96 protein-coding genes, 1 pseudogene and 1 riboswitch (1 of these 98 running past the window's edge) are annotated in these 115343 nt (G+C 72.3%); of the genes and pseudogenes, 44 read left to right on the forward strand and 53 right to left on the reverse strand.

What is annotated here, in order from left to right; all coding sequences use genetic code 11:
* Positions 1–383: 383 nt before the first annotated feature.
* The 8 genes and pseudogenes from ABEA93_RS20025 to hemL form a co-directional block, all read right to left on the reverse strand.
* Positions 384–1694 carry a phosphotransferase family protein gene (locus tag ABEA93_RS20025; protein WP_345677004.1) on the reverse strand — a complete coding sequence of 437 codons (1311 nt, stop codon included), beginning with the start codon at positions 1692–1694 and terminating at the stop codon, positions 384–386.
* Between the two features lie 184 nt (positions 1695–1878).
* Positions 1879–2212, reverse strand: a pseudogene (locus ABEA93_RS20030) (transposase); the annotation flags it as partial.
* A 1031-nt stretch (positions 2213–3243) separates the two neighbouring features.
* Entirely contained in the window at positions 3244–4284 is a 1041-nt protein-coding gene (gene ccsB, locus ABEA93_RS20035; RefSeq protein WP_345677199.1) for a c-type cytochrome biogenesis protein CcsB, read from the reverse strand.
* Positions 4285–4355: 71 nt separating this feature from the next.
* Positions 4356–6101 carry a cytochrome c biogenesis protein ResB gene (gene resB, locus ABEA93_RS20040; RefSeq protein WP_345677005.1) on the reverse strand — a complete coding sequence of 582 codons (1746 nt, stop codon included), beginning with the start codon at positions 6099–6101 and terminating at the stop codon, positions 4356–4358.
* Positions 6102–6105: 4 nt separating this feature from the next.
* Positions 6106–6825 carry a cytochrome c biogenesis CcdA family protein gene (locus ABEA93_RS20045; RefSeq protein ID WP_345677200.1) on the reverse strand — a complete coding sequence of 240 codons (720 nt, stop codon included), beginning with the start codon at positions 6823–6825 and terminating at the stop codon, positions 6106–6108.
* Between the two features lie 37 nt (positions 6826–6862).
* A complete protein-coding gene (locus tag ABEA93_RS20050; protein WP_345677006.1) occupies positions 6863–7462 on the reverse strand; it encodes a TlpA family protein disulfide reductase in 600 nt (199 codons plus the stop codon).
* A 57-nt stretch (positions 7463–7519) separates the two neighbouring features.
* A complete protein-coding gene (locus ABEA93_RS20055) occupies positions 7520–8188 on the reverse strand; it encodes a histidine phosphatase family protein (protein WP_345677007.1) in 669 nt (222 codons plus the stop codon).
* A gap of 2 nt (positions 8189–8190) precedes the next feature.
* Entirely contained in the window at positions 8191–9528 is a 1338-nt protein-coding gene (gene hemL / locus ABEA93_RS20060) for a glutamate-1-semialdehyde 2,1-aminomutase (RefSeq protein WP_345677008.1), read from the reverse strand.
* 301 nt (positions 9529–9829) lie between these two features.
* Between hemL and ABEA93_RS20065 the strand changes: the two genes are divergently transcribed.
* The 5 genes from ABEA93_RS20065 to ABEA93_RS20085 all read left to right on the forward strand — a co-directional run bounded on the left by ABEA93_RS20065 (position 9830) and on the right by ABEA93_RS20085 (position 14600).
* Positions 9830–10852 carry a hypothetical protein gene (locus tag ABEA93_RS20065; protein ID WP_345677009.1) on the forward strand — a complete coding sequence of 341 codons (1023 nt, stop codon included), beginning with the start codon at positions 9830–9832 and terminating at the stop codon, positions 10850–10852.
* A gap of 253 nt (positions 10853–11105) precedes the next feature.
* Positions 11106–11546 carry a hypothetical protein gene (locus ABEA93_RS20070; protein WP_345677010.1) on the forward strand — a complete coding sequence of 147 codons (441 nt, stop codon included), beginning with the start codon at positions 11106–11108 and terminating at the stop codon, positions 11544–11546.
* 118 nt (positions 11547–11664) lie between these two features.
* Positions 11665–12408, forward strand: coding sequence for a TetR/AcrR family transcriptional regulator (locus ABEA93_RS20075; RefSeq protein WP_345677011.1), 744 nt, complete (start codon positions 11665–11667; stop codon positions 12406–12408).
* The gene (locus tag ABEA93_RS20080) at positions 12405–13322 is read left to right on the forward strand and encodes a TauD/TfdA dioxygenase family protein (RefSeq protein ID WP_345677012.1); all 918 of its coding nucleotides are present in this window, start codon (positions 12405–12407) and stop codon (positions 13320–13322) included. The genes ABEA93_RS20075 and ABEA93_RS20080 overlap by 4 nt, the downstream gene beginning before the upstream one ends.
* A 132-nt stretch (positions 13323–13454) precedes the next feature.
* Positions 13455–14600, forward strand: coding sequence for a low temperature requirement protein A (locus ABEA93_RS20085; protein ID WP_345677013.1), 1146 nt, complete (start codon positions 13455–13457; stop codon positions 14598–14600).
* A gap of 181 nt (positions 14601–14781) precedes the next feature.
* On the opposite strand, the gene ABEA93_RS20090 is transcribed toward ABEA93_RS20085, so the two are convergent.
* The 4 genes from ABEA93_RS20090 to ABEA93_RS20105 form a co-directional block, all read right to left on the reverse strand.
* Positions 14782–16365, reverse strand: coding sequence for an acyl-CoA synthetase (locus ABEA93_RS20090; protein WP_345677014.1), 1584 nt, complete (start codon positions 16363–16365; stop codon positions 14782–14784).
* Between the two features lie 2 nt (positions 16366–16367).
* Positions 16368–17216: an SDR family oxidoreductase gene (locus tag ABEA93_RS20095; RefSeq protein WP_345677015.1), complete on the reverse strand. Its 849-nt coding sequence runs from the start codon at positions 17214–17216 to the stop codon at positions 16368–16370.
* Positions 17213–17902: a nitroreductase family protein gene (locus ABEA93_RS20100; protein WP_345677016.1), complete on the reverse strand. Its 690-nt coding sequence runs from the start codon at positions 17900–17902 to the stop codon at positions 17213–17215. Before ABEA93_RS20100 ends, ABEA93_RS20095 begins: the two co-directional genes overlap by 4 nt.
* Before the next feature lie 129 nt (positions 17903–18031).
* A complete protein-coding gene (locus ABEA93_RS20105) occupies positions 18032–19249 on the reverse strand; it encodes a CaiB/BaiF CoA transferase family protein (RefSeq protein WP_425585014.1) in 1218 nt (405 codons plus the stop codon).
* A 117-nt stretch (positions 19250–19366) separates the two neighbouring features.
* Between ABEA93_RS20105 and ABEA93_RS20110 the strand changes: the two genes are divergently transcribed.
* The 4 genes from ABEA93_RS20110 to ABEA93_RS20125 all read left to right on the forward strand — a co-directional run bounded on the left by ABEA93_RS20110 (position 19367) and on the right by ABEA93_RS20125 (position 24266).
* Positions 19367–19966, forward strand: coding sequence for a TetR/AcrR family transcriptional regulator (locus tag ABEA93_RS20110; RefSeq protein WP_345677018.1), 600 nt, complete (start codon positions 19367–19369; stop codon positions 19964–19966).
* A 96-nt stretch (positions 19967–20062) separates the two neighbouring features.
* Positions 20063–21238 (forward strand): cytochrome P450, encoded by a 1176-nt coding sequence (locus ABEA93_RS20115; protein WP_345677019.1) that lies wholly within the window; start codon positions 20063–20065, stop codon positions 21236–21238.
* A 389-nt stretch (positions 21239–21627) separates the two neighbouring features.
* Positions 21628–23370 carry a serine/threonine-protein kinase gene (locus ABEA93_RS20120; RefSeq protein WP_345677020.1) on the forward strand — a complete coding sequence of 581 codons (1743 nt, stop codon included), beginning with the start codon at positions 21628–21630 and terminating at the stop codon, positions 23368–23370.
* A 92-nt stretch (positions 23371–23462) separates the two neighbouring features.
* A complete protein-coding gene (locus ABEA93_RS20125; protein ID WP_345677021.1) occupies positions 23463–24266 on the forward strand; it encodes a hypothetical protein in 804 nt (267 codons plus the stop codon).
* Between the two features lie 42 nt (positions 24267–24308).
* Here ABEA93_RS20125 and ABEA93_RS20130 read toward each other — a convergent pair whose 3' ends face one another.
* On the reverse strand, positions 24309–25505 hold the full coding sequence (locus ABEA93_RS20130; protein WP_345677022.1) for an RtcB family protein: 1197 nt from the start codon (positions 25503–25505) through the stop codon (positions 24309–24311).
* Positions 25506–26056: 551 nt separating this feature from the next.
* On the opposite strand from ABEA93_RS20130, the gene ABEA93_RS20135 reads away from it, so the two are divergent.
* Entirely contained in the window at positions 26057–26884 is an 828-nt protein-coding gene (locus ABEA93_RS20135; RefSeq protein ID WP_345677023.1) for a GIDE domain-containing protein, read from the forward strand.
* A gap of 108 nt (positions 26885–26992) precedes the next feature.
* Here the strand turns inward: ABEA93_RS20135 and purU are convergent, their stop codons facing one another.
* From purU to ABEA93_RS20165, 6 genes are all read right to left on the reverse strand, one after another.
* Positions 26993–27907, reverse strand: a complete 915-nt coding sequence (purU, locus tag ABEA93_RS20140; RefSeq protein ID WP_345677024.1) for a formyltetrahydrofolate deformylase — start codon at positions 27905–27907, stop codon at positions 26993–26995.
* A gap of 111 nt (positions 27908–28018) precedes the next feature.
* On the reverse strand, positions 28019–28465 hold the full coding sequence (locus ABEA93_RS20145; RefSeq protein ID WP_425585015.1) for an SCO4402 family protein: 447 nt from the start codon (positions 28463–28465) through the stop codon (positions 28019–28021).
* Between the two features lie 120 nt (positions 28466–28585).
* A complete protein-coding gene (locus ABEA93_RS20150) occupies positions 28586–28984 on the reverse strand; it encodes a PIN domain-containing protein (protein ID WP_345677026.1) in 399 nt (132 codons plus the stop codon).
* Positions 28981–29271, reverse strand: coding sequence for a hypothetical protein (locus tag ABEA93_RS20155; protein ID WP_345677027.1), 291 nt, complete (start codon positions 29269–29271; stop codon positions 28981–28983). The genes ABEA93_RS20150 and ABEA93_RS20155 overlap by 4 nt, the downstream gene beginning before the upstream one ends.
* An 18-nt stretch (positions 29272–29289) precedes the next feature.
* A complete protein-coding gene (locus ABEA93_RS20160) occupies positions 29290–30072 on the reverse strand; it encodes a sirohydrochlorin chelatase (protein ID WP_345677028.1) in 783 nt (260 codons plus the stop codon).
* Entirely contained in the window at positions 30069–31196 is a 1128-nt protein-coding gene (locus ABEA93_RS20165) for a uroporphyrinogen-III synthase (protein ID WP_345677029.1), read from the reverse strand. Before ABEA93_RS20165 ends, ABEA93_RS20160 begins: the two co-directional genes overlap by 4 nt.
* A 191-nt stretch (positions 31197–31387) precedes the next feature.
* Here ABEA93_RS20165 and ABEA93_RS20170 point away from each other — a divergent pair, with 191 nt between their 5' ends.
* From ABEA93_RS20170 to nirD, 4 genes are read left to right on the forward strand one after another with little or no spacing between them, the layout of a single operon-like run.
* Positions 31388–33544 (forward strand): molybdopterin oxidoreductase family protein, encoded by a 2157-nt coding sequence (locus ABEA93_RS20170; RefSeq protein WP_345677030.1) that lies wholly within the window; start codon positions 31388–31390, stop codon positions 33542–33544.
* Positions 33545–33576: 32 nt separating this feature from the next.
* Positions 33577–34761: an NAD(P)/FAD-dependent oxidoreductase gene (locus tag ABEA93_RS20175; RefSeq protein ID WP_425585025.1), complete on the forward strand. Its 1185-nt coding sequence runs from the start codon at positions 33577–33579 to the stop codon at positions 34759–34761.
* Positions 34762–34778: 17 nt separating this feature from the next.
* On the forward strand, positions 34779–37379 hold the full coding sequence (nirB, locus tag ABEA93_RS20180) for a nitrite reductase large subunit NirB (protein ID WP_345677201.1): 2601 nt from the start codon (positions 34779–34781) through the stop codon (positions 37377–37379).
* Positions 37376–37765, forward strand: a complete 390-nt coding sequence (nirD, locus tag ABEA93_RS20185; protein ID WP_425585016.1) for a nitrite reductase small subunit NirD — start codon at positions 37376–37378, stop codon at positions 37763–37765. The genes nirB and nirD overlap by 4 nt, the downstream gene beginning before the upstream one ends.
* A gap of 59 nt (positions 37766–37824) precedes the next feature.
* On the opposite strand, the gene ABEA93_RS20190 is transcribed toward nirD, so the two are convergent.
* Together ABEA93_RS20190 and ABEA93_RS20195 are read right to left on the reverse strand one after the other, a co-directional pair.
* Complete coding sequence (locus ABEA93_RS20190) at positions 37825–39009, reverse strand: hypothetical protein (RefSeq protein ID WP_345677032.1); 1185 nt, start codon at positions 39007–39009, stop codon at positions 37825–37827.
* Between the two features lie 769 nt (positions 39010–39778).
* Positions 39779–41185, reverse strand: a complete 1407-nt coding sequence (locus ABEA93_RS20195) for an NsdA family TPR-like regulatory protein (RefSeq protein WP_345677033.1) — start codon at positions 41183–41185, stop codon at positions 39779–39781.
* 317 nt (positions 41186–41502) lie between these two features.
* On the opposite strand from ABEA93_RS20195, the gene ABEA93_RS20200 reads away from it, so the two are divergent.
* Positions 41503–42147, forward strand: coding sequence for a bifunctional DNA primase/polymerase (locus ABEA93_RS20200; protein ID WP_345677034.1), 645 nt, complete (start codon positions 41503–41505; stop codon positions 42145–42147).
* Between the two features lie 172 nt (positions 42148–42319).
* Here the strand turns inward: ABEA93_RS20200 and ABEA93_RS20205 are convergent, their stop codons facing one another.
* On the reverse strand, positions 42320–43879 hold the full coding sequence (locus ABEA93_RS20205) for an MFS transporter (protein ID WP_345677035.1): 1560 nt from the start codon (positions 43877–43879) through the stop codon (positions 42320–42322).
* A gap of 290 nt (positions 43880–44169) precedes the next feature.
* Positions 44170–44856, reverse strand: a complete 687-nt coding sequence (locus ABEA93_RS20210; RefSeq protein WP_345677036.1) for an iron-dependent transcriptional repressor DtxR — start codon at positions 44854–44856, stop codon at positions 44170–44172.
* Between the two features lie 367 nt (positions 44857–45223).
* Between ABEA93_RS20210 and ABEA93_RS20215 the strand changes: the two genes are divergently transcribed.
* The 3 genes from ABEA93_RS20215 to ABEA93_RS20225 all read left to right on the forward strand — a co-directional run bounded on the left by ABEA93_RS20215 (position 45224) and on the right by ABEA93_RS20225 (position 48005).
* Positions 45224–45979, forward strand: a complete 756-nt coding sequence (locus tag ABEA93_RS20215) for a sugar isomerase domain-containing protein (RefSeq protein WP_345677037.1) — start codon at positions 45224–45226, stop codon at positions 45977–45979.
* Positions 45980–46046: 67 nt separating this feature from the next.
* On the forward strand, positions 46047–46820 hold the full coding sequence (locus ABEA93_RS20220) for a hypothetical protein (RefSeq protein ID WP_345677038.1): 774 nt from the start codon (positions 46047–46049) through the stop codon (positions 46818–46820).
* Between the two features lie 165 nt (positions 46821–46985).
* A complete protein-coding gene (locus tag ABEA93_RS20225; RefSeq protein ID WP_345677039.1) occupies positions 46986–48005 on the forward strand; it encodes a lytic polysaccharide monooxygenase auxiliary activity family 9 protein in 1020 nt (339 codons plus the stop codon).
* 119 nt (positions 48006–48124) lie between these two features.
* Here ABEA93_RS20225 and ABEA93_RS20230 read toward each other — a convergent pair whose 3' ends face one another.
* A complete protein-coding gene (locus tag ABEA93_RS20230; protein WP_425585017.1) occupies positions 48125–49501 on the reverse strand; it encodes an MFS transporter in 1377 nt (458 codons plus the stop codon).
* Between the two features lie 441 nt (positions 49502–49942).
* On the opposite strand from ABEA93_RS20230, the gene ABEA93_RS20235 reads away from it, so the two are divergent.
* Complete coding sequence (locus ABEA93_RS20235) at positions 49943–50716, forward strand: SDR family NAD(P)-dependent oxidoreductase (RefSeq protein ID WP_345677040.1); 774 nt, start codon at positions 49943–49945, stop codon at positions 50714–50716.
* A gap of 57 nt (positions 50717–50773) precedes the next feature.
* Here the strand turns inward: ABEA93_RS20235 and pdxH are convergent, their stop codons facing one another.
* Positions 50774–51436, reverse strand: coding sequence for a pyridoxamine 5'-phosphate oxidase (gene pdxH, locus ABEA93_RS20240; protein ID WP_345677041.1), 663 nt, complete (start codon positions 51434–51436; stop codon positions 50774–50776).
* A 427-nt stretch (positions 51437–51863) separates the two neighbouring features.
* Here pdxH and ABEA93_RS20245 point away from each other — a divergent pair, with 427 nt between their 5' ends.
* The 3 genes from ABEA93_RS20245 (at position 51864) to ABEA93_RS20255 (ending at position 54587) form a co-directional block, all read left to right on the forward strand.
* Positions 51864–52976 carry a citrate synthase 2 gene (locus ABEA93_RS20245; RefSeq protein WP_345677042.1) on the forward strand — a complete coding sequence of 371 codons (1113 nt, stop codon included), beginning with the start codon at positions 51864–51866 and terminating at the stop codon, positions 52974–52976.
* A gap of 204 nt (positions 52977–53180) precedes the next feature.
* The gene (locus tag ABEA93_RS20250) at positions 53181–53744 is read left to right on the forward strand and encodes a nuclear transport factor 2 family protein (protein WP_345677043.1); all 564 of its coding nucleotides are present in this window, start codon (positions 53181–53183) and stop codon (positions 53742–53744) included.
* Between the two features lie 87 nt (positions 53745–53831).
* Positions 53832–54587, forward strand: a complete 756-nt coding sequence (locus ABEA93_RS20255; protein ID WP_345677044.1) for an SDR family NAD(P)-dependent oxidoreductase — start codon at positions 53832–53834, stop codon at positions 54585–54587.
* Positions 54588–55308: 721 nt separating this feature from the next.
* Here ABEA93_RS20255 and ABEA93_RS20260 read toward each other — a convergent pair.
* Positions 55309–56970: a flavin monoamine oxidase family protein gene (locus ABEA93_RS20260; RefSeq protein WP_345677045.1), complete on the reverse strand. Its 1662-nt coding sequence runs from the start codon at positions 56968–56970 to the stop codon at positions 55309–55311.
* 203 nt (positions 56971–57173) lie between these two features.
* Positions 57174–58736, reverse strand: coding sequence for an APC family permease (locus ABEA93_RS20265; protein ID WP_345677046.1), 1563 nt, complete (start codon positions 58734–58736; stop codon positions 57174–57176).
* Between the two features lie 270 nt (positions 58737–59006).
* On the opposite strand from ABEA93_RS20265, the gene ABEA93_RS20270 reads away from it, so the two are divergent.
* Positions 59007–60797, forward strand: coding sequence for a PucR family transcriptional regulator (locus tag ABEA93_RS20270; RefSeq protein ID WP_345677047.1), 1791 nt, complete (start codon positions 59007–59009; stop codon positions 60795–60797).
* A gap of 108 nt (positions 60798–60905) precedes the next feature.
* Here ABEA93_RS20270 and ABEA93_RS20275 read toward each other — a convergent pair whose 3' ends face one another.
* Positions 60906–63809 carry an FAD-binding and (Fe-S)-binding domain-containing protein gene (locus tag ABEA93_RS20275; protein WP_345677048.1) on the reverse strand — a complete coding sequence of 968 codons (2904 nt, stop codon included), beginning with the start codon at positions 63807–63809 and terminating at the stop codon, positions 60906–60908.
* Positions 63810–64018: 209 nt separating this feature from the next.
* On the opposite strand from ABEA93_RS20275, the gene serC reads away from it, so the two are divergent.
* Entirely contained in the window at positions 64019–65140 is a 1122-nt protein-coding gene (gene serC / locus ABEA93_RS20280; RefSeq protein ID WP_345677049.1) for a phosphoserine transaminase, read from the forward strand.
* 96 nt (positions 65141–65236) lie between these two features.
* Positions 65237–66466 (forward strand): MFS transporter, encoded by a 1230-nt coding sequence (locus tag ABEA93_RS20285; protein ID WP_345677050.1) that lies wholly within the window; start codon positions 65237–65239, stop codon positions 66464–66466.
* Positions 66467–66479: 13 nt separating this feature from the next.
* Here the strand turns inward: ABEA93_RS20285 and ABEA93_RS20290 are convergent, their stop codons facing one another.
* The 7 genes from ABEA93_RS20290 to ABEA93_RS20320 all read right to left on the reverse strand — a co-directional run bounded on the left by ABEA93_RS20290 (position 66480) and on the right by ABEA93_RS20320 (position 73839).
* Positions 66480–67541: a hypothetical protein gene (locus ABEA93_RS20290; RefSeq protein WP_345677051.1), complete on the reverse strand. Its 1062-nt coding sequence runs from the start codon at positions 67539–67541 to the stop codon at positions 66480–66482.
* Positions 67542–67633: 92 nt separating this feature from the next.
* Positions 67634–68500, reverse strand: coding sequence for an AsmA family protein (locus tag ABEA93_RS20295; protein WP_345677052.1), 867 nt, complete (start codon positions 68498–68500; stop codon positions 67634–67636).
* Entirely contained in the window at positions 68487–68993 is a 507-nt protein-coding gene (locus tag ABEA93_RS20300) for a SigE family RNA polymerase sigma factor (protein WP_345677053.1), read from the reverse strand. Before ABEA93_RS20300 ends, ABEA93_RS20295 begins: the two co-directional genes overlap by 14 nt.
* Positions 68994–69570: 577 nt before the next feature.
* Positions 69571–70296 carry a maleylpyruvate isomerase family mycothiol-dependent enzyme gene (locus ABEA93_RS20305; protein ID WP_345677054.1) on the reverse strand — a complete coding sequence of 242 codons (726 nt, stop codon included), beginning with the start codon at positions 70294–70296 and terminating at the stop codon, positions 69571–69573.
* Positions 70297–70430: 134 nt separating this feature from the next.
* Complete coding sequence (locus tag ABEA93_RS20310; protein ID WP_345677055.1) at positions 70431–71705, reverse strand: MFS transporter; 1275 nt, start codon at positions 71703–71705, stop codon at positions 70431–70433.
* A 142-nt stretch (positions 71706–71847) separates the two neighbouring features.
* Positions 71848–72279, reverse strand: coding sequence for a MarR family winged helix-turn-helix transcriptional regulator (locus ABEA93_RS20315; protein WP_345677056.1), 432 nt, complete (start codon positions 72277–72279; stop codon positions 71848–71850).
* 63 nt (positions 72280–72342) lie between these two features.
* Positions 72343–73839 carry an NCS2 family permease gene (locus ABEA93_RS20320; protein ID WP_345677057.1) on the reverse strand — a complete coding sequence of 499 codons (1497 nt, stop codon included), beginning with the start codon at positions 73837–73839 and terminating at the stop codon, positions 72343–72345.
* Between the two features lie 223 nt (positions 73840–74062).
* Between ABEA93_RS20320 and ABEA93_RS20325 the strand changes: the two genes are divergently transcribed.
* Together ABEA93_RS20325 and ABEA93_RS20330 are read left to right on the forward strand one after the other, a co-directional pair.
* The gene (locus ABEA93_RS20325) at positions 74063–74386 is read left to right on the forward strand and encodes a DUF2530 domain-containing protein (protein ID WP_345677058.1); all 324 of its coding nucleotides are present in this window, start codon (positions 74063–74065) and stop codon (positions 74384–74386) included.
* Positions 74387–74437: 51 nt separating this feature from the next.
* Positions 74438–76855: an HAD-IC family P-type ATPase gene (locus ABEA93_RS20330; RefSeq protein ID WP_345677059.1), complete on the forward strand. Its 2418-nt coding sequence runs from the start codon at positions 74438–74440 to the stop codon at positions 76853–76855.
* 15 nt (positions 76856–76870) lie between these two features.
* Here ABEA93_RS20330 and ABEA93_RS20335 read toward each other — a convergent pair whose 3' ends face one another.
* Together ABEA93_RS20335 and ABEA93_RS20340 are read right to left on the reverse strand one after the other, a co-directional pair.
* Positions 76871–79981, reverse strand: coding sequence for a sacsin N-terminal ATP-binding-like domain-containing protein (locus ABEA93_RS20335; protein ID WP_345677060.1), 3111 nt, complete (start codon positions 79979–79981; stop codon positions 76871–76873).
* A gap of 193 nt (positions 79982–80174) precedes the next feature.
* Positions 80175–81017, reverse strand: coding sequence for a DUF3027 domain-containing protein (locus ABEA93_RS20340; protein ID WP_345677204.1), 843 nt, complete (start codon positions 81015–81017; stop codon positions 80175–80177).
* A 199-nt stretch (positions 81018–81216) separates the two neighbouring features.
* Here ABEA93_RS20340 and ABEA93_RS20345 point away from each other — a divergent pair, with 199 nt between their 5' ends.
* The 4 genes from ABEA93_RS20345 to ABEA93_RS20360 are packed head-to-tail and all read left to right on the forward strand — an operon-like array spanning position 81217 to position 84683.
* Entirely contained in the window at positions 81217–82695 is a 1479-nt protein-coding gene (locus tag ABEA93_RS20345; protein ID WP_425585018.1) for an MFS transporter, read from the forward strand.
* Positions 82696–82705: 10 nt separating this feature from the next.
* Positions 82706–83173 (forward strand): hypothetical protein, encoded by a 468-nt coding sequence (locus tag ABEA93_RS20350; RefSeq protein ID WP_345677061.1) that lies wholly within the window; start codon positions 82706–82708, stop codon positions 83171–83173.
* Positions 83174–83182: 9 nt separating this feature from the next.
* Entirely contained in the window at positions 83183–83827 is a 645-nt protein-coding gene (locus tag ABEA93_RS20355) for a futalosine hydrolase (RefSeq protein WP_345677062.1), read from the forward strand.
* 25 nt (positions 83828–83852) lie between these two features.
* Positions 83853–84683 (forward strand): 1,4-dihydroxy-6-naphtoate synthase, encoded by an 831-nt coding sequence (locus ABEA93_RS20360; protein WP_345677206.1) that lies wholly within the window; start codon positions 83853–83855, stop codon positions 84681–84683.
* Between the two features lie 20 nt (positions 84684–84703).
* On the opposite strand, the gene ABEA93_RS20365 is transcribed toward ABEA93_RS20360, so the two are convergent.
* Positions 84704–85087, reverse strand: coding sequence for a cold-shock protein (locus ABEA93_RS20365; protein ID WP_345677063.1), 384 nt, complete (start codon positions 85085–85087; stop codon positions 84704–84706).
* 186 nt (positions 85088–85273) lie between these two features.
* Between ABEA93_RS20365 and ABEA93_RS20370 the strand changes: the two genes are divergently transcribed.
* The 5 genes from ABEA93_RS20370 to ABEA93_RS20390 all read left to right on the forward strand — a co-directional run bounded on the left by ABEA93_RS20370 (position 85274) and on the right by ABEA93_RS20390 (position 90227).
* Positions 85274–85528 (forward strand): hypothetical protein, encoded by a 255-nt coding sequence (locus tag ABEA93_RS20370; RefSeq protein WP_345677064.1) that lies wholly within the window; start codon positions 85274–85276, stop codon positions 85526–85528.
* A gap of 544 nt (positions 85529–86072) precedes the next feature.
* Positions 86073–87026 (forward strand): FecCD family ABC transporter permease, encoded by a 954-nt coding sequence (locus tag ABEA93_RS20375; protein WP_345677207.1) that lies wholly within the window; start codon positions 86073–86075, stop codon positions 87024–87026.
* Positions 87023–88135: a FecCD family ABC transporter permease gene (locus ABEA93_RS20380; RefSeq protein WP_345677065.1), complete on the forward strand. Its 1113-nt coding sequence runs from the start codon at positions 87023–87025 to the stop codon at positions 88133–88135. The genes ABEA93_RS20375 and ABEA93_RS20380 overlap by 4 nt, the downstream gene beginning before the upstream one ends.
* A complete protein-coding gene (locus ABEA93_RS20385) occupies positions 88132–89034 on the forward strand; it encodes an ABC transporter ATP-binding protein (RefSeq protein WP_345677066.1) in 903 nt (300 codons plus the stop codon). Before ABEA93_RS20380 ends, ABEA93_RS20385 begins: the two co-directional genes overlap by 4 nt.
* A gap of 206 nt (positions 89035–89240) precedes the next feature.
* The gene (locus ABEA93_RS20390) at positions 89241–90227 is read left to right on the forward strand and encodes a ferredoxin family protein (protein ID WP_345677067.1); all 987 of its coding nucleotides are present in this window, start codon (positions 89241–89243) and stop codon (positions 90225–90227) included.
* Positions 90228–90235: 8 nt separating this feature from the next.
* Here the strand turns inward: ABEA93_RS20390 and ABEA93_RS20395 are convergent, their stop codons facing one another.
* On the reverse strand, positions 90236–91108 hold the full coding sequence (locus tag ABEA93_RS20395; RefSeq protein WP_345677068.1) for a hypothetical protein: 873 nt from the start codon (positions 91106–91108) through the stop codon (positions 90236–90238).
* A 167-nt stretch (positions 91109–91275) separates the two neighbouring features.
* Here ABEA93_RS20395 and ABEA93_RS20400 point away from each other — a divergent pair, with 167 nt between their 5' ends.
* Complete coding sequence (locus ABEA93_RS20400) at positions 91276–93693, forward strand: helicase-associated domain-containing protein (protein ID WP_425585026.1); 2418 nt, start codon at positions 91276–91278, stop codon at positions 93691–93693.
* 30 nt (positions 93694–93723) lie between these two features.
* Here the strand turns inward: ABEA93_RS20400 and ABEA93_RS20405 are convergent, their stop codons facing one another.
* From ABEA93_RS20405 to ABEA93_RS20420, 4 genes are all read right to left on the reverse strand, one after another.
* Complete coding sequence (locus tag ABEA93_RS20405) at positions 93724–94587, reverse strand: hypothetical protein (protein WP_345677070.1); 864 nt, start codon at positions 94585–94587, stop codon at positions 93724–93726.
* Positions 94584–95468: an ABC transporter ATP-binding protein gene (locus tag ABEA93_RS20410; protein WP_345677071.1), complete on the reverse strand. Its 885-nt coding sequence runs from the start codon at positions 95466–95468 to the stop codon at positions 94584–94586. The genes ABEA93_RS20405 and ABEA93_RS20410 overlap by 4 nt, the downstream gene beginning before the upstream one ends.
* A gap of 768 nt (positions 95469–96236) precedes the next feature.
* Complete coding sequence (locus ABEA93_RS20415) at positions 96237–96446, reverse strand: DUF397 domain-containing protein (RefSeq protein WP_345677072.1); 210 nt, start codon at positions 96444–96446, stop codon at positions 96237–96239.
* Positions 96447–97322: 876 nt separating this feature from the next.
* Positions 97323–98876 carry a recombinase family protein gene (locus ABEA93_RS20420; RefSeq protein WP_345677208.1) on the reverse strand — a complete coding sequence of 518 codons (1554 nt, stop codon included), beginning with the start codon at positions 98874–98876 and terminating at the stop codon, positions 97323–97325.
* Between the two features lie 60 nt (positions 98877–98936).
* Here ABEA93_RS20420 and ABEA93_RS20425 point away from each other — a divergent pair, with 60 nt between their 5' ends.
* Entirely contained in the window at positions 98937–100595 is a 1659-nt protein-coding gene (locus tag ABEA93_RS20425) for a DNA repair helicase XPB (RefSeq protein ID WP_345677073.1), read from the forward strand.
* A 28-nt stretch (positions 100596–100623) separates the two neighbouring features.
* On the opposite strand, the gene ABEA93_RS20430 is transcribed toward ABEA93_RS20425, so the two are convergent.
* Positions 100624–100812: a hypothetical protein gene (locus tag ABEA93_RS20430; RefSeq protein ID WP_345677074.1), complete on the reverse strand. Its 189-nt coding sequence runs from the start codon at positions 100810–100812 to the stop codon at positions 100624–100626.
* A gap of 289 nt (positions 100813–101101) precedes the next feature.
* Between ABEA93_RS20430 and ABEA93_RS20435 the strand changes: the two genes are divergently transcribed.
* On the forward strand, positions 101102–103267 hold the full coding sequence (locus ABEA93_RS20435) for a HelD family protein (RefSeq protein ID WP_345677075.1): 2166 nt from the start codon (positions 101102–101104) through the stop codon (positions 103265–103267).
* 165 nt (positions 103268–103432) lie between these two features.
* On the forward strand, positions 103433–104071 hold the full coding sequence (locus tag ABEA93_RS20440) for an HD domain-containing protein (RefSeq protein ID WP_425585027.1): 639 nt from the start codon (positions 103433–103435) through the stop codon (positions 104069–104071).
* 3 nt (positions 104072–104074) lie between these two features.
* On the opposite strand, the gene ABEA93_RS20445 is transcribed toward ABEA93_RS20440, so the two are convergent.
* Positions 104075–104356, reverse strand: coding sequence for a DUF4031 domain-containing protein (locus ABEA93_RS20445; RefSeq protein WP_345677077.1), 282 nt, complete (start codon positions 104354–104356; stop codon positions 104075–104077).
* Between the two features lie 153 nt (positions 104357–104509).
* On the opposite strand from ABEA93_RS20445, the gene ABEA93_RS20450 reads away from it, so the two are divergent.
* On the forward strand, positions 104510–104887 hold the full coding sequence (locus ABEA93_RS20450; protein ID WP_345677078.1) for a hypothetical protein: 378 nt from the start codon (positions 104510–104512) through the stop codon (positions 104885–104887).
* A 486-nt stretch (positions 104888–105373) separates the two neighbouring features.
* On the opposite strand, the gene groL is transcribed toward ABEA93_RS20450, so the two are convergent.
* The 4 genes from groL to thrC form a co-directional block, all read right to left on the reverse strand.
* Positions 105374–106999: a chaperonin GroEL gene (gene groL, locus ABEA93_RS20455; RefSeq protein ID WP_345677079.1), complete on the reverse strand. Its 1626-nt coding sequence runs from the start codon at positions 106997–106999 to the stop codon at positions 105374–105376.
* A 347-nt stretch (positions 107000–107346) separates the two neighbouring features.
* Complete coding sequence (locus tag ABEA93_RS20460; RefSeq protein ID WP_018386095.1) at positions 107347–107550, reverse strand: cold-shock protein; 204 nt, start codon at positions 107548–107550, stop codon at positions 107347–107349.
* A gap of 528 nt (positions 107551–108078) precedes the next feature.
* Positions 108079–108357 (reverse strand): ubiquitin-like small modifier protein 1, encoded by a 279-nt coding sequence (locus ABEA93_RS20465; RefSeq protein ID WP_345677080.1) that lies wholly within the window; start codon positions 108355–108357, stop codon positions 108079–108081.
* Between the two features lie 39 nt (positions 108358–108396).
* Positions 108397–109671, reverse strand: coding sequence for a threonine synthase (gene thrC, locus ABEA93_RS20470; protein WP_345677081.1), 1275 nt, complete (start codon positions 109669–109671; stop codon positions 108397–108399).
* Positions 109672–109684: 13 nt separating this feature from the next.
* Positions 109685–109825: riboswitch (SAM riboswitch) on the reverse strand.
* Positions 109826–110014: 189 nt separating this feature from the next.
* On the opposite strand from thrC, the gene ABEA93_RS20475 reads away from it, so the two are divergent.
* Together ABEA93_RS20475 and ABEA93_RS20480 are read left to right on the forward strand one after the other, a co-directional pair.
* Positions 110015–110998 (forward strand): glucosyl-3-phosphoglycerate synthase, encoded by a 984-nt coding sequence (locus tag ABEA93_RS20475; RefSeq protein ID WP_345677082.1) that lies wholly within the window; start codon positions 110015–110017, stop codon positions 110996–110998.
* Between the two features lie 98 nt (positions 110999–111096).
* Positions 111097–112539, forward strand: a complete 1443-nt coding sequence (locus ABEA93_RS20480) for an alpha,alpha-trehalose-phosphate synthase (UDP-forming) (RefSeq protein ID WP_345677083.1) — start codon at positions 111097–111099, stop codon at positions 112537–112539.
* Between the two features lie 19 nt (positions 112540–112558).
* Here ABEA93_RS20480 and otsB read toward each other — a convergent pair whose 3' ends face one another.
* Genes otsB through ABEA93_RS20495 form a run of 3 tightly spaced genes read right to left on the reverse strand, consistent with a single transcriptional unit; the run spans position 112559 to position 114531 of the window.
* Positions 112559–113386, reverse strand: a complete 828-nt coding sequence (gene otsB / locus ABEA93_RS20485; protein ID WP_345677084.1) for a trehalose-phosphatase — start codon at positions 113384–113386, stop codon at positions 112559–112561.
* A 10-nt stretch (positions 113387–113396) separates the two neighbouring features.
* Positions 113397–114104: a LytR C-terminal domain-containing protein gene (locus ABEA93_RS20490; RefSeq protein ID WP_345677085.1), complete on the reverse strand. Its 708-nt coding sequence runs from the start codon at positions 114102–114104 to the stop codon at positions 113397–113399.
* 28 nt (positions 114105–114132) lie between these two features.
* Positions 114133–114531: a DUF3263 domain-containing protein gene (locus tag ABEA93_RS20495; protein WP_345677086.1), complete on the reverse strand. Its 399-nt coding sequence runs from the start codon at positions 114529–114531 to the stop codon at positions 114133–114135.
* 264 nt (positions 114532–114795) lie between these two features.
* Between ABEA93_RS20495 and ABEA93_RS20500 the strand changes: the two genes are divergently transcribed.
* The gene (locus ABEA93_RS20500; protein ID WP_345677088.1) at positions 114796–115137 is read left to right on the forward strand and encodes a cupin domain-containing protein; all 342 of its coding nucleotides are present in this window, start codon (positions 114796–114798) and stop codon (positions 115135–115137) included.
* Positions 115138–115215: 78 nt separating this feature from the next.
* On the opposite strand, the gene ABEA93_RS20505 is transcribed toward ABEA93_RS20500, so the two are convergent.
* On the reverse strand, positions 115216–115343 hold the end of the coding sequence (locus ABEA93_RS20505; protein WP_345677089.1) for an ABC transporter substrate-binding protein. It continues 1417 nt past the right edge of the window; 128 of the gene's 1545 nt are visible here — the last part of the coding sequence; its start codon lies off the right edge, out of view — the gene reads right to left on this strand; its stop codon occupies positions 115216–115218.

The following is a 115343-nucleotide window of genomic DNA, read 5'->3' on the forward strand; positions in this document are numbered from 1 at the left end:
CACGTGTCTTCTCGGTCGAAGCACAGGATCAGGCGAAGGCCGCCCACATCACCGGGATCAACGAAAACCCAGACAAGCCAAGCCACTTGCTGCTAAAGAGCAACCCCAAGGTTAAACGACAAGCTGAGTACCTGTTCCTAATCCCCGTATCCGCTGGTCAGGGCGTTGACGCGGCGATGGGGGCACCCGGAAGCGTTCGCGGCGGTCACCGTGACCGTTCCGCTAACGAAACTCCTGGGGGATCTGAGGCCGGTAGGGCAGAGCGAATCGGTGATCGTGATCACCGTGGCCCAGGCCGTCCCGATGGCCATCGGGCTGAGCCGTCTTCCGGCTCCTACCAACCTACCGAGATCGCCGGCGGCAGGGGATTGAGGAACAGGTACTCATCTGCTCTTCTCGGGCGCTTTCGCCAGGCCTTGCTCGGTAGCGGCCACACGGGGGTGATCGGTCCGGGCCGAAGCGACGGGCGTGCGGGCGGCGAGGACGCCGAAGCCACTGCGAGAATCCGCATCCAGTACGGGAAAGACCGGCCCGCGGCTGGCCAGGACACCGAAGCCCGCCGTGACTGCGTCCGGGAACCGCTTCTGCTGCGCGTTCATGCGGGTTGCGTCCAGCAACGTCTCCCACACGTAGCGCTCAGTCACCGCGGGGGCGCCCCATACCCGCGCGGCTTCGTTGGTCAAACGTGTGAAATACGGGAGATGCACCTTTAGGTCCGCGAGCGCAGAGACATGCTTCTCCGTGGCTTGCGCCCACCCGGCGAGCTTTTGGGTGGCCCGGTGTGTGACGGCGTATCGGTACCAGGCGTGGACGTCCTCTTTGAGGGTCGGGCGCAGGTGGGCGGGGGCCGCGCGTGTGTGGGCGTCGAGGATCTCGGCTTGTTTCGCGTCGCCGTATCCGCCCCAGTACAGCATGGTCGCGAGGGCGTGGCGGGGGTCTTGGCGGCTGACCAGTTCGACGTCGAAGAAGAACGGTTCCCACTGCCCGCCGTCTCTCACGCCCAGGTTATCGATGTGCAGATCGGGGTGTGCGGGTGCGAGCGGGGCGTCGGTGAGCCGGTCGAGTGCCTGGCGGGCGTAGCGTTCCGGGTCGGCGGGGAAGCCGAGCCTCCGGGCGATGAACTCCGAGTGCTTTGTGGACTCGTCGAAGTACATGGCGATCGTCTGTACGTGCAGCGCGGTGTATTCCGCCAGGGTCGTCGGTGCCCGCCGTATGCCGGGGGCGTGCGAGCTGCCCGCCGCGAGCCGCCGCACCATGGGATCAGGAAGCGATTCGACATGGGGGAGGTCTACGTCCTGGAGGTCCCTCCAGAACCGGGCGACCTGCTCGAAGTAGGCCCGTGGAACCTCGTCGACACTCGCTACCAGGCCGGCCTTGACGACTTCCCTCAGTGTCTGGGCTTCCACCCAGTTCTGTATCAGGAAGCGCCTGTCCGGGTCCGCGTACAACAGCTCAGGAACCCGGCCCCGCATTCCGCCCAGAGCGCGGAGAACCGCCGCCTCCGTATGCAAACGCCATGCATACGGGGATTTTGCGACCGTATCCAGCGGGCGGCGGACGTTGAAGTCGTCAACGCGGATATTCGTGTTGAAAGAGCCGGACAGTGCCTGTTGGGGATGGGCCTGTCGTATCGCCTCCGCCCTGCGGTCGAGCTCCTGGGCTTCATCCGAGCCGATGACCGGCGCGTCACTCATACGCACATCTAACCTCGTGACGGCCCGTCAGCTTGCTGACGGACCGTTTGTGTCGATGGTTGTGGGTGTTTCCGGTGCGCGGGTGTGTCTGTGGCCCCGAGGCCCGGTTGGCGCGTCGGGTAGGCGCCGGGTCCCAGGGTCGGGGCGGGGTGAGGCGGTGGGTCGGGGTGTCGGACGCTGCCGGTTAGCCGGGATGCGGGAGGGACCCCAGTCGTTCGACGGCCCCGGTGATCAGGTGGCCCCAGGGCCAGTGGCTCGGGAAACGCAGGATTCTTTCGGCGGCTGGTGGTGACCGCTTGGGCGGCGGCGGAGAACAGCCGTGGGCGGAGCTTCTTCGGTTCCCAGCGGCGGACTTGGCCGGTCGGGGCGAGTATCGGCATCCAGGCGAGCAGGTCGAGCGCGAGGGAGACGATCTCCAGCCAGGCCTGGTTCTGCGCGGCGTGGTGCAGAGGCAGGTTGCGCAGGCCAGTGTCGCGTGCGTTGCGGATGCGGTCCTCGGCGCGGGCCCTCAGCCGGTGAACTGCTGTCGAAACCGCTGCTCTGCGACGTGAACAGAGCCACATTGAGTACTCGCGGTGGACGGCGTCCCGGTGGCCGGCCGAGCGGCGGCAGGCCGGGGTGTCGTTCAGGTTTCCGAGCCGTGTCGTCCTGGCCGCCTCGATGTTCCTTGCGGCAAGCTGCGCAAGCGACGACGAGCCGGACGCGCCTTCGGCTCCGGCCGCGGCAGCCTCCGGAGGCGCCAGCGCCGCTCCCGGCGGCGGGTCCGACGCGGGAAAACCCGACACAGGGAAACCGGTCTCCGGGCTGCCGCGCGCGGGCTCGTTCGAGGAAGTCGCGGCGCTGTTGAAGCCCGCGCTCGGCGCATGCGAGCGCATGGACACCACCGGCCCGGACACCAAGCTCGACCAAGCCGACCAAGTCCGCGGGGGCAAGCAGAAGGCGCTGTGCTGGTACGGCAGGCAGCAGTCTCCGTGTCGATCCTCCTCGTGGACGCGGACAACGCCACGTTGGAGGCGTTCCACAAGGAGAACGACACGTACTCCAGCGAGCGCATCGGCATGGGGTTCACCGTCAGGCTCGTCGGCACCGCCAGCGCCCAGGTCAAGACCACCGCCGAGCAGCAACTGACCTCCACCGGGCTGCCGTTCCTCAACTGCGAGCAGGACTTCGCCCCCCACGACGGCGTCAAACTCATCGAGGCCAAGACACCCGGCTGCCGCTACACGCCCACCCCGCGCATCCGACCGCCGCACCAACGCACATCCAGAGCGACCCGGATCGGATCGACACTCCCGAAACCTCGCCCTCGCCAGCGGACAGGTGCTATGGGGACGCAGTCGTCGACTACATCCCCAGGCTCCTGTCCCGAGTGTGCTGAAGAACTGGGGCGTCACGGTCGAGCAAACCCAGCTCCATCGTCCCGCCACAACCATCACACGCCTCCGCAGCGGAGCCCTCGACGTGCGAATCCTCGTCTTCCGACTCATCCACGTCCATGCGGTCCGCCTGACCAGCTTCTCGGACTAGCGCTGGGTTCAGACACAGGTACTTAAACGCCCGAGTACGAGTGCAACCCGTTCACGAAGATGTTCACCACGTAGTAGTTCACCAGGAAGCACGAGAACGCCACCAGCGACAGGTACGCCGCGTTGCGCCCCTTCCACCCGCCGGTCGCCCGCGCGTGCAGGTACGCCGCGTACGCGACCCAGGTGATGAACGACCAGGTCTCCTTGGGGTCCCAGCCCCAGTAGCGGCCCCACGCGACCTCGGCCCAGATCGCCCCCGCGACCACCGCGAACGTCCACAGCGGGAAGATCAGCGCATTGACCCGGTACGCGGTCTTGTCCAGCGACACCGACGCCGGCAGCCGCTCCATCATGGTGTCCCACTTGCGGCGCACCGGCTGCGCCGCCTTCATCCGGGTCTCGTAGCTGTCCTTGAACAGGAACAGCAGCGACGCGAGCGCACCGATGTGCAGCGCCCCGAACGACACGATCGCCGTCGACACATGGATCCACAGCCAGTACGAGTGCAGTGCCGGCACCAGCTGCTGGCTGTCGGTGTAGAGCACGCCGACCGCCAGGCCCAGCGTGCACATGACCGGCAGCACCACGAACAGGCCGAGCCACCGCACCGGGCGCAGCATGAGCGTGACGAGGAACGCCGCCACGGCCATCAGCGCGACCGCGGTGGAGAACTCGTACATGTTGCCCCACGGCGCCCGCTTCACCGCGAGGCCGCGGGAGAGGATCGTGCCGAAGTGCATGAGGAACGCCACGACGGTGAGCGCGACGGCGATCCGGCCGAACCGGTCCGAGCGTTCGTCGCCGCCCGTCACGTCGCCCCGGTCGTCCGCGGCGTCGCTGTCGTGACCGCCGCCGCGCACCACGACCACCGGGCGGGTGGCGAGGGCCACACCGCCGCCGCCTTCCGCGGCCGCCTCGACGACCGCCGGAGCGGGTGCGGCCACGGCGGTCCGCGCCGCGGTGAGCGCGGCGGACTGCTGGGCGACGCGGCTGCGGCCGCCGAAGACCCACTCGGCGCAGAAGGCGAAGAACGCCAGCACGTACACGGCGATCGCCGAGTACATGAACCAGTTGCTCAGGTGCGCCAGATTCTCGTTGACGGCGTCTACCGCGCCAGTACCGTTCGGGGGCACGCCTATTCCTCGTCCTTCTTCGTCGTGTCGGCGCCCGCGGCGTCGGCAGTTTCAGCGACAGGTGCCGAAGCCCGCAGATCGTCCACGAGAGCCTGCACCTCTTGTCCCAGACCGCCCCCTTCGGTACGGGTCAGTCCGGCGACCTCCACGACGGTACGCCCGTCGGGTCCGGCGACCGCACGCACCCACATGCGGCGGCGGCGGATGAACAGCGACAGCACCAGGCCCACGATGGCGGCGCCCACGCTGTACAGCGCGAGTTCCTTGCCGGGCTCCTTGCTGACCTGGAAGTTCGCCCACGGCTTCACGCCGTTGAAGCGGATCTGGGTGCCGTCCGGCAGCGTCTGCACGTCGCCGGGACGCATGCCGACCGCCCAGGGCTGCCCGTCCGTCTTCTTGAACTGCTCCATGCGGTCGGTGTTGAGCCGGTAGATCGACTGCGGGACGCCCGCGTCGACGCCGAGGCTGCCGTGGAACGCGGTGATGATCAGCGACGGGTCGTCCAGCGCCGGGAAGATCGAATGCCAGCCGCGCACCGCGTCGACGGCCGTGGTCGGCGTGAAGATGCCGTCGAAGCCGATCTGCTGGAGGCCGCCGCTGACGTCCGGGACCTTGATGACACCGGTCGAGGTGCGGTTGCCGTCCTGCGGGAGGAACACCACGGGGCCGCTGAACGCGACCTTGCCCTTGGCGTCGGTGACCGTCACGTCCGGCGCGTAGCCGGTGGCCAGCAGGTACACCCGGGTGCCGCCGATGGTGAGCGGCTCGTTGACCTTGATCTTGCCGGACTTCGTCGCGCTGTCCGGGTCGCCCTGCCAGTACGAGATGGTGGCCTCGAAGCCGCGGGCGGCGCCGCGCTGCGTGCCCAGGCGCTCGAAGGTCTGGTCGAGCTTGGTCAGTTTGAAGCCGAACGGCTCCATGTTCTTGGTGTCGAACCAGGGGCCGGACTGGAAGTCGTCGTACTGCGTGAGGCTGTTCGCGAAGCCCTCGTTGCCGCCTTCGACGAGGATCTTGTTGCCGGAGCCCTTGTAGACGGTGCCGAGGAGGAACGCGAGCAGCACGAAGACCAGCGCGACGTGGAAGACGAGGTTGCCGGTCTCGCGCAGGTAGCCCTTCTCCGCGGCGACCGAATCCGCCGACGGGGACAGCCGGAAGCGGCGCCCCTTGAGCTTGGCGCGCGCCGCCTCCAGCACCGCGTCCGGCGCGGTGTCGGTCTCCCAGCTCGCATACGCGGGCAGCCGGTCCATGTTGCGCGGCGCCTTCGGCGGGCGGCCGCGCAGGACCTTGGCGTGCGCCCACGCCCGCGGCACGATGCAGCCGACGAGCGAGACGAACAGCAGCAGGTAGATCGCCGCGAACCACCACGAGCCGAAGACGTTGAACAAGTCGAGCTTGTCGTAGATCTTCGCCCGCGTCGGATGGTCGCGGAACATCTGGTTGACCTTGATCGGACTGACCGGCCGCTGCGGGATCAGTGATCCGGGGATCGCCGCGAGCGACAGGAACAGCAGCAGGATCAGCGCGACCCGCATCGAGGTCAGCTGCCGCCACGTCCAGCGCGCCCAGCCGCCCGGGCCCAGCTTCGGCTGGACGATGTCGTCGTGGTCCGCGCGCGGCGCCGTGGACATACCGGCGTCCGCGTGCTGCACGTCCACCGCGTCCGCGGCAGGGGGCACCCGCTCCGCGGGCTCTTCCGTCCCGGGGGGTGGTTCGCTGTGCGGTTTGCCGGAGTGTGTCTCGATTGTCACGGCGTCAGATTCCGATCTGATAATCACTGACCCAGGTCTGCATCTGGCGGATGATGTGGTCCCACACCCCGGTGACCATGAGCAGGCCAAGAGAGACCAGGAGTCCGCCGCCGAGCCGCATCACCCAGACGTAGTGCCGCTTGACCCAGGCGAACGCGCCGAGCGCCTTTCGGAAGGCGAGCGCTGCCACGAGGAACGGCACGCCGAGACCAAGACAGTACGCCACCGTCAGCACGGCGCCGCGGTTCGCACTGGCCTCGTTGTACGACAGGAAGAGCACCGAGCCGAGCGTCGGCCCGATGCAGGGCGTCCACCCGAGCCCGAACAGCACGCCGAGGACGGGCGCGCCGATCAGGCCGAGCGTCGGCCTCTTGTGGATGCGGAACTCGCGTTGCATGCCGGGGAGGACGCCCATGAAGGACAGGCCCAGCACGATCGTGACACCACCGAATATGCGGGTGAGCATCTTCTGGTGGTCGAGCAGGGTGTTGCCGAAGAACCCGAACGCGGCGCCCATGGACACGAACACGGCGGTGAAGCCGAGCATGAACAGCAGCACGCCGGCGACCAGCCGGCCGCGGGCCGCGTCCTTCAGGTCGGCGCCGGACACGCCCGTGACGTACGAGAGGTAGCCGGGCACCAGCGGCAGCACGCACGGCGAGAAGAACGAGACCAGCCCGGCGAACAACGCCAGCGGTATGGCGAGCAGGAGCGACCCGCTCATGATCGTGGAGTTCTGCGCCGCGGCGACCAGCACGACGTCAGTTCCCGTTCAGCAGCGGGTCGATCATCGAACGCAGGTCGGCCTCGGTCACCGCGCTCAGTGCGCGCGCGGCGATCTTCCCGTTCTTGTCGATCACCAGCGTGCTGGGGATCGCCTGCGGGTTGAGGTTGCCCTTGAACTTGAGGATCTGGCGCCCTTCCGGATCCCAGATGCTCGGATAGGTGATGCCGTAGCGCTCCTCGAACGACTTGGCGTTCTCCTGCGTCGAGTCGCGCGTGTTGATGCCGAGGAACACGACGCCGGAGTCCTTGGTGGCGTCGTACACCTTCTGCAGGTTCGGTGCCTCGCCCCGGCAGGGCGAGCACCACGAGCCCCACACGTTGAGGACGACGACCTTGCCCTTGAAGTCCGCGAGGGCGACGTCCTTGCCGTCCAGGGTCTTGCCGGACACCCCGGGCGCGTTCTCGCGCTTGTCCGCGGAGACCCGCTTGATCCCGTCCCCGGACACGTAGCCCTGCTGGTCGCCGCTGGTGTTCTTCCCGCCGCCGCCGGACGAGCATCCGGCGAGCGCGGTGGCGGCGGTCAGAACGGCGGCGACGGCGACGGCGGCGCGGCGACGCGGGCTACGTGTGAGCATGTGAAAAGTTTCGCATGGGGTATTCCGGCCCCTGCACGGGGTCCGGTCGGGCTGCGGTCAGGCCCCGAACTGCTTGGCCTGGGCGGCCAGTTTCGGGGGGAGGAGGTCGCGGGCCGGTTCGCTGTAGCCGACCGAGACGATCTTGTCGCCTTCGTAGGTGAACGTGGTCAGCGACGCGAGGGAGCACTGGCGCTTGCGCGGGTCGTGCCACAGGCGGCGGCGTTCGACGAAGGAGCGGGTCACCCAGATCGGCAGCTGGTGGCTCACGCAGACCGCCTCGTGGCCGCGGGCCAGGTCGCGGGCCCGGCCGAGAGCGCCCATGACGCGGACGACCTGCTCGATGTAGGGCTCGCCCCAGGACGGCTTGAGGGGGTTGCGCAGGTACTTCCAGTACTCCGGCTTGCGCAGCGAGCCGTCGCCCACGCCGAAGGTCTTGCCTTCGAAGATGTTCGCGGCCTCGATGAGCCGCTCGTCCTCGGCGACCTCCAGGCCGTGCCGGGCGGCGATCGGCGCGGCGGTCTCCTGGGCGCGCTCCAGGGGCGAGGCGACGACGTGCGTGATGTCGCGCCCGGCGAGGTGGTCGGCGACGCGCTCGGCCATCTTGACGCCGAGTTCGGACAGGCGGTAGCCGGGCAGGCGCCCGTACAGCACGCCTTCCGGGTTGTGCACCTCACCGTGGCGCATCAGGTGGACGATCGTGACATCGTGCGAGGAACGGCCGGCCATGCTCAGTTGCCCTCCGGGGTCGCCTGGGCCGCGGCGCGGGCGGCCTGCGGCAGCGCGTCGAGGATACGGTCGAGAGCGGCGTCGTCGTGCGCCGCGGACAGGAACCACGCTTCGAAAGCGCTCGGCGGGAGGTAGACCCCGGCGTCGAGCATCGCGTGGAAGAAAGCCGAGTAGCGGAACGCTTCCTGGCCGCGCGCGTCGTCGTAGTCCCGCACCGGCGTGCCGGTGAAGAAGACCGAGAACATGTTCCCGGCGTTCGAGACCGTGTGCGCGACGCCTTCCTTGGCGAGCGCCGCGGACACCGCGTCGCGCAGCGTCGCGGAGGCCCGGTCGAGGTGCGCGTAGACGGCGTCGGTGCAGTTCCGCAGGGTGGTGACGCCGGCCGCGGTGGCGACGGGGTTCCCGGAGAGCGTGCCGGCCTGGTAGACGGGCCCGGCCGGGGCGAGGTGCGCCATGACGTCGGCGCGGCCGCCGAACGCCGCCGCGGGGAAGCCGCCGCCCATGACCTTGCCGAAGGTCAGCAGGTCGGGGGTGACGCCCTCGATGCCGAACCAGCCTGCCTTGGACACCCGGAATCCGGTCATGACCTCGTCGGACACGAACAGCGCGCCGTGCGCCCGGCACAGTTCCGCGAGGCCGGCGTTGAAGCCGGGCGCGGGGGTGACGACGCCCATGTTGCCGGGGGCGGCCTCGGTGATGACGCAGGCGATCTCGGCGCCGTGCGCGGCGAAGGCGGCCTTGGCCGCGTCGAGGTCGTTGTAGGGGAGGACCAGCGTGTCGCCCGCCTGTGCGCCGGTCACCCCGGGGGTGTCCGGGAGGCCGAAGGTGACCAGGCCGGACCCGGCCGAGGCGAGGAGCGCGTCGACGTGGCCGTGGTAGCAGCCGGCGAACTTGACCACCTTGGCGCGGCCGGTGAAGCCGCGGGCGAGGCGGATCGCGGACATCGTCGCCTCGGTGCCGGAGGTGACCAGCCGCACCTGCTCGACCGGCGCGATGCGGGCGACGATCTCCTCGGCGAGTTCCACCTCGCCTTCGCCGGGGGTGCCGAAGGAGGTGCCGCGGGCGACGGCGGCGGTGACCGCGTCGACCACCGCGGGGTGGGCGTGGCCGAGGATCATCGGGCCCCACGAGCACACCAGGTCGACGTACTCGCGGCCGTCGGCGTCGGTGAGGAAGGGGCCGCGGCCGGACGCCATGAAGCGGGGCGTCCCGCCGACCGCGCGGAAGGCCCGGACCGGGGAGTTGACGCCGCCGGGCGTGACCGCGCGGGCGCGGTCGAAGAGCGCCTGCGAGGCGGGTGCGTCGGACGGGTAGGACGGGAGGTCGCTGACTGGGCTCACCCCGCCATGGTCTCACTGCGCGCGCGGAGCCCGGACCGCCGCTCCCGGTGCCGGGTCACACGTGTCGGCATGCCGCACCCGAACCCGCCTCCCCGCGCACGCCTCTGGCGCGTCCCGGCCGGATGTCTCCGTCGATGTCGGCAAAATCAACCCGCCGGGCGACGACTACAGCCCGGAACAGGTCGGTATTATCAGACGATCCGTCATCTGCCGTCACGTGAGTCCCACACTCCCCGGCGGCCGGGCGGTCGGGCATGGGCGGCGCGGGTTTCAGGGCAGTTTCAGGGCAGGCGGGGTGCGCGTGGCGGGCAGGACGCGGACGGGCGTTTGGTCCGGTGGTCGAGGACGTCTCGCGACGGGTGCGGCGCTGGCCGCGCTGCTGATGGCGGCCGCGACGGCCTGCGGCGGCGACGGCAAGGACGGGAAGGGCTCCGCCGCGGGCGGGGTCCGCGGTGCGCTCGACCGGGTCGCCGACACCCCCGACACCCGCGCGTGGTTCACCTACGCCGACCTCGCCGGGCTGCGCGCCGCCAACGGCGACGCGGGGCGCCTCGGCCCGTACGCGCAGATCGCCGGCCTGGCGGAGGACTGGAAGTTCGCCGACCGGCTGCCGCCTGTGTACGGCTTCGACCCGCGCGACGCCGACCGCACGTGGACGGCGGGCACCGCGCCGAAGCAGGCCACCGTGCTGTCCGGCGGGCTCAAGCTCTCCGTGGTGGAGGAACGGCTCGCCGCCGCGAAGGCCGCGCGGGAGCACACCGCCTCGGCCGGCACGCAGTGGCGCACCGCGCCCGACTACCAAATAAGCCTGGAGACCGCCGCGGTGCCGGAGGCGCTCGCCGCGTTCAACGTGGTGCGGGTGGACGGCGCGACGCTCGTGCACGGCGGCGGCGCGGCGGAGGTCGCCGCGGCGGACACCGGGAAGGGCAAGACACTGGGCGACGCGGAACCGTACACGTCGTTGGCGGCCTGCCTCGGCGACGTGCTGGCCGCGGAGATCGCCGGACCGCGGCCGGACGGCGGCGGCGCGGCGCCGATCGCGGTCGGCTTCCGCGGCGCGAAGGGCCGGCCGGTCACGCAGGTGCTGTGCCTGCCCGGCAGTTCGGCGCAGAACCTGGACCGGGTGCGGGAATTCTTCGCACCGGAGCACCGCTTGAAGAACGGAATGCCGTGGGGCGAGGCGGTGTCGGACATCGGGGTGGAAGCGGTCGGCGGTGCGGTGCGGGTGACCGCAGTGGGCCGGAACGATCGCTTCCGCATCTTCGACCAGGCTTTGCAGCAAGGCGAGTTCGCCGAGCTGACGACGGCCGCGGGAGGTCCCTGACGCCCCATCGGGAATGCCGGTTCCCGGCGGTGAGGAGTGGTGCACACCTGTTACCTAACCTTCGTGCCCGACACCCCTCCGACCTGGGACGATCATCCGTGGGACGCCCTCCCGGCACGTCCGGGCGCCCCCACCCCCCAGCTCACGGCAGCACGGTTCACCGCGGCAGCGGACACGGCGGCACAGGACACGGCAGCACAGTGCACGGCATGCAGGCACGGCAGTACGGCGGAAGTTCGAAAGGAGGCGGCCGGTGGGAGTGACGTACGAGTACTTCGGCGCGCCGGACCGCGCCGCCGCCGCTCGGGTCCCTCCGCTCATCGATCCCCTCGACCCGTACGAACCGCGCGAACGCCCCAGCAACTCCTACATCAGCAACGTGAAGCCGGAGACGGTCAGCGCGATGGTGCTGTCGCTGCTCGGCGACACCCCGCGCGAGGCCACGCCGCCGCTCGAACTGGTGGTGCTGCACCCGGCGCACGCGGTCATGCAGTTGCCGCCGATCCTGCTGGAAGTGCTGCGGAACGCGACGGACGAGGAGTTGGGCGCCGCGGCGTTCATCTGGTCGACGGTGCCGGACCGACGGATCCCGCGGGACGCCTACCTGCTGTACCGCATGCTGCACGACTGGACCGCGTTCGCCCATGAACTCCACCGCGCGGGCGACCAGTTGTACTGCCTGATGCATTCGTGACATACGGCTGACGCCGCCCAGGGCGCCTTCCCCACCGGGAAGGCGCCCTTTTGAGGTACCGTCAAAAAACTTGGCTAACCCACTTGAGTTATTAAACCGCCCGCTTTAACGTCTGGCCATGAGCGAGCCGCCGACGAACCTCGACACCGCCCTCGACAGCCTCGATGCGGTGGGATCCGGCCGCGGCGCCGCCGCGCGCCTCGGCATGATCGAGGTCGCCGAACGGCTCTTCGCGGAACGCGGCGTCAACGGCGTGTCGCTGCGCGAGATCGGCACCCAGGCCGGCCAGCGCAACACCGCCGCCGCGCGCTACCACTTCGGCTCCAAGGAAGCCCTGGTGGACGCGATCTTCCGCTACCGCATGGAACCCATCAACAACCGCCGGCTCGCCTTCCTCGACGAACTCGACCGGGACGGCCGCGGCCACGACCTGCGCGAACTCGTCGAGGCGTACATCTACCCGCTCGCGGAAACCGTCGGCGATCCCGGCAGGCCGACCTGGTACCTGCGGTTCTCCATGAACGCGGGCCTGCTCGAAGGCATCGCCGCCACCGACCTGGGCCGCGAGGCGTGGACGCGCGGCGTGCACGTCGTCCGCACCCGCCTCGCGGCGCTCTTCACCGCCGGCCCCGACCCGCTGCCCGCCGAACTGGTCGACGAACGCTGGTCGCGGCTGGCCGGCTACGTGGCGCACGCGCTCGCCAACCGCGAAACGCTCATCCAGTACGGCCGCGCCACGACCTTGACCGACCGTCAGGTCTTCCTGTCCGACCTGACCGACACCGCCGTCGCCCTCGCCGCCGCGCCCTCCTCCGCGGAGACCCGTGCGGCCCTGCACCGACACCGGAGGACCGCCTCGTGACCACAGCCCCCACCACCGCATCCGAACTCGGGCTCGACATACGCCCCATGGCCGGCCACATCGGCGCCGAAATCCTCGGTGTCGACCTGTCGCAGCCGCTCACCCCCGAACTCGTCGCGGAAATCCGCGCCACGCTGCTCGCCTGGAAGGTCGTGTTCTTCCGCGACCAGGACCTCACCCAGGCCCAGCACCTCGCCTTCGCCCAGGCATTCGGCGAACCGACCAAGGCGCACCCGACGCTGCCGTCGCAGTTCCCCGACTACCCGCAGATCCTGCTGCTGGACAACCAGCAGATGGGCGGCGGCGGAGGCATGGGCGGCGGCGGCACGGTGGAAAGCCGCTGGCACACCGACGTCACCTTCATCCCCGCCCCGCCGATGGGGTCGATCCTGCGCGGCGTGGTCGTACCGCCCTACGGCGGCGACACCCAGTGGACCAACCTCGTCGTCGCCTACGACCGCCTGTCCGAGCCGGTCAAGGCCATGATCGACGGCCTCCACGCCGTCCACCACAACGCGCTGCCCATCAAGCGCGGCGACCTGCCCAGCAAGCTCGCCAAGCAGTTCCTCGGCGACGGCCTCCGCTCGGTCCACCCCGTGGTGCGCGTGCACCCGGAGACCGGCGAGAAGATCCTGTTCGTCAACCCGAACTTCACCAGCCACATCGTCGAACTCTCCCGCAACGAGAGCCGCCACCTCCTGGCGATGCTCTACGAGCACCTGACGGACGCCGAGTTCACCGTGCGCTTCCGCTGGCAGCCGGGCAGCATCGCGTTCTGGGACAACCGCTCCACCTCGCACCTGGTGCCCACCGACATCCCGGCCGGCATGCACCGCTCCATGCAGCGCATCACCATCGCCGGCGACCTCCCCAAGGGCCCCGACGGGTTCGAGTCCCACGCGCTCGACAGCTGACCGATACCGGCCGGCGAACGGCCGGCAACCGGCCGGTCGCGGGCCGGGCCGGGCCCGCGAACAGGGGTGCGGGGTACGCGCGGGAAGCGCGTACCCCGCACCGCAGCACGTTTCCCGCCCGATAATGACGCCGTGGCCCTCTCCAAGTCCGGTACGGCCCAGGCCGTGCAGTCCTCGGAACGCGTCTCCACGCTGGAGCTGTTCTTCGACCTGGTCTTCGTCTTCAGCGTCACGCAGTTGTCCGCCGCGGTCTCCCACGACCTCAACCTGACCGGCATCACCCGCGTGGTGATCATGCTCGCCGCCCTGTGGACGCTCTACAGCGGCTTCGTGCGGATCACCAACGCCGCCCCGCCGAGCACCCCGCTGCGCCGCGGCCTGCTGGGCATCGCGATGGCCGGATTCCTCGTCGTATCGCTCGCCATTCCGCACGCGTTCGACGACGACGGCAGCTCCACCGTGTTCGGCTGGGGATATCTGGCGGTGGCGATCGTGCACGTCGCGATGTTCCCGGCGTCGGGTGCGAGCCGGGCGGCGCTGCTGCGCGTGCTGCCGTTCGACGCCGCGTCGGCGGCGCTCGTCGTCACCGGCGCCTACCTCGAAGGCACCCTGCAGCTCGCGCTGTGGGCGGGTGCCGCGGGCGTCCAACTGGCCGCGCCCCACCTCACCGGCGCGCTCGACTTCCCGCTGACCGCCGGGCACTTCGTGGAGCGCCACGGCCTGGTCGTGATGATCGCGCTCGGCGAATCGGTGATCGCGATCGGCGCGGGCGCGCAGGCACTCGACCTCGACCTCAAAGTCATCGCGACGGCCGTGCTCACCCTCGCGCTGGGCTTCGCCTTGTGGTGGGCGAACTTCGGCGACGACGAAGACGCCCGCGCCACCGCCGTGTTGGACGCGCTCCCGACCCGGTCGCGCAACCTGCGCGGCCTGACCGTGTTCGGCGTCGGCCACTATGCGCTGCTGCTCGGCATCCTGCTGTTCGCCGCGGGCGTCAAGAGCGCCGTCGCGCACCCCGCCGACCGGCTCAACGCCGCGCAGGCGGTGACGCTCGCGGGCGGCCTGGCCCTGTTTCTGGCCACGAACGTGGTCACCCGCTGGACGTTCGGCATCGGCCCGAACGGCTACCGGGTCGCCGCGGTCGTGTCGCTCGCCGCGACGATTCCGCTGGGCATGTTCGCGTCCGCGCTCGCGGAGACCGCCGCGATCGTGGCCGTGCTGACCGTCGCGGGCGCGATGGAAGCCCAGCGCTATCCGGACCCGGACACCGCCGGGTGACGTACGGCGCCGGGTGACGTGGGGGCCGGGTGACGTGGGGCGCCGGGCCGCGAACTGCCGTGGCCTGCGGTGGCATCCCGGGTCGGAAGCAGCCCGCCGACCGCTCCCGACCCGGGACCACTTCCGAACCCGCGGCCGAAACCGCTGCCTGACCCGTGGCCGAACCTGCCTCCGGGACCGCTCAGTTCGCGGCGGCCTCGGTCGCCACCCGCTTGGCCCAGCGGTAGTCCGGCTTGCCTGCGGGCGAGCGCGGGACGGCGTCGACGACCACGAGGTCGCGCGGCACCTTGTAGCCGGCGATGTGCGCCCTGCTGTGCGCGGCGAGTTCGTCGGCGCTCACGTGGTGGCCGTCGCGCAGCGACGCGACCGCGGCGACCCGTTCGCCGAACCGGGTGTCCGGGACGCCGACCACGACCACGTCGTACACCGCCGGATGCGACTTGAGGACGCCTTCGACCTCCTCCGGGTACACCTTCTCGCCGCCGGTGTTGATGCACACCGAACCGCGGCCGAGCAGCGTGACCGTGCCGTCGTCCTCCACCCGGGCGTAGTCGCCCGGCACCACCCAGCGCACCCCGTCGGCGTCGACGGGGAACGTGTCGGCGGTCTTGACGGCGTCCTTGTAGTAGCCGACCGGGATGTACCCGGTACGGGCGAGCCGCCCGGTCTCCCCCGGCGCGACCGGCTTCAGGTCGTCGCCGAGCACCGCGGTCTGCGGCTTGAGCGGGAACCGGCCCTCCGCGTTCTGCGCGCTGCCCGCGCCGAACTCGGACGCACCGAACCCGTCCGAGATGAACAAGCCCGGCACCAGCTCCCGCAGTTGGTCCTTGACCGCGGGCGACAGCAGCGCACCGCCCGAGCCGACGACCTTGAGCGCGGACACGTCGTAGCCGCCGCGCGCGATCTCGTCGGCGATCGGCCGGGCCATCGCGTCGCCGACCAGCATCATGGTGGTGGCGCCCTCGCGTTCGACCGAGCGGAGGATCTCCGCCGGGTCGTAGCGGTGGCCCGTCCACATGACCGCGGTCCCGGCGCGGAACAGCGTGATCCAGGTGACCCACTGGCCGTTGCCGTGCATCAGCGGCGTGGTGAGCATCTGCACCAGCGGCGGGCGCTCGGCGTGCACCGCGATGTCCTCGGGCACGTTCAGCGGGTCGCTGCCGTAGCTGAGCGCACCGAAGAAGATGTCCTCGGCCCGCCACTCGACGCCCTTCGGGAAGCCCGTGGTGCCGCCCGTGTAGACCATGTACCGGTCGTCGGCGGAACGCGGCCCGAAGTCCCGCTCCGAGGACGCCTCGGCGACCGCGTCCGCGTAGGAGCGCAGACCGGGCGTCGCCGGGTCGACCGGGACGCCGCTCTCGTCGTCCAGCCAGAACACCGCCGTCAGCAGCGGCGCGTCGGCGCGCACCACGGCGACCTTCGGCAGGTAGGTGCGTTCGACGACGAGCGCCTTCAGGTCCGCGTTGTCGACGATGTACCGCAGCTCGTCCTCGACATAGCGGAAGTTGATGTTGATCGGGACGACGCGTGCCTTGAACGCGCCGAGCATCGACTCCAGCCACTCCGCCCGGTTGCGCGCGTACACGCCCACGTGGTCGCCGGGCTCCAGGCCCGCCGCGAGGAACGCGTGCGCCACCCGGGTACCGCGCTCGTCCAGTTCCCGGTACGTCAGCCGCACCTCGCCCGCGACCAGCGCGAGCCGCTCCGGACACGTGTCGGCAAGGACTTCGTACAGGTCGGCCAGGTTGAACGTCCGCTCCGCCACGCTCAGCTCCCCTCGCCGACCACGCCGCGCAGCCCGTCCGCGCCGAACACCGGCTCCAGCACGCTGCGGAAGTCCGGGCCGCGGCGCAGGTGGTGCCCGCCGTCCACGTTGATCGCGTTGCCGGTGAGCCACGCCGACTCCGGGCCGACCAGGAACGCGGCCAGCGCCGCGATCTCCTCGGTCTCGCCGAACCGGCCCAGCGGCGTGCACGCCAGGTAGTCCTCCAGCAGCGGCCCGCCGTCGGTGATCATCTGCACCATGTCGGTGCGCACCAGACCCGGCCGGATGCTGTTCACGCGCACCCCGCTCGGACCCAGCTCGTCCGCGGCCAGCTGCACGAAGTGGTCGATGCCGGCCTTCGACACGCCGTACGCCCCGAACCACCGGTGCGTGTTCGACGACGCCACCGACGAGATCGCCACGAAAGAACCGCCGCCCGCCCGCACCATGTGCGGCGCGGTGTGCTTGAGCACCAGCATCGTGCCGGTGACGTTCAGCTCGACGGTGTCCCGCCACCGCTGGGTGTCGATCTGGGTGACCGGGCCCATCGTCGAGTTGCCGCCGGCCGACGCCACCACGGCCTTGATCGGGCCGAGTTCGGCGGCCTTCGCCACCGCCGCCTTGACCTGCTCCTCGTCGGTCACGTCCGCGACCGCGTACCCGACCTGCACGCCGGGCGCGGCGGTCTTGGCGATCTCCGCCACCGCGTTCTTCAGGCGGTCCTCGCTGCGGCCCGCGATGAGCACGTGCGCGCCGTCCGCGGCGAACCGCACCGCGCAGCCCAGGCCGATGCCGCTGCCGCCGCCCGAGACGAACGCCGCGGAACCGGAAAGGGGAAGGGAATTGCTCATCGGGGGTCTCCTTCGGAGGTCTCGGCCTTCGCCGGCCACAGGGGTTCGGGGATCTCGAAGCCGACCGGGGCACCCCAGCCGTTGCGGAACGCCACCTCGTGCGCGGACGTGCGCGGCGCGACCGCCCACCGGCCCGTCGGGTAGCCGAACGACACGCAGCACGACATGTGCCAGCCCTGGTCGGCCGGCACGCGGAGGATGTCCATCACCTGCTGCCGGTGCGCGATGCCCAGCACCGCGGTCAACGCCGAACCGACGCCCTCCGCACGCGCCGCGAGCTGCGCGCTCCACACCGCCGGGAAGATCGAACCGCCCGTCGGGTCGTGCTGCACGAAGCCGAACAGGAACAGCGGCACCTGCTCGAAGTTGTCCGCCAGCCACTGCGACGAACGCTGCACGCGCAGGAACTGCTTCGACTCGGCCGCGTCCGGATCGGCGTGCGCCGCGGCGATCTTCGGCGCGTACAGGGTCTGCCACAGGGCGGCCATCGCCTCCCGGTACAGCGGACCGATCTGCGCCTTCACCTCGGACGAGTCGACCAGCAGGAACCGCCAGCCCTGCGAGTTGCCGCCGCTCGGCGCACGCACCGCGGCGTCCAGGATGCGGGCCTGCACGTCGTGCGGGACGGGGTCGGGCTTGACCCGGCGCATCGCCCGGGTCGTGTACAGCGCCTCGTGGATGTCCATGGATCTCCTTGCGTGGATGGCCGTCGAGCGCGCGGCGGCCCGGCATTCGGGTGTGCCGTGCCGCCGCTTCCCCCGTCGAGTCGTCGTGGCCGCGCCGCACGGCGCGGGCATGCCCGGGTACGGGCCGCGTCAGACCACCGCGCCGGACGCGCGGAGTCCGCCGATCTCGTCGGCGTCCAGGCCCCAGGCGGCGAGCGCCGCGTCGGTGTCGCCGCCGTCCGCCGCCGGGCCCGGGTTGACCGGGCGGGCCGGGATCCCGGCGGGCGTGCCGCCGAACCGCGGTGCCGGGGCCGGCTCGGGAAGGCCGTCGACATCGTGGAACGTGCCGCGCGCGACATGGTGCGGGTGCGCGGGTGCTTCCAGCGGGGCGAGCACCGGCGCGAAGCACGAGTCGGTGCCTTCCAGCAGCTCGCACCACGCGTCGCGGGTCCGGGTGGCGAACACCTCGGCGAGGCGCGCCTTCATCGCGGGCCACGCGGTGCGGTCGTACTGCTTCTCGAACGCCGGGTCGTCGGCCAGGCCGATGCGGCGCAGGAGTTCGGCCCAGAAGTGCGGCTCGATCGAGCCGACCGCGACGAACTTCGCGTCGGCGGTCTCGTACACGTCGTAGAACGGCGCACCGCCGTCCAGCAGGTTCGTGCCGCGCGGGCCCAGGCCGCCGCTCGCCGCCATGGTGAACCAGGTGGCGCCGAGTGCCGCCGCGCCGTCGATCATGGCGGCGTCCACGACTTGGCCGCGGCCCGTGCGGGCGGCCGACAGCAGAGCGCTGACCAGGCCGTACGCGAGCAGCAGACCGCCGCCGCCGAAGTCTCCGACGAGGTTGAGCGGGATGCTCGGCGGCTGGCCTTCGCGGCCGATCGGCTCGAGCATGCCGGCGAGCGCGATGTAGTCGATGTCGTGGCCCGCGGCCTTCGCGAGCGGGCCTTCCTGGCCCCAGCCGGTCAGGCGGCCGTAGACCAGCTTCGGGTTGCGCTCCAGGCACACGTCCGGGCCCAGGCCCAGGCGTTCCATGACGCCGGGGCGGAACGGCTCGATCAGCGCGTCCGCTTCCCCGATCAGCCGCAGCGCGACGGCGATGCCGTCGGGCGACTTCAAGTCGAGCGCGGCGGAGCGCTTGCCGCGGTTCATCGGGTTGCGGGACGGGCCGTTGAAGCCCTTCCGGGCGGTGTCCGCCCGGTCCAGCCGCAGCACGTCCGCGCCGAGGTCGGCGAGCAGCATGCCGCAGAACGGTCCGGGGCCGAGGCCCACGAACTCCACCACGCGGACCCCCGCGAGCGGGCCCGAGCGGACCGGGGCGTCGTCAGGGGATGAAGCGGGCGTAACGGACGGGGACGCCTGGCTCACCATGCCTCCTGGTGTCGGCGGCGGGCCGCGGTCGGCCGGCGCTGGGGTGTGAGACACATGCACGGGATCTGACGAGACGTCAGACTAGACTTCAGTCTCACGCGGAGGCAAGATCACACCATGGCACCGTCCAACACCACGATCACCCTGACCCGCGCCCTCACCCGCGACCAGCAGGCCCGGCGCGAACGCCTGGTCAGGGCCGCCCTCGACCTCGCCGCCGAGGGCGGATACGCCTCCGTGACCATGCACGACGTCGCGGACCGCGCCGGCGTGGCCCGAGCGACGGTGTACCGCTACTTCACCTCCAAAGACCACCTCCTCAGCGAGGTGTCCGCGCTGTGGATCGGCCAGGTCATCGACGAACTGACCAGCCGCTCCCTCCCCGCCGAACCCGCCGAGAGCCTCACCACCATGCTCTGCCGGCTCGTCCAGGTCAGCGCCGAACACCGCCTCCTCACCGAGGCGATCCTGCAGGCCGCAACCTCGCCCGACCCCTCCGCCGAGGCCTCCCACGAGAACTTCCAAGGCTCCCTCGGACGCATCCTCGACACCGCCCTCGGCACCCCGGACACCCCCGAAGCCCAGGCCCGCATGGCCGACCTGCAGCACGTCCTCGGCCACGTCCTGCTCTCCGGCCTCCTCGGCCTCTCGCACCGCGGCCGCGGCGCCGAAGAAGTCCAAGACCTCATGCGCACCGCGGTCCGCCTCGTGATGTGAGCCCCTCCGGCTCCACCCGCCCCCGGCCTCCGCTTCCGCCGGACGCCGGCCGACACGTGACACCACGCCCACGACCTGCCCACGGGAGACCCGACCATGACAGAGCCCGAGCGCCGCATAAACCTGCTCGACCGCGACTGGTACGCGGGCGACCCCTCCGCCGACTACGCCTGGCTCCGCGAAAACGCCCCCGTCTACTACAGCGAGGAAGCCGGCGCCTGGGGCCTCACCCGGCACGCCGACGTCTCCTTCGCCGAACGCAACCCCGAGATCTTCTCCTCCGCGAACGGCTCGCGCCCCGTCGGCCGCCCCCAGCCGTCGATGATCGACTCCGACGACCCGCAGCACTACCGCCGCCGCAAACTGGTCTCCAAAGGCTTCACGCCCCGCCAGGTCAACGCGATGGAAGACCACGTCCGGGAAATCGTGAAGACCCTCATCGCCCGCATGCTCGCCCAGCCCGAGCGCAAGGCCGACCTCGTCCGCCAGTTCGCCGCACCGCTGCCGATGACCATGATCGGCGAAATGCTCGGCGTCGACCACGACCACCTCGACCAGCTCCAGCACTGGGCCGACGTCATGGTCATGCTCTCCGACGGCGGCGAACTCAGCTACAAGGCCGGCGAGGCCTTCACCGAGTACGTCGAATACACCACCAAAGTCATCGAGAACCGGCGCGCGAACCCGGACGCCACCGACCTCATCGGCATCCTCGTGCACGCCGAAATCGACGGCGAGAAGCTCGACTTCAGCGAACTCATCGGCGAATCCCTGCTGCTGCTCGTCGGCGGCAACGAGACGACCCGCAACGTCATCTCCGGCGGCCTCGCCCAGCTCATGAAGCACCCCGACCAGATGGCCCGGCTCCGCGAAGACCCGTCGCTCATCCCGAACGCCGTCGAAGAGTGCCTGCGCTGGGTCTCGCCCGTCGTCAACATGGCCCGCACGACGACCCGCGACGTCGAACTGCACGGCGTGACCATCCCGGCCGGCGAAACCGTCCTGCTGCTCTACGGCGCCGCCAACCGCGACACCGAGCTGTTCACCGAGCCGGAGTCCTTCGACGCGTTCCGCACCCCGAACAACCACATCGCGTTCGGCAGCGGACCGCACTTCTGCCTCGGCTCGTCACTGGCCCGGCTGGAGATCCGCGTCGCCTTCGAGGAGATCCTCAAGCGGCTGCCCGACCTCTCGCTGGAGGAAGGCGCCGAACTGCGGCACCACCCCAGCTCGTTCATCCGCGGGATCGCGGAGATGCCGGTCACGTACTGACGGAGCCGGACGGGCGCGGCGGAACCGCTCCCGGAACGCGAACCCCGGGCGGCGGCAAGGCAGGGAACGGGAGCACCCGCCTTGCCGCCACCCGGCACCACGAGTGGCGCGTTTTGTGCTGCGGGGGTGGTCTGTGGACAAGCGGACGGGGTGGGAGAACCAACCTGTGGACAGCCGGTTGCCACCCAGGCCGCGGACATGGAAGCGTGGTGTTTCGGGGCACCCCCCACAACCGGTGTGATCATCCGACCAACGTGGCTGGATTGCCGCCAAGACGCAGGTATGCCCGCCACCTCCCCCCGCGACGTATCCTCGGGCCTGGCCGGACGACCGGCCCGGGTGCGGGAACGCATCCGCAGACGCGTCGGGGGAGCAAGGGGGCAGGCCGCGTGAAGCCGCTCGAACCGGACGATCCGCGCGACATCGCGGGCTACCGCATCCTGCGGGTCCTCGGGGCCGGCGGCATGGGTCGCGTGTACCTCGGCCGCAGCCCGGGCGGCCGTACCGTCGCCGTCAAAGTCATCCGCCCCGAACTCGCGGACGACGCCGGCTTCCGCCAGCTCTTCCGCCGCGAAGTCGCCGCCGCCCGCCGCGTCGCCGGCGCCTGGACCGCACCCGTCCTCGACGCCGACACCGAAGCCGCCCGGCCCTGGCTGGTCACCGGCTACGTCGCCGGCCCGTCCGTCTACACCGCCGTCGACCGCTTCGGCCCCCTCCCCGAGGACTCCGTCCGCACCCTCGGCGCCGGCCTCGCCGAAGCCCTCCTCACCATCCACGGCACCGGACTCATCCACCGCGACCTCAAACCGACCAACGTCCTGCTCTCCCTCGACGGCCCCCGCGTCATCGACTTCGGCATATCCCGCGCCCTCGACGCCAGCGCCCACACCCGCACCGGCGCCACCGTCGGCTCCCCCGGCTTCATGTCCCCCGAACAAGTCGACGGCCGCGACATCGGACCCGCCACCGACGTCTTCTCCCTCGGCTCCGTCCTCGTCTTCGCCGCCACCGGCGAAGGCCCCTTCGGCTCCGGCAACGGCCAAGCCCTGATGTTCCGCATCGTCGCCAAGACCCCCGAACTCGGCGGCGTCCCACCCGGCCTGCGCAACCTGATCTCCGCCTGCCTCGCCAAGTACGCGGGCAACCGCCCCACCCCGCAGGAGATCCTCGACCAACTCGCCCCCGGCGGCAGCACCGAAGCCCTCATCGCCCCCGGCTGGCTGCCCGGCCCCCTGACCGCCGACCTGGGCCGCCGCGCGGTGGAACTCCTCGAACTCGACAGCCACGCCCCGGAAACGGGAAGCCTCCCGCCCCGACCCACGAGCAACCCGCCCGTGGCGTCGCCCGCGGGGGCACCGGCAAACCCGTCCGGCCACTCCGGCTTCATCAGTCCCTCGGGCACGTTCACTCCGCCCGGCTCATACGCCCCGTTCGAGGCCGCGTCGTCACCGGGTTCGCCATCCGCGCCTTCCGCGCCACCTGGGCGGAAACCCCGGCGCCGCACCACCCCGTGGCTCTACGTGTCCGCCTTCAGCGCGGCCGTCGCCATCGTCTGCACCTCGGTCCTCATCGCCCGCGCCGACTCCGACTCCTCCGGCACCCCGAAGTCCCCCACCATCCGCACGGGACCGACGAACGGCCCCGCCGGGCCCTCCGAGGCTCCCCCGGCCACCCCGCCGAAGGACTCCGCGACACCCACCACCACGGCGTCCGCCCCGACATCCAAGCCACCGTCCTCCGGCAGCACCGCCAAAGCAGGGACGGTCCCGGCCGGCTACCCCGGCACCTGGACCGGCGAACTCACCAGCGCCCGCGGCCAGAAGTCCACCTACACCGTCATCCTCCGCGCCACCCCCGACGCCAATGGCATCGTCGCCCACACCCAGGCCCACACCGTCGACATCATCCCGATCGACTGCGCCGGCGACGCCAAACTCGCCCCCGCAAACGGCGCCGGCCTCGTCCTCCAGGACATCCCCACCCCGCCCCCCACGACCATCGGCGGCCTCGCCGTCTGCGTCACCGGCGGCCAAACCCACCTCACCCTCAACCCCGACGGCACCCTCACCTGCGAACTCCAGGCCACGGGCTCCGGAAACCCGAAGGGAACCCTCCGCCGCACCGGCCCCTGAGCACGCGGCAGCCGCTGGGCCGATCGGGTGATCATGCGGCATTCGCCTGACCGAACTGGTGTGCGACAGGCAGCGTCGGATCCATGAGATTCATGGACCTCACCCAGCCCGAATACGCCTACATGTTCGGCTTCTTGCAGGCGGATGGACACCTCCACGCCGGCCCCGGAAACAAGGGGCGCCTGTCGCTGGAAGTCTCCAGCATCGACCGCGAACTGCTGCTGAAGTTCCAGAAGCTGTGCCCCTACCCCAGCTCGGTACGCGACCGGACGCGCAGCACGAACTTCAAGGCCGATCACACGTCGAGCACCTGGTCGATGTGCTCACTCGAGGGCCGCCGCACACTCTGCGCGCTGGGGCTCCCCTACGGGAAGAAGTCCACTCTGATCAGGCCGCCCACAGTCGAGTTCAGCGCCCGCGACTACATCCGGGGGCTGGTAGACGCCGACGGTGCAGTCGGATTCACTGCCAAGTCATACCCGTTCATCAGTCTGACTACGTCAAGCGACGACATCGCCCAGCACTTCACCGAGTTCGGCAAGGCAGTCGGCGGCGCCGCCCGAAACCCGGGCAAGAATGCCCGCGACAACGTCTTCAACATCCTCTACACGAGCGATCCCGCGGTGGCGATCGTTCAGGAGATCTACTACGAAGGCGCACTGACGCTCGACCGCAAGGCGACGAAGGCGCAGGCCGTCAAGGCATGGGACCGCCCGCCGACCATGCGCGCGCGGGCTACGCCGACGCGGTGGACTCCCGAGGACGACGCCATGCTGCTGGGCAACACGAATGCTCGGGCGGCCGCGCTCCTAGGCCGCACCGAGAAAAGCTGCACAATTCGCCGATGGAGGCTCATCGGCCCCGCGAAAGCCCGCGGAACTCGTTTCCACGCATGACGACAGGGGGGTGACGGGCTCGACCGTCACCCCCCTGCGCGTTCACCCCTTGATCGTGATCAGCGGCTTCAAGTGCGTCACAACCTCCACCAAGTCCTCCTGCTGCCGCATGACTTGCTTGAGGTTCTTGTAGGCGCCGGGGATCTCGTCAAGCACTCCGGCGTCCTTGCGGCACTCGACGCCCTCGGTCTGCTTGACCAGATCCTGCACCGTGAAGTGCTTCTTCGCCGCGTTGCGGCTCATCTTCCGCCCCGCGCCGTGCGATGCCGAGTTGAACGCGTCCGCGTTCCCGAGCCCGCGCACGATGTACGAGCCGGCGGCCATCGACCCGGGAATGATGCCGAGGTCCCCGCGACCGGCGCGGATCGCGCCCTTGCGGGTCACCAGCACGTCCACGCCCTCGTAGGTCTCCTCGGAGACGTAGTTGTGGTGGCAGGAAATCCGCTCGTCGAAGGTCACCTTCTTCTTGCGGAAATACGCCCGGACGACGTCCTCGAACAACGCCAGCATGACCTCGCGATTCAGCCGTGCGTACTCCTGCGCCCAGTAGAGGTCGCTGCGGTAGGCGTCCATCTCGGATGTCTTCGCCAGGAAGACTGCCAAATCGCGGTCCACCAAGCCCTGGTTGTGCGTCAGAGACCGCGCGACACCGATGTGGTGGTCAGCGAGTTCCTTGCCGATGTTCCGCGACCCGGAGTGAAGCTGAATCCAGATATGTCCAAATTCATCCTCATCTATGCTCACATAGTGGTTGCCGGCTCCCAGGGTTCCCAGCTGCGACTGGGCCCGCTCCCGCCGGAAATGCACCTCCGGCGCCAGCTCGTCGAACCGCCCCCACAGCGCATCCCACGCGCCGACTTCGAAGCCGTGCAGCTTGCGTACGTCGACGCGGTCCGGGTGCCCCAGGTGCCCCACCGGCACCGCCGCTTCCATCTTCGACCGCAGCGGCCCCAGGTCGTCCGGCAGGTCGGCCGCCGTCAGCGAGGTCCGCACGGCGGAGACACCGCACCCGATGTCCACCCCCACCGCCGCCGGGCACACCGCGTCCTTCATGGCGATGACCGAGCCCACCGTCGCGCCGCGGCCGAAGTGCACGTCGGGCATGACCGCGAGGCCGTGGAGCCACGGGAGGGTGGTGATGTTGCGCAGCTGCTGCATGGCCTGGCTCTCGACCTGCGAGGGATCGGTCCACATGCGGATGGGTACGTCGCGCGCGCCGGCGACTTCGGTGTACGTCATACAGAGTCAACTCCGTCGGTAAGTCCAGTGTGTGCCACGTCCGCGGAAGCGCGGTAGGGCCGTGGCCGTCCCGAAGGTCGGCACCCCGCGGCCGAAGGCGGCCCAGGGCGGCAAAAGCAGGACAGGGAAAGAAAGCGGGCACCCCCGCCGAAGGGCCGTCCCCGGCGTGCTGCCGGGCCGTGCACCCGGCGCTACTGCCGGGGCGGCCCCTCGGGGCGGCTGCGCCCGGGAAGGCGCGGCCGCCGGAGAAGAGCGGTTCGGGGTTACCTGCGACGGGCCGCCGCGGCGCGTCGAAGCGCAACGGGTCGGCCTTGTTCGCGGAACCGCACCGGACTGCTCCTCTCCTGGGCGCGGCTGCCACGGAGGTGGTCCGGAGCCGCGCGTCGTGGGGTGACGTGGTCCATGTAGCCATGCGGACGACCGTGCCCGCAAAGGGTTTTCCGCACGGCCCGACCGACGCCCCGACCAGCGCCCCGACCAGCGGAGAGAGTGCCCTGACCGGCTGGTGATCTCCGTGACACCGCACAGAGCGCCGCGTATGTTGGGAGCACATGGTCGTGCTCGGGATCGTCGCGCTCGCAGCCGCCGCGGTGGTCGCCCTTGTGGTCGTCGCGGTCGCGAAACGCGCCAGGACGCCGTTCCGGGGCGGGTTTTCGACGTGTGCGGAGGCCGTGGTGCGCGGCGGGCGCCGAATGGTGGTGGCGGGGGTCGTGGAGCCGCTCCCGCGCGAGGCGCGAGAGGCCGGCGAAGCAGGCGAGGCGGGCGGGACAGGTCGGGCGGCCAAGGCGGCCGGCGGTCTGGTGACCGCACCCGTGTCGGGTCGTTCCTGCGTCTGGTTCCACAGCACGGTGGTGGAGCACTGGGTCGAGGCGGAGCGGCCGCAGGTGCGGGATTTCGACGGCGACGGGCCGTTGCATCACGGGGAGTTGCGGCGGGCGCGGCGGGGTCGGAAGCGGACCGAGGCGGCGTCGTCGGAGTGCCGGTTCGTGGTGCGGGATGCGACGGGGTCGGTGGTGGTGGATCCGCGGGTGCTGCGGGCCGAGGGGCTGCCGGTGTCGGTGCGGGATTCGGTGGCGCGGGCGGCGGTGCCGGGTGCGGTCGCGGTGGATTTCGGTGCGGGTGCGGACCGGGTGCGGCGGTCGTCGCGGTACGAGCGGTCGGAGACGGTGCTGGTGCCGGGGCAGCATGTGGTGATCAGCGGACGGGTCCGGCACGAGCGTGACGGCACGCCGGTGTTGGCGGCGCGGCGGGTGTCGCGGCGGGCGGAACGGGCCGCGACGGGTGCCCGCGGGCGTCGCGGGTTGCGTCTGGGGTGGCTGGTCGGGGTGTTGTCCGCGGTGACGGGTGTGGCGGCGCTGCTGGCGGGCACGCGGCATTGAGCGGCGTGCCGGCCGCGTAGCCGCGACAACGCAGCCCCGACATCGCAGCACCGGCCACGTAGCGCCGACCATGCAGCACCGGCCACGAAGACCCGTCGGGCAGAGCCGTCAGGCGAAGACGACCGTCCGGCTTCCGTTCCGCAGGACGCGGTGTTCCGAGTGCCACTTCACGGCGCGGGCCAGCGCCTGGCATTCCACGTCGCGGCCGACGGCGACCAGCTGTTCGGGGGTGACGGCGTGGTCGACGCGTTCGACTTCCTGCTCGATGATCGGGCCTTCGTCGAGGTCGGCGGTGACGTAGTGGGCGGTGGCGCCGATGAGTTTGACGCCGCGCGCGTGGGCTTGGTGGTACGGCTTGGCGCCCTTGAAGCTCGGGAGGAAGGAGTGGTGGATGTTGATGGCCCGGCCTTCGAGCTGCTTGCACAGGTTGTCGGAGAGGACCTGCATGTAGCGGGCGAGGACGACGAGTTCGACGTCGAGGTCGCGGACCAGGTCGAGGAGCTTGGCTTCGGCCTCGGGCTTGGTGTCGCGGGTGACCGGGATGTGGTGGAACGGCACGCCGTAGGTGCGGGAGAGTTCCTCGAAGTCGCGGTGGTTGGACACGACGGCCGCGATGTCGACGGGCAGGGCGCCGATGCTGGCGCGGAAGAGCAGGTCGTTGAGGCAGTGGCCGAACTTGCTGACCATGACGACGATGCGCATCTTGGCGTCGGCGTCGTGCATCTGCCAGTCCATGTGGAAGGACGCGCCGACGGCGGCGAATCCGGCGCGCAGGGCGTCGACGGTGACGTTGTCCTCGGCGGTGAAGTGCACGCGCATGAAGAAGAGGCCGGTGTCGCGGTCGCCGAATTGCTGGCTGTCGACGATGTTGCAGCCGGTCATCATGAGGAAGCTGGCGACGGCGTGCACGATGCCGCGCTTGTCCGGGCAGGACAGGGTGAGGACGTAGCCGCCGTTTCCGCCCGTGCCGACCGTTCCGGCGTCGACCGTCTTCGGTACGGACTGCAGGGGCTGGTCGGACATGCGCGCGCCTTTCCTCGGGTTGGGGGCAGGGGGCTCCACCCGGGGGGTGGAGTCCTCCAGGATCGCATGCCGTCGGGCGTGGTCGGCGCCCGCCGGTGCGGATGCGGGTGGTCAGCGCCCGCCGGTGCGGATGCGGAGGACTTCGAGGGTGTCGGGTCGTCGGACGGGGTCGTCGGCGTCCGCGGTGGCGAGGCGCCGGTGGGCGTCGCCTGCGGCGTCCACGAGGGCGGGCCAGCCGGGGTGGCCGAGGTAGGCGGAGGCGGGGGCGTCTTCGCCTATCTCGTGAAGGACGCCGAGGATGGCCAGGACGGCGCGGTCGACGGCGTCGGCTTCGTCGCCGTCGACGAAGATCCGGCCGATGTAGGTGGCGGCCGACCAGCGGTCGAGCCAGGTGTCGCCGACGAGGCGGTAGACGGCGTCGGTGACGGTGCCGTATTCGTCGCGCCCGGCGAGCCAGCATTCCTGCTGGAAGGCGGGGTCGCCGAACATGTGGAGTGCCGAGCGGACCTGGGCCCGCCATCGCCACCACGGAACGGTGTTCTGCCGCATGCGTGCCATGGTGGCGTTCCCCTCCTCGTTCCCGCTGCCGGTTCACCGGATTGTCCCGCGACCGTGATGTGCGGTTCGGGTTCGACCCCTGGATCATGCCGCAGTCGGGCACGCCGGGCCGAGCGGAGGTCAGGAAAAGCCGAGCATTCCGGGTGAGTCGATGTCGACGGCGATGATGCCCGGCGGGTATGCGTCTTCGTTGTCGGTCAGCAGGATGGACATGCCGACGAACTCGGCGCGGGGGAGGGCGCAATAGAGGGCGTGGCAGGTGTCCGGTCCGCCGTGCCCGTCGCGGATCATCGTGCCGACGGTGGCGGCCGCGGTGCTGCCGAGGTCGTCCACGGTGACAGCCGAGTAGGCGAGCACGCGGCGGTAGAGGCCTTCTTCCCGCGCTTCGGCCTGCATCAGGCACAGCGCCGGAATCGTCAAGCGGTCGGCAGGGGTCCGCGCCATGTTGGCGGCGAGCATGTTCAGGGTCTTGTGGCCGCGGGCCAGAGCGGTGACGGCGCCGGTGTCCAGGATGATCACGAGGCGCCGCCCGGCTTCGCACGGGCTTTGGCGGCGGCCATCTTGTGGAGGTTCGCCAGGATGTCGGGCGCTTCCTCGAACTCCTGGTCGCTCAGGTCGACGCCGATCAGGCGCCGGGCGACCTCGCGGTCCGCGGCGAGCCGTTCGGCGCGTTGCGCCGCAGTCGGCTGCTCTGCGGCGATCGCCTCGACGAATTGGCCGATGGTCATGCCGCGTTCGGCGGCGAGTTGGGCCAGGTGGTCACGGGTCTCCCTGGGCACCTGAATGGTCGTGTTCGCTGCGGCCATAGCGTCACCATAACGCTTCTATGGCAGGGAGCGCGCCTCATTTGCCGGAGTCGGGGCACCGCACGAAGCGGACAACGCCACCGCCTCGTCGTAACGGGCGAGCACAAGGTCGGCGAGGGCCGGGTGGGCGCCGAGCGGCGCGGCGGCTGTGGTCGCCCCCGCCGCCGCGGCCTTGCGGGCGAAGTGGCCGGGGCCGAGGAGGTAGCCGGCGAGTGCGACGTGGTCGGCGCCCGATGCGCGCAGCGCGTCGACCGCGTCCCGCGGTGTGGGTGTTCCGGCGCACAGGTAGGAGGGCACGACGGTGCGGCCGGTCAGGTCGGCGAGCAGTTCGGCCATGCGTGCGGTGTCCGCGTTGGCGGAGGCGTCCGTGGACCCGGCGGCGGCGAGCACGATGGCGTCGCACCCCGAGTTATCCACAATTCCGCTGGTTTCCACCTTTTTATCCACAGGCTGTGGACGGAATGCCCCCACTTCCGCCAGCCGGTCGAGCAGGATGTCCGCAAGCCTCGGGTCGGGCCCGAGCGCGCCGGCCACCCGGGCGCTGACCTGCGGCGCGGCGGCGAGGGCCGCGGGTATGTCGTGGCGGACGTGGTAGCCGGCGCCGAGCAGCAGCGGCACCACGACGACGTCCCCGGACAGCCGGTTGAGGGTGTCGGAGAGCAGCGGTTCCGCGACGTCCACATAGCCGACCTCGACGCGGAGCCCGGGCCGGAGGCCGCGGACCAGGTCGAGCAGGTCGGCGGTGGCGGCGAGTCCGGCGCGGTCGCGGGTGCCGTGTGCGGCGGCGACGAGCGGGATCACGGGTCGACCGCCAGCCGGTAGCCGCGTTTGGTGACGGTGCGGACGAGGCCGGAGTGCGGGCCGAGTGCGGTGCGGAGGCGGGCGACGGCGGCTTCGACGGCGTGTTCGTCGGCGCGGGCGCCGGACCAGACCTTCTTGAGCAATTCGGCGCGGCTGAGTACCCAGCCGGGTTTTTCGGCGAGGGCGCGGAGGACCGCGCCGGGGACCGGGGGGAGCCAGATGGTGCGGCCGCCGACGAGGACGGCGTTGCCTTGGAGGACGAGCCGGTCGGTGCCGGTGTCGAGTTCGCGGCGGGCGCGGCGTGGGAGTTCTTCGGCGATGGTGCGGACGAGGGAGCCGAGCCGGCCGCGTTCCGGCCAGACGGTGTCGACGCCTTCGTCGAGGAGGGGCCGGGCACACACCGGTCCGATGCAGATGGGGAGGACGTCGCCGCGGAGGGCGTCGAGGAGTTCGGTGCGGCGGCCGAGGTGGTCGGCGGTGTCGAGGAAGGCCTCGATGGCGGGTGAGCTGGTGAAGGTGAGGGCGTGGATTTCGCGGCGCACGGTGGCGTCGACGAGTTTGCGGACGGCGGCGGGGTCTTCCGGGGGTCCCCAGCGGTAGACGGGGACGGGGATGACGTGGGCGCCGCGTTCGCGGAGGGCGGTGGTGAAGTCTTCGAGGGGTGCGCCGTGTTCCTGGACGGCGATGCGGCGGCCGCGGAGGTCGCGGGCGAGGAGCCAGGTGAGGAGTTCGTCGCTGGCTTCGGAGCCGGGCGAGTAGACCTCGCGGAGGCCGGCGGCGCGGATGGCGCCGGTGGCTTTGGGGCCGCGGCTGACGACGACGGCGGCGCGGCAGGCGGCGACGAGGGCGGTGCCGTGTCCCCAGCCTTCGGCGGCGCTGATCCAGCCGCGCCAGCCGACGCCGGTGGTGGCGACGACGTAGTCGAGGGGTCGGGCGAGGCAGGCCTCGGTGGCGTGGCGCAGGACGGTGTCGTCGCCGATGGGGACGATGCGCATGGTCGGTGCTTCGACGACTTTGGCGCCGCGGCGTTGCAGGAGGGCGACGAGTTCGTCGCGGCGTCGGGCGGCCGTCACCCCGATGGTGAATCCGACCAGCGGCTCGGCCGCGTCCGTGGCTGTACCCATGCCGTGAGGCTGGCGGACGTGTGTTTCGGTGCTGTTGCGTGGCGGTCACGCCCCGGTTAGGGGTGTCGTGCCTGGTGGCGTGCGGGGTGTCGGTGCGCTCACGGGTCGGCGGGGGGTGTGTGAGGTGCCCGTACCTCGGCCGCAACACTGGTGTCGTTGCCGTGTAACGGCGTGCGGACACGCTCTTGTGCATGACACGGACCGTTGAGGCAGCGCCGCAGGAGCAGCGCGCGGCCGTCACCGAGACGCACTGCCCGTACTGCGCTCTGCAGTGCGGGATGGGGTTGGCGTCGGGTGGTGTGGGGCTGCGGGTGGTGGAGCGTCCGGAGTTTCCGGTGAACCGGGGGGCGCTGTGCGGCAAGGGCCGGACTGCGGCGGAGGTGCTGCGGGCGGGGGTGCGGTTGTCGGCTCCGCTGGTGCGGGGTGCGGACGGGGTGCTGCGTGAGGCGGGGTGGGACGAGGCGCTGGACCGGGTGGCCGCGGGGTTGTCCGGGGTGCAGGCGCGGTTCGGCCGGGATGCGGCGGGGGTGTTCGGCGGCGGGGGGCTGACGAACGAGAAGGCGTATCTGCTGGGGAAGTTCGCGCGGATTGCGTTGCGGACGAAGAACATCGACTACAACGGGCGTTTTTGTATGTCGTCGGCTGCGGCGGCGCACCGGAAGGCGTTCGGGATCGACCGGGGCCTGCCGTTTCCGTTGGCGGATGTGGCCGGGACGGGTTGCGCGATCGTGGTGGGGAGCAATCTCGCGGACACGATGCCGCCGGCGCTGCGGTATCTGACGGAGTTGCGCGACAACGGCGGTTCGCTGGTGGTGGTCGATCCGCGGCGGACGCGGACGGCGGAGCAGGCGACGCTGCACTTGCAGCCGGTGCCGGGCACGGATCTGGCGTTGGCGCTGGGGCTGCTGCACCTGGTGATCGCGGGCGGCTATGTGGACGAGGAGTTCGTCGCGGCGCGCACGTCGGGTTTCGAGGCGGCGCGGGCGGCGGCGATGGCGCACTGGCCGGAGCTGGTGGAGCGGATCACCGGGGTGCCGGTGCCGTCGATGCGGCGTGCGGTGGAGCTGTTCGCGGGCGCGGCGTCGGGGATGGTGCTGACGGCGCGGGGTCCGGAGCAGCAGAGCAAGGGCACCGACACGGTCGGGGCGTGGATCAACCTGTGTCTGGCGACGGGCAAGGCGGGGCGCCGGTATTCGGGGTATGGCTGTCTGACGGGGCAGGGCAATGGGCAGGGCGGGCGGGAGCACGGGCAGAAGGCCGACCAGCTGCCGGGCTACCGCTCGCTCGTGGATCCGGCGGACCGGGCGCATGTGGCGGGGGTGTGGGGGGTCGATCCGGAGGAGCTGCCGGGGCCGGGGCTGAGTGCGTACGAGTTGTTGGACGCGCTGGGTTCGGAGGTGCGGGGGCTGCTGGTGATGGGGTCGAACCCGGTGGTGTCGGCGCCGCGTGCCGCGCATGTGACGGAGCGGCTGGAGTCGCTGGATTTCCTGGCGGTATGCGATGTCGTGCTGTCGGAGACGGCGCTGCTGGCCGATGTGGTGCTGCCGAGTGCGCAGTGGGCGGAGGAGACCGGGACGACGACGAACCTGGAGGGCCGGGTGATCCTGCGGCAGGCCGCGGTGAAGCCGCCGCCGGGGGTGCGGACGGATCTGGAGACGCTGCACGGTTTGGCGGCCCGGCTGGGGCGGCCGGCGGGGTTCCCGGTGGAGCCGGAGGCGGTGTTCGCGGAGCTGCGGGCGGCGACGGCGGGGGCGCAGGCGGACTACGCGGGGATTTCGTACGAGCGGATCCGGCGTGAGGACGGCGTGTTCTGGCCGTGTCCGGCGGAGGACCACGCGGGGACGCCGCGGTTGTTCCTGGACCGGTTCGCGACGCCGGACGGGCGGGCCCGGTTCGCCGAGGTGGCGCACCGTCCGGCGGCGGAGCTGCCGGATGCGGAGTATCCGCTGTATCTGACGACGGGCCGGGTGCTGGCGCAGTACCAGTCGGGTGCGCAGACGCGGCGGGTGGCGGAGCTGAACCGGGCGGCGCCGGGTCCGTTCGTGGAGGTGCATCCGCTGCTGGCGCGGCGGCTGGGGGTCGCGGAGGGCGATGCGTTGGCGGTGACGAGCCGGCGGGGCCGGGCGGTGGCGCCGGCGCGGGTGACGGAGGCGATTCGGCCGGACACGGTGTTCATGCCGTTCCACTGGGGCGGCGAGGGCCGGGCGAATTCGCTGACGAACCCGGCGTTGGATCCGACGTCGCGGATGCCGGAGTTCAAGGTGTGCGCGGTGCGCGTGGAGCGTGCCGAGGCGGAGGCCGGGGCGCCGGTCGCGGCCGCGGCCGCGGCGGCCGGGAGCGCGCTGTGACGGCCCGCCGGATCGCCGTGGTCGGGGCGGGCATGGCCGCGGCCCGGCTGGCGTCGCAGGTGCTCGTCCGGGACGCGGGTGCGGAGATCACGTTGTTCGGCGACGAGCCGCAGGCGCCGTACAACCGGGCGCTGCTGGCGGATGTGCTGACCGGGCGGTTCGCGCCGGACGCGGTCCGGCTGCCGACCGGCGGGGCACGCGTCCGCACCGGCTGCGAGGTCGTCGACGTGGACGTGGCCGGGCGCACGCTGCGCTTGGCCGACGGGACGGCGGCGGGCTACGACACGCTGGTGTTCGCGACCGGCTCGAACCCGGTGCTGCCGCCGATCCGCAATCTGCACTGCACGTCGAACACCGGCGAAGGCGGCGAACTGAAGCAGGGCGTGCACGCGTTCCGCACTCTTGCGGACGGTTCGCGGCTGGCGGCCGCGGTGCCGGAGGCGCGGCGGGCCGTGGTGGTCGGCGGCGGAGTCCTCGGGGTGAGCGCGGCGCGGGCGTTGGCGGCCCGCGGCCTGCCGGTCGAGGTCGTGCACCAGGCGCCGTACTTGATGGAACGTCATCTCGACGAGGCGGCCGGGGACGCGCTGCGGCGCGCGCTCGGGGCGCTGGGCGTCGAGGTGTATGCGGAGAACCGCGCCAAGTCCCTGTTCGGCACCGACCGCGCCGAAGGCGTCGCGCTCGCGAACGGGTACCGGTTGGACGCCGACCTGGTGGTGCTGGCCTGCGGGGTTCGTCCCCGGGTCGGCCTGGCGCGGGCGGCCGGTGTCGAGGTCGGCACCGGGATCGTCGTGGACGACCGTCTGGCGACCAGTGCGCCGGACGTGTTCGCGATCGGCGACTGCACCGAACACCGCGGCAGCGTCCACGGATTGGCGGGCGCCGCGTGGGAGCAGGCGGACGTGCTGGCGGACCGGCTGTGCGGCGGCGGCGCCGTCTACAGCGGGTCGCGGACGTTCGCGCGGCTGACCGCGGGCCCGGTGGAGGTGGCCGCGTTCGGCGACGTCGACGCGGTGCCGGGGCTGCACGACGTGATCCGGCTCGCGGATCCGACGCGCGGCTCGTACAAGAAGCTCGTGCTGCACGGCGACCGGCTCGTCGGCGGCATCCTCGTCGGCGACCTGGCGACCGTCGGCGCGCTGACCCACGCCTACGAACGGGACGAAGCGGTCCCCGAGGACCCCCTGCACCTGCTCATCGCGCAAGGAGCCCCCCAGTGATCGAGTCTTCCTCCCCGATGACCCCCTCCTCTGTCCCTGCCCGTTCCCCTGCCGGCGGCCGGCTGGTGCTGGTCGGCCACGGCATGGTCGGCCAGCGGTTCCTCGAAGCGCTGGCCGCGCAAGGCGGCGGCTGGCAGGTGACCGTGCTGTGCGAGGAACCCCGCGCGGCGTACGACCGGGTGCACCTGACCTCGTACTTCTCCGGCAGCAGCGCCGAGGACCTGTCGATGGTCCCGGCCGGGTTCCTGGACGAGCACGGCATCGACCTGCGGCTCGGCGACCCGGCGGTGTCCGTGGACCGCGAGGCGCGCACGGTGACCGCGCGCAGCGGCGCGGTGTTCGGGTACGACGCGCTCGTCCTGGCCACCGGTTCTTATCCGTTCGTGCCGCCGGTGCCGGGGCACGACGCCGAGGGCTGCTTCGTGTACCGCACGATCGAGGACCTCCAGGCGATCGAGTCGTGGGCCGCGGGGTCCCGGGTCGGCGCGGTGGTCGGCGGCGGCCTGCTGGGCCTGGAGGCCGCGGGCGCGCTGAAGGCGATGGGCTTGGAGACGCACGTCGTCGAGTTCGCGCCGCGGCTGATGGCGATCCAGGTGGATGCGGGCGGCGGCGACGCGCTGCGCCGCAAGATCGAAGACCTCGGCGTGGCCGTGCACACCGGCGCGGGCACCCAGGAGGTCGGCGTGGACGACGCCGGCCGGGTGCGCAGCATGGCGCTGTCGAACGGCGAGACGCTCGGCGTCGACCTGGTGGTGTTCTCCGCCGGGGTCCGGCCGCGTGACCAGCTCGCCCGCGAGTGCGGCCTGGACGTCGGCGAACGCGGCGGAATCGCGGTCGACGCGACCTGCCGCACGTCCGACCCGCGCATCTGGGCGATCGGCGAATGCGCGCTCGCGGCCGACGGCCGGGTCTACGGCCTGGTCGCGCCCGGCTACCAGATGGCCGAGACGGTCGCGCACGAACTCAGCGGCGGATCGGGCTCGTTCACCGGCGCGGACACCTCGACCAAGCTGAAGCTGCTGGGTGTGGACGTGGCCAGCTTCGGCGACGCGCACGGCACCGCCGAAGGGTGCCTGGAGGTGCTGTACTCCAACACCCGCGAAGGCGTGTACAAGAAGCTCGTGGTCGGCGCGGACGGGGCGCTGCTCGGCGGCGTGCTGGTCGGCGACGCGGACTCGTACGACCTGCTGCGCCCGCTGTGCCTGTCCGGGGCCGCGCTGCCCGCCCCGCCCGAGCAGCTCGTGCTGCCGGCGTCGGCGGGCGCGCCGGTGGCGATCGGCGCGTCGGCGCTGCCCGACGAGGCGCTGGTGTGCTCGTGCCACAACGTCAGCAAGGGCGCGATCCGGGCGGCGGTCGCCGAGCAGGGCTGCGCCGACGTGCCCGCGGTGAAGAAGTGCACGCGGGCGGGCACCGGCTGCGGGTCGTGCGTGAAGATGCTGACGACCATCGTCAACGACGAACTCGCCGCGCAGGGCGTCGAGGTCGCGAAGGGGCTGTGCGAGCACTTCGGCTACACCCGCGCCGAGCTGTTCGAGATCGTGCAGGTCCGCGGCATCACCTCGTTCGCGCGGCTGGTCGACGAGCACGGGACGGGTGAAGGCTGCGACGTGTGCAAGCCGGCCGTCGCGTCGATCCTCGCGTCGCTGTCCAACGGGCACATCCTCGACGGCGAGCAGGCGTCGCTGCAGGACACCAACGACCACTTCCTCGCCAACCTCCAGCGCAACGGCTCGTACTCGGTCGTGCCGCGGATCCCCGGCGGTGAGATCACCCCCGAAGGCCTCATCACCATCGGGGAGATCGCCCGGGACTTCGGGCTCTACACGAAGATCACCGGCGGGCAGCGGATCGACATGTTCGGCGCCTCGGTCGACCAGCTTCCGGTCATCTGGCAGCGGTTGGTCGAAGCCGGGTTCGAGTCCGGGCACGCGTACGGCAAGGCGCTGCGCACCGTGAAGTCGTGCGTGGGCGAGACCTGGTGCCGCTACGGCGTCCAGGACTCGGTCGGCATGGCCATCGAACTCGAGCTGCGCTACCGGGGCTTGCGGTCGCCGCACAAGCTCAAGTCGGCGGTGTCCGGGTGCGCCCGCGAATGCGCCGAAGCGCAGAGCAAGGACTTCGGGGTCATCGCCACGTCGGCGGGCTGGAACCTGTACGTCGGCGGCAACGGCGGCATGACGCCCCGGCACGCCGACCTGCTCGCCGCCGACCTGGACCGGGACACGCTGATCCGCACCATCGACCGGTTCCTGATGTTCTACATCCGCACCGCGGACCGCCTGGAACGCACGGCGCCGTGGCTGGAACGCCTCGAAGGCGGCCTCGACCACCTGCGCGCGGTGATCATGGACGACGCGCTCGGCATCTGCGACGACCTCGACGAGCTGATGCAGCGCCACGTCGCCACCTATGCGGACGAATGGCGCGAAACCCTCGAAGACCCGGAGCGGCTGCGCCGGTTCGTGTCGTTCGTCAACGCGCCCGGCACGCCCGACCCGACCGTCACGTTCGTCCCCGAACGCGCCCAGATCCGCCCCGCCAAGCCCGGCGAGGACGGCACCGTCCTCGCTTCGCCCGCCCTGGTCGCGGGCCCGACCTTGGAGGTACGCACCTCGTGAGCACCCTCGCGGACACCACGGCCCACCCCGTGGACGCCCTCGTCGAGATCGCCGCCGGCACCGACTGGACGCCGGTGTGCCGGATCACCGACCTGATCCCCGGCCGCGGCGTCGCCGCGCTCGTCGACGGCGCCCAGGTCGCCGTGTTCCTGGACCGCACCGGTGAGGTGTACGCGGTCGGCAACTACGACCCGTGCAGCGGCGCGCACGTCATCTCGCGCGGCATCCTCGGCTCGCGCGGCGACGTGCCGGTGGTCGCGTCACCGATGTACAAGCAGGCGTTCGACCTGCGCACGGGCCTGTGCCTGGACGCGGACGACGAACCCACCGCGCTGCCGGTCTACGGGGTCCGGATCCGGCAGACCGCGGGCGCGAAGGTCGCCTGAGCACCACGACGGGCCGGGGCGGCAGGCGAGGCCCCCCGGCCACCCGGGTGGCGCACGGCCTAGATCTCCGTCGCCGCCCGGGTCGGCAGGCCCGACTGGGTCGCCACCGGGTTCCACAGCGCCACGGCCTTGTTCTTCGCCTGGGTGGCTTCCTTGCCCGCGTCGTCCGCGGCGCGCTTGTTCTTGCCCTCGTCCTTCGCGCGCTTGCCGTCCCGGCACTCGCCCTGCGCGTTCTCGGTGCCCCACGCGGCCAGCGACCGGTCCGACTTCGCGGACGCCGTCCACGCCTTGCGCAGCCAGTCGACCAGCTGCGGGCCACTGGCGATCTGATCGGTCTTCAGCTTCCCGAGCCGGGCGATCTGCTTGTCGCGCTGCGCGGCCGCGTCGTTGAGCGTCTGCACCGCGTTCTGCACGTCGCCGCACTTCTGGATCTCGGTCACCGCCCCGTTGACCTTGACCCGCGCGCCCGCACTCAACCCCATCAGCTCGTCGAGTTCCTGCGCCTGGGTCTTGGGCGCCGGCGCGGACGAGGGCGGCGCCGCCCCGGCGGACCCCGAGGCCGTGGGCGCGCCGGAGCCGGCCCCGGCGTTGTTCGCCGCATCGGCCTTGCCGTCCCCGCCGTCGAATGCTCCCGCCGCGAAGAGGCCCGCGAACAGCAGCACCACCGCGGCGCCGATCCCGCCCGCCACCAGCGCCCCGCGCGGCACGGACCGCCCGCGGCCGGACGGCGCACCGGGGTAGTCGTCCTGGCGCGGCGGCATCGCGGGCGGCGCGTACTGCGGCTGGCCGCCGGGGCCGCCCATCGGCGGCGGCGGGACGGAGAGCGGCGGAGCGGACGCGTAGGGAGCCGGCGCGGGCCCCGTCGACGTCCCGGGCCGGAAGAGGTTCCCGAACGGGTCCTCGTCCGGCGGCGCACCCGCCGGGGAACCGGCCGGCGGCGGCCCGGGCTGTGCCGGCCCGGCGGGCGGGCCGTAGACCGGAGGCGGGCCGACGGGCGACGGGTAACCGGGCGGGTAACCGGGCGGCGGGCCCGCCGGGTAGACGGGCGCGCCCGCACCCGGGGGCGGCAGCAGCATCGACGGCGTGGCCACGCGGGTTCCGCCCGCGTCGCCGTAGTCGTCCGGGTCGTACGCCGGCTGCCGGTAGTCCGTCTCGTCGCGCGGCAGCTCCAGCGGGCCGAAGATGGACAGGCCTTCTTCCCTCGGCTCGCCGGGATCCGCCCCGCGCCCGCCGGGGCGGCTCACGCCGCACCCCGCACGCGCCACGCGCCGCATTCGCGAAGCGCACCCGTGCTCCGGGTCATCCGCTCGCCGCGCTCGCTCACGATCTCGTTCTCCCTGTGCCTCGGGCCGGACGTGCCGGCTCGCGTCTTCGCCGTTGAGTCGCCCTTGACGCTAGCCGAGACGCTCGACACACGAACAGCGGTTCGGTCCCGCCACGAACAGTTTCGGCCGGAGAGCCCAACCGACGGGCCCGAATGCGCGCCTGACACTGCGTCAGACCCCCGTCCGGCAGACCGCGACCCGCGACTCGGGCGCCGGACAGGGCCGTGGCGCCGTGGACCCCGGCAGGACCGCGAAGCGGCTCGACCACAGAACGACGCCCGCCCGCAGAGCACCCGGCCCGGCACGCACTCTGCCGCGCCGCCGAAGGGTCCGGGCGCAGCACCCCCGGGTGGCGTCGCCTGCCCGGCACGCACCGCCGAAACGTCCGGTCCGCCCCCACGCCGTCGGCTCCCCATCCTGCCCGCCACCCGACGCCGCAACCGGCCCCCACCCACCCCCGAGCATGCGGATACCCCCGGCGTCGGCCCCGAGGACGCCGGGGGTATCGCATGGCCCGGCTGGCCTGCGCCCCGGTTGCGGCGTCACGGGACGCGGCGCGGGCCGTCCGGTGGGGGCGGCACGGGCCGCCCCGGTCGGGGTCCGGGGAGCCGGTCCGCGGTGAGCGCCGCGGGCCGGCCCCCGGCCCCTTGGTCCGTGTCTGGTGGATCTTCGATCCACCAGACACGGACTAAGCCGGAATGTCCTCCTCCCCTGCCGACCGGGCCGCGTCCAGGAACTCGCGGGCGATCGGTTCGCCGTCGAACGCCGCCAAGCGGCGGCGGAAGTCGCGGAGGTACTCCTGGCCGCGCGCCGAGTGCAGACGGCTGACGAGCCCCAGCGCGTCGGTCGCGACCGCGCAGGCCTCGTCGAGCCGGTTCTGCTGGAGCTGCGCGGTGGCCAGCAGCAGCGTGTCGACCGCCCGCCGCCGCACCCGCGTCTCGGCGTGGCCCGCCAGGGCCGCCCGCGCCGCTTCCTCGGCCTGGCGCGGCAAGCCCAGGTCGCGGTAGCAGTGCGCGAACTCGTCGGCCAGGTAAGCCCGGTCGAAGTGCGCGATCCACGCCGGGTCCGCACCCGGCCGGGACTGCTCCATCGCGGTCTCGGCCCGCCCCAGCGCGCTCTCACACGCCCGCACGTCGCCCAGCTGCGCGTGCCCGCGGGCTTCCGCCGCGTGGAACATGGCCATCGTCGTCGCGGTCGCTCCCTCCCCGGTCGCGGCGGACCTCGACCCTTCCTGCGCGGCACGCGCCAACTGCGTTATCTCGCGCGGGTTTCCCAGGCTTCCGGCGAGGTGGCTCATGCCCGCGGCGAGGACGTAGCCGCCGTACGGCCGGTCGTCCGCGGCCTGGGCGAGCCGCAGCGCCTGGATGTAGTAGCGCTGCGCGAGCCCGGGCTGCCCGGTGTCCACCGCCATGTACCCGGCGAGTTCGGTCAGCCGCGCGACCGCGGCGAACAGCGCCCGGCCGGTCTCGTCGCTGTAGGTCCCGTTCAGCAGTCCCGACACCACCGACCCGAGGTAGTGCACGACGACCGGCCGGATGTGCCCGGCGCCGAACCGGTGGTCGAGCACCGACAGCATCTCCGTGGTGCACAGCACCGCCTCGACGTCCGACGCGCCGACCTTCGGCCCGCCGATCCGCGCCACCGCGGCGTCCGGCCGGGTGATCAGCCAATCCCGGCTGGGTGCCACCAGCGCGGCCACCGCCACCGACGAGTTCAGCAGGAAATCCCGCTTGTTGACGTCGCTGCGCCACAGCTCGGTGACGATCTCCACGGTCGCGGTCGGCGTCGCGGCGAACTGCAGGCCGACGTTGGTCGCCAGGCTGCGCCCGTCGGCCATGCCGGCTTCGTCGACGGTCACCGGGCGGCCGAGCTTGCGGCCCAGCGCCTCGGCGATCAGGTTCGGCACCGAGCCGCGCGGCTGCTGGCCGCGCAGCCAGCGCGCCACCGACGTCTTGTCGTAGCGCAGGTCCATGCCCTGTTCCGTGCCGCACATGTTCACCCGGCGTGCCAGCCCCGCGTTCGAACAGCCCGCTTCCTGTATGAGCGACGCGAGGCGTTCGTTGGGCTGGCGCGTCGCGAGCGACCGTGCGGCCATCTGCGTCCCCTCCCACAGGAGTCCCACTGGAGCGCCCCGGAGTCCCGGTGTGCCGGCTCCCCCACCGCACGGGCGGCGAACTCCCTTGGTACGGAAGCCCGGTACGCCTCGCACGCCACTTGTGACGGACGGTAGCCAGTCGATCGCGCACCCGGATAGGCATTTGGCGGCATGCGCCCCCGCCGCTGCACCCGTGCGCCCCCGTTGCGCCGGTCGGCGCAGGCTTCCCTGCGTCCCGTTCGGGTGACTTTCCGACCGACGTCCGGATAACGCCCGCCCGCGCAGTAACCAACGTGCGGCACCGCAGTTGTGAAGACGTGGAAGAGATCCCCGCGGCCCGCACTGTCGCCCGCGAAACGCTTGTAGACACCGCTGTGCGGTACGCGGAGGACCGCCACTGGGACGTCGTCCCCGGCACGTCCGTGCACGGCACCCCGCAGGGCCGCCGGTGCGGCTGCGGGCAGCCGGCGTGCAGCGCCCCCGGCGCGCATCCGCTGCACCGCGACTGGGCCAAGCAGGCGGGCGGCGGGCCCGCGCTCATCCGCCGCTGGTGGAGCGAGACGCCGGACGCGTCGATCCTGCTGCCGACCGGCCGGTCGTTCGAGGTGATCGACGTCCCGGAGCAGGCGGGCTGCCTGGCGCTGGCCCGGCTGGAGCGCATGGGCCTGCCGCTCGGCCCGGTGATCGCGACGCCGACCCGGCGCGTGCAGTTCTTCGTGCTGCCGGGCGCCCGGGACAAGATGGCGGACATGCTCCACCGGATCGGCTGGGGGTCGAGCGCGATCGACCTGGTGTGCCGCGGCGACGGCGACTTCGTGGTGGCGCCTCCGTCCCCGATGGGCGTGAGCGGCGCCGCGACGTGGGCGCGCGAGCCCACCGAGGCGAACCGCTGGCTGCCCGAGGCGCGCGAGCTGCTCAGCCCGATCGCGTACGCATGCGGACGGGCGATGGCGGACGCCTGAAAGCGGCCCCCGACCGGCGTTTTCCACCCCCGTCGGCACGACCGGAAAACGCCCGTGCGGGATCCCGGCGCTCACCGGGATCCCGCACGATTTCCGTCGGCCTGCCTCCGAGGCCGTCCCAAGGCCGTCCCAAAGCCGTCCCCGGGCCGCCCGCGGTCTTTCCGACGGCTCGTCAGCCGGCCGTCGCCGCGACCGGCACCGCCGCGGCCTCGCCGTCCGCCGCCGCGGCACGCACTTCGCCCACGCCCGGCAGGAGCAGGCAGCACAGTCCGGCGCCCAGCGAGGCGAGCCCGATGACGAGGAACACCGTCTGCGGGACGACCTGCAGGAAGATCAGGCTGGTGAACAGCACGCCGCCGACGTTGCCGTAGGCGCCGACCAGGCCGGAGATCTGCCCGGACAGGCGGTGCTGGATCTGCGGCACGATGGCGTAGACCGCGCCGTTGCCGCCCTGGATGAACACCGAGGCCAGCGCGAGCAGTCCGACGCTCTGCCAGACCGGCCACCCGGGGTCGATGCGCCACAGCACCAGGTAGCTGAGGAACGCCCCGGCAAGCAGCCCGAGCAGGGTGAGCTTGCGGCGCCCGGTGCGGTCCGACAGCCAGCCGCCGAACGGGCGGGTGAGCAGGTTGGTGCCGGCGAAGCACGCGGCGGCGGTGGCGGCGTCCGCGGTGTCCATGTCGAACAGCGTCTTGAAGAAGCTCGGCAGCCAGCTCGCCATGGTCAGTTCCGCGCCGAAGGTCACCATGTACGCGATGGCCAGCAGCCCCACCGGCGCGAACCGGTACGGCTCGACGGCCGCCGCCCCGCCGCGCAGCACCTCGCGGTTCGACTTCACCACCGCGTGGATCTGGTACGCGAGCCACGCCGCGACCACCGCGTACAGCACCGCGGCCGTGCCGTCCCCGATCACGCCGGGGAAGGTCTTGGGGCCCTTCGGCGTGGTCGTCGTGAAGTCCGCGTTGAGCCGGTAGACGACGAACCCGAGCGCGACCGCGAGCGGCACCTGCAGCGCCATCAGCCCGAACACCGCGGGGCGGCTGGTGACCTGGAGGCCGGGCTTGCGGGCGGCGGCGCGCTGGTAGGTCTTGCCGTCCGGGACGTCCCGCGCCATGAGCAGGAAGCACACGCCGTAGACGGCGGCGAGGAGGCCGGCCGTGCCGACGCCCCAGCGCCACGCGCCTTCGCCGTCCGCCAGCGAACTCGCCAGCACCGGCAGGGTGAGCGCGGCCGCGGCCGAGCCGAAGTTGCCCCAGCCGCCGTAGTAGCCCTCGGCGGTGCCGAGTTCCCGCTTCGGGAACCACTCGGCGACGAGCCGGATGCCGACCACGAACCCGGCGCCGACGATCGACACCATCAGGCGGCTGACCACGAGCAGCGTGTAGGACTGCGCGAGGGCGAAGATCGTGTTCGGGACCGCCGCGAAGATCAGCAGGCTGCCGTAGACGCGGCGCGGTCCGTACCGGTCGACGAGCAGCCCCACGAGGGTGCGCGCCGGGATCGTGAGCGCGATGTTGCACAGGGCGAGGGTGGCCTTCTGGCCGGCGGTCAGGCCGAACTCCGCGCCGATGTCGTCCATGAACGGCGCCATGTCGAACCACACGACGAAGCTGCACAGGAAGGCCAGCATGGCCAGGTGCAGCATGCGGTAGCGCCCGCGGAAGGACAGGAGGTTGCGGAGTCTCGGTCGGGACTGGTCGGCGGCGTCGGCCGAAGCGGTCGCGGTGGCCATGCGGGTCCTCCGTCGCTGCCCCTGGCGGGCTGTCGGTCTGCTGGATAGCGGCGACGGTGCCAAGCGCGTGTTTCCCGGGAAGGTCGCGAGTGCGCGCGCCAGGAAACATTCCGTTCAAGCGGCGGCGGCCCCGCCGTGAGAATCCGCCGGGCCCCGGGGCGACGTGGGGAATCCGCGGGGAGCGGACCCCGGACATGCCGGTGGGCGGGGTCCGAAGGCGCCCCGCCCACCGTGGAGGACGTGCATGCGGTCCGGGCCCCGCACACGGGGGTCCGGACCGGCGTGCGCGGCTAGCGCGACGCCACGAACACGTGCATGGCGATGTCCGGCGGAAGCTCCGCCGCCTCGCCGCCGCTGCCCGCCATGACCCCGCCCGGCGACTCGTGGACGCTCACCACCGCGCCGGGGCGCACGCCCGCGCGCCGCAGCGTGTACATGAGCTGGGCATCGGTCTGCAGCGGTTCGCCGATCCGGCGCACCACCACGTTCTTGCCCTCCGGCCCGGCCACGTCCAGGAGCGTGCCCAGGCCTTCCATGAAGTCGTCCGCGTGCATGTCGCGGTCCAGCTCTTCCAGGCCCGGGATGGGGTTGCCGTACGGCGACTCCTTCGGGTTCCGCAGCAGTTCGAGCAGCCTGCGCTCGACCTGCTCGCTCATGACGTGCTCCCAGCGGCACGCCTCGGCGTGCACCTGTTCCCACGGCAGCCCGATCACGTCCACGAGCAGGCACTCGGCGAGCCGGTGCTTGCGCATGACGCGCGTGGCCAGCGCGCGGCCCTCGTCGGTCAGCTCGAGGTGCCGGTCGCCTTCGACCGTGAGCAGCCCGTCGCGCTCCATCCGCGCCACGGTCTGGCTGACGGTCGGCCCGCTCTGCCCGAGCCGCTCGGCGATACGGGCGCGCAGCGGGACCACGCCCTCCTCTTCCAGCTCGAAAATGGTCCGGAGGTACATCTCCGTGGTGTCGATGAGTGCACTCACGACTGCCGGCTCCGTTTCTTCGTGGTCCTGCCCCAATTCTGGCCCACCGGACGGGCGGCCGGAGCCGTCCGTACCACCGGCGGGTGGTGCGCCGGTCGACAGCGCCCGGAAAACCGCCCTGGCGCGTACGCCGCCCGCTCCGGCACACCGCATTCGTGCAACGTTCCGACATTCTGTCGTCATCCCCGCGGGCCGGTCACCCGCCGCGCGGGATGCGGGTCCCCCGTTCGCCCGTCGTTCGCGTCCCGGACGCCGGACGCCCGTATGGGGCCGGCGGGGGTTGACAGCCGTGCCCCGCAACCCGCACCGTGCGTTGGTCTGTACCAATGGGATACCGGCGGGATAGCGACGGGAGAGGACGGGCGGCATGGCGGAGACGGCCGAGTTGGGCGCGCGGTACCTGGACGCGGCGATCGCGCTGCTGGAAGGGCTCCGCGACCGCGAGCTGCCCGCGGTCGACGACGCGGCGGACGGGATCGCCCGGGCGCTCGCGGCCGGCGGCCGGCTGTTCGTGTTCGGCGGCGGCCACTCCGCGCTGAACGCGCAGGACGTGGTCTACCGCGCCGGCGGCCTGATCCTGGCCAACCCGCTCATCGCGCCCGGCAACGACCTGTCGGTGCGGCCGATCACCACGAGCAGCGCGGTGGAGAAGCTGCCGGAGCTGGCCGCTCCGGTGCTGGACGGCGCGGGCGTCCGCGCGGGCGACGCGCTGGTGGTGCTGTCCCTCTCGGGGCGCAACGGCCTGCCGGTCGAACTGGCCAGGCTAGGCCGCGACCGCGGCGCGCTGGTCGTCGGCGTCACCTCGGTCGCGGCGAGCACCGCGGAGCCGTCCCGGCACCCGTCGGGGACCCGGCTGCTCGACAACTGCGACGTGGTGCTGGACGCGGGCGTCCCGGTGGGCGACGCCGCCCTCGCCGTCGACGGAGTCCCGCAGAAGATCGGCCCGACATCCGGCGTCGTGTGCTCCGCCCTCATGCAGGCGCTCATGGTGTCGGTCATCGGCCACATGGTCGCGCTGGGCGTCGAACCGCCGGTCTTCATGAGCGCCAACATCGCGGGCGGCCCCGAATGGAACGACCGCATGCTGGCGGAGAACGCCGACCGGGTGTTCTATCTCCGCTGACGAAGACCACTCCCGCCGCGCCGTGCTTGCCCCGTGCCCGCGCGTGCCACTGGGTACCGTGGAGCCCATGCCCGAGCCTGACGATCTCCGCCGCCCCGGCCCCCTCACCGTCGCGTCCCGCTTCAACGGGCCCCCGGAGTCGGGGAACGGCGGCTACGTCGCGGGGCGGCTCGCGGGCCTGCTGGACGGGCACCCCGCGGCGACCGTCACGCTGCGGCAGCCGCCGCCGCTGGAGCGGCCGCTGCAGGTGCTCGACGCCGACGAGGGCGGCCTGCGGCTGCACGACGGCGGCACGCTCGTGGCCGAGGCCGCCGCGGCGTCCGACGCGGTGCTCGACGACGCGGGCTTCGAGCCCGTCGACCCGGTGGCCTTCGACCTGGCCGCGGATGCGTCCGCGGCGTTCTTCGCCGGGCGCGACGAACACCCCTTCCCGACCTGCTTCGTGTGCGGCACCGCACGCGCCGAAGGCGACGGGCTGCGGCTGTTCCCCGGCCTGCTGCCGCAGCAGCCCGGCACCACCGCGACCCCGTGGGTGCCCGACGCGTCCCTCGCGGACGCCGACGGCGCCCGGGTCCGCCCGGAGTTCGTGTGGGCCGCGCTGGACTGCCCGGGCGCCTGGACCGTGCTCGGCGCGGACATCCCGCTGCTGCTCCTCGGCCGGTTCACCGCCCGCATCGACGCCCTCCCCTACGTGGGCGACCGCTGCGTCGTCATGGGGCGGCTGCTCGGCCGCGACGGCCGCAAGGTGCGCACCGCCACGACGCTCTACGACCCGGACGGCCGGATCGCCGCCCAGGCCGAGGCCCTGTGGATCGCGCCGCGGCCCGCGCAGGCTTCCTGACCCTCGATTTTCATCGGCTCCTTAACCCTCGCCGATCGCTTCCCTAAGAGCCCCATAAGGCGCTCCGATCAGGGGTTTCCTGCGTTTCGCCGGGTCTAGCGTCACGTGTCGAGGCACGAACGCACCGTTCCGGACCCCCGGCCGAAGGCAGAGGAACACCTCCTGATGAAGATCCGCCGCAGCGCAGCCGTCGCCATGGTCACCGCGTTTCCGCTCGCCGCCGGGTTCGCCGGCGCGGGCGAGGCCGCCGCGCACGGCACGTCGCAGAACCCGCCGAGCCGCATCCAACTGTGTTCGACGCAGGGCGGCGAGAACCCGGAGAACTTCACACTGTCCGCGTGCCGTGCGGCGAAGGCGGCGGTCGGCAACAACCCGCAGCCGTTCTACGACCCGAACGCGGTCAACATCGCGCAGGCCGCCGGCAACCACCGGCAGCTCATCCCGGACGGCAAGCTGTGCAGCGCGAACAACCCGCAGTACGCCGGCCTCGACCTGCCGCGCACCGACTGGCCGACCACGAACCTGCCGTCCGGCGGCGCCTACACGTTCCTCTACAAAGCGACCGCGCCGCACAAGGGCTCGTTCGAGTACTACATCACCAAGGACGGCTTCGACGTCGCCAAGCCGCTCAAGTGGTCCGACCTGGAGGCGAAGCCGTTCGCCACCGCGACCGACCCGCAGCTGCAGAACGGCGCCTACGTCATCAAGGGCCAGCTCCCGAAGAAGTCCGGCCGCCACCTGATCTACATCGTCTGGCAGCGCTCGGACAGCCCCGAGGCGTTCTACTCCTGCTCGGACGTGTCCTTCGACGGCAGCGGCAAGCCGGCCCCGACCGCACCGGCGGGCACCTCCGGCGGTGCCGCGAACACGAGCGGCGGCGCTTCGGGCGGGCACACCGGCCACGACGCCGCGACGCCGGCCGGCAGAACTCCGGCCGGTACGAACCCGCAGACCGGCAAGGCCGGTTCGGCCGCGCCGCAGGCCGCCGGACCGGCGTCCGCGGCCCCGCCCGGGGCAGCCGACGCCGATGTGGCCCCGGCCGCCGCCCCGGCCGCGCAGACCGGCGAACTCGCCCAGACCGGCGGCGGAGGCGCCTCCGTCGGGCTGCTCGCGGGCGGCGCGGGCGGCGTCCTCGCGCTGGGCGCCGGATCGCTGATCTACGCCCGCCGCCGCGCGCACCGCTGAGCCGCACCACGGCACCGCAGCACCACGGCACCGCAGCACCTCCCCACGAGCGCCGGGGTCCCCGTCCCTCCTCCGTCCGGATCAGGGGGCCTCGGCCCGTGCGACCGATGCCGACCGTGCTACGGCACCGGGTTCTTCGCGTCGTAGCGCCAGAAGCCGCGCCGGCGTGCGGTCAGCAGCAGCACCGCCACCACGCACGCCAAGCCGCCGCTGATCACCGAGACCCGCTCGGTGGCCAGCGCGGCGACGCTGCCCGACTCGAAGTCGCCGAGCCGCGGACCGCCGGCGACCACGACGATGAACACGCCGGCCAGGCGCCCGCGCATCTCGTCGGGCGTGGCGACCTGCAGAATCGTGTTGCGGAAGACCGCGCTGATGGTGTCCGCGCAGCCGGCGACCGCCAGGAACAGCAGACCCAGCCACAGCCAACTCGTCAGCCCGAACGCGGCGATGGCCAGGCCCCACGCGACGATCGACAGGATCACCGCGCGGCCCTGGTAGCGCACCGAGCCCAGCCAGCCGGAGAACAGCGAACCGGCGAGCGCGCCCACCGCGGGCGCCGCGGTCAGCAGGCCGACGGTGGCGGTGTCGCCGCCGTACCAGGCGACGGCGATGGCCGGAAAGAGCGCCCGCGGCATGCCGAACACCATCGCCGCGATGTCCCCGAGGAACGTCATCCGCACATTGGGCCGGCTGCGCAGGAAGCGGAATCCCTCGGCGACCGAGGCCCGTTGCGCGGGCTTGCCCGGGTCGTTGCCGTTCGCCCGCTCCGGCAGCATCGCGGGCAGCCGCCACATCGCGTACAGCGACGCGGCGAACCCGACGGCGTCGACGACGTACACCGTCTCGGTGTTCCACACGCCCATGATCAGGCCGCCGAGCATCGGCCCCAGCGTCAGGCCGAGGTTCATGCTCATCGTGGACAGCGCGTTCGCCGCCGGGAGTTGCTCGGCGGGCAGCAGCCTGGGGATCATCGCGCTGCGCGTCGGGCTGTTCACCGCGAAGAACGCCGACTGCAATGCCACCACGGTGTAGAGCAGCCACACCTGGTGCAGCCCCAGCACCGCCTGCACGGCCAGCACCAGCGACATGCACGCGAGGCCGGACGACGCGATCAGGCCGAGCTTGCGGCGGTCCATGCTGTCCGCGATCGCTCCGCCGAGCAGGCCGAACGCGACGAGCGGGAACAGCGAGAAAAGCCCCACCAGGCCGACCGAGAAATTGGAGCCGGTGAGGTCGTACACCTGCACCGACACGGCCAGCGCGGTCATCTGCTGGCCGAGCATCGACACCGTCGACCCGAACCACAGGCGGCGGTAATCCGGCGAGCCGCGGAGCGGCGTCACATCGGCGAATGCCTTGCGCGCGAATCCTCGGGTGCGCCCCGACGGCCGGTCGTCCGCGGCGGTGGCGGAGGGCGGGCTCTCGCGGGGCGCGGGTATGGGAACGGGGTCGTCTGCGGCGCCGGCTTCGGCCGGCTGCTGAGGGGCGGGCACGGCCACATCAAAGCGCACGAAGTGGCTGCTGTATTCCCGGGTTCCGGGTGAGATGCCCCACCTGCGAATTCCCTTTTAAATCCGTTGCGCCGCGGCAGATCGCGATCTACGTTCTGCGGTACACGGGAAAGGAGGTGGTTCGATCAATGAGCAAGTATCGGACGCGTGAGGTGGCTGCCCGCTAGCCGCCACTCCGGTCTCCCGACCGAAGTCAGGCCCGTTGCGACTGCAGCGCCACGGAGAGAGCCAGACGGTCGGCGAAAACCAGGCAGACACCCGACCCGCAGGCCGCCGAGGACGTCCCCTCGGCACCGTTCCACCCGGAGCGGAAGGCCTGCGGGTCGCTGCGTTTCCCGGGTCCCGGCCGCCCGCCGGGAAGCGGTTTCCGGACACCCGCCGTGTCCCGGCCGCGGCACCCGCCCGGCTGTTACCGTGCGCTGCATGACGAGCGAGCACTCCGCGCACCCGCCCCTCGCGGTGGTCACCGGCGCGAGCAGCGGGATCGGCGCGGCGAGCGCACGCGGACTGGCCGCGGCGGGCTACCACGTGGTGCTGACCGCGCGTCGGGCCGACCGGATCGAGGCGGTCGCCGCGGAGATCCGCGCGGCCGGGCAGTCCGCGGCGGCCTATCCCCTCGACGTGACGGACCGCGCGGCGGTCAACGCGTTCGCGGCCACGCTCCCGCGCTGCGACGTGCTGGTGGCGAACGCGGGCGGCGCCTTGGGGGCGGACCCGGTGGCGACCGGCGACCCGGCGGACTGGCTCGCGATGTACCAGGTCAACGTCATGGGCACGCTGCACACCACGCAGGCGCTGTTGCCCGCGCTGGTCGCGAGCGGCGCCGGGACGGTCGTGGTGATGTCGTCGACGGCCGCGCACACCGCCTACGAAGGCGGCGGCGGATATGTCGCCGCCAAGCACGGCACCCACGCGATCGCCGCCACGCTGCGGCTGGAACTCAGCGGCGAACCGGTGCGCGTCGTCGAGCTGGCGCCCGGCATGGTGAAGACCGACGAGTTCGCGGTCAACCGGATGCGCGGCGACGCCGCCAAGGCCGCCGCCGTCTATGCCGGGGTCGAGAAGCCGCTCACCGCCGAGGACGTGGCGGACGCCGTGGTGTGGGCGGTCACCCGCCCCGCGCACGTCAACGTCGACCTCCTGGTGCTGCGCCCGCTGGCCCAGGCCGCCCAGCACAAGGTGCACCGGTCGGGCTGACCCCGGATCCGCCCCGCGGCACCCGGGGCGGCGTCGGGGGCGGCGTCAGGGGCAGGGTCAGGGGCTCAGCCGCTCCACGACCCACGCATCGCCTTCGCGGCGGTAGCGGAGCCGGTCGTGCAGGCGGTTCTCGCGGCCCTGCCAGAACTCCACGCTGTCCGGCACCACGAGGTATCCGCCCCAGAACGGCGGCACCGGGACCTCGGTGCCTTCCGGGAAGCGGGCGGCGAGTTCGGCGTACTTCTTCTCCAGGTCCTCGCGGGACGTGATGACGCGGGACTGCTCGCTGGCCCACGCGCCGATCCGCGACCCGTAGGGCCGGGACGCGAAGTAGGCCGCGGTGCGTTCGGCCGACACCCGCTCGGCGGTGCCGCCGACGACCACCTGGCGGTCCAGGGCGTGCCACGGGAAGAGCAGGCTCACCGCCGGGTTCGCGGCGATCTCGCGGCCCTTGCGGGAGTCGTAGTTGGTGTAGAAGACGAAGCCGGCGTCGTCGTACTCCTTGAGCAGCACGGTCCGGCTGCTCGGGCGCCCCGCGGCGGACGCGGTGCCGACCACCATCGCGTTCGGCTCCGGCAGGTCGGCGGCGACGGCCTCGCGCAGCCAGTGCGCGAACAGCGGCATCGGGGCGGCCGGCAGCGCGCCGGCGTCGATGCCTTCGCCCCGGTAGTGGCGGCGCATGGCCATGAGCTGGTTGAGGTCCACGGTTCTTCCTAGCATCCCCGGACAGGTACGGCCGGTGCCCGCACCGGAAGGGGGCGGCGGCCGCCCGCGCGCGACCCGGATACACCCGTGTGGGTGTCCCCCGAAGGTGCGAATCGCGCGGATACGCCACCCGGGTGTGCCCCACTTCACGATCCCGGTGGTCGGCCCGTCTAGGTCATCTCGATGTCGAGAGATATTGTGGCCTGTCGACAACCGTCACCCACAACTTCATAGGCGAAGCAACAACGCGGACCCGTCGCGGCGTCTTCGCCAGACCACCGATTCGCCGCCCCCGGCCGGTATCGGCGAGCGCGCCAGTAACGATCTTGCGCCGTATCGCGCGGATGCCTCCGGGGGAAGACAGGTTGTGGTAATGCGGGGTATGAAGGACCCGGCCACAAGTCACCACAAGTCAGTCGAGATTCGCATGAGGAGCCGCCTGATGTCCGACTTCGTACCCGGGCTCGAAGGAGTCATAGCGTTCGAGACGGAGATCGCCGAACCCGACAAGGAGGGCGGCGCACTCCGCTACCGCGGTGTCGACATCGAGGACCTGGTCGGACGCGTCTCCTTCGGCAACGTCTGGGGGCTCCTGGTCGACGGCGCCTTCAACCCCGGACTCCCGCCCGCCGAGTCCTTCCCGATCCCCATCCATTCCGGCGACATCCGCGTGGACGTGCAGAGCGCGCTGGCCATGCTCGCCCCGGTGTGGGGTCTCAAACCGCTGCACGACATCGACGACGCCCAGGCCCGCGACGACCTGGCGCGCGCCGCCGTCATGGCGCTGTCCTACGTCGCCCAGTCGGCCCGCGGCCTCGACAAGCCGATGGTGCCGCAGCGCGAGGTCGACAGGGCCGAGACCATCGTCGAGCGGTTCATGATCCGCTGGCGCGGCGAGCCGGACCCGAAGCACGTCAAGGCCGTCGACGCCTACTGGACGTCGGCCGCCGAGCACGGCATGAACGCGTCGACGTTCACCGCGCGCGTCATCGCCGGCACCGGCGCGGACGTCGCGGCCTGCCTGTCGGGTGCGGTCGGCGCCATGTCGGGCCCGCTGCACGGCGGCGCGCCGTCGCGCGTGCTGCACATGATCGAGGAGATCGAGCGGATCGGCGACGCCTCGGCGTACGTCAAGGGCGTCCTCGACCGCGGCGAGCGCCTCATGGGCTTCGGCCACCGCGTCTACCGCGCCGAGGACCCGCGCGCCCGCGTGCTGCGCCGCACCGCCAAGGAACTCGGCGCTCCGCGCTACGAGGTCGCCGCGGCGCTCGAGAAGGCCGCGCTGGAGGAGCTGCACGCCCGCCGCCCGGACCGCGTCCTGGCGACCAACGTGGAGTTCTGGGCCGCGGTGATGCTGGACTTCGCCGAGGTCCCGGCCAACATGTTCACCTCGATGTTCACCTGCGCCCGCACCGCCGGGTGGAGCGCGCACATCCTGGAGCACAAGCGCACCTCGCGCCTCGTGCGCCCGTCCGCCCGCTACATCGGCCCGGGCCCGCGCCCGGTCACCGAGGTCCCGGGCTACGACGACACGGTGCACATAAAGAACAGCTGACCTCCGTACTTCCCGGCCCGCCGCTCTCGACAGGCGGCCGGCCCGACGGCCCGCACTCCCACAAGGAGGCGGGCCGTCGGCGTTCCCGGGCGCGCTCGGCCGGGCCGCCGCGTGGCACTCCCCACACTCCATATCTCTCGCGGCCTCGCCGTGATAGTTGATTTATGTCAACCAACTGTCACCACTGTCTGCGGAGGGGCACCCGTGACACCACAGGCTTCCGAAGGGGCGTCCGTCGCCGACACCGAGCGGCGGCTGCGGCGCGTCGAGGCGTACGAGGAGATCCGGCAGCTGGCCGCCCGCTACGCGCTCGCGCTGGACAGCCGGGACGTGCCGGCGCTGGCGTCGCTGTTCGTCGACGACGTGCAGACCGGCGACGGCGGGTCCGGCCGCGCGGCGCTGGCCCGGTGGTTCGACCCGGTGCTGCGGCCGTACGGCATCACGTTCCACCTGATCGGCAACCACGTCATCGACTTCGTCGACGACGACCACGCCACCGGCGTCGTCTACTGCCGCCCCGAGCACGAGGTCGGCGACCTGTGGGTCGTCATGCCGATGCAGTACTGGGACCGGTACGAACGCCGCGACGGCCGCTGGTACTTCCGCTCCCGCAAGCCCAAGGCGTTCTATGCGGCGGACGTGCTGGAGCACCCGCTGAAGGTCGCGGACCGATTCCATTTCCCGGACAACCCGATGATCACCCGGGCCGAGCTGCCCGAGAAGTGGCCGTCGTGGCAGGAGTTCTGGGCGCGGACGGGGAGCGAGTGACCGGCGGCGAGTGACCGGGCCCGCGCGGGGGCGGGGCGTGACCACACGGCGAGCATCGGCGGGCACGGGGGCGGAAGGAGCTTCACCATGAGCGGCATCACCACGGGCGTCATCGTCACCGGCGGCGCGTCGGGCATCGGGAGCGCGTGCGGGGCAGCGCTGGCGGCGGCGGGGCGGCCGGTCGCGCTGTGGGACCTGGACGAGGCGGCCGCGGTCGGCCACGCGGACCGCGTCGCGAAGGAACACGGCGTCCCCGCGATCGGGTTGCGCGTCGACGTGCGCGACGCCGGGGCCTATCCGGAGGCGCTGGAGCAGTCCCGGTCGGTCCTCGGCGGCCTCGGCGGGCTCGTGCACGCCGCGGGCGTGGTCGACTCCGGGTCGCTGCCCGGCCTGGAGCCGGACATGTGGGACCTGGTGCTGGACGTCAACCTGCGGGCGCAGGCGCTGCTGGTCCGGGCCATGCTCGACGACCTGCGTACGCACCAGGGCTCGGCGGTCGTCGGGATCGCCTCGATCAACGCGGTGGTCGGCAACCCGGCCAACCCGGCGTACTGCGCATCGAAGGCGGGGCTGCTGGGACTCACCCGGTCGCTGGCGGCGTCGCTGGCCACCGACGGCATCCGGGTCAACGCGGTGTGCCCGGGCTACATCGAAACGCCCATGCTCGCCAAGGCGTTCGAACGCCCCGGGAACCGGGCGAAGCTGGAGTCGCGGCCGCCGCTCAAGCGGCTGGGCACGCCCGACGAGATCGCGGGCGCGGTGCGGTTCCTGATGGGCGCCGAGGCGTCGTACATCACGGGCACGCACCTGCTGGTGGACGGCGGGCTGACCGCGACGGTGTGAGCCGGCGCCGCGGGCCGCGGAATCCGTCCTCAGGGACAACTCCACGAACCGTTCCCGTCCGCGGGCGGCGGGCGGTTCCGGAACGGTACCGGCGGCCCGGGGCGGCCGCGCCGGCGCGGGGAACGGGCGGGGCGGCGGGTCGCCGCCGGCCGGAAATGCCGACCGCCCTCCCCCGACAGTCGGGGAGGGCGGGTGACAGGTCGATGTCGAGCTGGTGCCGGGGTGGTGCTGTTGCCGGTACTGCGGTCGGTTCTGCGGCTGGTGCTGCGTCTCGTATTCCGGTGTTGCGTTGACCGCCTGCACTTCCGCCCGCGTGGCTCGCGGTTCGGTGGCGTCGGGTCGGTCCAGATCCGGAAGGAAGAATACTCATCTGTCAGGGATTGACCGGATAACTCGGATTCTTCGGCGCGTTCGTGGCGTCTCGTGTCGCCAACTGCCCAAGAAAGACGCTTGGTTGGGTCTTGACAGACCCCCCTCCACCGGCTAACTGCCTAGCTACATATCGGACATCTGTCACTATTACTGACAGATCCTTATCTATCAGTCAAGTTCGCTGCCGCCCCGTTCACCCGGTTGTCCGGGCCCGCCCATGGATGCCCAACGGCCCCGACTGCAAACCGCACAGTCGGGGCCGGATCGGAGGCGCCCGGAAGTCGCATGGCACGCGAACAATCGGATTTTCAGGGGAGTTCAGCCGTCCCGGAGGATCGGCGCCGCCGGGTCAGGACAGGTCGGCGATCACCTCGTTCGCGGCGCGTTCGCCGGTGACCGCACCACCGTTCATATAGCCCTGGAAGTCGTAGGACGTGTGCTCGCCGCCGATGTGGACGTTGCCCTGCCGAGTGCCCTCATATCCGGCATAGCGGTGCAGGTAGGACACCGGCCAATACGAGTAAGCCCCCAGCGAGTAGGGGTTCTTGTGCCAGGCGGACAGCTGGGCCTTGCCGGTCCACGCAGCCTTGGTGCCCGGGAAGACCGTGTCGATCTGCGTCAGGTAGCCGGACGCGATCGACCGGACCGCCGGGTCGCTGTCGGTGTTGAACGGGCCCGCCGGGTTCAGGCCGTAGGCGAGGGAGCCGCCGCCGTACTGGATGAGGAGGCCGGTGCTGCCGGCCTGGCCCTTGGTGGTGTCCCAGGTCTGCTGGTAGGGCAGGTCGCTGAACGAGTCGCCGGACGCGACGCCCGGCCACGGGCCCGTGCCGTTCCACGGCCGCGACGAGAACTGCATGTTGAGCTTGGTGCAGTAGCCCATGCGCGCATCGCGGAGCAGATTGGTCATCAGCGGGTCGAAGTTCGCACGGCTCAGGTCGAGGCCCTGGAGGATCGGCAGCGGCACCGTGACGATCGTGTGATCGGCCGTGACGGTCTTGGTCGTTCCGCCGTTGTCAAAGGTCAGCGTCTGGGTTCCGTCGGCGTTAGCGCGGATCGCGACCAGGCGGTAGCCCATCTGCACGGTGCCGGACGGCAGCGCGGCGGTGATGGCCTGCGGCACCTGGTCGTTGCCGCCGACGATGTGGTAGCGCTCGTTGGAACCGCCCCAGATGTTGAAGTGGCCGGGGTTGGTCTGCCAGCCGAGCATCGACACGGCGGCGTAGGCGGACTGGTTCACCGTGTCCGCGCCGTACTCGACGTTGTAGGCGACGTCGAGGAACTGGCCGAGCTTGGACGTGTGTCCGCCCGGCACGCGCGCGTCGATCCAGTCGTACAACGACATGTTCGACAGGGCGATGCCAGCCGCGTTGGCGTTGTTCCAGGCGATGTCGCCGGCGTCCTGGAAGTCGCGGCGTACGGCCTGGTACATGGCCTTGAAATCGTCGTCGGCTTGCGAACGCGGGTAGTACGTGCCGCCGAACTTCAGCACCTCGGTCGCGCCGGCCGGCCCCGCCGCGGCGAAGTCGATGGTGGACAGCCCGAAACGGCGGCACAGCTCCAGCATCTTCTTGTGCCCGGTGTCGATCAGCTCGCCGCCGATCTCCGAGGTCTGACCGTTCCCCCAGTACGTCTTCTGGGAGTACATGCGGCCGCCGACACGCGACGGGTTCGCCTCGTACACGGTGGTCTTCACGCCGGCGTCCGCAAGCGTGAGCGCCGCGGTCAGACCGGAGATGCCGGCCCCGATGATCACGATGCGCTTGTCGGTGGTGATCTGCTTGACCGCGGTCGCGGCGAACGCCGGGCGCGCGAAAACGGCCCCGCCGACACCCAAGCCGATGCCCAGCGCGGCGGCCCGCTTGAGCAGCGAACGGCGGCTGGGTCCGCTCTGGTCGGCCGCGGCGTCGTCGCGCAGGCCGCGGTACTCGTCGACGGGCATCCGCAGCCGGTCGGCGGCTGCGTGGTCGGCGGCCATGCTCTTCAGGGCGTGTATCGGGTTGGTGCGTGCCATGGGGCGTCCTCTCGTGCGGATCGGGAGCGTGCGAGCGGTGCCGGGTACGGCGGCGGGCAGCACGAAGCCCCCGGGCCGTACGCGGGTGGTGCGGCCGCTCGTCGCGGAGCGGTGCTGCGTACGGCCCGGGGGCCGCGGGCCGCCCCGGCCTGATGCGCAGTCAGCAGCAGGCCGGGGCGGCGGGGTTCGGGCGGGAACCGGGGTCAGGTGCGGGCGGGGTCGGTGGCCGTCTGCGCCGGTATGGCCGGCGCTTGGTCGCGTTCCCCGGCGTCTTCGAGGATGATGCGGCCCATCCGCTCGTAGGCGTCGGGGCTGTTGGCTTTCATGTAGAGCGCGAGGGCGATGCCGCCGACGAACAGCAGGCCGAGGATCCACGGGATCAGGTCGAACAGCAGCGTGTTCGCGGCATCACCGGCGGCCGATTCGAAGTTGTAGAACAGCAGGCCGACGACGCCGATCATCGCGACGCCGGCGACGACGGGCGCGACCAGTGTCTTGAACCAGTGCTTCGTCTCGGGGTGTTTGCCCTGCACGTGGAAGTAGCCGACGGCGGCGAACGAGCACAGAGTCTGCACGATGAGGATCGCGCCGGTGCCGAGGAGGGCGAGCAGGCCGTACATGTGCACGACGGGGTCCATGTCGGCGAGCAGGAAGCCGGTCACGATGAGGACGGTGATGACGGTCTGCACGATCGAGGCGATGTGCGGGGAACCGTGCGTGCGGTGCGTCTTGCCGAGCGAGGGGTGGATGAAGCCTTCGCGGCCGATCGCGTACAGGTAGCGGGCGGCGCACTGGTGGAACGCCATCGCGCACGCGAACGAGCCGGTGACGATGAGCCAGCGGAAGACCTTGACGGCCCAGCCGCCGAAGTGGTCGCCGAGCGGGTCGAAGAACAGCCCGCTGCTGTCCTCCACGACACCGCGGCCCTGGGCGGACACCATCATCCACGAGACGAACACGTAGAACAGGCCGACGCCGACCACGGAAATCAGCGTGGCGCGGGGCACGACGCGCTTGGGGTCGCGGGACTCCTCGCCGTACATTGCCGTCGACTCGAAGCCGACCCACGACCAGAACGCGAAGAACAGGCCGAAGCCGGCCGCCGCGCCGACGGTGCCGTCCGCGCCCTCGATGCCGTGGATCGGGTTGAGCGCTTCGCCCGCCAGGTAGCCGTCCGGGCCGCCGCCGGTGAACATCACCGCGAGCGACACCAGGGCGAGGATCGAGATCTCCAGCACCAGCGCGATGCCGAGCACCTTGGCGGTCAGGTGGATGTCGAAATAGCCGAGGCAGGCGATGATCGCGACACCCACGAACGCCCAGACGCCCCAGTGGATATCGGTGTTGAACTGGTCCTGCACGAGATCGTGCAGGTTCTTCGCGAAGAAGCCGAGGATCGAGGCTTCGAACACCACGTACGCCATCACCGCGAGCAGACCCGCGGCCATGCCGACGATGCGGCCGAGGCCGTGCGAGATGAATCCGTAGAACGCGCCGGCCGCGGTGATGTGCTTGGCCATGGTCACGTAGCCGACCGAGAAGATGGTCAGGACCACGGTCGCGACGATATAGGCCGCAGGCGCGCCGAGGCCGTTGCCTTGCTTGCCCGCGATGACCGGCAGGTTGCCCGTCATCGCGGTGATCGGGGCCGCCGTGGCGATCGCCATGAAGACGACGCCGACCAGGCCGACCGAGTTTGCCTTGAGCCGGTTCACCTCGCCGGAACCGGACGCGGGCGGGGCCGCGGTGCTGCTCTCCGTGGACATGCCACCTCCTTCGAATGCTCGGAATGCTCGGGAATGTGAGCGATTTTTAGCCTGTGCGCATCACATTCCGATGACGTCTGATCGCTTGTTCGATGTCGCGGTGTCGATTCGGTCCGCCAGCTTCGATGCGGGAAGCGTTCCGCGACAACCGACAGCCGGTCAGCACTTCGGGCCCGGGGGGCGACGGAGTGTCGGGGCGCACCGACGGTGTGCGGGGTTCGCAACGCCGCCGTTATTCCCGACGGGCAAAATCGCCGGTAACTTGCCCGGATGGACACCTCGGGGACACTCGCGACCGCCGCCCCTCCCGGCCTGGCGGCGTCGGCGGCGGGTCTGCCGGGTGCCCGGACCGCTCCGGCCCCCGGCCGCCAGGACGGGCCAGGCCTCGCCGGCGTCACCGTCCGCGAGGCCCTGGAACTCCCGCCGCTGCGGCGCGGCCTCCCGGAGGTCGTGGCGTGTCCGGAGGGTCTGGAACGCGCCATCCGCTGGGTGCACACCAGCGAGGTCCCCAACATCGCGTCGCTGCTGCGCGGTGAGGAACTCCTGCTCACCACCGGCCTGGGCATCGGGCCCCGGCCCGCCGACCAGCGCCGCTTCGTGGCGCAGCTCGCGGACCGCGGCATCGCCGCGCTGGTCGTCGAACTCGGCCAGCGTTTCGACGTGCTGCCCGCCGCGATGGTGGAAGCCGCCCGCAGCCGCGGCCTGCCACTCGTCCAATTGCACCGCGAAGTCCCTTTTGTAGCCGTCACCGAGGCGATCCACACGGAGATCGTCAACGGCCACTACGCACTGCTGCGGCAGGGCGAGGACGTGCACCGCCGCTGCACGGAGGTCCTGCTCGGCGGCGGCGGTGTCCCCGAAGTGCTGGCGCTGCTGGCGGACAACGTCGGCAACCCGGTGTACCTCGAGGACGCCGACGGACGCCTCCTCTACACCGCGTCGCCACCGGGCATCGGCCCCGAGGGCGACGCCGACCCCCTCGACGCGTGGGCCGGGCTGCGCGGCGGCCGCGGCGGTTCCGGAGCGTACGAACGGGCCGCCACCGCACTGGTGCCGGGCACCGCGCTCGTCGTCGACGTCCCCGCGGGCGGCCCCTCACCGGGGCAGAGCGGCCAGCCGCTGCGCGGCCGGCTGGTCGTGCTGCCGGTGCACGGCCCGGTGCTGCCGCTCGGCCGGATCGTCGTCGACCACGCCGCGGGCCTGCTCGCGGTGGCTTTGCGCCAGGCCCGGCACGAGGAGGAACTCGCCGCCCGTGGCCGCGGGGACTTCCTCCGGGACCTGGCCGAGGGCCGGGTCGCCGAGGAGGACGCCGCCCGGCAGGCCCGGGTCCTGGGCTTCCAGCACGACACCGGCCCGCTGCTGCCGGTGGTGGTGCGCCTCGGCGCGGACGGCCCTGGCGAAGCCCTCGGCGAGGCCGTGGGCCCCGCGGACTGGGCGCCGATCGCCCGGGTCGTCCAGGAGGAGCTCGCGGGCCTCGGCCTGCCCACGCTGTTGGGCGTCCGCCCGGTCGAAGGCCGCCTCGCCCTGCTGCTGGGCCTGCGCGCGGCGGGCGAACGCGTCGCGGTCGCGGACCGCGTCGCCGCGGCGCTCCGCGCCGGCCTCGCCCGCGCCGGCCTCGCCCCCGGCCCGGTCCCCCCGGTCGTCGTGGTGGGCGCCGCGGGCCCGTGGCCGGCCGCGGGCCCCGGCCTCCGGCACGCCGCCGAGGCCGCCTCTGCGGCCCGCGGCCTCCCCGAACAGCCCTGGTACGACGCCCGCCGCCTGGACATCGAGCTCCTCCTCTGGCGCATGCGCGAACACGCCGACCTCGCCGCGTTCGTCCGCCGCGCGGTGGGGCCCCTCCTCGAACACGACCGCACCGCCCGGCAGCCGCTCCTCCCCACCCTCCAGGCCTACCTGACCCATGCCGGCCGCAAGGCCGAGACGGCCCGCGACCTCCACCTGAACCGCCAGACGCTCTACGACCGTCTGGGCCGGATCTCCCTGCTCCTGGGCACGGACTTGGACGATCCGGAAACCGTGCTGGGCCTGCGCCTGGCGCTGCAGGCCCGCCGCCACGTGTAGGACCCGGCTCGGCTCGGTCATGCGGTCGACGCCGTCGGGGTCCCGTGGCGACACAGGGGCGGTACGCCTTCGCGAGGATCACTTTCCGCACAGGCAAAACCGCATCGGCTACGCGCGCCCGTCGAGTCCCTCCGCCAGCCCCGCTGCCAACACCTCCGCGAGATGCCGCGGCCGCCGGTCCGTCAGCTCGCGGATCTGGGTGCGGCAGCTGAAGCCGTCCGCCAAGACCTCGGCGTAGGGGGCGGATTCCAAGGCCGGGAGCAGGCGTTCGGCGGCGATGCGGGTCGAGATCCCGGCGTGGCCCGGTTCGTAGCCGAAGTTGCCCGCGAGGCCACAGCAGCCTCCGGTCAAGGTGCCGGACAAGGCCGCCTGTTCGCGGAGCGCGCGGTCGGCGGCGTCGCCGAGGACCGCGTGCTGATGGCAGTGGAGCTGGCCGGTGACCGGGCGGTCGAGGCGGGGTGGGGTCCAGCCGGGGGCGCACTCGGCGAGGGTCTCGGCGAAGGTGCGTACCAGACCGGGGAGTTCGGCCGCCTCGCGGCCGAGCAGCTCGGGCACGTCCGACCGCAGCGCCGCCGTGCAGGAAGGCTCAAGTCCGACGATGGGCAATCCTGCGGTCAACGCCGGCTCCAGGGTGCGCAAGGTCCGGCGCATGACGCGGCGGGCGGTGTCGAGTTGGCCCGTCGACACCCACGTCAGCCCGCAGCACACCGGCCGGGGCGGCACCACGACCGTCAGCCCCGCGTCCTCCAGCACCCGGACCGCCGCCCAGGCGACCTCCGGGGCGAAGTGGTTCGTAAAGGTGTCCGGCCAGAGGACGACGCGCGGGCGAGGTTCAGCGAGGGCCGAGCGGCGGACGGAAACCGGCCGGCGTCGGACCCAACCGCGGGTGAACGGCTCCGGCGCAAAGGCCGGAAGCCCGCGCGAGGGGTCGAGGCCCGCCAACCCCAGCCCCGCCCGCGCCAATGCCGGACGGGCCGCCAATCCGTTCACCAAGCGCGCGGCCGACGGCACCGACGCCACCGCCCGCGCCCACCACGGCAGGGCGCCCAGCGTGTAGTGCGCCCGGGGCCGTACCCGCCCCGCGTAGTGATGGTGCAGGAACTCCGCCTTGTACGTGGCCATGTCCACGCCGACCGGGCAGTCGCTGCGGCAGCCCTTGCAGGACAGGCACAAGTCCAGCGCGTCGCGGACCTCCTCCGCGCGCCAGCCGTCCGTCACCACGTCGCCCACGAGCATTTCGTGCAGCAGCCGGGCCCGGCCGCGCGTCGAGTCCTTCTCCTCGCCGGTCGCGCGGAACGACGGGCACATGACGCCGCCGGACGCCGTCGACGCCGACTCGCGGCACTTGCCGACACCGACACAGCGGCGAACCGCGGCCGCGAAGTCGCCGCCGTCGTGCGGGTATCCGAACGCGACCGGGACCGGCGTCCGCGGCATCCCGGCGAAGCGCAGGTCGGCGTCGACCGGGCGGGGGCGCACCAGGACGCCCGGGTTGAGCAGGTCGTCCGGATCCCACACGGACTTGAACCGCCCGAAGAGACCGACCAGTTCGTCGCCGTACATGCGCGGCAGGAACTCGGCGCGGGCCTGCCCGTCTCCGTGCTCTCCGGAGAGCGAACCGCCGTGCGCCACCACGAGGTCGGCGAGTTCGGACGAGAAGCCGCGGAAGCGCGCCACCCCCGGTTCGCTGATCAGGTCGAAGTCGAAGCGGATGTGCACGCAGCCTTCGCCGAAATGCCCGTACGGCAAACCACGCAGGCCGAACCGCCGCATCAGCTTGTGGAGTTCGCGCAGGTAGGCAGCCAGGCGTTCCGGCGGTACGGCGGTGTCCTCCCACCCCGGCCACGCCTCGACGTCGCCCGCGAGCCGGGTCACCGTGCCCGAGGCCTCCTCGCGGATCCGCCACAACGCCCGCTGCCCCGCCGCATCGGCCTCGATCCGGTACGCGGACGCCGGCAGCCCGAGGCCGCGCGCGACGGCTACCGCCCGTGCGTACGCCTCGTCGCGGGTGTCGCCGCCGGTCTCCACGAACAGCCACGCACCGCCGTCCGGCAGCCGCACCGAGCGCGCCGACCAGGCCAGCGCGGCGAGTTCCGCGCTCAGGCTCTCCACGGTCAGCGGCCCGTACGGCAGCACCGCCGGCGCCGCCTCCGCCGCCGCGACGTCGTCCGCGAACCCCAGCACCGCCAGCGCCCGGGCCCGCGGCGCCTCGACCAGCCGAACACCCGCGCGCAGCACCACCGCACACGTGCCCTCGGTGCCGACCAGCGCGCCCGCCAGGTCGCGGCCGTGCTCGGGCAGCAGTCGGTCGAGCGCGTACCCGGACACCCGGCGGGCAAGCGGCGGAAAGCCGGTGCGGACGAGAGCGAGGTTGTCGTCGGCGAGCGCGAGCAGCTCGGCACGGATCCGCTCCGCGCCGATGTCGGAACCGGCCTCCGGCTCGACGGCGGACTCCGGGCCGACGCGCATGCGGACGCCGTCCACGGTGAGCACGTCCAGCCACGCCACGTTGGCCGACGTCCGGCCCCACGCGACGGAATGCGCACCGCACGAGTCGTTGCCGATCATGCCGCCGAGCGTGCAGCGGCTGTGCGTGGACGGGTCGGGGCCGAACGTGAGCCCGTACGGCGCCGCGGCCGCCCGCAGGTCGTCGAGGACCACGCCCGGCTCGACCACCGCAATCCGCGCGTCCGGATCGAGCGACTCGATCCGGGTCAGGTGCCGCGCGGTGTCGAGCACGACACCGCGGCCGGTGGCCTGCCCGGCAATGCTGGTGCCGCCGCCGCGCACGGTCATCGGCGCCCGCTGCTCGTGGCAGACGGCCACCGCCGCGGCCAGATCCTCCACGTCGCGCGGGGTGACGACCCCGGTCGGGACATGCCGGTAGTTCGACGCGTCCATCGCATGCAGCCCGCGCGCCTGCGCGTCGAAACGGACCCCGCCCCGAACCCGCGCACGCAAAGCACGCGCCAGCACGGACACGGACGACGCGGCAACCTCGGAATCACGCACGGCCCAAGTCTCGCAACGCAGCGGATCGCCCACCGAGCCAACCCGCCGCGCGTGCGGCCACCACACCTCGGCCGAATCAGTCGAACCCGTCCGGGTCGCCCGACTCGCCGTCTCACTCCCCGTCGCGATCAATCCCATATTCCGGTCCAGATCGTCTCACTTTGTGGATTTTGACGTTTCCATGACCCGGCCCCGGTTACCCTCACACCGTGGCCGAGATCCAGATTCCCGAAGAGCTGAAGCCCGTCGACGGCCGGTTCGGCGCGGGCCCGTCCAAGGTCCGTACGGAAGCGCTCAACGCGCTCGCCGCGACCGGCACCTCCCTGCTCGGAACCTCGCACCGGCAGGCGCCGGTCAAGAACGTGGTCCGCAAGGTCCGCGACGGGGTCCGCGAGCTGTTCCGTCTCCCCGAGGGCTACGAGGTGGTGCTCGGCAACGGCGGTTCGACCGCGTTCTGGGACATCGCCGCGTTCGGCCTGGTCGAGCGCAAGTCGCAGCACCTGTCGTTCGGCGAGTTCTCCTCCAAGTTCGCGTCGTCGGTCAAGGCCGCGCCGTGGCTGGACGAGCCGACCGTCGTCAAGTCCGAGCCCGGCACGCACCCGCTGCCGGTCGCCGAGGCCGGCGTCGACGTCTACGCGCTGACCCACAACGAGACCTCCACCGGCGTCGCCATGCCGATCAAGCGCGCCGCGGGCGCCGACGAGGGCTCCCTCGTCCTGGTCGACGCGACGTCCGGCGCGGGCGGCCTGCCGGTCGACCCGAACGAGTTCGACGTCTACTACTTCGCGCCGCAGAAGTGCTTCGCGGCCGACGGCGGCCTCTGGCTCGCCGCGTTCTCGCCCGCCGCGCTGGAGCGCGCCGCGCGGATCGCCGCGACCGACCGCTACATCCCGCCGTTCTTCGACCTGCCGACCGCGATCGACAACTCGGCGAAGGACCAGACGTACAACACCCCGGCGCTCGCCACCCTGTTCCTCCTCGCCGACCAGCTCGAGTGGCTCAACGGCCAGGGCGGCCTGGACTGGGCCGTCGGCCGCACCGGCGACTCGTCGTCCCGCCTCTACACGTGGGCCGAGAAGTCCGCCTACGCGACCCCGTTCGTCACCGACCCGGCGCAGCGCTCGCAGGTCATCGGCACGATCGACTTCGCGGAGAGCGTCGACGCCGCGGCGGTCGCCAAGGTGCTGCGCGCCAACGGCATCGTCGACACCGAGCCGTACCGCAAGCTCGGCCGCAACCAGCTCCGCGTCGCGATGTTCCCGGCCGTCGAGCCGTCGGACGTCGAGGCGCTGACCGCCTGCATCGACCACGTGGTCGAGCGCCTGGGCTGAGCCCGGCGCGGACACCCGCGGCATCGGAGAACCCTCCCCCCGGCCCCAAGCCGACGGGGAGGGTTTTTCCTTTGCCTCACCAAGTACCCTCTTCGCGTGAATCGCGCCGAAACCGCCGCACCCGGCATATCCGCCGGCGACCCCACGGCGGCACCTGCCGGCCGGGACCGGGCGACGTGGTTGCTGTACCTGCAGTTGGCCGTGTTCGCGTACTTCCTGTACTGCTTCGGCCCGTCCGTCCCGCTGCTCGGCGACGACCAGCACGTGAGCAAGGCCGTCGCGGGCCTGCACAGCACCGGCTACGCCGTCGGCGGCTTGGTCGTCGGGCTGCTCGGCAGCCGCCCGGTGCTGTGGTGGGGCCGCGGCCCCGCTCTGTGGGGGTCGTTCGCCACGCTCGCGGCGGGTGTCCTGGTGTACGGGCTCGGCCCCTGGCCCGCGGTGACCATCACCGGCGCGATGCTGTGCGGACTCGGCGGCTTCGCCGTCGTCAACCTGGTCGCCGCCGCGGTCGTCGACCACCACGGGCCGGACGCCGGGCCCGGCCGGCTCAGCGAAGCGCACGGCATCGGCGCCGCGGTCGGCATGGTCGCGCCGCTCGTCATCGGCGGCACCCAGGCTTCCGGCCTCGGCTGGCGCTACGGCATGCTCGCCACCCCGCTGCTGATCGCCACCCTGTACGCGCTGTTCCGCACCACCCGAATACCCGGGCACGACCGGGTCGCGGCCACCGTGCCCACGGAGCACCGCACCGTCCCCGACCACCCCCTTCCCCGCCGCTACTGGTGGGCCTGGACCGTCGTCGTCACCGCCGTCGCCGTCGAGTTCTCCCTCTCCCTGTGGGCCTCCGACCTGCTCCGCGACCGCGCGGGACTTTCCGAAGGCGCCGCCGCGACCGCGATGACCGCGGTCGTCGCCGGCCTGTGCGCCGGCCGTCTCGCAGGCGGGACGCTGGCGCTGCGGTTCCCGCTCACCGGCCTCTACCTCACCGCGCTCGCGGTGAACTTCGCCGGGTTCGCCGTGCTGTGGCTGAGCACCGTGCCGTGGCTGTCGTTCGCGGGCCTGTTCGTCGCGGGCTGCGGCATGTCCGTGCAGTTCCCGCTCGCCGTCGCGCGGTCGATCGAATGCGCGGACGGCCGCAGCGACTTGGCCACCTCGCGCTCGGCGCTGGCGACCGCGCTGGCCGCGGGCGGCGCCCCGTTCCTGCTCGGGCTGCTCGCCGACATGCTCGACACCCACACGGCGTTCCTCATCGTGCCGGTCTTCCTGGCCGCCGCCGTGCCCGCGCTCCTGCTCAGCGGGCGTACCCCGGCCGAGCCTGCCGGGTGAGCGCCGACGGGCGTCAGCCCTTCTTCCGGCCCCGGATCTTCATGACCACGTAGACGGTCAGCACGATCCCGAACACCGCCAGGAATCCGGGCCCGTACGCCTTCTCCTTCGGCCGCCCGGCGTCCCCGTCCTGGTCCCCGCCGCCCGGCGCCGGAAGCGCCGGCACGGCACTCGGTGCGGAACCGGGCCCCGGGGGCACGGCCTGCGGTACCGCGGTCCCGCGGCCCGCCGCCATGTCCGGCACCGCCTCGCCCTCCAACGCGACCCGGTAGACCGTGCTGTTCGCGCCTTCGCTGCCGAAGAGCACCGCCCGCCCGTCGCGGGTGAACGTCACCGACTCGCCCTGCTTCTGGAACGGCACGCTGACCGTGCCGATCTCCCGGCCCGGCGCGGCGTACATGGTGGCGCCGAAGTAGCCCCGCAGGATCAGCCGCGTGCCGTCCGGCGAGAACGCGCCGTCGGTCACCACCGGGGGTGCCGCGGCGACCCGGGTGAACGTGTTGACGGCGGAGTCGGACAACGCGGCGGGCTGCTCGTACACGGCGCCCTGATTGGCCTTGCTCGCGATGTACAGCTTCCCGCTGCGCGGATCGGCCATCAGCGCTTCCGCATCCCGCGGCCCGTCCGCGTAGCGCACCCGGTACTTCACCGGGGTGACCGTGGCGTCCTTCAGCTCGGCCGGTTCGGCGACGCGGTAGACCACGACCTCGGAGCGCTCGGCCTTGTTGTCGCCGATGTCGCCGACGAACAGCACCGGCCGCCCCGCGTCGTCCTTGCCGGCGGATATCGCCTCCCAGTCGCGGGCCTGCACCCCGGCGAGCGTCACCGTCGCTTTGGTACGGCCGTCCGCACCGATCGCATAGATCCGCGGCTGGTCGCCGCTGTCGTTGTGGGTCCAGTAGACGTCGGCATGCAGCGCGCTGGCGGCCAGGCCGCTGGACTCGGTGATCCGCGGATCCTGGACCGCGAACAGCTCGCTCTGCGCGGTCTCCGCCCGCGCGGCGGCAACGGGCAGCAGCAGAACGGCGATTACCGGCACGGCGGCCGCGGGCAGGCGCGGGCGGGACAACCTCATGCCGCACAACAGTGCCAGTCCGCGCGTGCTGCGGCGGCGGAGGGTCGCCGCCGTCCCGTGGTCCGCCGCCCCCGCCGGTCGGCCGCGCCGGGTCAGCCCGCGACCGTGTCCGGGGGTGCCGACGTCCGCGCTTCCGGCTGCCCTGCTCGGGACTTCGCCGCCGACGACGCGTCCGCGGGCGTCGACGGCGGCACCGTCGAGTTGCCGCCGCCCCAGTAGCCCACCACGTCGACGGCGTCGCCCTGTTCGACCGAGTCGTAGAACTTGCGGGCGCCGGCCTGGGTGAACACGCCGATGACCGCCTGGTTCGCCAGATGGTCTTCGCAACCCTGGTCGGGGCACGCCGCGGGAGAGGTGACGTAGAGCAACTGGCCGTTGCCGGTGGCGAGTTCCACGACCCACGGCAGGCTGAGGTCGGATCCGCCCGCGGTCGCCGCGACTTCGAAGGCCTTGCTCTCGTACCGGCCGACGACTTCGAGGTGGGTCGGCCCGGTCAGGGTGTCCACCGCGGCGTCGTTCGCCACCGCGTCCATCATGTCGCCGCTCGGGCGGCCGGAGTCGTCGTAGATGGTGAGTTCGAGGTTGCCGATGTCGATGCGCGCGGCGGACGGCGACGCCGACGGCGTCGCGCCGTCAGACCCCGGTCCCGGCGTTCTGTTCGACGCTCCCGGGTCGGCGGCCTGGACCTGCTGCGGCCCGGCCGCCCCGGTAGGGCCCCGCTCGGGCGTGAGTGGCCCGGCGACGAGGACCCCGACGAGTGCGGCGGCGATCACCCCCGCGCCGCCCCAGGCGGCATGCCGCCGGTTGCGCCGCCGGACGCCCCGCTGCCGCACCTCGGCGGGCGACCACCGCGGCACCGCGGGCGAGGGCATCGGCAGGTCGCGCAGCGCGCGCGCCAGCGCGGGGTCTTGGTGCTGGTCGGGGTACACGTCGGCGAGGCCGTCGTCAGGAACGGGCACGGTAGTCCTCCGCCTCCCCTTCCCGGTCCCCGATGATCTTCGCGAGCGCCGCCCGGCCGCGCGACAGGCGGGCCTTGACGGTGCCGGTGGGGATGTCCGCCTCCGCGGCGATCTGGTCGACCGTCATGTCGCACAGGTGGTGCAGCACGATGGCCTGGCGCTGGGCTTCGGGCAGCTGCTTCAGCGCGGCGACCAGGGTCGCGTGGTTGGGGTCCGGACCTTCGACGGGCTGGTCGACGTGGTTGCGGCGGAGGAGTTCCCACCCGCGCTTGGCGCGCCGCCAGCGGCTCACCGCGAGCCGCCACGCGACGGTGCGGATCCACGCTTCGGGGGCGTCCGCGGCGAAGAACTGCGAGCGGCGGTCCCAGGCCCGGACGAACGCTTCCTGCACCACGTCCTGCGCCTCGGAGAAGTCCCCGGTCAGCGCGTAGAGCTGGTGGACGAGGCGGGAGAACGACGCATGGTAGAACGCGTCGAACTCCTCCTCGGTCATGTGTCGTCGTCCCTCGGGGTCGGGTGCCCGGCCCGCGGCCGGCGGCCCCCCGCGGGGGCGCGGCACCGCGCGGGCCGGCTGCGTGGTCGGCCAAAGGACCGATGATCCCACAGGCCTTCCCGCCGCCGTTTCGGCCGTCCGCACCAGCACGCTCCGCGCCACCTCCGCCCATCCCGGGAATTACCGGTTCACCCGGGGGGATTACACACCGGCGAAGGCAGACGGTTGCACGGAAACTGTTACGAACCAGTGAAGGAAACCTGTGAGTTTCCTGGGAGCGCCCCGGCCCGGCGCGGTATGGCGGGGGTGGGCGAGGGGTCGGCGGACCGCCCGGAGGCTGGTGCCGCGGGTCGACGCGGGGTCATCGCGGGGTCACTGGAGTGCGGCACCGATCGCGACGGCGATGAGCAGGAGGATGAGGGTGGCGGACACGATCCGCGTACGCGTGCGTGGGTTCACCCGTCCAAACTAACCCCCGCGCGGCCCCACCCGGCTCCGGGCACGGGTCGAGGACGGCGGTCGGGTCGAAACCGCCGGGGTCGGCGGGCGGTGCGGGCCTATGCCATCGGCGGCGGGCCTACACCATCGAGAGCGCGAGCCGCCGCCGGAACGCGCCGAGGACGGTCAGGTCGCCGGTGCGCGACACCACCGTGCCGGGGCGGCGGCCCCACAGGTAGAGCAGCAGGTCCCCGGGCTCGCCCGCGACGGCCGCGTCGGTGAAGCCCGGCGAGCGGGACACCTCGACGTTGTCGCGGCGCAGCGTCAGGCGCCAGTGCTGCTGATGGGTGTGGACGCCGATGGTGCGGCCGACCGCCGCGTCGGGTCCGGCCGCGTCGTACCGGATGGGCAGCAGTACCCGCAGGGCCTCGTCGATGCCGTCGACGGCGAGGTCGACGTCGATGGGCCTCGGGACGCCCACCGCCATCTCCACGTCCGTGCGGTGCATCGCCGCCTCGTGGGCCAGCCGCCGGTACCAGAACCCGACGTCGTCGACGGAGCCGTCCCCGCCGTCCGCCGGGTCACCGGGGTCGCGGCGGGCCAGTTCCGCACGGAGTTCGGCCAAGGCCTCGCTGTACCAGGCGAGCAGATCTGCTCGGGGAGCCGTCGCCGCGGCTGGATCGCCGCGGTTTCCGGTGCGTAGTTGCTCGGTTGCCGTCCGGTAGACCGATCCGGTGTGTCCGACCAGATCGGCGACCGTCCATCCGGGGCAGGACGGGACCGGGGTGTCCAGTCCCGTCGCCGCGGATTCGGCCAGGCGTACGCCTTCCGCCTGGAGCGAGTGCTGGAATCGCACATAGTCCATACGCCAATCGTTCCGCGCGGAACGATTGATGTCGATGACTTCCGTCACCCATGCGGGCTAGCAACCCATAAAGATTTGCCTTACACCGCAAGGATTTTGACTATGTGTTAGATCTTGACCACAGGGGTAAGGAATCACACCGCAACGGGTTCGGGACTGGTCGAGGGCGCCCGGTCCACCAGATGGACGGCCGGGTGCGGGCGCACCCGCACACGCACCTTCAGGCCGGAATTCCGGGCCAGGACGAGGCCTACGGCGACCGCCGCGGCGGCGGACACCGCGCCGCCGAAGAACAGCGCCGCGCGCGGCCCGAATTGCTCGGCGATCCAGCCCACCAGCGGGCCGCCGAGGGGGGTACCGCCCATGAACACGAGCATGTACAGGCCCATCACCCGGCCTCGCAGCGCGGCGTCCACGCCGAGTTGCACGGTGGAATTCGCCGCGGTGTTGAAGGTGATTCCGGCGATGCCGATGGGGATCAACGCGATCGCGAAGCTCCAATAGCCCGGCATCAGCGAGGCCGCGACGCTCAGCACGCCGAAGGCCAGGGCCGCGCCGATGAGCATGCGCATCCGGGACCGCCCGCGCCGCGCGGCGAGCAGGGCACCGGCCAGCGAGCCGAGGGCGAAGACCGTGTTGAGGAGGCCGAACGCGCCGGGTCCGGCGTGGAAGACCTGGTTGGCGAAGCCGCCGAGGGTGACCGCGAAGTTGAAGCCGAAGGTGCCGATGAAGCCGACCAGGGCGAACGTCGCGATCAGGTCGGGACGGGCCCGCACGTACCGCAGGGCTTCGCGGAGCTGGCCGGGTTCGCGGCGCACCGGCACGACCGGGTTCAGTTCGCGCTCGCGCATCGCGGCCAGCCCGGCGATGACGGCGGCGTACGACACCGCGTTGACGGCGAAGACCCAGCCGGTGCCGATCGCGGCGATGAGCAGGCCCGCGACGGCGGGGCCGGTGATGCGGGCGAGCTGGAAGTTGGCGGAGTTGAGGCTGACCGCGTTGGGCAGGTCCTTGCGGCCGACCATTTCGACGACGAAGGACTGACGGGTCGGGTTGTCGACGGCGGTGGCCAGGCCGAGGCCGACGGCGAGCAGCCACACGTGCCAGACGTCGACGGCGCCCGTGAGGTCGAGGACCGCCAGGGTGGCGGCGAGCAGGCCCATCACGGTCTGGGTGGCGATGAGCAGCGGGCGCTTGCGGTAGCGGTCGGCGATCGCGCCGCCCCACAGGCCGAACAGCAGCATGGGCAGGAACTGGAGGCCGGTGGTGATGCCGAGCGCCATGGCGCTGCCGGTGAGCTTCAGGACCAGCCAGTCCTGGGCGAGGCGCTGCATCCAGGTGCCGGTGTTGGAGACGACCTGGCCGGCGGCAAAGAGGCGGTAGTTGCGGTTGCGGAGTGAGGAGAACATGGATGGTCGGGCCGGTTGGACACTGGCCTGCGGCGCGGCGGTGGCCAAGGCGCTCCCTTCATCGGACGGACGTGCGGCACCGCAAGCACGGTGCGTCTCCTCGTCCGTCCGACCCCTTCGGCCGTCCGCCTCGGTTCCCCCGTCAGAGTTGGGCGAGGCGCTCGAGGACGGGCACGGCGGCGCGGAGCGCGGCGAGCTCGTCCTCGGAGAGCGCTTCGAGGTGCGCGGCGAGCCACGCGTTCCCGAGGCGCCGGCTTTCGGCGACCACTTGGGCCGCCGGTTCGGTGGCGGTGACCGTGATCTGGCGGCGGTCGTCGGGGTGCGGATCGCGGCGCACGAGGCCGCGGTCCTCCAGCCCGGCGATGACGCGCGTCATCGACGGCGGCTGCACCTTTTCGTGCCGGGCCAGCTCGCCCGGGGTCATGGCCCCTTTGGCGACCAGGACGCCCAGCACGGAAAGCTGCGTGGGGCTCAGGGTCTCGTCCGCGCGCTGGTTGCGCAGGCGGCGGGCGAGCTTGAGCACGGACGCGCGGAGCACGGCGACCGAGGCGCGGTCGGTATCGGACAAGGACACGTTCGTTAGCTTAGATCATTACCTTCGCTAACGGCCAACGGATTCCGCACCCGCCCTATTCCGTCAGTTCACACCCAGCAGCTGCTCGATCGGGTCGATGGCGAAGTAGACGAGGAAGAACGCCGCGACGATCCACAGCAGCCACGGCACCTGCTTGGCCTTGCCGTTGGCGGCCTTGAGCACGACGTAGGCGAGGAAGCCCGCGCCGATGCCGTTGGTGATCGAGTAGGTGAACGGCATGAGCACGATCGTGAGGAACGCCGGGACGGCCAGCTCCCAGTCGTCCCAGTCGATCTTCTTCACCTGCGTCATGAGCAGGAAGCCGACCGCGACCAACGCCGGAGTGGCGGCCTGGTACGGCACCACGGTGGCCAGCGGGGTGAGGAACAGTGCGGCGGCGAAGAACAGGCCGGTGACCACGTTGGCGAAACCGGTGCGGGCGCCTTCCCCGACGCCCGCGGTGGACTCCACGTAGCAGGTGTTGGACGAGCAGGACGCGGCGCCGCCCGCGACGGCGGCGAGGCCGTCGACGAACAGGATCCGGCCGATGCGCGGCATCTTGCCCTTCTCGTCCACCAGCCCGGCCTCGCTGCTGACGCCGATGATCGTGCCCATCGCGTCGAAGAAGTCGGACAGCATGAGGGTGAACACGAAGATCACCGCGGTGAGCACGCCGACCTCGGAGAAGGCGCCGGTCAGGCTCACGTTGCCGAGCAGTCCGAAGTCCGGCGTGGCGACGACCTGGTCCGGCACCTCGGGCTGGATCAGCCCCCACTGGCCGGGCGCGATGTCGGCGATCCCGTTGACGGTCATGGCCAGCACGGTCATCAGCACGATGCTGATGAGGATCGCGCCCCGCACCTTGCGGACGAGCAGCACGAAGGTGAGCAGCACACCGAGGCAGAACACCAGAGTCGGCCAGCCCTGCAGGTGGCCGTCGGTGCCGAGGGTGACCGGGACGGTCGAGCCGGCCGCGTCCGGGGTGCGGGAGATGAAGCCCGCGTCGACCAGGCCGAGGAAGGCGATGAACGAGCCGATGCCGACCCCGATGGCCTGTTTCAGTCCCAGCGGGATGGCGTCCATGATCAGTTCGCGTAGCCCGGTGACCACCAGCAGCACGATCGCGATGCCGGACAGCACCACCAGGCCCATCGCGTCGGGCCACGACATCTTCGGGGCGATCTGGAAGGCGACCACGCCGTTGAGGCCGAGCCCCGCGGCGATGGCCAACGGGATGTTGCCGACCACCCCCATGATCACCGTCATCACCGCGGCCACCAGGACGGTCATGGTGACCACCTGCCCGTGCGACAGGTGGTGGCCGTACTTGTCCGTCGCGCCGCTCAGGATGATCGGGTTCAGCACAATGATGTAGGCCATCGTGAAGAAGGTCGCGATGCCGCCGCGCGCCTCCTGGAGCGGCGAGGAGCCCCGCTCGGAGATCTTGAAGAAGCGGTCGTTGGCGCGCACGCCGCGCGCGGCCAGCGCGGCGATCCGGCCCTTCTTCGGCGGCTTGGGCGCGGGGGTGCGGACGGCGGATGCGGGGGCACCGGCGGTCATGAAGGCATTCCTCGGGGACTGCGGCGCGGGCGGGGACGGGCGCCGGTTCGGATGTTCCTCCAGGGGGAGGCCGGCGGTTGCGGGGATTCCCTGGGGAAAGCTCCAACTACTTGTCCGGCGCTCACAGGGTGCCAGATAGGTATGCACCGGACGAAACCGGTCGCGTGTCGCCCACCCCCTCCGAAGACCCCCCGTCCGCCCGCGCCGAGTAGCCTTGCCGCTTGTGACCAGGCAGCAAGCGCGCATCCGCCGCCCCGACCCCGAACCGCTCGAAGCCGACGATGTGAAGATCGTCGCAGTCGGCACGGTGGTCTGGTTCGCCTTGTTCCTCGTATCGCTGCCGTTCCGCGGCACCCTCGCCGACGACGGCCACGAGTGGTGGTCGTGGTGCGCGCTGGCCGGCGCCGGGCTGGGGATACTCGGCCTCTGGTACGTGCGCCGCCGGCACGCCGCACTGGACCGCCGGGACGCGGAGCGCTACGCCGCCGAGTACGCCGCGCGGCACCCGGACGCCCCGCGCGACGACCCGGACATGCCCCGCGACTGACACACCGGCAAACCGCACAAAATCGGTCATTCCATGACGTAACTTCAGGTCATGATCGAAGCTGAGCCGCCCACCGGGCTGACCTCGCAGGAGGTCGCCGAACGGGTCGAGGCGGGACAGGTCAACGACGTCCCGGCGCGGTCCAGCCGCGGCACCGCGGACATCGTCAAGGCCAACGTCTTCACCCGGTTCAACGCCATCATCGGGACGCTGTTCGTCGTGATCATGGTGTTCGGCGAGCCCGCGGACGGCCTGTTCGGCCTGGTCATCGTGGCCAACACGGCCATCGGCATCATCCAGGAGCTGCGCGCCAAGAAGACCCTCGACGCGCTCGCGGTCGTCGGCGAGGCCAAGGCGCGCGTGCGCCGCGACGGCCGCACCACCGAGGTCACCCCCCGCGACCTGGTGCTCGACGACGTCTGCGAGATCGGCTCCGGCGAGCAGGCGGTCGTCGACGGCGTCGTGGTCGCCGCCGAAGGCCTGGAGATGGACGAGTCGCTGCTGACCGGCGAGTCCGACCCGGTGCACAAGCGCCCCGGCGACCCCGTCATGTCCGGCAGCTTCGCGGCGGCCGGAAACGGCGCCTTCCGCGCCACCAAGGTCGGCCGCGACGCGTACGCGGCCCAGCTCGCCGAGGAAGCCAGCCGCTTCACCCTGACCAGCTCCGAGCTGCGGTCCGGACTCGACCGCATCCTCAAATACGTCACCTGGATCATGGTCCCGGTCGCGGTCCTGCTGCTCGTCAGCCAGCTCCGCAGCAGCAACTCTTTCGCGGGTGCCATGACCGGCATGGTCGCCGGCGTGGTGACGATGGTCCCCGAGGGCCTCATGCTGCTCACCTCGGTCGCCTTCGCCGTCGGCGTGATCCGGCTCGGCCGCCGCCAGTGCCTGGTCCAGGAACTGCCCGCAATCGAGGGCCTCGCCCGCGTCGACGTCGTGTGCTGCGACAAGACCGGCACGCTGACCGAAGGCGGCATGGACGTCGGCGAGATCCGCACCCTCGACGGCGACCTGCCGGTCAAGGACGTGCTCGGCGCCCTCGGCACCGCCGACCCGCGGCCCAACGCCAGCCTCCAGGCCATCGTCGACGCCTGCCCCGCCCCGGAAGGCGAAGGCTGGCGCGTCACCGCCGTCGAACCGTTCTCCTCCGCCCGCAAGTGGAGCGGCGCCACCTTCGCCGCACACGGCTCGTGGCTGCTCGGCGCCCCCGACGTCCTCCTCCGGCCGGGCACACCCCTCCTCGCCGACGTCGACGAACTCGGCGCCCAGGGCCTGCGCGTGCTGCTCCTCGCGCAGGTGGACGGCGCGCTGTCCGACGACGCGGCGCGCTCCGCCACCCCGGCCGCCCTGGTCGTCCTGGAGCAGCGCCTCCGGCCCGACGCGGCCGACACCCTGCGGTACTTCCACACCCAGCAGGTCGCCACCAAGGTCATCTCCGGCGACAACGCGGTGGCCGTCGGCGCGGTCGCCGGCAAGCTCGGCCTCGACGGCGCCGGCCACCCCGTCGACGCCCGCACGCTCCCGGCCGACCAACCCGAACTCGCCCGGAAGCTCGACGACAACACGATCTTCGGCCGGGTCACCCCGCAGCAGAAGCGGGCGATGGTGTCGGCCCTGCAGTCGAACGGCCACACCGTCGCGATGACCGGCGACGGCGTCAACGACGTCCTCGCCCTCAAGGACGCCGACATCGGCGTCGCCATGGGCACCGGCAGCGCGGCCACCCGCGCGGTCGCGCAAATCGTGCTGCTCGACGACAAGTTCGCCAGCCTCCCGTCGGTCGTCGCGGAAGGCCGCCGGGTGATCGGCAACATCGAACGGGTCGCGAACCTGTTCCTGTCGAAGACCGTCTACTCGCTGCTGCTGTCGCTGCTCATCGGCGTCGTGAGCCTGCCGTTCCCGTTCCTGCCCCGGCACCTCACGCTCATCGGCACCCTCACCATCGGCACTCCCGCGTTCTTCCTCGCGCTCGCCCCCAACAACGAGCGCGCCCGGCCGGGGTTCGTGGAACGCGTGCTGCGGTTCGCGATCCCCTCGGGCATCGTCGCGGCCGCCGCCACGTTCACCACCTACGCCATCGCCCGGGTGGCCGGCGAATCCAGCCTCGACCAGGACCGCACGGCGGCCACCATCACGCTGTTCATGGTCGCCATGTGGATCCTGGCGATCGTCGCCCGGCCCTACACGTGGTGGAAGATCCTGCTGATCGCCGCGATGGGACTCGGCTATGTGCTGGCGCTGTTCGTGCCGTTCCTGGCCGACTTCTTCGCGCTGTACCCCGACGACCTGCCGAACTGGGGCATCGCGGTCGGCATCGGCGGCATCGGCATGGCCGTCCTGGAACTCGGCTGGCACATCTCCGGCTGGATCGACCGCTACCGGCCGGAACACGGGAACGCGAACGGCACGCACCCGGAACGCAAGGGCCCGGCCCACGCGAAGCCGCGCAAGCCGGGCGCCAGGACGTAGCCGCAGTCGAAGCCGCTACAGGGGGTTGTCGAAGTCGCGTTCCGCGTCCAGCAGCGGGGCGAGCGACGGGTCGGCCAGCAACTGCGCCACCTCGAAGCGGCGGTGCCACTCCCCCGCCGCCCACGCCAGCCCGCGGGCCAAGCCCTCGAACGTGGTCGCGTGCACCTCGCCGTCGAGGTACCGCCACTCGGCTTCCAGCTCGGCCGCGTCCGGCCCGGCGACCAGGAGTTCACCGTGCTCCACGTACTCCGTCGGAGCACCCGCCAGTGCCGCCTGCACCGCGTCGGGCACCGGGTGCCGCACGCCGAGGCTCAGCACCGCACCCGGCACCACCTCGGACACCAGCGGAAGCTGCAGCAGCTCGGCGAGCGCGGAGGCCTTGTCCGGGCGCACCGGCAGGATCGCCCACGCCGGGTCGTCGGCGAGCAGCGCGGCCAGGTCGGGGGCGTCCGCGACCGCGGCGGAACTCGCCTCGACCACGGTCAGCCGGCCCGCGACGACCGCGCGCACCTCGTGCGGTGCGTCCACGCGGTCCATGTCGACGTCCGCCAGCGCCGTGTAGAGCAGCCGCAGTTGGTCGCGCTCGACGTCGTGCGAGCGCTTGGCGAGCCGGTCGAGCAGCTCGTCCGGGCCGCCCGGTTCGGCGAGCAGCGCGGCAAGCGTGGTGCGGACGCCGAGGGCGCGCAGGAACACGTCGTCCAGGTGCGAGTCGACTTCGTCGTACAGCCCGTGCAGCGCCGGGTCGGCGCCCGCGGCGAGCAGCCCGGCGGGCGGGCGGCCGTCGAGCACCGGGTGCCCGCGCAGCCACCACGCGGTGTAGGACGGGATCTCGGCGCGGCTGCCGTCCGGCAGCAGCGCGTACGCCGGGTCCACCACGGCGGCGCGCAGCGGCGGCGCGGCCAGCACGTCGAGCGCGTCCTCCCAGGCCTCGTCGGCCACCAGGTCGAGGTCCCGGACCGCGGTGAACGTGGCCAGCACCGGCGGCACTTCGGGGTCGGGCAGGTGGTCGAGGACGTCGTCGAGCCAGTCGGCTTCCAGGTCGAGGTCGTGTTCGCACGCGTCGTGGTCGAGGACCACGTCGTCCTCGGCGACCAGCCCGAACGAGTCGAGCACGCCGACCGCGCGCAGCACGTCGGCGCCCCACCGCTCGACCAGTTCCGGGTCGGCGACACCCAGCGTGCCGGGTTCGACGAGCGCGGTGAGCGTGCCGCCGGGCAGCATCAGTTCGCCGGCCGGGACGAGTTCGCCCTGGTCGTCGGGCAGCGGCAGTTCGGCGAGCCACGGTTCGTCGCCTTCGGCGAGGTGCGCGGCGCGGACGAGTTCGAGGACGGCGTCGGTGAACGCGTCCGGGTCGTCGTGGTCGTCGACGTCCGTGACCCCGGCGCGCACCGCCGGGTCGGCCAGGACCGTGCGCGGGGCCGCGGGCACCGCACCGAGGCGTTCCAGCAGCGGGTGCACCGCGTCGGGGTGCACGATCCGCAGGTCGAGCGGGGCGAGCACGGCGGGCTTGGGGGTGTCCGGGCCGGGCAGCAGCAGGTGGCGCGGGCCGCGCACCAGGCGGCCGTCGGCGAGCGGGACGGGCAGGGCGCCGAGGGCGTCGCGGTCGGCCGGGTCGAGCGCCCCGTACAGGCCGTGCCACCACTCCGGCTCGCGGTCGAGCGCGGCGAGCTGGTCGACCACTTCGGCGAGCGGCAGCCGCCGCACGGCGAGCGCGCGCAGCGCGGGCGTCTTGTCGAGGCCGGCGGGCAGCAGGCCGGGCAGGACGGGGGCGAGCGCGGCCACGAGCGCGGGGCCGGCGCCGTCGAGCAGCACGGCGTCCCGGGGCCGCTGGGCGGTGGGCAGGTCCGCCGCGGCCTCGGCGGGCTCGTCCGCGGTGGCGCCGGGCGCGGCGAGCGGCAGGAACGGGGTCTCCGCGAGCCGGGCCAGGATGGCGCGGCGCAGCAGCGCGTCGAGTTCGCCTTCCGGCGCGGGGGCGGGCACCAGGGCGAGCAGGTCGCGCCGGAACGGGCCCGGCCAGTCGCGCAGCAGTGCGGCGTAGGCGTCCGCGGCGCGCTCGACGAGGTGGTCGCGCAGCGGACCGGGGGCGACGTGCCGCCGCGTGCTGTCCAGCGGGAACGTGGCGACGAGCAGTGCGGGCAGGCCCAGCGGCTCGTCGGACGGGGTCGGGGCGTGCACGACCGGTTTGACCGCCACGGGTCCGGCGGCGGCCGCGCCGGTGTCGGCGCGCCACGTCGCGGCCGGTGCGGTGAGCGGCAGCGGGGCGCCGGTGTCGTCCACCGGGATCGCCCACAGCACCGACCAGGCGCCGCGCAGCCGCTCCTCGGTGGGGCGGTCGGCGAGCAGCGCGGCGTCCAGCGGTCCGCCCGCGGTACCGAGCCGCCACCGGGTGTCGCGGCCCCGGTCGGCGACCACGACGAGGCCGTCCTCGTCGCGGCGGGTGAGCACGCGGACGCCGTCGGCGATGTCCACGACGATCTCGGCCAGCCCGGGGAGGGTCAGCAGGAGCGCGTCGTCGATCTCGGCGAGGAGCCGGTCGGCGAGGTCGGCGGCGGGCCCGTCGCGCAGCGGCAGCACGACGGCGGTGTCGTAGCCCTCGGGCGGGGTCCCGTCCGCGGGCAGCGGCAGCCGCAGCACCGGCACGGCGCCGTCGCGGCGCGCCACCTCGGCGGTGATCTCCGGGATCCCGGCGGCGAGTTCGCGGGCCTCGCGGAGCGACCAGCGCACCCCGCCGGGGCCGGACAGCACGGCCGGCTCGTCGGTGACCGCGAGGACCGCGGCGAAGCCCACGCCGAAGCGCCCGACGGTGGCGGGGTCGGCGTCGCGTTTCGCGGAGGCGCGCAGCGTGGACAGCGCCAGGACGCCGTCGGCGTTCAGCGGGTCGCCGGTGTTGGCGGCGGTCAGCACGCCGTCGCGGAGCGTCAGCCGCAGGCGGCCGGGGACGCCTGCACGGACCGCGGCGTCGGCGGCGTTCTGCGCCAGCTCGACCACCAGGCGGTCGCGATACCCGCCGAGGGCGAGTTCCTCTTCGGCGTTGGCGTCCTCACGAAAGCGCGCAGGCTGCGCGGCCCACGCGTCCAACACGGCGCGGCGCAGCCCGCCTGTGGCGAAGGTGTCCTCGGTGCCCATGGCGACAACCCTGCCCGCACTGGGGGGTCGAGTGCCAAATCCGCACGGAGACGGAGCCGGAGAGAGCCGGGCACAACCGGCAAACTCCGCCCGCTCCGGGCCCGGCGGGGCCGGATCCGGAGCGTGGCGGGGCGTGCGTCAGGAGTGGCTCACGAGTGGCTCAGGCCTGGCTCACGAGCCGCTCGCGAGCGGCTCACGAGTGACCGAGTTCCTCGGCCGGCTCGGCGGCGTCCACGGAACCGGCCTCGTGGTGCACCCGCACCGGCTCGATCTCGTAGTCGTCGACGACCGGCTCGGCGGCCGGCGGCACGGCGGGCATGACGGCGGCCTCGGAGTGGCCGCCGCAGCCGAAGCCGAGCGACACCATGTGGCCGTCGGCGGGCGCGTACTCGTTGGCGCACACGCCGAACGCCTGGCCGAGCGGCCCGCCGATGCGGATGAGGAACCCGCACGTCACGCACTGCGCCGGGGCGGCCTGCGCCATCGGCGTGCGGACGCCGAAGTGCTCCTCCCAGCGGTCCGCGGCCAGGTCCAGGCCGAGCGGCGACAGCACCCGCTGCCGGCCGAGGCCCAGCTCGTTGGCGAGCGACGCGGGGCCGAACCCTACGGGGTCGGCGAGTTTCTCGGGTGGCTCGTCGGCGCCGGAGAAGCCGGGCTCGAGGCGGTCGTCGTCCTCCTTGGTCGGCAGCAGGTCGCCGACCCCGAGGTCGCCGGGCCTGAGCCGATCGCTCCACGGCACCCACTCGGGGGCGAGGAGCGCGTCGGGACCTGGCACCAGCACGGTCTCGTCTACGGTCACCAGTTTGGCGCGCGGCGCTCGGGCGACGGTCACCGCCCAGCGCCAGCCGTGGTAGGCCTCCTCTCGGCAGGCGAAGAAATGCGTGACGACGCGGTCACCGTCTACCTGGAGGCTCAGGTGCTCGCCGACCCGCCCGCGGCCGGCGACTTCCTCCACGGCGGCAAGGGCGAGTTCGACCGCTTCCGCGCACAGGCGGTCAGGGATTCGACTACGGATCGGGGCACTCACGAGAGTGATTCTCTCTCAACCTCCGGGCCCGATGGCGAGGGCTACCCTCAAGAGGCACGGATTGCCGCTGCCAAGGCCGCAACCGGCGGGCCTCTTCGGCGTGTCACCGATGATGCAACCCGGTCCCGACCGGGCAGGATGCACACCGGGCTGCACAGTTTCAGTCATCTCACGATTTCATCTCCGACTCCGAGGGACAGCCGAAGGAATGGGCGCGGTGCGGACGCGAGGCGAAGCACGGAGCAGCGGCGTACGGGTACGCGGCAGCAGCGCGGCCGGCACCGGCCGCACCCGCCGGATGGCCGCCTGGTTCGGCGGCCTGCCCGCGAACCTGGCCCGGAAGTTCCGCCGCGCGTCGCATTCCAAGGGCGCGGGCGAGAGCGGCCTGGGCAACCTCATCGAGCTGCACGCGCTCAACAACGCGGGCGACGCGCTGGTCACGATCTCGCTCGCCACCACGGTCTTCTTCTCGGTGCCGACCGGGCAGGCACGCGACCGGGTGGCGCTGTACCTGCTGATCACCATGGCGCCGTTCGCGCTCATGGCGCCGATCATCGGGCCGCTGCTGGACCGCCTGCGGCGCGGCCGCCGGGTCGCCATCGCGCTCACCATGCTGGTGCGCGCGGGACTCGCGTACGCGATGGCCGGGTCGATCGAGGACGGCGGGATCGAGCTGTATCCGGAGGCGTTCGCCGTCCTGATGACGTCGAAGGCTTACGGCGTCACCCGCAGCGCGGTCGTCCCGCGCCTGCAACCGCGCTCCATGTCGCTGGTCAAGGTCAACTCGCGGATCACCCTGTTCGGCCTGATCGGCACCATGCTGGCGGCACCGGTGGCGGGCGGTCTCAAGGCGACCGCCGGAACCGCGTGGATCATGTACACCGCGACCGCGGTGTTCCTCTTCGGGGCCATCCTGTCGTTCACCCTGCCCGAGAAGGTCGACTCGCCGGAGGGCGAGGACCGGGCGTCCTTCACCGGCGAGGCGGCGGGCGTCGACCACGAGTCGTCGTTCCCCCGGCCGCGCCGCGAGGGCAAGACGGTCGCCGACAAGCTCGGCTCGAAGGGCAAGGGGAAGCGGCGGCTGCGCAGTGTCGGCCCGTCCGTGGTGCTCGCGCTGTGGGCCAACGCGGCCTTCCGTGCCTTCTCCGGCTTCCTGATCATGTTCCTCGGCTTCCTGCTGCGCGAGGAGCCGATCGGCGGTTACGACGGCAAGAAGGCGCTCGCCGTCGTCGTCGTCGCCGCGGCGGTCGGCAACGCGGTCGGCACCGCGCTCGGCGCGTGGCTGAAGTCGAAGGCGCCCGAGGCGATCATCGCCGGGACGCTCGCGGTGTCCGCCGCGTCGGCGGTCATGGCGGCCATCGCCTACGGCCTGCCGACGGTGTGCGGGGTGGCCGCGGTGGCGGGTCTCGCGCAGGCACTCGGCAAGCTGTCGCTCGACGCGATGATCCAGCGCGACATTCCGGAGGAAGTGCGCACGTCTGCCTTCGCACGTTCGGAGACCGCGCTGCAAATGGCGTGGGTGATCGGCGGCGGCGTCGGCATCGCGCTGCCGCTGAACGGCACGCTCGGTATGGGGATCGCCGCGGCGGTGCTGCTGCTGACCCTGGTGACCGCCGGACGGCGGCTCACGACGCGCCGGGGGCGCCCGACGAGGTCCCCCGGCTTCCGGGTACGCGGCGGCAGGTAACCTTCGGATCATGATGAACCGCCGCCGCACCGCCGCCGTCGCGGGTGTCGCCGCTCTCGGGGCGTTCGCCCTGACGGGCTGCGGCCTCTCCAAGCCGTCCGCTCTGGTCACCATGGTGAGCGGGACGCAATCCGCCCACACCGAGGCGCGTTGCCGCAACATTCCCGCGGGCGACGAGGCGAAGTTGACCGAGTGCCTGAACCCGACCACCGCGGGTCTGAAGAAGCCGACGGCTCTCAAGGTGTCGGAGGGCAGCGAAGTCGGCATCGGTGTGGACACGTCGATCAGCGACCACAACTGGCGGTTCGTCATCAACAGTGACACGGCCGGTCCGCAGATCGCCGACCGGACGTATTACCAGGCTTTCCGGGTGCCCTACGGCAGCTTCGACGAGGCGAACACGCTGAGCGTCTCGGTGATCGAGTACTCGAAGGACCAGCCGAAGAACGTCTGGACCTTCGACCTCGAAAAGAAGTAGTCCCCTCCCGTGCGGATCCTGATCGTCACCGCCGTCCCCGCCGAGCGCGATGCCGTGCTCGCGGGCGGCGCCTTTCCGCACGTCGACGTGCTGGCCGCCGGCGTGGGTCCGGCGGCGGCCGCCGCCGGGACCGCTGCGGCGCTGTCGCTGGCGCCGTACGACCTGGTGCTGAGCGCGGGCATCGGCGGCGGCTTCGCCCCGGCCGCACCGCTCGGCGCGCTGGTGGTCGCGACCTCGGTGACGGCGGCGGACCTGGGCGCGGAGACGCCCGACGGATTCGTGCCGGTCGACGAACTCGGCTTCGGCACCGTGCGCTACGACGTCGACCCGGAGCTGTCCGCGCGGATCGCCGCCGCGGCGCGCGGCGTGCTGCCGCAGGTGGTCGAGGGCCCGGTCCTCACTGTGTCGACGGTGACCGGCAGCGCGGCCCGCGCGGCGGAGCTGACGGCGCGTCACCCCGGGGCGGCGGCGGAGGCCATGGAGGGCTTCGGGGTCGCCACCGCGGCGGCCGCGGCGGGACTGCCGGTCGGCGAACTGCGTACCGTGTCCAACGCGGTGGGTCCGCGGGACCGGGCGGCGTGGCGGATTCCCGACGCGTTGAAGGCCTTGGGCACGGCCATGGCGGCGGTGCTGCCGGTACTGGACGAAAGCTGAGCGAGGTGGCCGCGTGAGTCTGACGATGGCGTATTCGCCGTGCCCGAACGACACGTTCGCGTTCCACGCGTGGACGCACGGCTTGGTGCCCGGCGCACCCCCCGTCGAGGTGCGGTACGCGGACATCGACATCACCAACGGGCTTGCCGAGCAAGGCGCGCTGGACATCCTGAAGATCTCCTACGCGGCCCTGCCTTGGGTCCTGGACGAGTACGCGCTGCTGCCGTGCGGCGGTGCGCTGGGCCGCGGCTGCGGGCCGCTGGTGCTCACCCGGGACGCGGCGGCGCCGGCCGACCTGGCGGACCGCGTGGTGGCGGTGCCGAGCGAACGGTCCACGGCGTACCTGCTGTTCCGGCTGTGGGCGGCGAAGGCGGTGCCGGGCGGCGTCGGCGAGATCCGGGTGCTGCCGTTCCACGAGATCATGCCCGCGGTGCGCGACGGCGTGGTGGACGCGGGCCTGGTGATCCACGAAGCACGGTTCACGTTCCAGGAGTACGGCCTGACGTGCCTGGCCGACATGGGCGAGGCGTGGGAGGCGGACACCGGCCTGCCGATCCCGCTGGGCGCGATCGTCGCGCGGCGTTCATTGGATCTTCCGGCGCTGGCCGCGGCGGCACGGGCGTCGGTGGAGTACGCGTGGGCGGACCCGGCGGCGTCACGGGCCTACGTGCAGGAGCACGCGCAGGAGATGAGCGCGACCGTGCAGGAGCGCCACATCGGCTTGTATGTCAACGAGTTCACCCGCGACCTCGGCGAAGCGGGCTACGCGGCCGTGCGCGGGCTGCTGACGCGCGCCGCCGACGAGGGCCTGGTCCCGGGCGTGGCCCCCGAACTGCTGGCGTTCCCGGGCCGCTGACGCGGTCCGGGCCGCCGGGTTCAGCTCTCCAGCTGGTCGGCCACCGCGCGCAGGAGTTCGGCGACCTTGTGCGCGGTCGGCTTGTCGGGGTGGCGGCCGCGGCGGAGCGTGTTGGAGACGCCGTCGAGGACCTTGATGACGTCCTCGACGATGACGGTCATCTCGTCGGGCTTCTTCCGGGTGGCGGCCACCACGGACGGGCGCGGGTCCAGCACGCGCACGGACAGCGCCTGCTCGCCGCGGCGGCCTTCGACGATGCCGAACTCGACCCGCATGCCGGGCTTGAGCGAGTCGACACCCTGCGGCAGCGCGGAGGAGTGGACGAAGACGTCGCCGCCGTCGTCCCGGGAGAGGAAGCCGAAGCCCTTCTCGGTGTCGAACCACTTGACCTTGCCGGTAGGCACGGAGGACCTCGATTGTGTCGGGACGTCGCCATCTGGATGGCCCGGGACGGGTAGTTCCATGACGGGGTACGCCAGGTGACGCAACGGACGCCCCCCGTTCACCCGACCAGGCTAACGGTCGGGACCGACGGGGCATACGGGGATACCCGGCCGGGAACCGCCCGGCGCAGCAAGTACCGTGGACGGGTGAGCACCGTCGAAACTTCCCCCGCAGCGGCCCCCGCGGTCGGCCGGGCCGACCTGGCGATCCGGGTCGGCGCGATCGTGTTCGCGGTCGGCACGCTGGCCGTCCTGGTCACGCTGACCCCGTTCCTCATCGGCGCGCACCCGCTGCCGCGCGCCGTGTATCTGCTGAGCATGCTGATGCCGCTCGGCTTCGCCCTCGCGATGGGCGGGTTGTTCGCCGCCGCGCGCGGCCAGCGCCGCAAACTGCCCGCCTAGCAACCCGCGTGCCGGAAGACCGGCCTGCCCGAGAGCCGGTCGGACAGCTTGGCTGACGCCCCGTCAGCCGCGTTTCGGCCACGCTGCGTCACGCCGCGCGGCATCGACACGTGTCGACACGCGCACGTTGTCATCGTCTATTGACAAGCGCTCTTATCGATGGGAAGTTCGCGGCACCGGAACCCCCGGCGAACCGAAACGCACAGACCTGTACGTCGATCTCCGATGATCCACAAAGGGCGAACGCGGACGGCGCCGCACGCCCTGTCCCTTGCGGCGTGGGGCCACGGCCGGGGCGCGGCCCCACGCCCACAAAGGGCAGGAACGGACATCGACTCGCTGTGCGCCTTGCCCGTGCGGCCCGCGGTCGGCCGCCCTTCCGCGCGACCGGCGCACGCCTTTTCACGGCGAATGTGCAACACCCCACATGCCACCCGGCTTTGCCAGAGCGTTTAGGTTAACCTAACCTAATTCCGTGGCAGCCCAGGGAATCCGCGAGCGGACGACGCTGCGCCGGACCGGGTTCCTGGTCGCGGCGCTGCTCATGCTGGTCGTCGCGGCCTTCCTCTCCCTCGCGGTCGGCAGCCGCGACATGTCGCTCGGCACCGTCTGGTCGGCGCTGCTGCACGGCGGCGACAGCCCCGACGCGGTCGTGGTCCGGTCGATGCGCGTGCCGCGCACCGTCGTCGGCATCGCGGTCGGCGCGGCGCTCGGCCTCGCCGGCACCGTCATGCAGGGCCTCACCCGGAACCCCATCGCGGAGCCGGGCATCCTCGGCATCAGCACCGGCGCGGCGGTCGGCGTGGTCACCGCGATCGCGGTGTTCGGCGTCGGATCGCTCACCGGCTACGTGTGGTTCGGCCTCGCCGGGGCACTCCTGACCGGTGTCGCGGTCTACGCGGTCGCCTCGCGCGGCCGCGGCGGCGCCACCCCCGTCAAACTCGCCCTCGCCGGGCAGGCTCTCGCCGCATCGCTCGGCGCCGTCGTCACCGGGATCCTGACGACCGATCAGCGCACCCTCGACGAGTACCGGTTCTGGCTCGCCGGGTCGCTGTCCGGCCGCACCGCCGACGTCGCCTGGCAGGTCCTGCCGTTCCTCGCCGTCGGCGCGACCCTGGTGATCGCCGTCGCGCGCGGCCTGGACGCGCTCGCCCTCGGCGACGACGTGGCCGCCGGACTCGGCCGCAACGTCGCCGCCATCCGCATCGTCGGCGGACTCGGCGCGGTCGTGCTGACCGGCGCCGCGGTCGCCGCCACCGGACCCATCGCCTTCGTCGGCCTCGCCGTCCCGCACGCCGCCCGCGCCCTGGTCGGCACCGACCACCGCTGGGTCCTCGCGATGTCCGCGGTGCTCGCCCCCGCGCTCCTGCTGGTCTCCGACGTCATCGGCAGGGTCATCTTCCCGCCCGCCGAGGTCGGCGTCGGCGTGATGACCGCGCTGCTCGGCGTGCCCGTCCTGATCCTGCTGGTCCGCCGGCGCCCGGTGGCCGCCGCATGACGGCCCTGACCACGCGCCCCGAGCCGGGCGCCGCGAAGCCCGCCGGGCCCCCGTCCCGGCCGCCCGGCCGGCCCCGGCCCGCGGGGCACGGCCTGCTGCGGCACCGCCGCGCGTCGTTCCTCGTACACCGGCGGTCCGCCGTCGTCGCGGGCGTGCTCCTCCTGCTGCTCGCCGCCGCGTTCGTCACCGCGCTGTGCGTCGGCGAGACGTACGTGTCCCCGCTCGACGCGCTGCGTTCCGTCTTCGGAGTGCCCAACGACAACGACTTCGTCGTCGGGACGCTGCGGCTCCCGCGCGTCGTCACCGGCGTCCTGGTCGGCCTCGCCTTCGGCGCGGCCGGGTCGCTCATCCAGACCGTCGCCCGCAACCCGCTCGCCAGCCCGGACGTCATCGGCATCACCCGCGGCGCGGGCGCCTGCGTCGTCGGGTTCCTCGTGCTCGGCGGCATGAGCAGCGGCGACATCCCGTACGCGGCACTCCTCGGCGGCATCGGCGCCGCCGCACTCGTCTACCTCCTCGCGTGGCGCCGCGGCCTGCAGGCCCAGCGCTTCGTGCTCATCGGCGTCGGCATCTCGCTGGCCCTGGTCAGCGTCACCAACATGCTCCTCACCAAGGCCGACGTGGTGCTCGCGCAGCAGGCCAAGGTGTGGATGTCCGGCAGCCTCAACGGCCGCGGCTGGGACTACGCCCAACCCCTCGCGCTGACCCTGCTGGTGCTGCTGCCGTTCCTCGCCTGGGCCGGGCGCGCGCAGCGCACCGCCGGGTTCGACGACGACACCGCCACGTCGCTGGGCATCCGCCTGGGCCGCACCCGCCTCGGCCTCGCCGTCATCGGCATCGTCCTCGCGTCCGCGGCCACCGCCGCCGCGGGACCCGTCGAGTTCGTCGCCCTCATGGCCCCGCAGGTCGCCCGGCGGCTCGCCCGCACCCCGCAGATCCCCCTGGTGTCGTCGGCACTCGTCGGGGCGCTCATCGTGTGCGTCGCCGACATCGGCGCCCGCCTGCTCTTCTCCCCCACCGAACTGCCGGTCGGCGTGGTCACCGCCGCGATCGGCGGCCCCTATCTGCTGTGGCTGCTCACCCGATCCCGGACCGGAGGTGCCGCATGACCGTGACTGCCGACTCCCCTGTCGACACGCACGCGGAAGCCCCCGCCGCCCGCCGCGAACTCTCCGCACGCGGGCTGCGTCTGGCCTACGAAGACCGCATCATCGTCGAGGACCTCGACCTCGACATCCCGGCCGGCGCGGTCACCGTCGTCGTCGGGCCCAACGCCTGCGGCAAGTCGACCACGCTGCGCGCCCTCGGCCGCCTCCTCAAGCCCGCCGCCGGCGCCGTGCTGCTGGACGGCGCCGACCTGCGGTCGCTGCCCACCCGCACCGTCGCCCAGCAGGTCGGCGTCCTGCCGCAGAGCCCGCAGCCGCCCGAGGGCATCACCGTCGGCGACCTGGTCGCCCGCGGCCGCCAGCCCCACCAGCGCTGGTGGCAGCAGTGGTCGCGCGACGACGAAGCCGCCGTCGAGGACGCGATGCGCCGCACCGACGTCACCGACCTCGCCGACCGCTACGTCGACGAACTCTCCGGCGGCCAGCGCCAGCGCGTCTGGATCGCCATGGCCCTCGCCCAGGGCACCGAGATCCTGCTGCTCGACGAGCCCACCACCTTCCTGGACATCTCGCACCAGGTCGAGGTCCTCGACCTGATACGCGAACTCGGCGAGGAAGGCGGCCGAACCACGGTCGCCGTACTGCACGACCTCAACCAGGCGTGCCGGTACGCCGACCACCTCGTGGCCATGCGCGCCGGCCGGATCGTCGCGCAGGGCGCGCCGTCCGACATCGTCACCGCGGAACTGGTCGGCGAGGTGTTCGGCCTGGACTGCGTCGTCGTGCCGTGTCCGGTGACGGGCGCGCCGATGATCGTGCCGGGAGCGCCCGGGGCGCGGAGGTCCGGGGCGGAGGCGGAGTCGAAGTCGGCGACGGATGGGGCGGACACGTCGGACGGCTGAGCCGTTCCGCACTGCCCGCCTCACCTGCCGCGTCCGTTCCGCCTGCTGCCCGTGCTGTGACTGCTGTGCCTGCGCCACCCGCTTCATCTGTTCGATCCGCGTTGCCTGCCCGATTCGCCCCGCTCGACTCGCACACACGCTCGCTCGCACAAACGTTCCTGCCGTGCCGCACTCGTCGGCGCACCGCATGGACCAGGAGCCGCCCGATGAACCCACCGGTGAGTTCGACCGCCCCCGCCGCCGCCTCCGCCCCCTCCGCAGCCGCCCCGGCTCGGGGTGCGAACCGCTGCGCCGCCGTCGCCCGTGCGCTCGGCGAAGCGGTGCTCGGCAGCGCGCCCGAGACCTGCGACGCCTGGGTGCTCGTCGAACACCCCGGCCCGTGGCCCGCCCACGGCCTGCCGCCGGATGTCCCCGCGGACGTCGCGGAGTTCATCGAACGGCTGCCCGCGTACCGGATCCGCCCGCAGCTCGTGCGCCGCCCCGGCAACCGCCGCCCGGTGCCCCCGCACCAGGTCTACGTCGCGTATTCCGGCGGCCCGCACGGCGCCCCGGTGTGGATGGAGCGGCGCGAAGTCGCCGACCTGCGCGAACTGCTGGACCTCGACGTCGCCGCTGTGTCGCGCGGCGAGCGCCCGAACTGGGGGACGGAGCACCGCGAGCCGGTCCTGCTGGTGTGCACGCACGGCAAACGCGAGCCGTGCTGCGCGCAGTTCGGGCGGCCCACCGTGCGCACGCTGCACGCGGCCTACGGCGAGCCGGTGTGGGAGACCACGCATGTGGGCGGCGACCGGTTCGCCGCCAACCTCGTGGCGCTGCCGCACGGGAGTTACCACGGCCTGGTGACCGAGCCTGTCGCGGCGGAGGTCGGCGCGGCGTGCCTGCGCGGCGAGGTGGACCTGGCGCATTACCGCGGGCGGATGGGCCTGCCGCACGCCGCGCAGGCCGCCGAGTGGTTCGTGCGCAGCCACACCGGCATCCGCACGGTCGAGGCGGTGCGCACGCTCGGCCACGTCGAGCGTGCCGACGGCGGCACGACGGTCGATCTCACCGCGGCGGGACGGATGTTCCGGGTGACGGTGCGCACGGCGCGCAGCGGCTGCCCCCGCCTCACGTCGTGCTCGCAGGGCTCGGTGACGGACCCCGACGGGTTCGTGCTCGACGACCTGCGGGAACTCTCGGCGCCGACCGGGTGATCCGCGGGCTACTCGGCGTCGGGCGCTTGCGTCCGCAGCAGTTTGAAGAGCAGGTAGACGGCTGCCGCGGCACCCGCTATCCGCGGGATCGCGGGCAGCAACTCCTCGAAGCGGTGCACGGCCTGAGACCGCGTCAGGTCCACGCCCGCGTGGCCGGTGGCGCGCAGCCACATCGCGGTCACGAACGCCGCGACGGTCACCGACGGGATGACGTACGCCGCCATGCGCTTGTCGTCGCCTGCCCACACCCCGGACGTGAAGACGACCAGCAGCCCTATCACCACGACCACCGCGGAGCCGACCATCGCGCCGACCGCGATCAGCACGATTGCCATCAGCTCCCGCGCGGAAGCGCGCATCGGAATGCGGCGCACCGGCTCCGGCCCGACGATCTCGCCGCCCTCCCAGTCGGAGCTGCCCTCCGGCAGGATTCCGATCGGGTAGGCGGGCCAGCCGATGAGCCCGTCGCCGAGCGGCGCGATCGGCTTGGCCTCCAATCCGTCGCCGTCCGAACCGTCGCGCTGCGACGGCACCGGGCTGGCGTCCGGCCGGAACCCTATCTGCGCGGCGATCGTCGCCCGCGACCCCCGCGAATAGCCGGCGGTCTCGCCGAGCCCCGCCCCGGCCAGCGCGTTGTGCGCGTCGTAACTGGGCGCCCGCAGGACCTCGTTCGCGACCACGGCCTCGGGCGACCCCATACGGGCCAGGATCGTCCGCACCTGCGACGGATTGTCGGAACTCGCCCGCTCCCGCTCGCTGTTGATCTGCGTGCGCAGCCGGTCGACGAGCCGGGCCCGGTCGGCCGGCCGCAGCTTCCGCTGCGCGGCATCGCCGACCTGCCCCAGGTATTCCAGGACCAGACGGTCGCTCTCGAAATCCATTGCCGGCCCCCTGATCACCCGGACAGAACCGGGAACGAGCTTACGGTCCGGAGCGTGAGCCCTACGATCCCTTACCCCGATCCGATTACCGCGATCCGGCACCTCGCGCCACCGATCATCCTGGTGCTCACCTTCGCCTCCGACGCTCTAACGTTGGGGGGATGACCATGTCGACCGAGACCGCCGCCGAGACCGCCGGATCACCCGGGGGCCCGCGGACGCTCGCCGAGGACTTGCGCCGCCGCAGCGACGACGAACTCGGCGCGCTGCTCCGCGCCCGCCCGGACCTGGTCACGCCCGTCCCGGTCGACTTCACCCAGCTCGCCACCCGCGCCACCACCCGCGCGTCGGTGTCCCGCGCGCTGGAGCGTCTGGACCGGTTCGCCCTGCAGGTCGTCGATGCCGCCGTGGTGCTCCCCGACGGCTTCCGGTTCGCCGACCTCGCCGCGCTGGTCGGCCCCGAAGTGCCGCAGCTGCCCGGCGCCGTCGCCGAGCTCCGGACCCGGGCGCTGCTTTGGGGCCCCGAGGACGCCCTGCGCGTGGTCCGCACCGTGCGCGACCTGGCCGGTGCCGCCCCCGCCGGGCTCGGCCCCGCCCTCGCCTCCGCCCTGTCCGCGACCGGCCCCGCCCGGCTCCAGGAGCTGCTGTCCGCGCTCGGCCTGCCGCCCACCCCGGACGCGGTGACCGCGATCGCCGAGATCGGCGCCCTGTTCGCCGACGCCGACGCCGTCCGCGCCCTCCTCGCCGAGGCCCCGCAGGCCGCCGAAGTGCTGGAGAAGCTGGTCTGGGGCCCGCCCACCGGCAGCGTCCGCGGCGCCGACCGGCCGGTGCGGGCCGACGAGGCGAGCAGCCCCGTCGAGTGGCTGCTGGCGCGGGCGCTGCTGGTGCCCGCCGGGCCGCAGACGGTGGTGCTGCCGCGCGAGGTCGCGCTGACGCTGCGCGGCGGCCGGGTGCACCGGCAGCTCGAGCCGGAGCCGCCCGGGCCGGCGGTGACCCCGCGCGATCCGGAGCTGGTCGACGCGGCGGCGGCCGGGGCGGCCTTCATCGCGGTGCGGCGGATCGAGGACCTGCTGGAGGCGTGGAGCGCGGGCGGGCCGCCGGTGCTGCGCGCCGGAGGCCTCGGCATGCGCGACCTCAAGCGTGCCGCGGTGACGCTCGACGTCCCCGAACCGGAGGCCGCGCTGTGGCTGGAACTCGCCTACGCGGCGGGGTTGGCGGCGGGCGACGGCGAAGCCGACGAGCGGTGGCTGCCCACTCCGGCATATGACACCTGGCGGGCCCGCCCGACCGCGGAACGCTGGTCGGTGCTGGCCGGGGTGTGGCTGGAGACGACCCGTGTACCGGGCTTGGTCGGCACGCGCGACGACAAGGACCGCCCGGTGAACGCGCTGGGCCCCGGCGTGGACCGCACCGCCGCACCCGATGTGCGGCACGCGCTGCTCGGCCGCCTCGCCGGTCTCGCCCCCGGCAGCACGGTGCCCGCCGCCGACCTGCTCGCCGATCTGGCCTGGCACCGCCCGGTGCGGACCGCGCGGCTGCGGTCCGAGCTGGCCGACCGCACGCTCGTCGAGGCGGAGCTGCTGGGCGTGACCGGGCGCGGCGCGCTGAGCGCCGCGGGCCGGGCGCTGCTCGGCGGGGACCTGCCGCGGGCCGCGGTGCTGCTGGAGCCGCTGCTGCCGACGCCGCTCGACCACGTGCTGCTGCAGGCCGACCTCACCGCGGTCGCGCCGGGCCCGCTGGTGGTGGAGCTGGCGCAGGAGCTGCACATGGCCGCGGACGTCGAGTCCACGGGCGGCGCGACGGTGTACCGGTTCAGCGAGCCGTCCATCCGCCGCGCGCTGGACTCCGGCCGGACGGCCGCCGACCTGCACCGGCTGTTCGCCACGCACTCCCGCACGCCGGTGCCGCAGCCGCTGACCTACCTGGTCGACGACGTGGCCCGGCGGCACGGCCGGCTGCGCGTCGGCGCGGCGTCGGCCTACCTGCGGTGCGACGACGAGGCACTGCTCGGCGAGCTGCTGGCGGACCGCCGCGCGCACGGGCTGCGGATGCGGCGGCTCGCGCCGACCGTGGTGGCCGCCGAGGCGGCACCGGACGCGGTCCTGTCGATGCTGCGGCAGCTCGGGTACGCACCGATGGCCGAGTCGGCGACCGGCGACGTCGTGGTGACCCGCCCGGACGCGCTGCGGACCCCGCCGCGGTCGCTGCCGCCGCGCGTCGCCGGGGAGCCGCCCGCGCCGGGCGGGACGCTGGTCGCCGCCGCGGTGACCGCGATCCGCGCCGGGGACCGCACCACCGCGGGCCGCGGCCGGGGCGCGGGCGACGCCGAGGCGCCCGCCGAGCTGCCGCGCACCTCGGCGGCGGAGACGCTGCTGGCGTTGCAGTCCGCGCAGGCGGAGCGGCGTCCGGTGTGGATCGGCTACGTCACCCGCGAAGGCCGGGCCACGCAGCGCATCATCGTGCCGCTGGGTCTGGAGGGCGGTTTCGTGACGGCGCAGGAGCAGGCCGTCGGCGAACTCCACACCTATCCGCTGCACCGGATCACGGGCGTCGCGCCGGTGGAACCGGGCGACGACGAAGCCTGAGCGCGGCCGGGGGAAATCCCGGCCGTCGCCTCACATCTCCCGGCGCCCGATCCGCCACACCGACAGCGCGAGCAGCGTGCCGGTGAGCATCACCGCGACCGCGGCCGGACCGGCGTAGCTGCCCGGTTCGTGGCCGTCGAGCAGGCCGACCTCGACGGAGCTGAGCTTGTCCGGGGACCAGCCGCGCAGCGGCTTCCACAGACGCGGCAGCGGCGACAGGATCAGCGCGATGAGCGCCGTGCCGAACAGCGCGACGGGCCTGCGCAGGAACGCGGCGGCGCCGGCCACCAGGCTGAGCGCCATGAGCAGGTAGATGGTCGAGAAGAAGATCCCGTACAGCATGAGGTCGGTCCGGACGGGGCCGAACAGCCAGCGGATCTCCGCCCACACGATGACGGACGCGACGAGGTTCGCCAGGCACACCGCGGCCGCGCACACCGTCCAGCGGGGCAGGACGAGTTGCCGGGGCCTGCAGGTGCGGGTGCGGTAGAACGCGGCGAGGCCCGGCCGGTGGTCGACGGCGAGGGCGGCCGCGCACATGCCGAGCGCGACGAGCAGGCCGATCTGGCCGGACACGCCGACGTAGGAGGTCATGGCCGCGTCGGCGGTGAGGTCGGTCGGCACGTCGACGCCGTCCGCGCCGAGCGCGGACAGGATCGAGTTGATGTGCCGGACGATGATCGGCCCCGCGCTGCCCAGCACCGGGTAGGCGATGAACAGGAGGAGCCAGCGCTTGGTGCGGACGACGCGCAGGACTTCGAGGCGCCACAGTCCGAGCGGGCGGCGACGGCGGACCGCGGCGGCCGCGGCGGCGGTGCGCGCGTACCGGGTGCCGGGCACGGCCGGGGCGTCGGCGCGCACGTCGGCGGCGGCCGTGTCGGAACGGCTGGTCATCGGGCCGCCCCGGTGATGGACAGGAACGCGCTCTCCAGGTCCGATTCCTCCGGTCCGACGGAGATGACGCGGGCGCCGCTGCGGTCGAGCACGCCGAGGATGTGCCGTTCGCCGTCCTCGACGGTGCGCGCGTGCACCCGGACCAGGCCGGGGCGGACCGACGAGACGCGGACCACCCAGTCTTCGGCGGCGAAGGTGCGGCACAGTGCGGCGCCGTCGTCGCGCAGCCGGATGAGCCAGGTGGGGCGCACGTGTTCGGCGACGAGTTCGGCGACCGGGCCCTGGTAGAGCAGGCGGCCGGCGCGCAGCACGCCGACGTGGTCGCAGACCCGCTGCACGTCGGCCAGGATGTGGCTGGAGAACACCACGGTGGTGCGGCCGCGCATCCCGGCGACCAGGTCGAGGACTTCCGCGCGGCCGCGCGGGTCGAGCGCCGAGGTGGGTTCGTCGAGGATCATCAGGTCGGGTTCGCCGACCAGCGCGGCGGCCAGGCCGAGGCGCTGGGTCATGCCGCGCGAGAACGAGCCGACCCTGCGGTCGGCGGCCTCGACGAGGCCGGCCCGGTGCAGCGCGTTCTTGACGTTCTCCGGGCGCAGGTCGGGGTTGACCAGGCGGCCCGCCAGCTCGACGGCTTCCTCGGCGCCGAGCCAGGGTTCGAACTCGGGCACGTCGGTGCACACCGCGACGCGGTGCGCCGGGACGCCGAAGACGACCTCGCCGGAGTCGGCGCGGCGCAGGCCGTTGATGAGCGACAGCAGGGTGGTCTTGCCGGCGCCGTTGGGCCCGACCAGTCCGTACACGCAGCCGCGCGGCACGACGAGCCCGACGTCGAACACGCCGGTGCCGCGGCCGTAGTCGCGGGTCAGCCCGTGCGTACTCAACGCGGGACCTGGGTCGGAGGCCGCAAGGGGGTCGGAGGGTACCGGCCGCGGCAGGAAATGCGCCATTGAATATCCAGAGTAAAAGCGGCTGCCTCGGCCGTGGTTCCTCCCTAGGGATGGCTCTCCCGCTCATCCCTGCGCAGTACGGTGCAAGACGGCTGCTACCCGTGGGGAATATCGCCGGTCCGGATCGGTTTTCGGCCGGTTTCCCGCGCCGGTTCCCGTCGGGTGCACGGCCCCGCTCGGCGCCGCCCGCGGGGCCGGCGGTCCGCGGGCGGAACACCCGGGCCCCCGGAGTGGTTCACACTTGTTGTCCGCCGTTCGCCGTAAGGAAGGTCCGCGTGGCTCAGCCGACATCCGGCCCCCTGATCGCCCACACGATCAAGCGGGATACGCACATTATTTGTTCGTCGGCCGGTCCGGAGTGGCTTCGCCCGTACGCACTCTTTCGCGGTGACGAGACTCCTGCCCAGCTTCGGCGGGACGCACGACCGCCCCGCCCATGGCGCACGGAGCCACGACACGGACGGGGCGGTTTCACTGCCGATTACTCGGTCACCCTTCGGGCGGGTCCGCCGCATCGTGCTTGCGGACCTTGTACGGCGCGCGGATGAGCGTGGATTGAAAAAGCCGACCCGGCGGGCACGGCTTCGGTTCGGGGCGGTAGAACACCCCGCATCCGAAGCACCACACCGACCCCGTGAACTCCGGGTCAGGGCAGCCTTCACCCCCGCAGGTCGGACACATTGCCACCGCACGCCTCCCGGCTCACGCGCTCAGGCTGAACTCTCCCGCCGCCGCAGCGGCGACGAAGGTCGCCCACGGCTCCGGTGTCGTCTCCACGACGGTACCCGGGTTCTCGCTCTCGCGGATGGCGACGACGCCGGGCACGTTCAGGGCGACCTCGATGCAGTTGCCGACCTTCTGATCGTGGCAGGCGGACGCGCTGACGAACTCGAACTTCGGTTCGTTAACCATTAGTTGACGTCCTCTCTGGCGGTGCGTTGCCCGTTGGCCGGTTGGCCTTCGGGGGTTTCGGCCAGTCCGGTGTCGGCGGGGAGCGGGTGACTCGGCACGACACCGGACAGGGGTTCATTGGGACCAGCGGAGCGCCACGCGGGCGGCGAGTCCGACCAGGAATGCCGCGACGTACACGACCGCCAATCGGCGCTTTACTGGCATCTGCCCTTCTCGGCGGGCACGGGCGGGGCGGGCAGTCCGCGCCGTTCTCTGTCGGCTTCGAAGCGACGAAAGGCGTCTTCCACTCGGGCAAGCGCTTCGGCGCGGGTGACTTGCCGCTCCCGGGCTTCGCTGTACTCGGCCATTACGCCCCCGGTGCCGGAATCTTGCGGACCTTCGCCGACTCGATCAGGTAGGGGAAGCCGTCGCCGTCGGGGCGGACTTGAAGAATCCAGTCCGGCCCACCGGCAGGCTTCGCGACCATGACGACCGGCCGGTCGGGCGGTGGGCGAAATCGGGGTGGACGGCGACCCAGTCATCGGCGGCGAAGGGCGCCCCGGCGTCGCTCTGCGGTTTCCTGTTCGACTCGTTGCCGAACTTCCGGAGCACCGTGGTTCGGGCGCGGACCTGACCGGGCTGGAGCACGACGACGTCACCGTTGCTGTCCCATGCGAACGCGGGCTTTCTCATACGGCGACCGCCCGGGGCGCGCGCCGGTATCGGACGGGCTTCAAGGCAGGGAGCACATCCGGCACGGCGGGCACCGCCGCCCCCGACCATGCCCGGCGCTGCCTGGCCTTGATCCGGTCGACGTCGACGGCCCGGACGTGCTTTGCGCTGACGAGCCACCACGCCCCGTCCCGGCGAACCGGGACGGGGCGTGGTGTGTGGGTGCTACCCCTTCAGCCTGCCGCCGCTACGGCGGATCAAGCCTTCGTCGCCGTAGTAGACGCCCAAGCGCGAGTCATCCAACTTGCGGACGCCCTTCTTCCCGGGCCCGACTTCGACGAACGCACCACAGTTCAAAAGGAGTTCGCGCTTTCCGGCGACGTCGGCCGCCTTGAACATCTGGCCGTGCGTCTGGCCGGTCGGGACGGTTTCGACACCAGCGGGCTTCGCATGACGCTGCTTCTCTTTGAGCGATGCTGCGCGTTCCTCCAGGCTTGCGTACTGCTCTGCGTACCGCTCCGCGCCGTCGTCGCCCTTGAACAAGCCGCGTTCGTACCGGTCCTTCTGAAGGTCCTTCAAGGCTTCCTCGGCTTGCCGGATCTGCGGGCGGAAGTCTTCTCCGGCGTGCTCCACGAGTCGAACGACGGGGATCTTGGCGAACGTCTTCAGGAAGTCCGCCGTGATGTACTCCTCCAACGCTTCCGCCGCAATGGTCACGCCGTAGCAGCCGTTGCCTTCGCCGCTCTGGGCCTTCTTCAGACGGCCGATGCACCGGTACCGGATCTTCCCGCCGGAGACGAAGGTGTACATCCGGAAGCCGCACAGCGAGCAGTGCAGGATGCCCCGGAGCAACGACGTACCCTCACGGCGCCGCTCACCGGGATTGGCGCGGCGCTCAAGCTCGTCTTGCAGCGCCTGCCACGTGTCCATGTCCAGGATCGGCGGACGGGTCACCAGCGGAAGGCCGTCCGTCCGCAGAATCGGCTTTCCATCCTCGATCACCTGCCCCAGGAGTTGCGGATTGGTGAGCAGGCTCCGGAGCGTCGTCGTGTACCACTTCTTGGATTCGCTGCGCTTTCCCGTCGTCTGGCGCGACGAGTGACCCGGCGAAGGAATACCTGCCGCCGTCAGATCGGTTGCGATCTTCATGAGCGAGTCTTTGTCCAGCACCCTCTTCACGATCTCGTGAACGGTGTCGGATTCTGTCTTGTCGACTTCCAGCACCTTCCCCGCCCCGCCGGGGTTGTCGGCAACGCGGTAGCCGTACGGGACTCGCCCGCCCGTCCACCGACCCTCACGGCGCAGGTGCTCATGCGCGTTCGACACGCGCATGCCGATCGTGTCCGACTCAAGCTCGGCGAAGACCGCGATGACCTTCGCCATGGCGCGGCCCATGGACGACGTCAGGTCGAGCGGTTCGCTCGCCGACGCAAGACCGACGTTCGCGGTCTCGGCGATCTTCATGATCTCGGCGAAGTCCACCGTGGACCGCGCGAGACGGTCGATCTTGAAGAACACGATGACGTCGAAGTCGGCGAGACGGGAAAGGATGCGTTGCAGTCCCGGGCGCTCCAGGCCCCGCGAGAAGCCCGAGACGTCGATGTCCTCTTCAACCGCCACGACAGTCCATCCCCGCACCTCACACAGGGACTCACAGGCCGCTCGCTGACGCTCCGGCGAAGTAGACTCTTCGGTTTCCCGGGACAGGCGAACATAGATAGCTGCGCGCATGCCCCGCGCGCTGGCCGGAACCCCCTTGCGGGTCCGCATCCGGGGCATGGCCCCCACCGGTACAGGTGCCTCAGTCGTCACAGTGACGATCCTAACTAGGAGTTATGTGTGTCCTGCTTGATCGTCCAGTCCGACAAGACCCTCCTCCTGGAGATCGACCACGAGGCCGCCGCCGAGTGCCGCAGGGCCATCGCGCCGTTCGCCGAGTTGGAGCGCGCGCCCGAGCACGTGCACACCTACCGGCTGACGCCGCTCGGCCTGTGGAACGCGCGCGCGGCCGGCCACGACGCCGAGCAGGTCGTCGACGTGCTGCTGCGCTACTCGCGCTACCCGGTGCCGCACGCGCTGCTGGTCGACGTCGCCGACACGATGGGGCGGTACGGCCGCCTCACCCTCGCCAAGCACCCCGCGCACGGCCTGGTGTTGACCACGACCGACCGCGCGGTCCTCGAAGAGGTGCTGCGCAGCAAGAAGATCGCGCCGCTGGTCGGCAACCGGGTGGACCCGGACACCGTGGCGGTGCACCCGTCCGAGCGCGGCCAGATCAAGCAGGTGCTGCTCAAGCTGGGCTGGCCCGCGGAAGACCTGGCCGGGTACGTGGACGGCGAGGCGCACGCGATCGACCTGGCCGAGGACGGCTGGCATCTGCGCCCGTACCAGCAGGAGGCCGTGGAGGGCTTCTGGCACGGCGGCTCGGGTGTCGTGGTGCTGCCGTGCGGCGCGGGCAAGACGCTGGTGGGCGCGGCGGCCATGGCGACCGCGAAGGCGACCACGCTGATCCTGGTGACCAACACGGTCTCGGCGCGGCAGTGGAAGGCCGAGCTGGTCAAGCGGACGTCGCTGACCGAGGACGAGATCGGCGAGTACAGCGGCACCCGCAAGGAGATCCGCCCGGTCACGATCGCGACGTACCAGGTGGTGACGACGCGCCGGAAGGGCGTCTACCCGCACCTGGAACTGTTCGATTCGCGGGACTGGGGCCTCATCGTCTACGACGAGGTGCACCTGCTGCCCGCGCCGATCTTCCGGTTCACCGCCGATCTCCAGGCCCGGCGGCGGCTCGGCCTGACCGCGACGCTGGTGCGCGAGGACGGCCGCGAAGGCGACGTGTTCTCGCTGATCGGCCCGAAGCGGTACGACGCGCCGTGGAAGGAGATCGAGAACCAGGGCTACATCGCGCCCGCGGACTGCGTCGAGGTGCGCGTCACGCTGACCGACGCGGAACGGCTGGCGTACGCGACGGCCGAGCCGGAGGAGCGCTACCGCTTCTGCGCGACCACCGCGACCAAGACGCGGGTCACCCGCGAGCTGGTGGAGAGCCATGCGGGCGAGCAGACGCTGGTCATCGGCCAGTACATCGACCAGCTCGACGAACTCGGCGAGACGCTGAACGCCCCGGTCATCAAGGGCGAGACCCGCAACACCGAGCGGGAGCGGCTGTTCGAGGCGTTCCGGCAAGGCGAGATCTCGGTGCTGGTGGTCAGCAAGGTCGCCAACTTCTCGATCGACCTGCCGGAGGCGGCGGTCGCGATCCAGGTGTCCGGCTCGTTCGGGTCGCGCCAGGAGGAGGCCCAGCGCCTCGGCCGGGTGCTGCGCCCGAAGGCGGACGGCCGCGCGGCGCGCTTCTACTCGGTGGTGGCGCGGGACACGATCGACCAGGAGTTCGCCGCGCACCGGCAGCGGTTCCTGGCCGAGCAGGGCTACGCGTACCGCATCGTCGACGCCGACGACCTGCGCGGCGGCGAGCTTCCGGACGAGGTCTCCTGAGGGACGGACGGGACGGCGGGGACGGCGGTCAATCGACGCCGTCCTTGCCGAGGATCGCGACTTTCAGCCCGGTGACGGCGAATATCGCCGCGCCGCGCACGGTGAGCGCGGCGATCCGGCCGGTCCGGGCGAGGACGCTTTCGTGGGCCCGCCCGGACGCCGCGGCGTCCGGGCCGAGCGGGGCGGACAGAGCGTGGGAGTGGAATACGGTCACCATGTCCACAACGTTAGGTTTCCCCGCATAAGGGGCGCGTCGGCACCGAGTCGCCAATCGCGGTAGGCCGCGGGGATGACACCCCCGACCCGGCCTCGGGGTCGGCCCCGGGGCCCGCACGCGCATCGGAAGCCGCGCCGGAATCGGTTTGCCCGCCCCGGAGCGCCCGCCTAAGCTGGCCTGCTTCCGCTGCCGCGTAACCGCACTGCCCGCGAGGGTTGGGCGCCGGCGCCACGCCGCCCGGTCGGAATCGGTCGGCGACCCCGCTGCCGCTACCGCATCCGGAGCCCGCATGCCCGCGTTCGAAACGGACCCCGCCCCCTACGCCGCCGACGGCCTCGCCCCCGACGCCCGGTCGGCCGACCTGCCCGACACCGAGGCGGACCCCGAAGCCGCGCTGGCCGCGGAACAAGCCCACCTGGCCGCGTCCCGCACGGCCCTGCGCCGCATGCGCGAGGAGACCGAGGCACTCGACCTCCGCGACGTCGGCGGCAACGACGTCTCCAACAAACTCGTGCACAGCCTGATCCAGGCCCGCATCGCGGCCCTCGCCGACCACGCGCACGCACCGCTGTTCTTCGGCCGCGTCGACGGCCGCTTCGCGGACGCCCCCGACGTGTCCACCGGCACCGCGCCCGTCGAGGTCGCCGCCGACCCGACGCGGCCCGTCGAACGCTTCTGGATCGGCCGCCGCCATGTGCACGACCACCTCGGCGACCCGATGGTCGTCGACTGGCGCGCCCCGGTGTCGCGGTCGTTCTACCGCGCCACCCGCATCGAACCGCTCGGCGTGGAACTGCGCCGCCGCTTCGGCTGGACCGGCGGCGACCTGACCGCGTTCGAAGACGAGCACCTCACCGACCGCGACGAGACCGACCGCGCGAGCGCGATCCTGGCCGCGGAAATCGAGCGCCCGCGCGTCGGCCCGATGCGCGACATCGTCGCGACCATCCAGCCCGAACAGGACGAGATCGTCCGCGCCGACCTCGGCGACACCGTCTGCGTCCAAGGCGCGCCCGGCACCGGGAAGACCGCGGTAGGCCTGCACCGCGTGGCGTGGCTGCTGTACGCGCACCGCGAGCGGCTCCAGCGCAGCGGCACCCTGGTCGTCGGCCCGAACCGGTCGTTCCTCGACTACATCCAGCAGGTGCTGCCCGCGCTCGGCGAGGTCGAGGTCGGGCAGACCACCGTCGAGGACCTCGTCGGCCGCGTCGCGCGCGTACCGGTCAAGGCCCCCGACGACCCGGACCGGGGACGGCTCAAGGGCGACGCGCGGATGGCCGAGGTGCTGCGCCGCGCGGTGTGGTCCGGCGTCGCGATGCCGGCCGAGTCGCTGCTGGTGGTGCGGGGTTCGCGGCGGTGGCGGCTGCCCGCGTACGAGATCGAGGAGGTCGTGACCGCGCTGCGCGGCCGCGACGTCCGCTACGGCGCCGCCCGCGACATGCTGCACCAGCGCCTCGCGCACGCGGTGCTGGTGCAGATGGAACGCGCCGGCGAGTCCCCGGACGACCGGGTGCAGGATGCGGTCGCACGGTCCAAGCCGGTGCGCGACGTGGTCAACGCGGTGTGGCCGGCCGTCGATCCGGCGAAGCTGCTGCTGCGGCTGTTCTCCGACCCGGAGTTCCTGGCCGCGAACGCGGACGGCATCCTCACCGCCGAGGAACAGGCGCTGCTGCTGTGGGAGAAGCCGGCCCGCGGGGTCGGCTCGGCGAAGTGGACGCCCGCGGACGCGGTGCTCATCGACGAGGCGGCCGACCTGGTCGCGCGGACGCCGAGCGTCGGCCACGTCGTCGTCGACGAAGCCCAGGACCTGTCGGCGATGCAGTGCCGCGCGATCGGCCGCCGCTGCACCACGGGTTCGGCGACCGTGCTCGGCGACATCGCGCAGGGCACCACCCCGTGGGCGGCCGCCGACTGGGCCGAGACGCTCCGGCACCTCGGCCACGAGGGCGCCCGCGTCGAGGAGTTGACCCAGGGTTTCCGGGTACCGCGCGAGATCCTCGACTTCGCGAGCCGCCTGCTCCCGCACATCGCCCCCGGCCTGGCCCCCGCGTCGTCGGTCCGCGAGGCACCCGGGTCGCTCACCCTGCGCCCGGCCGACGCGGCGGACTTGGACACCGCGGCGGCGGCCGACGCCCGGGCCCTGCTCGGTCTGGAAGGCTCGGTCGGCCTGATCGCCGCCGACGCCCGCATTCCGGCGCTGGCCAAGGCGCTCGCCGAAACCGGCACCGGGTTCCGCGAGTTGGGCGCCGGCACCGCGACCGAGTCACGGCTCAACCTGGTCCCGGCGAGCCTGGCCAAGGGCCTTGAGTTCGACCACATCGCGGTCGTCGAACCGGCGGAGATCGTCGAAGCCGAACCGCAGGGCCTGCGACGGCTGTACGTCGTGTTGACCCGCGCCGTCTCCGGACTGGTGGTCACGCACAGCCGCGCACTCCCCGACGAACTCACCGCCTGAACCGGCGGACGGACGTCACGGCCGCCTTCCCGGAACGATCATCGGATTCGCCGACCGGGTCCCGGGGGATGCTCCGCTCGGGGCGCCGCACCGCATGGCGTCCCGGGAAATGCCGGGGGCGGCTGGCATGCTGAACCCGTGGAACGCATCCAGGAGACCGCCGCCATGACGCTGCAGGAACGCTGGGCCAGGCTCGTCGGGGACTCCGGCGGGACGGCCGCCGCCGTCGGCGAGGATCTGATCGGCCGGTACTCGCAGCCGCACCGGCGCTACCACGCGACGGGGCACCTGCTCGCGGTACTCGAGCTCGTCGACGAACTCGCCCAGGACGCCGACGACCCGGACGCGGTCCGGTTCGCCGCGTGGTTCCACGACGCGGTCTACGACCCGGCCCGCGCCGACAACGAGGAACGCAGCGCCCGCCTCGCGGAACGCGCGCTCACCGAGGCGGGCATCGCCCCGCCGCTGGTCGCGGAGACCGCCCGGCTGGTGCGGGTCACCGCCGAGCACGCCCCGTCGGAAGGCGACCGCAACGCGGCGGTGCTGTGCGACGCGGACCTCGCGATCCTGGCGACGCCGCGCGAGACCTACGACGCCTATGCGGCGGCGGTCCGGGACGAGTACGCGTTCGTCCCGGAGGAGGCCTTCCGCAACGCGCGCGCCGCGGTGCTGCGTGATCTGCTGGCGCTGCCGCGGCTGTTCCACACGCCGATGGGCTACGCCCGCTACGAGGAGCCGGCGCGGCGGAACCTGCGGACGGAGCTGGAGCGGCTGGAAGGCGGGATTCCGCGGCAGCAGGGCTGAGCGCTACTCCGGCGCCGCCTCCGCGTTGCGCCGCTTCCTCCGCCGCAGCCCGGCCGCGTTGAGCCGCGCCACGAGTTCCTTGCCGCCGACCGGTTGCGCGCCCAGCGCGATCGCCCGGTCGTACATTTCCGCCGGGACGTCGTAGTGGTCCCGGTCGAACCCGCGCTCGGGCGCGCCCAAGGCGCGCGCGAACGTGTGCAGTTCGTCGTAGGAGACGTCGCTGACCAGGTGCGACCACATGCGGCCGTGACCGGGCCACGTGGGGGGATCGATGAGTACCGTCACGGGTCGATCATCCCCCGCGGCGCGGCCGACGGGCCCGGGGGACGCGGCGGACGACGGTCCCGCCACGCGATCGGCCCTGCCCGCCATGCGATCCGGGCGGCCGTGCCGCGTGCCCCCGCCCCGGCACCGCCCGCGGCCGCGGACAATGGGGGCGTGGACGCAGACCCCATCGAAGACCCCGTCGAAACCGCCCTGCACGAAGCCCGCGCGGTGGTGCTGCGCGACCTGACCGCGTGCGGCGCCACCGACCCCGCCATCGTGTCCCTCGTCGAGGACGCCGTGGCGGGGCGCCGCTGGTGGTGCCGCGAGTGGCCGGACGGCGCGAAGTTCGCGCCCGGGCTCGTCGCGCAGGACGTCCAGGAAGCCCTCGACGAAACGGGCATCCGCTGGCCCGCCTGCCCGCACCACGCGGACACGGAGGACGCCCACCAGCTCTACCTGGAACCCGAACTGGGCGAAGACCCGACGTGGATGTGCGAGAAGGCGGCGGCCCCGGTCGCCCCGCTGGGATGGCTGTCGGCGGCCGAGTAGGGCGGAGTGCCGACGGGGCAACGCAGGGGCGAGGCGTGGGACAGCGGCACGACGCGGGGTGCGCGAGGCGATCACGCGGGGAGACGCGCGCGGGCGGGCAGGGCTTGATCAAGGGTCGGGGCGCCTCCTGCCGCTTCGACCGCACCCCGCCCCCGCGTCCGCGTCCAGGGCGTGTCTGGTGGATATTCGCGCCCCTCACTGGGTGCCCGCGGGTAGGTCACGGGTTCCGTTTCGGGTTTTGAACCCGGCGGTTGCTTAGCAGGCAACTGTCACCAAGACGGAAGGAACTCGTCGTTCCCGCAGGCACGTTCACGATGCTAGGAGCCGGTCGGGAACTGCCGCCAGGCATTTTCCGCGCGGCGCGGCCGGGGAACTCCGCCGGAAACGCCGGAGGGCGGCACCCCCAAGGGGATGCCGCCCTCCGAAGAGACCTCGGCGTCGAATACCCGCCGTCCGGTCCGCGGGCCCGGTCACCGGGCCCTCGGATCAGAAGTCCATGCCGCCCATGTCGGGGGCGCCGCCGGCCGGGGCGCCGCCCTTCTCCGGCTTGTCCGCGATGACGGCCTCGGTGGTGAGGAACAGCGCGGCGATGGAGGCCGCGTTCTGCAGCGCGGAGCGCGTCACCTTGGCCGGGTCGATGATGCCGGTCGCGACCAGGTCGACGTACTCGCCGGTCGCGGCGTTCAGGCCGTGGCCCGAGGGAAGGTTGCGCACCTTCTCCACGACGACGCCGCCCTCGAGGCCGGCGTTGACCGCGATCTGCTTCAGCGGGGCCTCGACGGCGAGCTTGACGATCGCGGCACCGGTGGCCTCGTCGCCGTCCAGCTCGAGCTTGCCGAACGCACCCTCGGACGCCTGGAGCAGGGCCACGCCACCACCGGCGACGATGCCCTCCTCGACGGCGGCCTTGGCGTTGCGCACCGCGTCCTCGATGCGGTGCTTGCGCTCCTTGAGCTCCACCTCGGTGGCCGCGCCGGCCTTGATGACGGCCACGCCGCCGGCCAGCTTGGCGAGGCGCTCCTGGAGCTTCTCGCGGTCGTAGTCCGAGTCGGACTGCTCGATCTCCGCGCGGATCTGGTTCACGCGGCCCGCGACCTGGTCCGAGTCGCCGGCGCCGTCGACGATCGTCGTCTCGTCCTTGGTGACGACGACCTTGCGGGCGCGGCCGAGCAGGTCGATGCCCGCGTTCTCCAGCTTGAGGCCGACCTCTTCGCTGACGACCTGGCCACCGGTGAGGATGGCGATGTCGCCCAGCATGGCCTTGCGGCGGTCGCCGAAGCCCGGGGCCTTGACGGCGACGGACTTGAAGGTGCCGCGGATCTTGTTGACGACGAGCGTGGCCAGGGCCTCGCCCTCGACGTCCTCGGCGATGATCGCGAGCGGCTTGCCGCTCTGCATGACCTTCTCCAGCAGCGGGAGGAGGTCCTTCACCGAGGCGATCTTGCTGTTGACGATCAGGATGTACGGGTCGTCGAGGACGGCCTCCATACGCTCCGGGTCGGTGGAGAAGTAGGGCGAGATGTAGCCCTTGTCGAAGCGCATGCCCTCGGTGAGCTCGAGCTCGAGCCCGAAGGTGTTGCTCTCCTCGACGGTGATGACGCCTTCCTTGCCGACCTTGTCCATCGCCTCGGCGATCATCTCGCCGATCTGCGGGTCGGCGGCGGAGATGGAGGCCGTGGAAGCGATCTGCTCCTTGGTCTCGACGTCCTTCGCAAGGTTGAGCAGCTGCTCGGAGACGGCCTCGACGGCCTTCTCGATGCCGCGCTTGAGGGCCATCGGGTTGGCGCCGGCGGCGACGTTGCGGAGACCCTCACGCACGAGCGCCTGGGCCAGGACGGTCGCGGTCGTCGTGCCGTCACCGGCGACGTCGTCCGTCTTCTTCGCGACCTCCTTGACCAGCTCGGCGCCGATCTTCTCGTACGGGTCTTCCAGCTCGATTTCCTTGGCGATGCTCACACCATCGTTGGTGATGGTGGGCGCGCCCCACTTCTTCTCGAGCACGACGTTGCGGCCCTTGGGGCCGAGCGTGACCTTGACGGCGTCGGCGAGCTGGTTCATCCCGCGCTCAAGGCCGCGACGCGCCTCTTCGTCGAACGCGATGATCTTGGCCATGTGGTGAGGTCCTCCCAGAACGGGGTGGATGCTGAAGGACCGGCCGACGCCCGCGACGGACGACCCGACTCCGCGGGGATCCTTCCCCCACGGCCTCCGGACCTCGTCTGCCCGGTCCTTTTGTCACTCTCACATCCAGAGTGCTAACGCCAATGATTAGCACTCGGGTAGGTCGAGTGCAAGCGGACCCGGCCGTATCAGGGCCCGCGCGGCGCTGCCGCCCCTGCCGTCCCGCCCGCTCCTGCGCACCCCGGGCACGCCGAAGGCCCGGACCCCCCTGCACGGGGGACCGGGCCTTCGGCACGTCTGAAGAAGAAAAGCAGTATTCAGAAGAGCTGTGAACGGGCTCAGCCGGTCACGCGGACCATGTCCGCCTGCGGGCCCTTCTGCCCCTGCGAGATCTCGAACTCGACCCGCTGTCCTTCCTCAAGCGTCCGGTACCCGTCCATCTGGATCGCGCTGTAGTGGACGAAGACGTCCGCACCACCGTCGACCGCGATGAAGCCGTACCCCTTCTCCGCGTTGAACCACTTGACGGTGCCCTGAGCCATTCCTAACTCCCCTGTTACTGGCCCTTTCACGGAAACTGCGCGCCGCAGCTCCGGGTCGTTCGCTTACTTCTTGACCGACTGAGTGAAGTCAGCACAGGGCAAGCAGGTTCGCGAGTTGTTGCCACACACCAGGAACCAGTACGTGGAACCGTCCGACCGCGGCTGAATGTATCCGGATGCGTGCCCGACGCAACAGGTCAAACGGACGAGAAATCCGGGAGGAATAAAAGCCTCGGAGCGTGACGTACACCACGAAAAGCCGCATTTCACTCCGCAATAAATGCGACAACAAGGACATTTCGGGTGTGATCCCGGCCACGGGATTCTGTGGCGGTTGCCGCGACATCTCCGGAAAATGCGGTAGTACCGGAGTGCACCGGCACCAGCCTTCCACGGAATCGGCGGTTCCGAATGCGGCACGCCGCAAGGCGCTCTGGTGGGCCTCAGGTGGGGATCATGAAAAGGTGGGGATCATGAAAAAAGTCCGCCGCCCGGTGCACCGGGCGGCGGACTTCGTTTATTGCGGGATCAACAACCGCCCGCGACGGCCGGGATCACCGAGACGTTCGCACCGTCCGGCGTCGCGGTCTGCAGGCCGTCCGCGAAACGCACGTCGTCGTCGTTGACATAGACGTTCACGAACCGGCGCAGCTTGCCGGTGTCGTCGAGCACGCGCGCCGCGATGCCCGGGTAGCTCTTCTCCAGCGACTCGACGACCTCGGCCAGCGTCGCGCCCTCGGCGGTGACCTCGGCCGCGCCGTCGGTGTAGGTGCGCAGGATCGTCGGAATGCGGACGGAAACGCTCATCTGTGTCATCAACCTTTCGGGGCTCTTACGGAGGCGGCGTCAGGCCAGGCCGGCCGCGCGGAACGCGTCCAGCGAAGGGCGGATGGTCGCGGTCGCGCCCGTCGTGCCCTCGATGGCGTCCAGGGTCTTGAGGCCGTCGCCGGTGTTGAGGACGACGGTCGTGGCGTCCGGGTCCAGCTGCCCGGTCTCCACCAGCTTGCGCAGCACGCCGACGGTCACGCCGCCCGCGGTCTCGCCGAAGACGCCCTCGGTCCGGGCCAGCAGCTTGATCGCGTCGACGACCTGCGTGTCGTCGACGTCCTCCACCGCGCCGCCGGTCCGCTTGCACACGTCGAGCACGTAGGGCCCGTCCGCCGGGTTGCCGATGGCCAGGGACTTCGCGATGGTGTCCGGCTTGACCGGCCGGATCACGTCGTGCCCGGCCTTCCACGCGGCGGACACCGGCGAGCAGCCCTCGGCCTGCGCCCCGAAGATCTTGTACGGGGCGTCCTCGACCAGGCCGAGCTTGATCAGCTCGCGGAAGCCCTTGTCGATCTTGGTGAGCTGCGAGCCGGACGCGATCGGGATCACGATCTGCTCGGGCAGCCGCCAGCCGAGCTGCTCGGCGATCTCGTAGGCCAGCGTCTTGGAGCCCTCGCCGTAGTACGGCCGCAGGTTGACGTTGACGAAGCCCCAGCCCTCGCCGACCGGGTCGCCGATCAGCTCCGAGCAGAAGCGGTTGACCTCGTCGTAGGTGCCCTCGATCGCGACCAGCTCGCCGCCGTAGGCGGCCGCCGTGACGACCTTGCCGGCCTCCAGGTCGGACGGGATGAACACGCATGAGCGCAGGCCCGCCCGGGCGGCCGCGGCGCCGACGGCGCCGGCCAGGTTCCCGGTCGACGAGCAGGAGAGCGTGGTGAAGCCGAAGTTGCGGGCCGCCTCGAGGGCGATGGCCACCACGCGGTCCTTGAACGAGTGCGTCGGGTTGCCCGAGTCGTCCTTGACGTACAGGTCCTTCAGGCCCAGCTCGCGGCCCAGGTTGCGGGCGACGACCAGCTTGGTGAAGCCCGGGTTGAGGTTCGGGCGGGAGGCCACGTCCGCGGACACGGGCAGCAGCGGCGCGTACCGCCAGATGTTGTTCGGACCGGCTTCGATCTGCTCGCGGGTCACGCCGCCGGAGAAGTCGTAGGCGACCTCCAGCGGCCCGAAACAGAACGCACACGCGAAGATCGGGCCGAGGTCGTAGCGCTCACCGCATTCGCGGCACGACAAGGCGGCCGCGGGGCCGAAGGCACCGGAGGTCAGGGCGGCGGAATCGATCGTGGGTGTAGCCATGGCGAGGCCTCTCTCCTCATCTTCCCCACGGGGGTTCCCGCGGGACGGACTTGGCACCAGTCCGCCGGGAGGCCCGCGTGCAATGCACATGGGTACCGATCGGATGGTTGCCGGGGCTTCAACGGGCCGTTCCCTCTGCCCCTCTGGATGAGCTGTATGGCGGGCTAGTGGGCCGTATCACCGGCTCGTGCACCGCATTTGTCCGGGTCGACGTGCGATCGTCGTACCTCGTGACGAAGACTGTAACCGAAGCGGCCACCCGCCGATCATCGCCGTCCGCCACGCGAGACGATAGACACACGAATCGCACGATGCGCGCAAGAAGCGACAGGGGAACGTCACAGTGCTGCCCGAGGTGAGCCGCTGGCTGGACCGGAGGTCCTCGACCGCCGCCGATTGGCCGGTCCCGAGGCTGGTGGAAGCGAAGCGGGCAGGGCAGATCCGGGTCAGCGTGGTGCTGCCGGCCCTCGACGAGGAGCCGACCGTCGGGGCGATAGTCCGCACGATCCGCGGCGAGCTGATGGAGCGCCACCCGCTCGTCGACGAGTTGGTCGTGGTCGACTCCGGGTCCACCGACCGCACCGCCGAGGTCGCCGCCGCGGCGGGCGCCCGCGTGGTGCACCGCGACGAGATCCTGCCCCGGCTGCCCGCGGTGCGCGGCAAGGGCGAGGTGCTGTGGCGTTCGCTTCTCGCCACCACCGGCGACCTCGTCTGCTTCGTCGACGCCGACCTGCGCGGGTTCTCCGCGGACTTCGTGTCCGGCATCCTCGGCCCGCTGCTGACCGACCCGTCCGTGCAGCTCGTGAAGGCGATGTACGACCGGCCGCTGGAGATCGGCGACACCATGGTGCCCGCGGGCGGCGGCCGGGTCACCGAGCTGGTGGCGCGCCCCCTGCTCAACATGTACTGGCCGGAACTCGCCGGGTTCGTGCAGCCGCTCGGCGGCGAGTACGCGGTGCGCCGCCACCTCCTGGAACGCCTGCCGTTCCCGTGCGGCTACGGCATCGAGACCGCGATGCTCGTCGACACCCTGAACCTGGTCGGCCTGGACGCGATGGCGCAGGTCGACGTGGGCGTGCGGCGGCACAGCCACCAGGACGAAGCCGGGCTCGGCCGGATGGCGGGCGAGATCTGGCAGGCGGTGCTGGAGCGGCTGCACCGCGACGGCCGGGTGCGCAAGGGCGCGGGCGGCCTCAACACGCTGTTCGCCCAGTTCGAGCGCGACGAGAAGGGGTTCCGGGTGACCAGCCACGACGTGGCCGCGCACGAACGGCCCCCGATGATCACGATCCCGGAGTACCGCGCCCGCGACGCGCTCGCCGGCTGATCCCGCGGGCCGTTCCGGACGGCGCGCCGCGCCCGCGCCCGGGTGCGCGGCACGGCGCCGGGGTTTGTCCGACCGGCCGGATGGCTAGGTTTGCAGGCATGAGCGCCCAAGCACGTGTCCTTGTCGCGTCCAACCGCGGTCCGGTGTCGTTCCACGCCGAGGACGACGGTTCGCTGAGCGTCCGGCGCGGCGGCGGCGGCCTCGTGTCCGGGCTCTCCGCGGCAGGCCAGGGCACCGGCGCGGTCTGGGTGTGCGCTGCGCTGTCGGAGGCCGACCGCACCGCGGCGCGGGAAGCGCCGGCCGGGCGGATCGACCGGGCCGGGTACGACACCGGCGGCCTGGCCGTCCACATGCTGGACATCGACCCGGGGACGTTCGCGCGGGCGTACAACGCCATAGCCAATTCGACGCTGTGGTTCATCCACCACCTGCTGTACGACACGGCGACCAAGCCGGTCTTCGACGGCCGGTTCCGCAAGGAGTGGGCGTCGTACGAGGCTTACAACGCGGCGTTCGCAGAGGCCCTCGCGGCGGAGGCGAGCGAAGGCGCGCAGGTCGTCGTGCAGGACTACCACCTGACGCTCACCCCGCGGATGCTCCGCTCGCTGCGGCCCGACCTGCGGATCGGGCACTTCTCGCACACCCCGTGGGCGCCGCCGGACTACTTCCGGCTGCTGCCGGACGACATCGCGCGTGCCGTACTGGAGGGCATCCTCGGCGCGGACCACGCAGGATTCCTGACCCGGCGGTGGGCGGGCGCGTTCCTGGACTGCTGCGAGGAACTGCTCGGCGCCGACGTCGACCGCGCGGCGATGACCGTCGCGCACGCCGGCCGGGTGACCGAGATCGGCGTGCACGGGCTCGGCGCGGACGCCGAATTCCTGCGCGACCGCGCGTCGCGGCCGGACGTCGAGGCGCGGCTGGCCGCGCTCCGCGAGGCGGTCGGCGACCGCAAGGTCATCGTGCGGGTGGACCGGACCGAGCTGTCGAAGAACATCGTGCGGGGGCTGCTGGCCTACCGCGACCTGCTGCGGACCCGGCCGGAATGGCTCGGGCGCGTGGTGCACGTCGCGTTCGCCTACCCGTCGCGGCACGACCTGCCGGAGTACCGCGAGTACACGGCGGCGGTGCAGCGGATCGCCAAGGAGATCGACGACGAGTTCGGCGACGGCACCTGGCAGCCGCTGATCCTGCACGTCAACGACGACTTCCCGCGGTCGCTGGCGGCGTACCGGCTCGCCGACGTGGCGCTGGTGAACCCGATCCGGGACGGCATGAACCTGGTCGCCAAGGAGATCCCGGTGGTGTCCGAGCGCGGTTGCGCGCTGGTGCTGTCCCGCGAGGCGGGCGCATTCGAGGAACTCGGCGCGGACGCCGTCGTGGTGAACCCGTTCGACGTGACGGCGACGACCGAGGCCCTGCACACCGCGCTGTCGATGGACGACGCGGAACGCGGCGAACGCACCAAGCGGCTCGCCGCGGCGGCGACCGCGCTGAGCCCGCAGCAGTGGTTCCTCGACCAGCTGGACGCGCTGGGCTGAGGCTTGGGCAGGCGGCCCGCTACACCGCGTCCGCGAGTGCGGCCAGCAGTGCCGCGACCCCGGGCGGTCCGTCGACGACCACGTCGGCGCGCTCGGCGAGTTCGCTCACCTCGGCGGAGCCGCTGCACACCGTCACGCCCGCGACGCCGTCGCCGCGCAGCCGTTCCACCGCGTCGAACGCGGCCAGGTCGCCCAGGTCGTCGCCCGCGAACAGCACGCTGCGCGCGCCGCGTTCGGCGAGGAACGCGGTGAGGGCTTGGCCCTTGTCCATTCCGGCGGGACGCAACTCCAGGACGTACCGGCCGGGTTCGACGACCAGGCCGTGGTCGTGCGCGAGCGCGGCGAGCGGGGCGCGGAGCGCGTCGAAGGCGCCTTGCGGGTCGGGGGCCCGGCGCGTGTGCACGGCCAGCGCGCTGCCCTTGTCCTCGGTCCAGGTGGTCTCCCACAGGCCGAGGCCGGACAGCACCCCGGGCAGCTGGGCCCGCACCGCGTCGACGCCCGGTGGGACGTCGGGCGCGTGCACGCGGCCGCTGACCGCGTCCCAGCGCTCCAGGCCGTAGTGGCCGAGCACCACGAGGCGGTCGAGTCCGGGGACGCCGGCGAACCGGCCGTAGGCGACGGCGACCGCCGCGGGGCGGCCGGTCACGATCACCACGGCGTCCAGGTGCGGGGCCAGCCGGGACAGGGCCAGGACCGCGTCGGTGTCCGCGCGGGCGGCCTCCGGGTCGTCGACGATCGGCGCGAGGGTGCCGTCGAAGTCGAGGGCCACGACCGCACCGGAGGGATCGTCGAGGAGTGCGGTCAGCCCGGCTTTGCCGGCGGGCGTGGTCGGTTGGGGCAGCTCCATGGCCTCCAACCTAGCGACCTTTTGGCGGCGTATGGGGCGCTTCGGTGCCCAACACCTTCCGAACGAGCGGCGGATTCTGCGTGTCGACGACGATCACCACGAGCTTGGTCTGCGAGATCCCGGGGAACGCGGGCTTGACCCGGCGGATCTCGGGGAACGCCGCGGCCAGCTTCTTCGCGGCGGCTTCCTGGCCCGTCGGGTAATAGGCGGTGGTCGCCGGGACGTTGCCGTGGAAGGCCCCGGTGCCGGTCACCCGCCACCCGCCCGCGCCCAGCTTCTGCACGAGCGCGCGGGCCGCTGTCGGAGTGCGGCCTTGGTCGAGCACCACCACGTCGCCGGACTTCGCGGCGGACTGCGGGGCTGCCGGTGCGGAGGCGGCGGCCGCGGCGGGCGCCTCCGCGGGTCCCGCGGCGGCCACGGCGCTCGCGGCCGGCCCGGGGCCGAGGCGGGCGCTCGGATCGCCCGGGGTATGGCCGAACCCGGCGACAAGGCCGCCGACCAGCAGGGCCACCCCCAGCACCGCGACCGCCGACGACCCGACCGGGCCGAAGCGTTCCAGCGGTCCCGGCGGCGGTTCCGCGTCGGGGGCCTCGAGGTGGTCGGGCCGGTGCCACACCCCGGCGTCCTGTCCGAAGCCGGGGAACCCGTGGAATGCCGTACCCGGGTCGGTGAGGTCCGCGGGGCGGCGGCGGTTCCGGCGGGCGGGACGGGGGCGCATGGGCGGTCTCCGGCTGTCTGAGTGGGCGTCAGCTCCCGGGCCGGGACACCGCCGACCGGGCCCGCTGCCGCGCTTCGCGCAACCGGCGCAGCCGCTGGACCAGGACCGGGTCGTGCCGCAGGGCTTCGGGACGGTCGAGCAGGGCGTTGAGCGCCTGGTAGTAGCGGGTCGGCGAGCAGCCGAACCGGTCGCGCACCGCGCGTTCCTTGGCGCCCGCGTGCTTCCACCACTGGCGTTCGAATTCGAGGATGTCCAGCTCGCGGTCCGACAGCTCACCGCCGGCCGGGGCCGTTTCCGCGGGCGCCGGGGACGGCGCCGGGACGGCGGGGCGGCCCGGGCCGGACGGCGGCGGGGCGGCCGCGGCGTCGTCGAGCCCGGGTATGCGGGCGGTCGCGGCCGGCTGTCCGGCGGTGTTCCGATCGGTCATGCTGCCCCTCCGAGCCTCGCGCGCCTCGCCGCCGAGGCCTGTCTTTCCGGGCGCCATTCTGCCGGGCCGCACCGACGCAGCCGGGGACCGCCACCGTGGTGGGCCGGAGAAATCATCCGATTCACCCGGCTGCGCAGGGGTTCGGGGGTGAAGCGCCGGTTGTCCACGGCGCTGACAGCCTGTCAACGTACGGCCGAAAGTCCAGACACCACGCCGCCCGTTCCCGCCCCCGCGCCGCGGGCGCGCCGCGTATCGTCGCCAGACATGTCGACTTTTGCCGTTCACATCCCCGACGCGGAACTCGAAGCCGATCCGCTCGACCCGTCCCTCATCGTGTCCGGGACCCCCGAGGTCACCGGCAAGGTGCTGTGGGAGTCCGAGGACGGCAAGATCCTCCGCGGGATCTGGCAGATCACCCCGGGCGTGGTGACCGACACCGAGGCGAACGAGATGTTCGTCGTGGTCAGCGGCCGCGCGACCATCGAGGTCGAGGGTGGCGAGACGATCGAGGTCGGCCCCGGCGACGCGTGCGTGCTCGAAGAGGGCGCGAAGACCCGCTGGACCATCCACGAGACGCTGCGCAAGGCGTACGTCATCCAGCTCTGACCAGGTCCGGACGCTGCCGGCCGTTTCCATCCGTGCACGGCACGGTGGGATCGGCCGACAGCGTCCGCTCCGGTGCCGCTACGCGCTGAGCCCGATGCGGTCCCAGTGGATCAACCCGTCGTTGAAGAGTTGAAGGCCGGCGACCTTGGACGTCGACAAGGCCGCGGCGACCGCCTCCTGGTACACCCAGAACGGCATGTCCCGGT

The sequence above is a fragment of the Yinghuangia aomiensis genome, assembly GCF_039542225.1.
Taxonomy (GTDB): domain Bacteria; phylum Actinomycetota; class Actinomycetes; order Streptomycetales; family Streptomycetaceae; genus Yinghuangia; species Yinghuangia aomiensis.

Excerpts from the sequence above, each read along its gene's own strand:
- ABEA93_RS20025 (WP_345677004.1), bottom strand. The coding sequence starts at position 1,694 with ATGAGTGACGCGCCGGTCATCGGCTCGGATGAAGCCCAGGAGCTCGAC.
- ccsB (WP_345677199.1), bottom strand. The coding sequence starts at position 4,284 with ATGTACTCGGCGATCGCCGTGTACGTGCTGGCGTTCTTCGCCTTCTGC.
- ABEA93_RS20045 (WP_345677200.1), bottom strand. The coding sequence starts at position 6,825 with ATGAGCGGGTCGCTCCTGCTCGCCATACCGCTGGCGTTGTTCGCCGGG.
- ABEA93_RS20050 (WP_345677006.1), bottom strand. The coding sequence starts at position 7,462 with ATGCTCACACGTAGCCCGCGTCGCCGCGCCGCCGTCGCCGTCGCCGCC.
- ABEA93_RS20055 (WP_345677007.1), bottom strand. The coding sequence starts at position 8,188 with ATGGCCGGCCGTTCCTCGCACGATGTCACGATCGTCCACCTGATGCGC.
- ABEA93_RS20075 (WP_345677011.1), top strand. The coding sequence starts at position 11,665 with ATGAGCGAGCCGCCGACGAACCTCGACACCGCCCTCGACAGCCTCGAT.
- ABEA93_RS20095 (WP_345677015.1), bottom strand. The coding sequence starts at position 17,216 with ATGAGCAATTCCCTTCCCCTTTCCGGTTCCGCGGCGTTCGTCTCGGGC.
- ABEA93_RS20100 (WP_345677016.1), bottom strand. The coding sequence starts at position 17,902 with ATGGACATCCACGAGGCGCTGTACACGACCCGGGCGATGCGCCGGGTC.
- ABEA93_RS20105 (WP_425585014.1), bottom strand. The coding sequence starts at position 19,249 with ATGGTGAGCCAGGCGTCCCCGTCCGTTACGCCCGCTTCATCCCCTGAC.
- ABEA93_RS20110 (WP_345677018.1), top strand. The coding sequence starts at position 19,367 with ATGGCACCGTCCAACACCACGATCACCCTGACCCGCGCCCTCACCCGC.
- ABEA93_RS20115 (WP_345677019.1), top strand. The coding sequence starts at position 20,063 with ATGACAGAGCCCGAGCGCCGCATAAACCTGCTCGACCGCGACTGGTAC.
- ABEA93_RS20125 (WP_345677021.1), top strand. The coding sequence starts at position 23,463 with ATGGACCTCACCCAGCCCGAATACGCCTACATGTTCGGCTTCTTGCAG.
- ABEA93_RS20130 (WP_345677022.1), bottom strand. The coding sequence starts at position 25,505 with ATGACGTACACCGAAGTCGCCGGCGCGCGCGACGTACCCATCCGCATG.
- ABEA93_RS20135 (WP_345677023.1), top strand. The coding sequence starts at position 26,057 with ATGGTCGTGCTCGGGATCGTCGCGCTCGCAGCCGCCGCGGTGGTCGCC.
- purU (WP_345677024.1), bottom strand. The coding sequence starts at position 27,907 with ATGTCCGACCAGCCCCTGCAGTCCGTACCGAAGACGGTCGACGCCGGA.
- ABEA93_RS20145 (WP_425585015.1), bottom strand. The coding sequence starts at position 28,465 with ATGGCACGCATGCGGCAGAACACCGTTCCGTGGTGGCGATGGCGGGCC.
- ABEA93_RS20155 (WP_345677027.1), bottom strand. The coding sequence starts at position 29,271 with ATGGCCGCAGCGAACACGACCATTCAGGTGCCCAGGGAGACCCGTGAC.
- ABEA93_RS20165 (WP_345677029.1), bottom strand. The coding sequence starts at position 31,196 with ATGGGTACAGCCACGGACGCGGCCGAGCCGCTGGTCGGATTCACCATC.
- ABEA93_RS20170 (WP_345677030.1), top strand. The coding sequence starts at position 31,388 with ATGACACGGACCGTTGAGGCAGCGCCGCAGGAGCAGCGCGCGGCCGTC.
- ABEA93_RS20175 (WP_425585025.1), top strand. The coding sequence starts at position 33,577 with ATGGCCGCGGCCCGGCTGGCGTCGCAGGTGCTCGTCCGGGACGCGGGT.
- nirB (WP_345677201.1), top strand. The coding sequence starts at position 34,779 with ATGACCCCCTCCTCTGTCCCTGCCCGTTCCCCTGCCGGCGGCCGGCTG.
- ABEA93_RS20195 (WP_345677033.1), bottom strand. The coding sequence starts at position 41,185 with ATGGCCGCACGGTCGCTCGCGACGCGCCAGCCCAACGAACGCCTCGCG.
- ABEA93_RS20205 (WP_345677035.1), bottom strand. The coding sequence starts at position 43,879 with ATGGCCACCGCGACCGCTTCGGCCGACGCCGCCGACCAGTCCCGACCG.
- ABEA93_RS20215 (WP_345677037.1), top strand. The coding sequence starts at position 45,224 with ATGGCGGAGACGGCCGAGTTGGGCGCGCGGTACCTGGACGCGGCGATC.
- ABEA93_RS20220 (WP_345677038.1), top strand. The coding sequence starts at position 46,047 with ATGCCCGAGCCTGACGATCTCCGCCGCCCCGGCCCCCTCACCGTCGCG.
- ABEA93_RS20225 (WP_345677039.1), top strand. The coding sequence starts at position 46,986 with ATGAAGATCCGCCGCAGCGCAGCCGTCGCCATGGTCACCGCGTTTCCG.
- ABEA93_RS20235 (WP_345677040.1), top strand. The coding sequence starts at position 49,943 with ATGACGAGCGAGCACTCCGCGCACCCGCCCCTCGCGGTGGTCACCGGC.
- pdxH (WP_345677041.1), bottom strand. The coding sequence starts at position 51,436 with ATGCTAGGAAGAACCGTGGACCTCAACCAGCTCATGGCCATGCGCCGC.
- ABEA93_RS20245 (WP_345677042.1), top strand. The coding sequence starts at position 51,864 with ATGTCCGACTTCGTACCCGGGCTCGAAGGAGTCATAGCGTTCGAGACG.
- ABEA93_RS20255 (WP_345677044.1), top strand. The coding sequence starts at position 53,832 with ATGAGCGGCATCACCACGGGCGTCATCGTCACCGGCGGCGCGTCGGGC.
- ABEA93_RS20260 (WP_345677045.1), bottom strand. The coding sequence starts at position 56,970 with ATGGCACGCACCAACCCGATACACGCCCTGAAGAGCATGGCCGCCGAC.
- ABEA93_RS20265 (WP_345677046.1), bottom strand. The coding sequence starts at position 58,736 with ATGTCCACGGAGAGCAGCACCGCGGCCCCGCCCGCGTCCGGTTCCGGC.
- ABEA93_RS20270 (WP_345677047.1), top strand. The coding sequence starts at position 59,007 with ATGGACACCTCGGGGACACTCGCGACCGCCGCCCCTCCCGGCCTGGCG.
- ABEA93_RS20290 (WP_345677051.1), bottom strand. The coding sequence starts at position 67,541 with ATGAGGTTGTCCCGCCCGCGCCTGCCCGCGGCCGCCGTGCCGGTAATC.
- ABEA93_RS20300 (WP_345677053.1), bottom strand. The coding sequence starts at position 68,993 with ATGACCGAGGAGGAGTTCGACGCGTTCTACCATGCGTCGTTCTCCCGC.
- ABEA93_RS20305 (WP_345677054.1), bottom strand. The coding sequence starts at position 70,296 with ATGGACTATGTGCGATTCCAGCACTCGCTCCAGGCGGAAGGCGTACGC.
- ABEA93_RS20310 (WP_345677055.1), bottom strand. The coding sequence starts at position 71,705 with ATGTTCTCCTCACTCCGCAACCGCAACTACCGCCTCTTTGCCGCCGGC.
- ABEA93_RS20320 (WP_345677057.1), bottom strand. The coding sequence starts at position 73,839 with ATGACCGCCGGTGCCCCCGCATCCGCCGTCCGCACCCCCGCGCCCAAG.
- ABEA93_RS20330 (WP_345677059.1), top strand. The coding sequence starts at position 74,438 with ATGATCGAAGCTGAGCCGCCCACCGGGCTGACCTCGCAGGAGGTCGCC.
- ABEA93_RS20335 (WP_345677060.1), bottom strand. The coding sequence starts at position 79,981 with ATGGGCACCGAGGACACCTTCGCCACAGGCGGGCTGCGCCGCGCCGTG.
- ABEA93_RS20345 (WP_425585018.1), top strand. The coding sequence starts at position 81,217 with ATGGGCGCGGTGCGGACGCGAGGCGAAGCACGGAGCAGCGGCGTACGG.
- ABEA93_RS20350 (WP_345677061.1), top strand. The coding sequence starts at position 82,706 with ATGATGAACCGCCGCCGCACCGCCGCCGTCGCGGGTGTCGCCGCTCTC.
- ABEA93_RS20360 (WP_345677206.1), top strand. The coding sequence starts at position 83,853 with ATGGCGTATTCGCCGTGCCCGAACGACACGTTCGCGTTCCACGCGTGG.
- ABEA93_RS20375 (WP_345677207.1), top strand. The coding sequence starts at position 86,073 with ATGCTGGTCGTCGCGGCCTTCCTCTCCCTCGCGGTCGGCAGCCGCGAC.
- ABEA93_RS20380 (WP_345677065.1), top strand. The coding sequence starts at position 87,023 with ATGACGGCCCTGACCACGCGCCCCGAGCCGGGCGCCGCGAAGCCCGCC.
- ABEA93_RS20385 (WP_345677066.1), top strand. The coding sequence starts at position 88,132 with ATGACCGTGACTGCCGACTCCCCTGTCGACACGCACGCGGAAGCCCCC.
- ABEA93_RS20390 (WP_345677067.1), top strand. The coding sequence starts at position 89,241 with ATGAACCCACCGGTGAGTTCGACCGCCCCCGCCGCCGCCTCCGCCCCC.
- ABEA93_RS20395 (WP_345677068.1), bottom strand. The coding sequence starts at position 91,108 with ATGGATTTCGAGAGCGACCGTCTGGTCCTGGAATACCTGGGGCAGGTC.
- ABEA93_RS20400 (WP_425585026.1), top strand. The coding sequence starts at position 91,276 with ATGTCGACCGAGACCGCCGCCGAGACCGCCGGATCACCCGGGGGCCCG.
- ABEA93_RS20405 (WP_345677070.1), bottom strand. The coding sequence starts at position 94,587 with ATGACCAGCCGTTCCGACACGGCCGCCGCCGACGTGCGCGCCGACGCC.
- ABEA93_RS20415 (WP_345677072.1), bottom strand. The coding sequence starts at position 96,446 with ATGGTTAACGAACCGAAGTTCGAGTTCGTCAGCGCGTCCGCCTGCCAC.
- ABEA93_RS20420 (WP_345677208.1), bottom strand. The coding sequence starts at position 98,876 with ATGCCCCGGATGCGGACCCGCAAGGGGGTTCCGGCCAGCGCGCGGGGC.
- ABEA93_RS20430 (WP_345677074.1), bottom strand. The coding sequence starts at position 100,812 with ATGGTGACCGTATTCCACTCCCACGCTCTGTCCGCCCCGCTCGGCCCG.
- ABEA93_RS20435 (WP_345677075.1), top strand. The coding sequence starts at position 101,102 with ATGCCCGCGTTCGAAACGGACCCCGCCCCCTACGCCGCCGACGGCCTC.
- ABEA93_RS20440 (WP_425585027.1), top strand. The coding sequence starts at position 103,433 with ATGACGCTGCAGGAACGCTGGGCCAGGCTCGTCGGGGACTCCGGCGGG.
- groL (WP_345677079.1), bottom strand. The coding sequence starts at position 106,999 with ATGGCCAAGATCATCGCGTTCGACGAAGAGGCGCGTCGCGGCCTTGAG.
- ABEA93_RS20460 (WP_018386095.1), bottom strand. The coding sequence starts at position 107,550 with ATGGCTCAGGGCACCGTCAAGTGGTTCAACGCGGAGAAGGGGTACGGC.
- ABEA93_RS20465 (WP_345677080.1), bottom strand. The coding sequence starts at position 108,357 with ATGAGCGTTTCCGTCCGCATTCCGACGATCCTGCGCACCTACACCGAC.
- thrC (WP_345677081.1), bottom strand. The coding sequence starts at position 109,671 with ATGGCTACACCCACGATCGATTCCGCCGCCCTGACCTCCGGTGCCTTC.
- ABEA93_RS20480 (WP_345677083.1), top strand. The coding sequence starts at position 111,097 with ATGAGCGCCCAAGCACGTGTCCTTGTCGCGTCCAACCGCGGTCCGGTG.
- otsB (WP_345677084.1), bottom strand. The coding sequence starts at position 113,386 with ATGGAGCTGCCCCAACCGACCACGCCCGCCGGCAAAGCCGGGCTGACC.
- ABEA93_RS20490 (WP_345677085.1), bottom strand. The coding sequence starts at position 114,104 with ATGCGCCCCCGTCCCGCCCGCCGGAACCGCCGCCGCCCCGCGGACCTC.
- ABEA93_RS20495 (WP_345677086.1), bottom strand. The coding sequence starts at position 114,531 with ATGACCGATCGGAACACCGCCGGACAGCCGGCCGCGACCGCCCGCATA.
- ABEA93_RS20500 (WP_345677088.1), top strand. The coding sequence starts at position 114,796 with ATGTCGACTTTTGCCGTTCACATCCCCGACGCGGAACTCGAAGCCGAT.